General features: G+C 69.8%; 94 protein-coding genes and 5 pseudogenes. 54 read left to right on the top strand and 45 right to left on the bottom strand.

The features are described from left to right. Positions 1 to 231: 231 nt before the first annotated feature. The 4 genes from ABZV91_RS10010 (at position 232) to ABZV91_RS09995 (ending at position 2,692) form a co-directional block, all read left to right on the top strand. Positions 232 to 798, top strand: a complete 567-nt coding sequence (locus ABZV91_RS10010) for a dihydrofolate reductase family protein (protein ID WP_355238244.1) — start codon at positions 232 to 234, stop codon at positions 796 to 798. A gap of 168 nt (positions 799 to 966) precedes the next feature. Beyond that, positions 967 to 1,107 (top strand): hypothetical protein, encoded by a 141-nt coding sequence (locus tag ABZV91_RS10005; protein ID WP_355238241.1) that lies wholly within the window; start codon positions 967 to 969, stop codon positions 1,105 to 1,107. A 65-nt stretch (positions 1,108 to 1,172) separates the two neighbouring features. Further along, positions 1,173 to 1,559 (top strand): CPCC family cysteine-rich protein, encoded by a 387-nt coding sequence (locus ABZV91_RS10000; protein WP_355238238.1) that lies wholly within the window; start codon positions 1,173 to 1,175, stop codon positions 1,557 to 1,559. A 314-nt stretch (positions 1,560 to 1,873) separates the two neighbouring features. Further along, positions 1,874 to 2,692 (top strand): APH(3'') family aminoglycoside O-phosphotransferase, encoded by an 819-nt coding sequence (locus ABZV91_RS09995; protein ID WP_355238235.1) that lies wholly within the window; start codon positions 1,874 to 1,876, stop codon positions 2,690 to 2,692. A 58-nt stretch (positions 2,693 to 2,750) separates the two neighbouring features. Here ABZV91_RS09995 and ABZV91_RS09990 read toward each other — a convergent pair whose 3' ends face one another. Both ABZV91_RS09990 and ABZV91_RS09985 read right to left on the bottom strand, forming a co-directional pair. Further along, positions 2,751 to 3,557 carry an aminoglycoside 3'-phosphotransferase gene (locus ABZV91_RS09990; protein ID WP_355238232.1) on the bottom strand — a complete coding sequence of 269 codons (807 nt, stop codon included), beginning with the start codon at positions 3,555 to 3,557 and terminating at the stop codon, positions 2,751 to 2,753. A gap of 102 nt (positions 3,558 to 3,659) precedes the next feature. Next, complete coding sequence (locus tag ABZV91_RS09985; protein ID WP_355238229.1) at positions 3,660 to 4,940, bottom strand: FAD-dependent monooxygenase; 1,281 nt, start codon at positions 4,938 to 4,940, stop codon at positions 3,660 to 3,662. Positions 4,941 to 6,093: 1,153 nt separating this feature from the next. On the opposite strand from ABZV91_RS09985, the gene ABZV91_RS09980 reads away from it, so the two are divergent. The 6 genes from ABZV91_RS09980 (at position 6,094) to ABZV91_RS09955 (ending at position 13,952) form a co-directional block, all read left to right on the top strand. After that, positions 6,094 to 8,259, top strand: a complete 2,166-nt coding sequence (locus ABZV91_RS09980) for an acyltransferase family protein (protein ID WP_355238226.1) — start codon at positions 6,094 to 6,096, stop codon at positions 8,257 to 8,259. A gap of 172 nt (positions 8,260 to 8,431) precedes the next feature. Further along, a complete protein-coding gene (locus tag ABZV91_RS09975) occupies positions 8,432 to 9,082 on the top strand; it encodes an ABC transporter permease (protein ID WP_355238260.1) in 651 nt (216 codons plus the stop codon). After that, positions 9,075 to 10,265, top strand: a complete 1,191-nt coding sequence (locus ABZV91_RS09970; protein ID WP_355238223.1) for an ATP-binding cassette domain-containing protein — start codon at positions 9,075 to 9,077, stop codon at positions 10,263 to 10,265. Before ABZV91_RS09975 ends, ABZV91_RS09970 begins: the two co-directional genes overlap by 8 nt. After that, complete coding sequence (locus tag ABZV91_RS09965) at positions 10,262 to 11,041, top strand: ABC transporter permease (protein ID WP_355238220.1); 780 nt, start codon at positions 10,262 to 10,264, stop codon at positions 11,039 to 11,041. Before ABZV91_RS09970 ends, ABZV91_RS09965 begins: the two co-directional genes overlap by 4 nt. Next, positions 11,038 to 12,015 carry a glycine betaine ABC transporter substrate-binding protein gene (locus ABZV91_RS09960; RefSeq protein ID WP_355238217.1) on the top strand — a complete coding sequence of 326 codons (978 nt, stop codon included), beginning with the start codon at positions 11,038 to 11,040 and terminating at the stop codon, positions 12,013 to 12,015. The genes ABZV91_RS09965 and ABZV91_RS09960 overlap by 4 nt, the downstream gene beginning before the upstream one ends. Positions 12,016 to 12,038: 23 nt before the next feature. Next, positions 12,039 to 13,952: an FUSC family protein gene (locus ABZV91_RS09955; RefSeq protein ID WP_355238214.1), complete on the top strand. Its 1,914-nt coding sequence runs from the start codon at positions 12,039 to 12,041 to the stop codon at positions 13,950 to 13,952. A gap of 141 nt (positions 13,953 to 14,093) precedes the next feature. Here ABZV91_RS09955 and ABZV91_RS09950 read toward each other — a convergent pair whose 3' ends face one another. The 3 genes from ABZV91_RS09950 to ABZV91_RS09940 form a co-directional block, all read right to left on the bottom strand. Beyond that, a complete protein-coding gene (locus ABZV91_RS09950) occupies positions 14,094 to 14,828 on the bottom strand; it encodes a maleylpyruvate isomerase family mycothiol-dependent enzyme (RefSeq protein WP_355238211.1) in 735 nt (244 codons plus the stop codon). A gap of 61 nt (positions 14,829 to 14,889) precedes the next feature. Next, the gene (locus ABZV91_RS09945) at positions 14,890 to 15,492 is read right to left on the bottom strand and encodes a helix-turn-helix domain-containing protein (RefSeq protein WP_355238208.1); all 603 of its coding nucleotides are present in this window, start codon (positions 15,490 to 15,492) and stop codon (positions 14,890 to 14,892) included. 109 nt (positions 15,493 to 15,601) lie between these two features. Then, positions 15,602 to 16,825, bottom strand: coding sequence for a cytochrome P450 (locus ABZV91_RS09940; RefSeq protein ID WP_355238205.1), 1,224 nt, complete (start codon positions 16,823 to 16,825; stop codon positions 15,602 to 15,604). Positions 16,826 to 16,934: 109 nt separating this feature from the next. Between ABZV91_RS09940 and ABZV91_RS09935 the strand changes: the two genes are divergently transcribed. The 3 genes from ABZV91_RS09935 (at position 16,935) to ABZV91_RS09925 (ending at position 19,447) form a co-directional block, all read left to right on the top strand. Beyond that, positions 16,935 to 17,279, top strand: a complete 345-nt coding sequence (locus tag ABZV91_RS09935) for a YnfA family protein (protein WP_355238202.1) — start codon at positions 16,935 to 16,937, stop codon at positions 17,277 to 17,279. A gap of 226 nt (positions 17,280 to 17,505) precedes the next feature. Then, positions 17,506 to 18,831: a bifunctional o-acetylhomoserine/o-acetylserine sulfhydrylase gene (locus tag ABZV91_RS09930; RefSeq protein ID WP_355238200.1), complete on the top strand. Its 1,326-nt coding sequence runs from the start codon at positions 17,506 to 17,508 to the stop codon at positions 18,829 to 18,831. A gap of 172 nt (positions 18,832 to 19,003) precedes the next feature. Further along, positions 19,004 to 19,447, top strand: a complete 444-nt coding sequence (locus ABZV91_RS09925) for a hypothetical protein (protein WP_355238197.1) — start codon at positions 19,004 to 19,006, stop codon at positions 19,445 to 19,447. A gap of 67 nt (positions 19,448 to 19,514) precedes the next feature. On the opposite strand, the gene ABZV91_RS09920 is transcribed toward ABZV91_RS09925, so the two are convergent. Continuing rightward, complete coding sequence (locus tag ABZV91_RS09920) at positions 19,515 to 19,748, bottom strand: hypothetical protein (RefSeq protein ID WP_355238194.1); 234 nt, start codon at positions 19,746 to 19,748, stop codon at positions 19,515 to 19,517. Between the two features lie 381 nt (positions 19,749 to 20,129). Between ABZV91_RS09920 and ABZV91_RS09915 the strand changes: the two genes are divergently transcribed. The 6 genes from ABZV91_RS09915 to ABZV91_RS09890 are packed head-to-tail and all read left to right on the top strand — an operon-like array spanning position 20,130 to position 28,277. After that, complete coding sequence (locus ABZV91_RS09915) at positions 20,130 to 20,219, top strand: potassium-transporting ATPase subunit F (RefSeq protein ID WP_157181736.1); 90 nt, start codon at positions 20,130 to 20,132, stop codon at positions 20,217 to 20,219. Further along, positions 20,220 to 21,890: a potassium-transporting ATPase subunit KdpA gene (gene kdpA, locus ABZV91_RS09910; RefSeq protein WP_355238191.1), complete on the top strand. Its 1,671-nt coding sequence runs from the start codon at positions 20,220 to 20,222 to the stop codon at positions 21,888 to 21,890. It abuts the gene before it with no gap. After that, positions 21,890 to 24,037 carry a potassium-transporting ATPase subunit KdpB gene (kdpB, locus tag ABZV91_RS09905; RefSeq protein WP_355238188.1) on the top strand — a complete coding sequence of 716 codons (2,148 nt, stop codon included), beginning with the start codon at positions 21,890 to 21,892 and terminating at the stop codon, positions 24,035 to 24,037. Before kdpA ends, kdpB begins: the two co-directional genes overlap by 1 nt. Before the next feature lies 1 nt (position 24,038). After that, complete coding sequence (locus ABZV91_RS09900; RefSeq protein ID WP_355238185.1) at positions 24,039 to 24,986, top strand: potassium-transporting ATPase subunit C; 948 nt, start codon at positions 24,039 to 24,041, stop codon at positions 24,984 to 24,986. Between the two features lie 25 nt (positions 24,987 to 25,011). Continuing rightward, positions 25,012 to 27,558 (top strand): sensor histidine kinase KdpD, encoded by a 2,547-nt coding sequence (locus tag ABZV91_RS09895; protein WP_355238182.1) that lies wholly within the window; start codon positions 25,012 to 25,014, stop codon positions 27,556 to 27,558. Then, positions 27,558 to 28,277, top strand: coding sequence for a response regulator (locus ABZV91_RS09890; protein ID WP_355238179.1), 720 nt, complete (start codon positions 27,558 to 27,560; stop codon positions 28,275 to 28,277). Before ABZV91_RS09895 ends, ABZV91_RS09890 begins: the two co-directional genes overlap by 1 nt. A gap of 120 nt (positions 28,278 to 28,397) precedes the next feature. Here ABZV91_RS09890 and ABZV91_RS09885 read toward each other — a convergent pair whose 3' ends face one another. Continuing rightward, positions 28,398 to 30,221 (bottom strand): alkyl sulfatase dimerization domain-containing protein, encoded by a 1,824-nt coding sequence (locus ABZV91_RS09885; protein ID WP_355238176.1) that lies wholly within the window; start codon positions 30,219 to 30,221, stop codon positions 28,398 to 28,400. A 424-nt stretch (positions 30,222 to 30,645) separates the two neighbouring features. Here ABZV91_RS09885 and ABZV91_RS09880 point away from each other — a divergent pair, with 424 nt between their 5' ends. Further along, complete coding sequence (locus ABZV91_RS09880) at positions 30,646 to 30,882, top strand: LapA family protein (RefSeq protein ID WP_355238173.1); 237 nt, start codon at positions 30,646 to 30,648, stop codon at positions 30,880 to 30,882. Positions 30,883 to 30,897: 15 nt separating this feature from the next. On the opposite strand, the gene ABZV91_RS09875 is transcribed toward ABZV91_RS09880, so the two are convergent. From ABZV91_RS09875 to ABZV91_RS09855, 5 genes are all read right to left on the bottom strand, one after another. Beyond that, positions 30,898 to 32,589, bottom strand: coding sequence for a SulP family inorganic anion transporter (locus tag ABZV91_RS09875; RefSeq protein ID WP_355238257.1), 1,692 nt, complete (start codon positions 32,587 to 32,589; stop codon positions 30,898 to 30,900). Positions 32,590 to 32,636: 47 nt separating this feature from the next. Next, a complete protein-coding gene (locus tag ABZV91_RS09870) occupies positions 32,637 to 33,293 on the bottom strand; it encodes a GAP family protein (protein WP_355238170.1) in 657 nt (218 codons plus the stop codon). 9 nt (positions 33,294 to 33,302) lie between these two features. Beyond that, complete coding sequence (locus tag ABZV91_RS09865; RefSeq protein WP_355238167.1) at positions 33,303 to 33,731, bottom strand: hypothetical protein; 429 nt, start codon at positions 33,729 to 33,731, stop codon at positions 33,303 to 33,305. Positions 33,732 to 33,814: 83 nt separating this feature from the next. After that, complete coding sequence (locus ABZV91_RS09860) at positions 33,815 to 34,936, bottom strand: AI-2E family transporter (protein ID WP_355238254.1); 1,122 nt, start codon at positions 34,934 to 34,936, stop codon at positions 33,815 to 33,817. A 101-nt stretch (positions 34,937 to 35,037) separates the two neighbouring features. After that, positions 35,038 to 35,412: an SHOCT domain-containing protein gene (locus tag ABZV91_RS09855; RefSeq protein ID WP_355238164.1), complete on the bottom strand. Its 375-nt coding sequence runs from the start codon at positions 35,410 to 35,412 to the stop codon at positions 35,038 to 35,040. Positions 35,413 to 35,634: 222 nt separating this feature from the next. Here ABZV91_RS09855 and ABZV91_RS09850 point away from each other — a divergent pair, with 222 nt between their 5' ends. The 3 genes and pseudogenes from ABZV91_RS09850 to ABZV91_RS09840 all read left to right on the top strand — a co-directional run bounded on the left by ABZV91_RS09850 (position 35,635) and on the right by ABZV91_RS09840 (position 39,552). Continuing rightward, positions 35,635 to 38,268: a LuxR C-terminal-related transcriptional regulator gene (locus ABZV91_RS09850; protein ID WP_355238161.1), complete on the top strand. Its 2,634-nt coding sequence runs from the start codon at positions 35,635 to 35,637 to the stop codon at positions 38,266 to 38,268. A 112-nt stretch (positions 38,269 to 38,380) separates the two neighbouring features. Then, positions 38,381 to 38,578: a hypothetical protein gene (locus ABZV91_RS09845; protein WP_030519143.1), complete on the top strand. Its 198-nt coding sequence runs from the start codon at positions 38,381 to 38,383 to the stop codon at positions 38,576 to 38,578. A gap of 141 nt (positions 38,579 to 38,719) precedes the next feature. Beyond that, positions 38,720 to 39,552, top strand: a pseudogene (locus ABZV91_RS09840) (aldo/keto reductase). Between the two features lie 206 nt (positions 39,553 to 39,758). Here the strand turns inward: ABZV91_RS09840 and ABZV91_RS09835 are convergent. Then, entirely contained in the window at positions 39,759 to 40,778 is a 1,020-nt protein-coding gene (locus ABZV91_RS09835) for a polysaccharide deacetylase family protein (RefSeq protein ID WP_355238157.1), read from the bottom strand. A gap of 119 nt (positions 40,779 to 40,897) precedes the next feature. Here ABZV91_RS09835 and ABZV91_RS09830 point away from each other — a divergent pair, with 119 nt between their 5' ends. The 3 genes from ABZV91_RS09830 (at position 40,898) to ABZV91_RS09820 (ending at position 45,130) form a co-directional block, all read left to right on the top strand. After that, positions 40,898 to 42,490, top strand: a complete 1,593-nt coding sequence (locus ABZV91_RS09830) for a putative glycoside hydrolase (protein ID WP_355238154.1) — start codon at positions 40,898 to 40,900, stop codon at positions 42,488 to 42,490. Between the two features lie 102 nt (positions 42,491 to 42,592). After that, on the top strand, positions 42,593 to 44,410 hold the full coding sequence (locus ABZV91_RS09825) for a cutinase family protein (protein ID WP_355238151.1): 1,818 nt from the start codon (positions 42,593 to 42,595) through the stop codon (positions 44,408 to 44,410). Positions 44,411 to 44,632: 222 nt separating this feature from the next. Beyond that, complete coding sequence (locus ABZV91_RS09820; protein WP_355238148.1) at positions 44,633 to 45,130, top strand: nucleoside deaminase; 498 nt, start codon at positions 44,633 to 44,635, stop codon at positions 45,128 to 45,130. Positions 45,131 to 45,143: 13 nt separating this feature from the next. Here the strand turns inward: ABZV91_RS09820 and ABZV91_RS09815 are convergent, their stop codons facing one another. From ABZV91_RS09815 to ABZV91_RS09805, 3 genes are read right to left on the bottom strand one after another with little or no spacing between them, the layout of a single operon-like run. Beyond that, positions 45,144 to 45,788: a class I SAM-dependent methyltransferase gene (locus tag ABZV91_RS09815; protein WP_355238145.1), complete on the bottom strand. Its 645-nt coding sequence runs from the start codon at positions 45,786 to 45,788 to the stop codon at positions 45,144 to 45,146. Beyond that, positions 45,785 to 46,453, bottom strand: a complete 669-nt coding sequence (locus ABZV91_RS09810; protein ID WP_355238142.1) for a DUF2064 domain-containing protein — start codon at positions 46,451 to 46,453, stop codon at positions 45,785 to 45,787. Before ABZV91_RS09810 ends, ABZV91_RS09815 begins: the two co-directional genes overlap by 4 nt. Before the next feature lie 59 nt (positions 46,454 to 46,512). Further along, positions 46,513 to 47,184: a glycosyltransferase family 2 protein gene (locus tag ABZV91_RS09805; protein ID WP_355238139.1), complete on the bottom strand. Its 672-nt coding sequence runs from the start codon at positions 47,182 to 47,184 to the stop codon at positions 46,513 to 46,515. Positions 47,185 to 47,306: 122 nt separating this feature from the next. Here ABZV91_RS09805 and ABZV91_RS09800 point away from each other — a divergent pair, with 122 nt between their 5' ends. The 4 genes and pseudogenes from ABZV91_RS09800 (at position 47,307) to ABZV91_RS09785 (ending at position 52,377) form a co-directional block, all read left to right on the top strand. Next, the gene (locus ABZV91_RS09800) at positions 47,307 to 48,698 is read left to right on the top strand and encodes a hypothetical protein (RefSeq protein WP_355238251.1); all 1,392 of its coding nucleotides are present in this window, start codon (positions 47,307 to 47,309) and stop codon (positions 48,696 to 48,698) included. A gap of 206 nt (positions 48,699 to 48,904) precedes the next feature. Next, the gene (locus tag ABZV91_RS09795; protein WP_355238136.1) at positions 48,905 to 49,591 is read left to right on the top strand and encodes a histidine kinase dimerization/phospho-acceptor domain-containing protein; all 687 of its coding nucleotides are present in this window, start codon (positions 48,905 to 48,907) and stop codon (positions 49,589 to 49,591) included. A gap of 73 nt (positions 49,592 to 49,664) precedes the next feature. Beyond that, a pseudogene (locus ABZV91_RS09790) lies at positions 49,665 to 50,572 on the top strand (polysaccharide deacetylase). 371 nt (positions 50,573 to 50,943) lie between these two features. Next, complete coding sequence (locus ABZV91_RS09785; RefSeq protein ID WP_355238133.1) at positions 50,944 to 52,377, top strand: DUF1254 domain-containing protein; 1,434 nt, start codon at positions 50,944 to 50,946, stop codon at positions 52,375 to 52,377. A 119-nt stretch (positions 52,378 to 52,496) separates the two neighbouring features. Here ABZV91_RS09785 and ABZV91_RS09780 read toward each other — a convergent pair whose 3' ends face one another. Next, positions 52,497 to 53,543, bottom strand: a complete 1,047-nt coding sequence (locus ABZV91_RS09780) for an NAD-dependent epimerase/dehydratase family protein (protein WP_355238130.1) — start codon at positions 53,541 to 53,543, stop codon at positions 52,497 to 52,499. A gap of 178 nt (positions 53,544 to 53,721) precedes the next feature. Between ABZV91_RS09780 and ABZV91_RS09775 the strand changes: the two genes are divergently transcribed. Then, the gene (locus ABZV91_RS09775) at positions 53,722 to 54,717 is read left to right on the top strand and encodes a zinc-binding dehydrogenase (protein ID WP_355238127.1); all 996 of its coding nucleotides are present in this window, start codon (positions 53,722 to 53,724) and stop codon (positions 54,715 to 54,717) included. A 36-nt stretch (positions 54,718 to 54,753) separates the two neighbouring features. On the opposite strand, the gene ABZV91_RS09770 is transcribed toward ABZV91_RS09775, so the two are convergent. The 4 genes from ABZV91_RS09770 to ABZV91_RS09755 all read right to left on the bottom strand — a co-directional run bounded on the left by ABZV91_RS09770 (position 54,754) and on the right by ABZV91_RS09755 (position 57,355). Beyond that, the gene (locus tag ABZV91_RS09770) at positions 54,754 to 55,299 is read right to left on the bottom strand and encodes an SRPBCC domain-containing protein (protein ID WP_355238124.1); all 546 of its coding nucleotides are present in this window, start codon (positions 55,297 to 55,299) and stop codon (positions 54,754 to 54,756) included. Beyond that, positions 55,296 to 55,640, bottom strand: coding sequence for a metalloregulator ArsR/SmtB family transcription factor (locus tag ABZV91_RS09765; RefSeq protein WP_355238121.1), 345 nt, complete (start codon positions 55,638 to 55,640; stop codon positions 55,296 to 55,298). The genes ABZV91_RS09770 and ABZV91_RS09765 overlap by 4 nt, the downstream gene beginning before the upstream one ends. Positions 55,641 to 55,672: 32 nt before the next feature. After that, positions 55,673 to 56,512 (bottom strand): aminoglycoside adenylyltransferase domain-containing protein, encoded by an 840-nt coding sequence (locus ABZV91_RS09760; protein WP_355238118.1) that lies wholly within the window; start codon positions 56,510 to 56,512, stop codon positions 55,673 to 55,675. A gap of 354 nt (positions 56,513 to 56,866) precedes the next feature. Next, complete coding sequence (locus ABZV91_RS09755; RefSeq protein ID WP_355238115.1) at positions 56,867 to 57,355, bottom strand: FBP domain-containing protein; 489 nt, start codon at positions 57,353 to 57,355, stop codon at positions 56,867 to 56,869. A gap of 237 nt (positions 57,356 to 57,592) precedes the next feature. On the opposite strand from ABZV91_RS09755, the gene ABZV91_RS09750 reads away from it, so the two are divergent. Further along, complete coding sequence (locus tag ABZV91_RS09750; protein WP_355238112.1) at positions 57,593 to 59,059, top strand: NAD(P)/FAD-dependent oxidoreductase; 1,467 nt, start codon at positions 57,593 to 57,595, stop codon at positions 59,057 to 59,059. Positions 59,060 to 59,157: 98 nt separating this feature from the next. After that, positions 59,158 to 60,240, top strand: coding sequence for a cell division protein ZapE (gene zapE, locus ABZV91_RS09745; RefSeq protein ID WP_355238109.1), 1,083 nt, complete (start codon positions 59,158 to 59,160; stop codon positions 60,238 to 60,240). Here the strand turns inward: zapE and ABZV91_RS09740 are convergent. The 3 genes and pseudogenes from ABZV91_RS09740 to ABZV91_RS09730 all read right to left on the bottom strand — a co-directional run bounded on the left by ABZV91_RS09740 (position 60,234) and on the right by ABZV91_RS09730 (position 61,259). Beyond that, on the bottom strand, positions 60,234 to 60,590 hold the full coding sequence (locus ABZV91_RS09740; RefSeq protein WP_355238262.1) for a hypothetical protein: 357 nt from the start codon (positions 60,588 to 60,590) through the stop codon (positions 60,234 to 60,236). The two genes, zapE and ABZV91_RS09740, sit on opposite strands and share 7 nt — an antisense overlap. A gap of 61 nt (positions 60,591 to 60,651) precedes the next feature. Beyond that, positions 60,652 to 60,759: pseudogene (locus tag ABZV91_RS09735) on the bottom strand (hypothetical protein); the annotation flags it as partial. Beyond that, positions 60,756 to 61,259 (bottom strand): hypothetical protein, encoded by a 504-nt coding sequence (locus tag ABZV91_RS09730; RefSeq protein WP_355238106.1) that lies wholly within the window; start codon positions 61,257 to 61,259, stop codon positions 60,756 to 60,758. The pseudogene ABZV91_RS09735 and the gene ABZV91_RS09730, both read right to left, overlap by 4 nt. A gap of 89 nt (positions 61,260 to 61,348) precedes the next feature. Here ABZV91_RS09730 and ABZV91_RS09725 point away from each other — a divergent pair, with 89 nt between their 5' ends. Further along, positions 61,349 to 62,500, top strand: coding sequence for an NERD domain-containing protein (locus ABZV91_RS09725; protein WP_355238103.1), 1,152 nt, complete (start codon positions 61,349 to 61,351; stop codon positions 62,498 to 62,500). A 107-nt stretch (positions 62,501 to 62,607) separates the two neighbouring features. Here ABZV91_RS09725 and ABZV91_RS09720 read toward each other — a convergent pair whose 3' ends face one another. Beyond that, the gene (locus tag ABZV91_RS09720; RefSeq protein ID WP_355238100.1) at positions 62,608 to 63,123 is read right to left on the bottom strand and encodes an MmpS family transport accessory protein; all 516 of its coding nucleotides are present in this window, start codon (positions 63,121 to 63,123) and stop codon (positions 62,608 to 62,610) included. 264 nt (positions 63,124 to 63,387) lie between these two features. Between ABZV91_RS09720 and ABZV91_RS09715 the strand changes: the two genes are divergently transcribed. Continuing rightward, positions 63,388 to 65,556, top strand: a complete 2,169-nt coding sequence (locus tag ABZV91_RS09715) for an elongation factor G-like protein EF-G2 (RefSeq protein ID WP_355238097.1) — start codon at positions 63,388 to 63,390, stop codon at positions 65,554 to 65,556. Positions 65,557 to 65,854: 298 nt separating this feature from the next. On the opposite strand, the gene ABZV91_RS09710 is transcribed toward ABZV91_RS09715, so the two are convergent. Continuing rightward, on the bottom strand, positions 65,855 to 67,177 hold the full coding sequence (locus ABZV91_RS09710; protein ID WP_355238094.1) for an RNA polymerase sigma factor: 1,323 nt from the start codon (positions 67,175 to 67,177) through the stop codon (positions 65,855 to 65,857). A gap of 9 nt (positions 67,178 to 67,186) precedes the next feature. Beyond that, entirely contained in the window at positions 67,187 to 67,606 is a 420-nt protein-coding gene (locus tag ABZV91_RS09705) for a YciI family protein (protein ID WP_355238091.1), read from the bottom strand. 356 nt (positions 67,607 to 67,962) lie between these two features. Here ABZV91_RS09705 and ABZV91_RS09700 point away from each other — a divergent pair, with 356 nt between their 5' ends. Further along, the gene (locus ABZV91_RS09700; RefSeq protein WP_355238249.1) at positions 67,963 to 68,331 is read left to right on the top strand and encodes a hypothetical protein; all 369 of its coding nucleotides are present in this window, start codon (positions 67,963 to 67,965) and stop codon (positions 68,329 to 68,331) included. Positions 68,332 to 68,430: 99 nt separating this feature from the next. Further along, positions 68,431 to 69,675, top strand: coding sequence for a cation:proton antiporter (locus ABZV91_RS09695; RefSeq protein WP_355238088.1), 1,245 nt, complete (start codon positions 68,431 to 68,433; stop codon positions 69,673 to 69,675). Here the strand turns inward: ABZV91_RS09695 and ABZV91_RS09690 are convergent. Continuing rightward, on the bottom strand, positions 69,626 to 70,510 hold the full coding sequence (locus ABZV91_RS09690; protein WP_355238085.1) for an alpha/beta hydrolase: 885 nt from the start codon (positions 70,508 to 70,510) through the stop codon (positions 69,626 to 69,628). The genes ABZV91_RS09695 and ABZV91_RS09690 overlap by 50 nt on opposite strands. Positions 70,511 to 70,563: 53 nt before the next feature. On the opposite strand from ABZV91_RS09690, the gene ABZV91_RS09685 reads away from it, so the two are divergent. Then, positions 70,564 to 71,178 (top strand): TetR/AcrR family transcriptional regulator, encoded by a 615-nt coding sequence (locus tag ABZV91_RS09685; protein WP_355238082.1) that lies wholly within the window; start codon positions 70,564 to 70,566, stop codon positions 71,176 to 71,178. Between the two features lie 404 nt (positions 71,179 to 71,582). Here the strand turns inward: ABZV91_RS09685 and ABZV91_RS09680 are convergent, their stop codons facing one another. Next, the gene (locus ABZV91_RS09680; protein WP_355238079.1) at positions 71,583 to 72,086 is read right to left on the bottom strand and encodes an SPW repeat protein; all 504 of its coding nucleotides are present in this window, start codon (positions 72,084 to 72,086) and stop codon (positions 71,583 to 71,585) included. 126 nt (positions 72,087 to 72,212) lie between these two features. On the opposite strand from ABZV91_RS09680, the gene ABZV91_RS09675 reads away from it, so the two are divergent. Then, the gene (locus ABZV91_RS09675; RefSeq protein WP_355238076.1) at positions 72,213 to 72,659 is read left to right on the top strand and encodes a MarR family transcriptional regulator; all 447 of its coding nucleotides are present in this window, start codon (positions 72,213 to 72,215) and stop codon (positions 72,657 to 72,659) included. 274 nt (positions 72,660 to 72,933) lie between these two features. Here the strand turns inward: ABZV91_RS09675 and ABZV91_RS09670 are convergent, their stop codons facing one another. Both ABZV91_RS09670 and ABZV91_RS09665 read right to left on the bottom strand, forming a co-directional pair. Continuing rightward, a complete protein-coding gene (locus ABZV91_RS09670; RefSeq protein WP_355238073.1) occupies positions 72,934 to 73,269 on the bottom strand; it encodes a hypothetical protein in 336 nt (111 codons plus the stop codon). Positions 73,270 to 73,690: 421 nt separating this feature from the next. Then, on the bottom strand, positions 73,691 to 74,071 hold the full coding sequence (locus ABZV91_RS09665) for a hypothetical protein (protein ID WP_355238070.1): 381 nt from the start codon (positions 74,069 to 74,071) through the stop codon (positions 73,691 to 73,693). Positions 74,072 to 74,345: 274 nt separating this feature from the next. Between ABZV91_RS09665 and ABZV91_RS09660 the strand changes: the two are divergent. The 3 genes and pseudogenes from ABZV91_RS09660 to ABZV91_RS09650 all read left to right on the top strand — a co-directional run. After that, positions 74,346 to 74,573: pseudogene (locus ABZV91_RS09660) on the top strand (recombinase family protein); the annotation flags it as partial. A 156-nt stretch (positions 74,574 to 74,729) separates the two neighbouring features. Further along, positions 74,730 to 75,608 carry a hypothetical protein gene (locus ABZV91_RS09655; RefSeq protein WP_355238067.1) on the top strand — a complete coding sequence of 293 codons (879 nt, stop codon included), beginning with the start codon at positions 74,730 to 74,732 and terminating at the stop codon, positions 75,606 to 75,608. Next, positions 75,605 to 75,808 (top strand): hypothetical protein, encoded by a 204-nt coding sequence (locus ABZV91_RS09650; RefSeq protein WP_355238064.1) that lies wholly within the window; start codon positions 75,605 to 75,607, stop codon positions 75,806 to 75,808. Before ABZV91_RS09655 ends, ABZV91_RS09650 begins: the two co-directional genes overlap by 4 nt. 157 nt (positions 75,809 to 75,965) lie before the next feature. Here the strand turns inward: ABZV91_RS09650 and map are convergent, their stop codons facing one another. Then, positions 75,966 to 76,733: a type I methionyl aminopeptidase gene (map, locus tag ABZV91_RS09645; protein ID WP_355238246.1), complete on the bottom strand. Its 768-nt coding sequence runs from the start codon at positions 76,731 to 76,733 to the stop codon at positions 75,966 to 75,968. Positions 76,734 to 76,806: 73 nt separating this feature from the next. Here map and ABZV91_RS09640 point away from each other — a divergent pair, with 73 nt between their 5' ends. Next, positions 76,807 to 77,070, top strand: coding sequence for a helix-turn-helix transcriptional regulator (locus tag ABZV91_RS09640; RefSeq protein ID WP_030521271.1), 264 nt, complete (start codon positions 76,807 to 76,809; stop codon positions 77,068 to 77,070). A gap of 219 nt (positions 77,071 to 77,289) precedes the next feature. On the opposite strand, the gene ABZV91_RS09635 is transcribed toward ABZV91_RS09640, so the two are convergent. Both ABZV91_RS09635 and ABZV91_RS09630 read right to left on the bottom strand, forming a co-directional pair. Continuing rightward, positions 77,290 to 77,658, bottom strand: a complete 369-nt coding sequence (locus ABZV91_RS09635; protein WP_355238061.1) for an Imm8 family immunity protein — start codon at positions 77,656 to 77,658, stop codon at positions 77,290 to 77,292. Then, complete coding sequence (locus ABZV91_RS09630) at positions 77,655 to 78,227, bottom strand: hypothetical protein (protein ID WP_355238058.1); 573 nt, start codon at positions 78,225 to 78,227, stop codon at positions 77,655 to 77,657. The genes ABZV91_RS09635 and ABZV91_RS09630 overlap by 4 nt, the downstream gene beginning before the upstream one ends. Before the next feature lie 268 nt (positions 78,228 to 78,495). Between ABZV91_RS09630 and ABZV91_RS09625 the strand changes: the two genes are divergently transcribed. Continuing rightward, the gene (locus tag ABZV91_RS09625; protein ID WP_355238055.1) at positions 78,496 to 79,764 is read left to right on the top strand and encodes a serine hydrolase; all 1,269 of its coding nucleotides are present in this window, start codon (positions 78,496 to 78,498) and stop codon (positions 79,762 to 79,764) included. Between the two features lie 160 nt (positions 79,765 to 79,924). Here the strand turns inward: ABZV91_RS09625 and ABZV91_RS09620 are convergent, their stop codons facing one another. The 3 genes from ABZV91_RS09620 to ABZV91_RS09610 form a co-directional block, all read right to left on the bottom strand. Continuing rightward, positions 79,925 to 80,167 (bottom strand): hypothetical protein, encoded by a 243-nt coding sequence (locus ABZV91_RS09620; RefSeq protein ID WP_355238052.1) that lies wholly within the window; start codon positions 80,165 to 80,167, stop codon positions 79,925 to 79,927. Between the two features lie 46 nt (positions 80,168 to 80,213). Next, positions 80,214 to 81,161 (bottom strand): endonuclease/exonuclease/phosphatase family protein, encoded by a 948-nt coding sequence (locus ABZV91_RS09615; RefSeq protein ID WP_355238049.1) that lies wholly within the window; start codon positions 81,159 to 81,161, stop codon positions 80,214 to 80,216. Positions 81,162 to 81,384: 223 nt separating this feature from the next. Then, a complete protein-coding gene (locus tag ABZV91_RS09610) occupies positions 81,385 to 82,212 on the bottom strand; it encodes a mycofactocin-coupled SDR family oxidoreductase (protein ID WP_355238046.1) in 828 nt (275 codons plus the stop codon). A gap of 834 nt (positions 82,213 to 83,046) precedes the next feature. Here ABZV91_RS09610 and ABZV91_RS09605 point away from each other — a divergent pair. Beyond that, complete coding sequence (locus ABZV91_RS09605) at positions 83,047 to 83,691, top strand: hypothetical protein (RefSeq protein WP_355238043.1); 645 nt, start codon at positions 83,047 to 83,049, stop codon at positions 83,689 to 83,691. 31 nt (positions 83,692 to 83,722) lie between these two features. On the opposite strand, the gene ABZV91_RS09600 is transcribed toward ABZV91_RS09605, so the two are convergent. Further along, positions 83,723 to 84,928 (bottom strand): MFS transporter, encoded by a 1,206-nt coding sequence (locus ABZV91_RS09600; protein ID WP_355238040.1) that lies wholly within the window; start codon positions 84,926 to 84,928, stop codon positions 83,723 to 83,725. 20 nt (positions 84,929 to 84,948) lie between these two features. Beyond that, positions 84,949 to 86,007: an ABC transporter substrate-binding protein gene (locus ABZV91_RS09595; RefSeq protein ID WP_355238038.1), complete on the bottom strand. Its 1,059-nt coding sequence runs from the start codon at positions 86,005 to 86,007 to the stop codon at positions 84,949 to 84,951. Between the two features lie 155 nt (positions 86,008 to 86,162). Between ABZV91_RS09595 and ABZV91_RS09590 the strand changes: the two genes are divergently transcribed. Together ABZV91_RS09590 and ABZV91_RS09585 are read left to right on the top strand one after the other, a co-directional pair. Further along, positions 86,163 to 87,752: an FAD-binding protein gene (locus ABZV91_RS09590; protein ID WP_355238036.1), complete on the top strand. Its 1,590-nt coding sequence runs from the start codon at positions 86,163 to 86,165 to the stop codon at positions 87,750 to 87,752. Further along, a complete protein-coding gene (locus tag ABZV91_RS09585; protein ID WP_355238033.1) occupies positions 87,749 to 88,102 on the top strand; it encodes a ferredoxin family protein in 354 nt (117 codons plus the stop codon). The genes ABZV91_RS09590 and ABZV91_RS09585 overlap by 4 nt, the downstream gene beginning before the upstream one ends. 217 nt (positions 88,103 to 88,319) lie before the next feature. Here ABZV91_RS09585 and ABZV91_RS09580 read toward each other — a convergent pair whose 3' ends face one another. Continuing rightward, positions 88,320 to 88,727 (bottom strand): nuclear transport factor 2 family protein, encoded by a 408-nt coding sequence (locus tag ABZV91_RS09580; RefSeq protein WP_355238030.1) that lies wholly within the window; start codon positions 88,725 to 88,727, stop codon positions 88,320 to 88,322. Positions 88,728 to 89,065: 338 nt separating this feature from the next. On the opposite strand from ABZV91_RS09580, the gene ABZV91_RS09575 reads away from it, so the two are divergent. Next, complete coding sequence (locus ABZV91_RS09575; protein WP_355238028.1) at positions 89,066 to 89,983, top strand: hypothetical protein; 918 nt, start codon at positions 89,066 to 89,068, stop codon at positions 89,981 to 89,983. Between the two features lie 64 nt (positions 89,984 to 90,047). Here ABZV91_RS09575 and ABZV91_RS09570 read toward each other — a convergent pair whose 3' ends face one another. Beyond that, on the bottom strand, positions 90,048 to 90,440 hold the full coding sequence (locus ABZV91_RS09570) for a PPOX class F420-dependent oxidoreductase (protein ID WP_355238025.1): 393 nt from the start codon (positions 90,438 to 90,440) through the stop codon (positions 90,048 to 90,050). Between the two features lie 31 nt (positions 90,441 to 90,471). After that, positions 90,472 to 90,708, bottom strand: coding sequence for a hypothetical protein (locus ABZV91_RS09565; RefSeq protein ID WP_355238022.1), 237 nt, complete (start codon positions 90,706 to 90,708; stop codon positions 90,472 to 90,474). A 158-nt stretch (positions 90,709 to 90,866) separates the two neighbouring features. Here ABZV91_RS09565 and ABZV91_RS09560 point away from each other — a divergent pair, with 158 nt between their 5' ends. Further along, positions 90,867 to 91,634: an SDR family oxidoreductase gene (locus ABZV91_RS09560; protein ID WP_355238019.1), complete on the top strand. Its 768-nt coding sequence runs from the start codon at positions 90,867 to 90,869 to the stop codon at positions 91,632 to 91,634. A 406-nt stretch (positions 91,635 to 92,040) separates the two neighbouring features. Continuing rightward, positions 92,041 to 92,532 carry a hypothetical protein gene (locus tag ABZV91_RS09555; protein WP_355238016.1) on the top strand — a complete coding sequence of 164 codons (492 nt, stop codon included), beginning with the start codon at positions 92,041 to 92,043 and terminating at the stop codon, positions 92,530 to 92,532. 6 nt (positions 92,533 to 92,538) lie between these two features. On the opposite strand, the gene cobN is transcribed toward ABZV91_RS09555, so the two are convergent. Continuing rightward, on the bottom strand, positions 92,539 to 96,171 hold the full coding sequence (cobN, locus tag ABZV91_RS09550) for a cobaltochelatase subunit CobN (protein ID WP_355238013.1): 3,633 nt from the start codon (positions 96,169 to 96,171) through the stop codon (positions 92,539 to 92,541). A 348-nt stretch (positions 96,172 to 96,519) separates the two neighbouring features. Between cobN and ABZV91_RS09545 the strand changes: the two genes are divergently transcribed. Next, positions 96,520 to 96,921, top strand: a complete 402-nt coding sequence (locus tag ABZV91_RS09545) for a PaaI family thioesterase (protein WP_355238010.1) — start codon at positions 96,520 to 96,522, stop codon at positions 96,919 to 96,921. Between the two features lie 37 nt (positions 96,922 to 96,958). Beyond that, a complete protein-coding gene (cobG, locus tag ABZV91_RS09540) occupies positions 96,959 to 98,143 on the top strand; it encodes a precorrin-3B synthase (RefSeq protein ID WP_355238007.1) in 1,185 nt (394 codons plus the stop codon). Between the two features lie 37 nt (positions 98,144 to 98,180). On the opposite strand, the gene ABZV91_RS09535 is transcribed toward cobG, so the two are convergent. Then, the gene (locus tag ABZV91_RS09535; RefSeq protein WP_355238004.1) at positions 98,181 to 98,489 is read right to left on the bottom strand and encodes a hypothetical protein; all 309 of its coding nucleotides are present in this window, start codon (positions 98,487 to 98,489) and stop codon (positions 98,181 to 98,183) included. A gap of 212 nt (positions 98,490 to 98,701) precedes the next feature. Then, entirely contained in the window at positions 98,702 to 99,553 is an 852-nt protein-coding gene (locus ABZV91_RS09530; protein ID WP_355238001.1) for an oxygenase MpaB family protein, read from the bottom strand. A 222-nt stretch (positions 99,554 to 99,775) separates the two neighbouring features. On the opposite strand from ABZV91_RS09530, the gene ABZV91_RS09525 reads away from it, so the two are divergent. Then, positions 99,776 to 100,903 carry an NDMA-dependent alcohol dehydrogenase gene (locus tag ABZV91_RS09525; RefSeq protein WP_355237998.1) on the top strand — a complete coding sequence of 376 codons (1,128 nt, stop codon included), beginning with the start codon at positions 99,776 to 99,778 and terminating at the stop codon, positions 100,901 to 100,903. Between the two features lie 58 nt (positions 100,904 to 100,961). Continuing rightward, positions 100,962 to 102,030 (top strand): annotated as a pseudogene (locus ABZV91_RS09520) (dihydrodipicolinate reductase). The last annotated feature ends 88 nt before the right edge of the window (positions 102,031 to 102,118 follow it).

Raw genomic sequence — 102,118 nt, 5'->3', positions numbered from 1 at the left:
CCGACCACCACGAGGCCATGGTCTATATCGCCACCATCATGACCATGTCACGCCGACTCGCCCGAGCATGACCGAGTTCCCGGACGCCCACTTAGAGAAGCAAACTCATAGAACAACCGGTCGACGCGTCACTATTGAGGAGGCCCCCGGCGCTCGACCCCTCCACAAGGAACCGACAAAATCTCGTGTGGCGTCGCGATTAGTTTTGCCCTCCGTTGCAGTCTGATCTCCATGGGCAAACTCATCTATGGCTTCACAGTCTCGGTGGACGGCTACATCGCCGACGCGCAAGGCAATCTCGACTGGTCCGACCCGAGCGAAGAGCTCCTCTGGTACTGGAACGACTTCGAGCGGGAGACCGCCCTGTCGTTCTACGGTCGGCGGCTCTACGAACTGATGTCGGCGTACTGGCCGACCGCAGACCAGGATCCGGACGCCACTCCCCGGAACGTGGACTTCGCCCACATCTGGCGTGATATGCCCAAGGTCGTATTCTCACGCACCCTGGAGTCGGTCGACTGGAACTCCCGGCTGGAGCGCGGCGACCCGGTCGAGGTGGTGACGAAACTGAAAGCCGAAACCGACGGCAGGCTGGAGGTGGCCGGCGCGACGCTGGCCGCACCGATCGTGCGGGCCGGACTGGTGGACGAGTACCGGATCGTGGTCGCGCCCACCGCAGTGGGCGGCGGTACACCGTTCTTCCCGCCACTGCCGTCATGGATATCGCTGCGACTGTTGGAGAACCGCACCTTCCCGTGCGGCACGGTCCTGCTGCGCTACGAGGCGAAGCACGACTGACACCGCCGGGCACGCCCTGCGGACGCACTACGAGGTACACGACTCGAGCGGCACCCCGCGGCGCGACGGCCCGTTCGCCATCGCCGGCCGGCAGTTCGGCGGACTGCCGCCGGCGAAACCGTCTACCTCGACCACGCCGTCACAAGCCTGCGCGAGCAGGGCTGTCCAGTGCTCCACGACGACGTGGCACGGCTGCCGGCATTCATCCGCGCCAACCTCGGTCTCGAAGGGCACTACGGCTTCGTGCTGCCCGGCCTGGGCCGGCGGCACCGGCCGCCGCTCGAACCCGACGGGTCCGCCGATGGGTAACTCTCCGTCGAATGAGGGCCTATGCCGGAAATGGCGCTTTCCCCTACGGCGCGGAGACCGATCGTGTGAGTTCCGACTATCCCTGTCCCTGCTGTGGTCACCGAGTCTTCGACGAGGCGCCCGGCTCCTACGAGATATGCCCCATCTGTTTCTGGGAGGACGATCTCATCCAGCTTCGATGGCCGACTTTCGCCGGCGGAGCCAACTCGGTCTCGTTGGTCGACGCTCAACGCAACTACGAAGACATCGGTGCCTGCGAGGAACGCCTCCGCTCCTTCATCCGGCTCCCCGCAACCGACGAACCACTCGATGATGCCTGGCGCCGCATCGACCTCACCCGTGACAACTTCGAGAACTGGGACAACAAACGACGCGCCCCCTGGCCTGCCGACCCCACCGTGCTGTACTGGTGGCTTCCCACCTTCTGGCGGCACAGCGACCGAGCAGAGTGACATCCGGGATTTTCCGCGCGCCAGTATGAAAGCGCGTTCGGTGGACACACCCACTCGGTGAGAAACGCCGACTTGTCGCTTTCGCCGATATGAACCGTTCTCTCGGCCGAGATCGTCGCGCGGCCAGGCGGCCGTTCGAGAGCAATCCGGCGATCTCCTCGGCGAATTGGGTGGAATGCCGGTGATCGATACCCGGGAACACCAGGGTCGGTACAGTCAGAGCGGTGAGGTCGGCCGGTGCGCGGAACGCGTGGTCGCGGCCGATGGCGGCTGCGGCGGCGATACGTGGATGCGGGCTGGTTAAAGTGGCCGGAATGAGTGAGGGCCACGATGTGCGGACAACACTGGCGAGTGCGGGCTACCGCAGCGAAGACTGGTCCCCCGTCACCACCGGCGAGTCGGGCGCCACCGTCTTTCGCGACGCGGACGCCACCCGATACGCCAAATGCGTTCCGGCGGCAGGGGCCGCCGCACTGAAGGCAGAGCACGACCGGGTGGCGTGGCTGGCCGACCAGGGCGTGCCGGGCCCACGGCTGCTCGACTGGCACTCCGGCGAGACCGGAGCACTGCTGGTGACCAGTGCCGTCCCCGGCGTTTCGGCGGATCGGCTATCGGCTGCGGAGCTCCGCGCGGCCTGGGAACACATCGCCGGCGCGGTGCGCGGGCTGCACGGACTACCGGCACAACGGTGCCCGTTCGATCGCGGCCTGGACACGATGGTCGCCGTGGCGCGTGATGTGGTCGGCCGGAATGCCGTGAACCCGGAGTTCCTGCCCGTCGAGCAGCAGCACACGTCGCCCGAGGAGCTACTGGCCCGCCTCGAACCCGAGATCGCGCGGATGCGGTCACGGGAGTCCGTGGACACGGTTGTCTGTCACGGAGACCTGTGCCTGCCGAACATCGTCGTGGACCCGGAAACGCTCGAGGTGTCCGGCTTCATCGACCTGGGCCGTCTCGGGTCGGCCGATCGGTATGCCGATCTGGCGCTCCTGCTCGCCAATGCGCGGGAGACCTGGGAGGACGAGGAGCGGGCGTTGGCCGCGGACACACTGTTCGCGGCCGGGTACGGCCTCGTCCTGGACCGTGACCGCTTGGACTTCTACCTGCACCTCGACCCCCTCACCTGGGGATGAGGAAGAGCCGGGAGCGGACCGCGCGAGTAGCGATTCACGGGCCTCGACGCACGGATGTTCAGGCCATATCCCACAGCAGGCGGTAGTAATCGATACGCTCGGGGTCCGGCGCGACCCCGTACGCCGCATAGAGGATCCCGTCGTATCCCGGACCGTAGTTCCACTCCGTGCTCCATGCCGCGACCGCGAGGTCGGCCCACCGGTCGCCCACCCCCAGCGAGCCGAGATCCACATGCGCGGCGAACCCGCCGTCGTCGTGCAGCAACGTGTTCGGAACGCACGCGTCACCGTGACAGACGACCAGCCGGTCGATCCCGGGCGGATCGCCGATTCGTGCCCGGGCTTCCACTACGTTCAGATGCCGATACTCGGGCGACCATTCCGCGGGCCCCTGACCTTCGGCGATACGCTCATCGGCGCGCACGAGCCGTGATCCGATGCTCCACTCGAACGGGCATCGGTCGACGGGTAGGCGGTCGTGCAGCCGACGCAACCCCGCCCCGATCGCGGCCGCCGCCGTCGCCGGTTCCGCGACCCACCGAGGCTCCACCGCGGAACGTCCGGCGACTTCCGCCGTGACCAGCCACGCGCCCTCGTCGTCGGCGCCGAGCTCGAGGACCCGGGGAACGGTCACCCACCGCTGCGCCCAGCCCAGCCGCTCCGCCTCGCCGCGCAGATCGATCTCCGGTGTGCCCGCGGCAACCCACTTGGCATACCTGACCACCTCACCCTCGAGACGGAACGTCAGACCTCCGAGCTCATTACGCCACACGGGGGTTATCGTGTCGGCGCCGGCCAGCGACTCGACCACCTCGGGCACATCCACTGGACCGATCGGAATCTCGGCGGTGACAGGACGGCTCATCGGGTGATCGTCCCTTCCGATCCGCACAGGTGGCAAATGAGCCGAAGCGCATCGGTCCACCGGTGGTGAATTCGTCTCGGCCCGGTGTAGTGGCTCCGGTGCTCAGGAAGGTGGTGAGTTGCCGCGCCGGGGATCGGAACACGATTGATCGGTCGGGACCGGCTCGGGTGGGGGTCGCGGCGCGGGTGGTGCCACGGCGAGTTCCCCCCGCCGGGCGGCCCGCCACCACCGGTGCCCGGAGTCCATGACACGCCGGACCTTGCGCACGGCGGGTACCTGTGTGAGCAGGTGCGCCTGATATCGCCACGGCACCTGCGGCCCGTGCCGAGCCGCCATCGCATAGGCGAACTGTACGGCGCTCCGGTCGAGATACCGGTCGGCGTGTTCGAACCAGACCATGCTGGCACGGGCGGCGGCCTGGATCGGGCGCAGCGCGGCGCGGCGCTGGGCGTCGTAGTTCTCCAGCGCGTCGGCGACCTCGGCATGCTCGTACAGATTCTGTGCGAGCGCGACGGCGTCGACGATCGCCAACCGGGTACCGGAACCGATGGTGAAGTGGGTCGTGTGCGCCGCGTCGCCGAGCAACACGACGTTGTCGTGATACCAGGTCTTATTGGTGATCTCGGGAAAGCGGCCCCACTTCGCGAACTCGCCGCGTGCCTTGCTGATCAACGAGTGACCGCCGAGAACGCGCGTGAAGATGTTCTCCAGCACACGCAGATTCTCCGGATCCCCCAGGGAATCGAATCCCAGTTCATGCCAGGTGTGCGGTTGGCACTCGACGATGCAGGTGCTGATCTTCCCGGCCACCGACGGGTAGGCGTGGAACCAGATCCAACCGGCCGCGGTGTGTTCGAAGGCGAAGGTGAATCGGGTGAAGACCTGGTCGGTACCGAGCCAGATATATCGATTCTCGCCGAGTGCGACGGACGTGCCGAAACCATGATCGCCCAGCTGCCGTACCCGGCTGTTCGCGCCGTCGGCGGCGACGATGAGATCGGTGTCGCCGAATCCGGACAGATCGTGGACCTCTCGCCCGTGCCGGACATCGACGCCCAGATCGGTCGCCCGCCGGGAAAGTACGTCGAGCAGTGCCGCGCGCCCCATGCTGAACCCGTAACCCCCGAAATGCGCGGTCCGGTCGCCCACATGGATCGCCTGTCCACGCCACAGCACCGACCCGGCGCGCACCGCCCGGGCGCTCTCGGGGTCGTTTCCGTACAGGATGTCGAGCAGGTCGTCCCAGTACACGACGCCCCAGCCGTAGGTGGCCCCGGGGGGATCGCGGTCGATCACCGTGATGTCGTGGGCCGGGTCGCGCCGCTTCAGCGAAATGGCAAAGTACAACCCGGCCGGCCCGCCACCGACGCATACGATCTTCATCTCGTCACCAGCTCCGGTCCGGCTGGTCGCACCTCACTTCACCTGATCGGTATCGGATGCCACCGTGCCCGGCACGATGCGCGTCGCCGGGCACGGTCACCGGCGTCAGAAACTGCCCCAGCCACCCCCGCCGGGCCACCAATTGCCCCAGCCGGGACTCCATCCCCAGCCATTTCCCCAACCCCAACCATTACCCCAACCCCAACCGCCGCGACCCCAGCCGCCATTACCCCAGCCCCAACCATCGCCGCGACCCCAACCATCGCCGCGATCCCAAACGCCACCTTTACCCCAACCGCCGCCACCACCCCAACCGCCACCACCCCAGCCAGGGCTGTCGACGGTTTGGGTTGCAGACGTGGGCGTGGATGCCTGCGCGGTAGGCGCTTGCTGTGTGGCCGCGACGACCGGAATCGCGGCAACTGCGGCTATACCGGCGGCGGCCGCCAACCGGGCGAACTTCGTGTGTGAATTCTTTCTAGTCATGATGGGCTCCAGATAGTGTCCCGACCCGCTTGAATTCTACGCGCCGGACTCCGGAATTTTGCCGCGTTCACTCGACTACAATTCTCCGATTTTCGCACGGTTTTTCGGCCCGACAATGCCCGTCTACTCCCGGAATTCCCGGCGATCGGCCGCGGCGGCCTGTCCAGGTGGCCGGGCCGGTAGCGGAGACCGAGCCCGCTCGAGAACCGGTCCGGCATCCGGTGATCAGCGTGCGCGGCAGGTCGTCGGTCCCGACGGGCGGCTGCCACCCCTCTCGCGGCGGTAGGCGAGAGCGGGTCGGGCCGGTCCTGGACCAGTCCGTTCCTCGGGCATCCGGACCCGCTCCGCCGCCGAGGCCTCGGCTTTCTTCCTCGCCACCGCATAGGGTGTCATGCGGCAGGCACCTTTCCCACCGACGATCCGGTCAGCGATCCGGGGCGGGAACACTCGCGATCCGCAGCCCTCTGTGCGGTGCCGAGCGAAGGCCGGATCACCCCGACCGGTAGCCGAGCGACACCCGAATCGGATAAACCGTTGGTCGGGCACTCCCCCGATCGTCTATTTGTTCGTGAATGGCGTCGAGCGTTGCGGGGAGAATCCGGACAGGAATATCCGCACGCGGTGCGTTGTCGTGACAACATCGCCGAGACCGATAACAATGCTGCCCATGACCGTGGCGGTCGGCAGCGAATTGGATGATCGGCGTGCGGACCGGGGCAATAATTCGGTGCCGCGGAGTTACTTCCGGCCCGATATCGAAGGACTGAGAGCAGTAGCCGTGGTGGCCGTTGTGCTTTTTCACGCGGGCATGCCCGGCCTCGACGGTGGATTCGTCGGTGTGGATGTCTTTTTCGTGATTTCCGGTTTTCTCGTCACCGGGATCCTTTATCGAGAAACGGCGACCACCGGCACTCTCGGGCTGGCGCGGTTCTACGGCGCGCGGGCCCGGCGACTGCTACCGGCGGCGGGTATCGTCCTCGTCGCCACCGCGGTTGCGACCGCCGTGCTACTGCCGCCCCTACAGGCCCGCCAGGTGCTCGGCGACGGGATCGCCGGCGCGCTGTACGCCGGGAACTATCGGTTTGCGCTGCGCGGCACCGACTATCTCGCCGGCGATATGCTTCCGTCGCCGTTCCAACACTTCTGGTCGCTCGGTGTGGAAGAGCAGTTCTATCTGCTCTGGCCTGTGCTGATCGCCGCGACGGCGTGGTGCGCGCGTCGGCACCGAACCGGGGCGGCGGCACCGCTGCCGTATCTGATCGCTGTCCTGATCGTCGCCGCGTTCTCCTTCGCGACCGCACTGAGGTGGACCGGCACGCTCCCCTCGTGGGCGTTCTTCTCGCTGCCCACCCGGGCCTGGGAGTTGGCCGCCGGGGGCGTGATCGCGCTGTCGGCGGCGATGTGGTCCCGGCTGCCGAGAATTCCGGCCGCTGTCGCCGGCTGGGCCGGGTTGCTGCTGATCACCGTCGCCTGCACCTGGTTCGACGAGCACACCCGATATCCCGGAACCGCCGCACTGCTGCCCGTCGCGGGAACCGTGCTGGTGATCGTTTCCGGCTGTGCCGGTCCACGGTTCGGTGTCGGACGCGGGCTGGCACTCGGCCCGATACGGGCGATCGGCCGCGGATCCTACTCGTGGTACCTGTGGCACTGGCCGGTGTTATTGCTCGCGCCCTGGGTGGTCGGCCATCCGCTCGGACTCGGTGGTTCGCTGGGCGCGGTCATGCTGGCGGGTGGACTCGCCATGCTCACGCTGTGGCTGGTCGAGAATCCGGCTCGTTTCGCCGTTCCCCTCCGCGGTTCGGCGGCGCGCAGCCTCGCCTGTGGCGGTGCGATCACCGCGATCGCCGGCGGCGTGGCGCTCGCACTGCTCGTATTCGTGCCGGTCCCGGCCGGCCGCGGTACGGCGGCCCCGTCCCTTGCCCTCACCGCACCCGCCGCACCGGTCACACCGACTGCGGACCCCGGCGAGACAGCGGTCCGGGCGCAGGTCGCCCAGGCGCAGGCCGCTATTGCCGCGTCTGCCGCGACCGGTCCTGTCCCTTCGAATCTCACCCCCTCGCTCGCCGACGCGGCCGGGAGCAAGGCGGACGTGTTCGTGAACGGCTGTGTCCGGTCCTGGCGAGAGGTGGGTCAGGCCGAGTGCGCCTCCGGCGATCCGGGCTCGGCCACCACAGTGGCCCTGGTCGGCGATTCCCATGCCGCGATGTGGCAGCCGGCGTTCGAGCAGATCACCGCGGCGCGACACTGGCGGCTGGAGACCATGGCCAAGGTCACCTGCCCGCTGATGGACCTGCCCATCACCAGTCCTTACCTGGGCCGGGAGTACACCGAATGCGCGCAGTGGCGCGACGAGATCGTGGCCCGGCTGCAGGCCGAGCGACCGCGGTTGATCGTGGTGAGCATGTCCCGGCGATATGGTGCCGACTTCGGCTTCGTCTCCTACGACCCGGCCTGGATCGACAGCCTGCACCGCCTGGTCGCCCGGCTGCGCGCAACCGGCGCGGCCGTGCTCGTGCTCGGGTCGATACCGGACCCGCATACCGATGTCCCGATATGTCTGTCCGCACATCTCGACGATTCCGCGGCCTGCGCCCCGGCACGACCGGAGGCGATCGATGATGCCGGTATCGCGGCCGAGCGGGCGGCGACCATCGGCGGTGGCGGACAGTACACCGATCTGACCTCGCTGTTCTGCACCCCCTCCGACTGTCCCCTTGTCATCGGGGACAACCTGGTCTTCCGCGACGACAATCACCTCACCGTCGAGTACGCCGAAACACTCGCACCGATCATCGGCGCGCTCACCGACCGCGCGCTCGCCCGCAACTGATCCGGGCGTGGCAGCGTTCCGGTCGTTCGTCGTGTGTCGTCGTACGAACCGTCGCCCGCGGTAGTCGCGCGCCGCATCGCCGGCTCGACGGTCGCACGTCCTCCGGGAAAACCCGTTCGGGCGCGGCGAGGTCGCGATAGCCTCGCTGGAGGCCGGAACGGGAGGTCGGATCCTGGATACGTGGTGGAGCTTCGTCGTGGAACGACGGCACCAACTCTTCGTCGACTCCTGTCTGCACGTCTCGGCGGTGGTGCAGTCCCTGCTCATCGCGACGGTGGTGGCGGTGGCCGTGGGTATCGCGGTGTACCGCAGCCCGCTCGGCTCGGCAGCCGCGACCGCCGCAGCCGGCACGATTCTGACGGTGCCGTCCTTCGCCTTGCTCGGGCTGCTCATTCCCCTGATGGGCCTGGGTGTAGCACCGACGGTGACCGCGCTGGTGCTCTACGCGCTGCTGCCGATCCTGCGCAACACTCTCGTCGGTCTCTCCGCGGTGGATACCGCGGTGGTGGATGCCGCGCGCGGGGTGGGGATGAACCGGTTGCGGGTGCTCGCCGCGATCGAATTGCCGCTGGCCTGGCCGTCGATCCTGACCGGGATGCGGGTGAGTACTCAGTTGATCATGGGCATTCTGGCGCTGGCCGCCTACGCGAAGGGTCCGGGGCTGGGGAATCTGATCTTCTCCGGGCTGGCCCGGCTCGGCAGCCCCAACGCGGTGCCGCAGGCACTGACGGGCACCGTGCTGATCGTGGCACTCGCCCTGGTTCTCGACGGGATCTTCGTACTCGTCGGACGTTTCACCATTTCGAGGGGAATCCGTGACTGATTCGACGGCCCGCACCGCCGCCGCGGCGGCGGTGTCCGGGGTCGAGATCGTGCTCGACTCCGTCACCAAACACTATCCGGGACAACAGGTGCCGGCCGTGGACGCGGTCTCGATGACCATCCCGGCCGGTGAGATCGTGGTCCTGGTCGGACCGTCGGGCTGCGGTAAGACCACCACCATGCGGATGATCAACCGGCTGATCGAGCCCACCTCCGGCACGGTGACCATCGACGGCCGCGACGCCGCCGGGATCGACCCCGACCGGTTGCGCCGCGGTATCGGATACTCCATCCAGCAGGCGGGGCTGTTCCCGCATATGACCGTCGCGCGGAACATCGCCACCGTCCCGGGGCTCATCGGCTGGGATCGTCAGCGGATCGCCGCCCGCACCGACGAGATGCTGGAACTGGTCGGGCTGGATCCCGGGACCTACCGGCGCCGGTATCCGCGCCAGCTGTCCGGGGGGCAGCAGCAGCGGGTGGGGGTGGCGCGAGCGCTGGCCGCCGACCCGCCGATCCTGCTGATGGACGAGCCCTTCGGCGCCGTGGACCCGATCACCCGCGGCCTGCTCCAGGACGAACTACTCCGATTACAGGCCGAACTGGGCAAGACGATCGTCTTCGTCACCCATGATTTCAACGAGGCGGTGAAAATCGGTGACCGGATCGCGGTCCTGGGTGACCGCTCCCGGATCCTGCAGTACGACCGGCCGGCCGCGATCCTGGCCGACCCGGCCGACGAGACGGTCGCCGGATTCGCCGGCTCCGATGCCGCGCTCAAACAACTGACTCTCACCCGCATCCGGGAGGTTCCGCTCGGGGAATGCGCCACGGTCACCGAGGACGCTCCGGTGGCGGTGGCGCGGGCGGCGATCGGGGCCGGGGCCCGCGCCCTGGTGCTCGACACCGTGGGGCGGCCGCTGCGCTGGGTCACCGCCGCCGACCTCGCGCACGCCGACTCGGTCGGCAAGGTCGGTACCGCGGCCGAGACCCTGCCCGCCGAATCGACTCTCCAGGAGGGTCTGGCGGCGCTCCTCGGTGACCGGAACGCGACCGCGGTGGTCACCGGGCCGGACGGAAAGTACGCGGGACTGGTCACGATCGACACGCTGGTCGGCCACCTGGCCGGCCTGCGGACCGGACCCGGCACCGGCACCGGCACAGCGACGGATGTGCCGGCATGACCACCCCGGTGGCGCCCGCGGCACCGGGGCGGCGTTCGGCTCGCGGGCGCGCCGAGCGGCTCCGGTTGCTGGTCCAGCCGGTGCTCGTCCTGTCGCTCGCCGCGGGGGTTCTGGTGTGGGCGTTCCGGCGCGACCTGACCGTCACCCAGCAGGCGAGCCTCGACGCCGGCAATATCGCCACCGTCACCTGGCAGCACATCCTGATCACCGCCACGGTGGTGCTGCTGGTGGTCGCGGTCGCGGTCCCACTGGGCACCCTGCTCACCAGACCCGGGTACCGCCGGTTGGCCCCGGTCGTCGTTGGTATCGCCAATATCGGCGCCTCGGCGCCAGCGATCGGGCTGATCGTGCTGTTCTACCTCCTCACCCGGACCACCGGATTCTGGATCGGAGTGGCGCCGATCGCGTTCTATTCGCTGCTGCCGGTCCTGCGCAACACGATCCTGGGCTATCAGGAAGTCGATCCATTGCTGGTGGACGCCGGACGCGGACAGGGCATGTCGGCGGCGACAGTGCTGCGCCGGATCGAGTTCCCGCTCGCCGTCCCCTACATCCTGGCCGGGCTGCGCACCTCACTGGTGCTGGCGGTGGGCACCGCCACGCTGTCGTTCCTGGTCAGCGCGGGCGGGTTGGGGGTTCTGATCGATACCGGCTACAAACTGCGCGATAACGTCACGCTGGTGGTCGGCGCGGTCCTGGCGGTGGCGCTGGCCCTGCTGGTGGACTGGCTGGGCGCGGTGGCGGAACGGTTCCTCGGGCCCCGGGGGTTGCGATGAGAGCCGTCCGATCGTCACGGCTGCTGCTCCTGGCGGCGGTGCTGCTGCTGGCCGGATGCGGCCTGCAGGCCGGGAGCGCGGTGCCGTTACCGGTCGGGCCCGGCAGTATCCGCCCGGTGCCGGAACTGGCCGGGGTCACCGTCACGGTGGGCTCCAAGGATTTCACCGAACAGAACATCCTCGGCTACATCATCGAATACGCGCTGGTCGCGGCCGGGGCCGAAGTCCGGGATCTCACCGATATCCAGGGCTCCAACAGTCTGCGGGACGCTCAGGTCAACGGCCAGATCGATATCGCCTACGACTACACCGGTACCGGCTGGGTCAACTATCTCGGCAACGAGAAACCGATTCCGGACGAACAGGGCCAGTTCGCGGCGGTACGCGACGCGGATCTGGCCGCGCACGACATGGTGTGGACGGCGATGGCACCCATGAACAACACCTACGCGCTGGCGACCGCGCGGCGCACCGCCGAACGTACCGGCACCTGGACGCTGTCGGACTACGCCCGCCTGGCCGCCACCGACTCCGCCGCGGCGAGTATCTGCGTGGGGACCGAATTCAATGTGCGCCAGGACGGCTTCCCCGGCCTGAACCGCGCCTACGGCATCGACGGCGGACAGGTGCCCAAGCGGATCGTCCAGGACGCCGTGGTCTATCAGGCGACGGCCGACGCGAGGCAGTGCGGCTTCGGGTCCGTCGCGGCCACCGACGGTCGGATCCCCGGACTCGACCTGGTCCTGCTGCGCGACGACCGCTCCTTCTTCCCCAAGTACAATGCCGCTCTGGTGATGCGTGCGGATTTCGCCCGGGCGCATCCGCGGATCGCCGAGGTCATGGCACCCATCTCCGGGCTGCTGACCAACGAGTCGATCACGGAACTGAACCGGCAAGTCGATGTCGAGGGCCGTGAGCCCGCGGAAGTGGCGCGCGACTGGATGGTCGGCCAGGGCTTCGTCAGCGAGGAGTGAACGGCCGGACGAGGAGAGGGTGCATGGTAGCCCCGGACGGTCCGACGCTTCCCTCACCGGCTCCGGCCCGCTCGGTGCTGTTCGGTCTGCCGCCCGCCGGCCGGCGACTTCCCGGGGCGGCGCGCGCGGCACTGGCGTTCGGTGCGCCGGCGTTGGTCGCGGTGGCATTGGGACACGAACAGCAGGGCCTGATGGCCGCGACCGGCGCGCTCGCGGTGATCTTCGGGGAAGGCCAGGTCTACCGGCGTCGCCGGCGGGTCATCGGGGCGGCCGCACTCTCGCTCACGATCTCGGCGTTCGCCGGCGGACTGACCGGGGAGCTGATCCACCAGCGGCTCGACGCGGGTGGCACCCACTGGTGGCAGTTCGTGCTGGTCCTGCTGATGTCGGCGGTGGCGGTGGCAAGCACCTTCGTCAATTCGGCGCTGCGGCTGGGGCCGCCCGGTGGATTCTTCTTCGTCCTGGCCGCCGGGGTCGGGGCGCTGATCACCGGGCACGGCGTCCCACCCGGCGAGGTGGCACTGTGGACGGCCATCGGCGGGGTCAGTGCCCTGCTGGTCGGTATGTCGGCGGCGCTGACGCGGGCCCACCCGCCGGAGGAACGGGCGGTGGGCGCCGCGATCGCCGCGGTGGACGACTACGCCGCCCTGCCCCCGGGGGACCCGGACCTGGTGGACGCGCGCTACGCGACCGTGATGAAGGTGCAGACGGCGTGGGCACTGCTCGACGACGCCCGCCGCGCCGACGGTCTCGCCGCCACGCTGACCGGCGCGCAGCGCACCTTCGCCCGCGCCCTGCGCCGCAACAGTGGCACCGACGACGAATCGGCTCTGCTCTTCGACACCGGACGTCCCGCGCCCACGCCGCGACCGTCGCTGCGCTACCGGCTGCTGCGATCCCTCTCGCCGGACAGCCACGCGATGGTCTCGGCGAACCGGATCGGGGTCGCCGCGCTACTGGCCGGCTGTTCGACTGTCGCGCTGGATCTCGGACGGCCGGACTGGGCGGTCCTCACCGTCACGGTACTTCTGCACCAGGGCCCGGACCGGGTGCGCGGCACCTACCGCGGGATGCATCGGATCGGCGGTACCGCGCTGGGGCTGGTGCTGTTCGCCGCGCTCTACGCACTGGAGCCCAGGAACTGGGCGCTGGTGCTGATCCTGATGGCCCTGCAGTTCGCGATCGAGATGTTCGTCGCCCGGAACTACGGGCTCGCGGTCGTCTTCATCACGCCGCTGGCATTGCTGATGGGCGGGGGCGGACAGTACGGCGATATCTTGCCGGTACTGCGTGACCGCTTGCTCGAGAGCGTGATCGGCGTGGTGATCGGGCTGGCCGCGCTGTGGGCCGTCGACCGGCGGGCCCACCGGCGAGTCCTGCTGCGCAACGATCAGCGGGTGCTCGAGGTCATCGGTCACCTCCTGCATCGCCTGTCCCCGGGCCGGGCCCGGCGCGAGGGTCGAGCGCACTCCGCACCTCCGGCACCACCGCACCGGGCAGGCACCCCGCCGGACCCGCACGATGTCGCCGGACCGGATCAGGAGCGCCCGGCCCGGCCGGACCCGCAGCTCCCACCCCCGGCTCCGCGGGCCAGCACACCGCCGGAGGCGGAACTCGGCGCAACAGCTCCGCAGCACACCGCGCCGACGCCGACCGGTCCACCGCACGGCACACGTCCGTCTTCGCCGCGCGAAACGGTACCGGGGGTTTCCGCGCTGCGGCGGGAGCTGGAATTCGAACTGATGGGTTCCACCCTGGGCGCGATCGACGCCGCCCACAACGAGCCGGAATGGGCGCGGGCGCACTGGACCCGGCATCAGCGCATCCGGCGGCTCGGCCACGAGGTGCTCGCGGCGACCCGGCAGGATACGGAAATCGAGCCGGTCGATTCCGCGCAGCTGGGCCGCTGGTCCCGCAGTCTCGCCGAGCTGGCATAGCCCCGTGCGGAGAGACCGCACGCACCGGCGCCCGGTTCGTCACCTGCCATACCGCGGGCCGGGCGGCCGAGGTACCCGAGATCAGCACCGGCCGATCGCCCACACCCCGGCGCGACCCACCGCGGCGGCACGGCCCGGCTGTCAGGGCACGATCGGCCGGCTCAGGATCTCCTCGACGCGCTCGGTGTCGCCCGAGATGCCGACGCCCGCTTCGTCCGTGCTCGCCCGGCCCCACAGCAGCAGCGCCAGACCTTCGGCCGGCCCCGAGACGGTGCCGGCCGTGGACTCCGATCCGCCGAGCACCCACTCGGCCGGCTCACCGAGGTCGGTGGCCACCAACCGCAGTGACGCCTCGAGCGGTTCCAGCCTGCCCATCCCCACCTGTCGCGGATAGAACAACCCCACCACCTCGTCGACCGTATCCGCCCACACCGCGGGTACGGCCCGGATCAGGCCGCGGGCCGCCTTCCCCGCGATGGCCGCCCGCAGATCGTGCCCGTGGATCAGCGTTTCGTGCACCTGCCGGCGACGCCAGAACGACGCGGGTCCCGGTGCGGTGGGCCCGGGGTGCGCCAGGATCCGGCCCTGGGCCCGCGGGGCCAGGGCCGCCAGGGTCTCACGGAGTTCGGTCGCGCAGGCGGCGTAATGGGCGGCGAGGTCGAAGGGGCCCTCCCCGAGCGGCCCGGCCTTCTCCGCGCGGGCGTTGGCGGCGGCCCAGTGATGGACGAAAGCCAGATGCTCCACGAGTTCGCGCACCGTCCAGTCACCGCAGTGCGGGATCCGCGCCGCCGGATCGGCGTCCGGTATCGACGCCAGGAACTCGCCCTGGAAATCGGCCAGCAGCAGCGGATAGTCCAGACCGGGGAGCGCGTCCATGGCGCAAAGCTACCGCGCCGTGCCGGGGTCGGCGCGGTGGAACGGCACAGGGTGGCGCAGGTCATCCGCGCGCTGCCGGACCTCCGGCCGCCGGCGTGCGCAGCAGGAACGGGAGTAGGAAATCGCGCAGCAGGGCGCGCTCCTCGTCGGCGGTCGGGGGCGGCAGGGTCAGCAGTGAGATCATCACCCGCACCGCCCATCGGCCCAGCCGGTCCGCCGCCGCCGCGGACAGATCCGGACGCAGGCGCGCGACGAACACCGCGACCAGTTCGTCGATCACCTCCGACGAATCCGACAGTCGCGCCACTATTCCCGCGTTCGCGGGTTCGAACCAGACGGCCAGGTGCGGGGTTTCACGTGCCTCGGTCAGGGTCGCGGTCATCCCGTCGAGCAGGAGTTCGGCCAGGTCCGGGCCGTCCAGCCGCCGGTCACGCCAGACCCGCGCGAGGAGCTGTGTGGCCTCCCGGCCGGCGAAGGCCACGTACAACGCCTGCCGGTTGGCGAAGTAGCGGTAGAGGGTCGCCCGGGAGCAGCCCGCCGCCTCGGCCACCTCGGCCATCCCGACGGTGCCGGCGCCCCGGTCGATGACCAGGGCACGCACCGCGTCGAGGATCCGTTCCGCGGCCAGTTCGGTCCGCCCACCGGCCAGCCAGTCCCCGGTCACCGCGCGGCTCCGGCGAACCCGCCGCCGGTCCCGAGCGTCCGGTGGACGTTCAGTTCGAGGAGGCCGTCCACGGCACCGATCCGGAGCGACCGGTCGGCACATCGATCGGTCACGCCGCGCACCGGAAGGGCACACTGGTCGGCCGCCGGACGTACGGCCCGGGCGCGTAGGTGACCGCGTCGATATCGACGTGGTAGTCCGGGAAACGCGCCAGCAGTTCCTCCAGCGCCACCCGCGCCTGCATCCGGGCCGCGGCCGCGCCCAGACAGTGATGCGGGCCGTGCCCGAAGGTCATGATGCGCTGTGGGTTCCGCTCGATATCGAGTTCGGCGGCATCGGCGCCGAAGACCCGTTCGTCGCGATTCGCCGAGCCGTACACGAGCAGCACCTTACGGCCCGCGGGGATGGTCACACCGTCCAGCTCCACCGGTCGCGTACTGGTCCGGGCCAAGCCCTGCACGGGAGAGGTGAGACGGGCGAGCTCCTCGACCGCGACCCGGATGCTCTTCGGATCGGCGGCCAGCGCCGCGCGCTGCTCCGGATAGCGCTGGAGCAGCTGCACCGCCCCGCCGAGCAGGCCGGTGGTGGTGTCGTTACCGCCGGCGACCATGGTCCAGGTGTAGGCCAGGATCTGCACCAGGCCGTCCACATCGGCGTCGTCGGCGCCGATACCGGCTCGGACGAGCAGTGACACGGTGTCGTCGCCCGGATCGGTACGCCGGCGCTTGATGAGCTCGGCGAAATATCCCAGCATCTCCATCGACGCGGCCTGCGCGTCCGCCGTGCGCTGGGTACTGGCCGCGACCACCGCGTCGGTCCAGCCGTCGAATCGGGAACGATCCTCCTCCGGCACCCCGAGATAGTGGGCGACCACCATGGTCGGCAGCGGTTTGAACACCTCGGCCACGATATCGCCGCCGCCGCGGGCGGCCAGCCGGTCCAGTCGCTCCCGGACGAACCGCCGCACCACCGGCTCCACCTCGGTGACCTGGCGCGGAGTGAAGCCGCGGGCGACCAGTTTGCGGAACTCGGTGTGCTCGGGCGGATCCTGCATCACCATCGGCGGGTTCCCGGTGAGCCCGATCTGTTCGAGTTCACCGTATTCCACCGTCAGCCCCGCCCTCGAGGAGAAGACGCCGGTATCCCGGGCGGCGGCGTAGACGTGTTCGTGGCGGGTGAGCACCCAGTAGTCGTTGTCCGGGTGGTCGGCGGGCACGACGCGGTGCACCGGGTCGTGGTCGCGCAGTGCGGCGTACATGGACCACGGCTCTCGCCAGGACTCGCCGGAGCGCAATTCGAACCGGGCTCGATCTTGATACGTATCTGCCACCATGTATCGACAGTAAGACATATTCTCATTTTTGTCTTGCATCAACCGGAACCGGTTTCCGGCGCACCCGACCCGCCCCGCGGCCCCCGGGGGTCTCGTAGGCTCGGCCCTCATGAGCGTTATCCGGTCGATCCTGCTGTTCGCCGTCGCCGCCCTCGCCGAGATCGGCGGCGCCTGGCTGGTGTGGCAGGGCGTGCGCGAACATCGCGGCCTGGCCTGGATCGGCGCGGGCGTGATCGCCCTGGGCCTGTACGGATTCGTGGCCACTCGGCAACCCGACGCGAACTTCGGCCGGATCCTCGCCGCGTACGGCGGGGTGTTCGTCGCCGGCTCGCTGCTGTGGGCCATGGCGCTCGACGGGTTCCGGCCGGACCGCTGGGATATCACCGGGGCACTGTTCTGCCTGGCCGGGGTCGCGATCATCATGTACGCACCGCGCGGCGCGGCGACCGGGTGAGCGCACCGGGCCGAACGGCCGAAAGCGTCGCGCGGGGCCCACCACCACGGCATGATTGGAATCTGCGCGAACAAAACTGTGGCCATTTCCCGAGGGCCGCCCCTAGCGTGAACGGGCCGCAGCGGCGCATCCGGCCGCGGCAGGCCGGAAACGCGTGCTGCCCGAGGCAAATTCGCTGTGTCCGGCGCGCTCGTCCCGTTCCTCTCACCTACAGGAGAACTCCGCGATGACCGAAACCACCCCGCCGGCCGATCCGTCCGCCGGTTGGAGCTTCGAGACCAAGCAGATCCACGTCGGCCAGGACCCCGACGCGAGCACCAACGCCCGGGCCCTTCCGATCTACCAGACCACCTCCTACACCTTCCGCGACACGGCACACGCCGCGGCGCTTTTCGGGCTGGCGGAGCCGGGCAATATCTACACCCGGATCATGAACCCGACCCAGGACGCGGTCGAACAGCGGATCGCGGCGCTCGAGGGCGGGGTGGCCGCGCTGCTGCTGTCCTCGGGGCAGGCGGCGGAAACCCTGGCGATCCTGAACATCGCCGGCGCCGGTGACCATATCGTCTCCAGCCCGCGGCTCTACGGCGGCACCTACAACCTGTTCCACTACACACTGCCCAAGCTGGGCATCGAGGTCTCCTTCGTCGAGGACCCCGACGATCTCGACCAGTGGCGCGCCGCGGTCCGGCCGAACACCAAGGCCTTCTACGGCGAGACGGTGTCCAACCCGCAGAACCACATCTTCGATATCCCCGGTATCGCCGAGGTCGCGCACGACGCGGGCGTGCCCCTGATCGTCGACAACACCGTCGCGACCCCGTATCTCATCCAGCCCTTGGCGCACGGCGCCGATATCGTCGTCCACTCGGCGACCAAGTACCTCGGCGGCCACGGTGCCGCGATCGCGGGCGTGATCGTCGACGGCGGCACCTTCGACTGGACGGTCCGCGGCGCCGACGGCCCCCGCTTCCCGGGCTTCACCGAGCCGGACCCGAGCTACCACGGCGCCGTGTTCGCCGACCTCGGCGCCCCGGCCTACGCGCTCAAGGCGCGGGTCCAGCTGCTGCGCGACCTCGGTACCGCGATCGCGCCGTTCAACGCGTTCCTGATCAGCCAGGGGCTGGAGACGTTGAGCCTGCGGGTGGAGCGGCACGTCCAGAACGCGCAGGCGGTCGCCGAATTCCTCACCGAGCGACCGGAAGTCACTTCGGTCTCCTACGCGGGACTGCCCTCCTCCCCGTGGTACGAGCGGGGTAAGCAGCTGGCGCCCAAGGGCACCGGCGCGGTCGTCGGCTTCGAACTGGCCGGCGGCGTCGACGCGGGTAAGAAGTTCGTGGACGCGCTGACGCTGCACAGCCATGTCGCCAATATCGGCGATGTCCGTTCGCTGGTCATCCATCCCGCCTCGACCACTCACTCCCAGCTGACCCCGGACGAGCAGCTCAGCTCGGGCGTCACCCCGGGGCTGGTGCGCCTGGCCGTGGGCATCGAGGGGATCGAGGACATCCTCGATGATCTGCGGTCCGGGTTCGCCGCCGCCGCAGAGTAATTCGCGAGACTCGGGTGCCCGGGGCCGGATCCGCCACCTGGCGGGTCCGGCCCTTCTGCTTCCCCCGGCCGCACGAACGCACCACCGATTTCCGTGCGCGCGTAACAAGTAGCGATAGCCGATCGATCTGCGAGTGATCCACACCACTTCATCGAAGGTCGAGAGGATGCTCATGAAGACACTCAGCGTGTGCGTGATCGCGGCGGTCGCGGCGGTACTGGCTGCCTGTGGTTCCTCCCAATCGGATACGGAGCCGTACACGGCTGTCGCGTCGGCGGTCCCGGTCCGGATCACCACCGTCACACTCACCGCGCCCGCACCCGCACCCGCACCACAATCGGCCGGCACCGAGACGGCGCCCTCGGTCGCGGATACCGCGACCGGCGCGACGATGCCCGCGGTCGTCTGTATGAACCTGCAGGCGGCACAGGATCTCATCCAGACGACCGGGGTCTTCTACTCCCGCAGCGAGGACGCCACCGGCCGGGGCCGGTCGCAGGTGGTGGACCGCAACTGGGTCGTGGTCGCGCAGAGACCCGAGCCCGGCACGCCGATCGGGGAAGGCGACGCGGTGCTGTCGGTGGTCAAGGTGGGCGAGCCGACCGACTGCTACTGACCGAGGCGCGCCGCGGGCCTGCCGCCTCCCGGCCGGAGGCGGCAGGCCCGCGGCGCTCCCGGCGCCGTCAGGTGGGTACGCACGGGGTGCCCGACGAATACACGTGCAGCACACACCGCACGGCCAGGATGACGGCCTGGACCAGTTCGAGTGGTTGATAGGCGAACGGGTGCATGAGCGATCCTCCGTGGTGCGTGCCGGACAGAACCGGTCGGACGGCCGTGGCGAACACATGCGCTTCCCCTACAGCCTGCGCCTTCGGCGCCGTGTCGCGGGCGGATTCGCGGATACCTGCGCTCATAGACTGCACCTACCGCCCACCTTCCCGGGTAGCGGGGATCGATCGTCCGGCGACCGGCTCGGCCACGGCAGTGCACGGCGCGGAAGACACCGGTTCTCCCGGTGGACACAACGGTGGCGACGCACCTCACAACGGGCGGGCGGCACGCGCAAGGAAGACGTCAAGGCGGGGACGCGGCCCGTAAAGGACCCGTCAACGGGCGCGGGTCCCCTACCGCGCGGCTCGTAATTTCGATCCGGTTCGGCAGCAGCGGCCGATCGGCCGCGTCACGCTGCCCAGGGTTCTCGGAACGGAGGCGTAAGTGTCGATCCTGGCCTTTCTCGTGGTCACGGTCGCGGTGTTCGGTGTGCTCGGATTCGTGCAGCGAATGGTGGAGCGCCTGTGAACATCGTCAATGCCGTCGGACTCGTCCTGGCTGTTCTGGTGACCGCGTTCCTGGTGGCCGCCCTGTTGTTTCCCGAGAGGTTCTGAGTGAGTACCACCACCGCGGGGATCCTGTTCCTCGCCGCTCTGGTGATCGCCCTGGCCGTGGTGCATGTTCCGCTCGGGGACTACATGTACCGCGTCTACACCCGAACCGGGCATTCCCGTATCGAGCGCGGTATCTACCGGATCATCGGCGCCGACCCCGACCGTGAGCAGACGTGGGGCGGCTATGCCCGCAGCGTCCTGGCCTTCTCCGCGATCAGCGTGCTCTTCCTGTTCGTCCTGCTGCTGATCCAGGACAAGCTGCCGCTGGTCCCCGCCGACCCCGGCACCCCCATGACCGCGGCACTGGCGTGGAACACCGCCGTCAGTTTCGTGACCAACACCAACTGGCAGAACTACGCGGGCGAATCCACTCTCGGCCATCTGGCCCAGGCCGGCGGCCTGTCGGTGCAGAACTTCGTCTCGGCCGCGGTCGGGATGGCCGTCGCCATGGCGTTCGTACGGGGTTTCGCGCGCTCGCGGGCCGGTGAACTGGGCAATTTCTGGGTCGATCTGGTGCGCGGCACGCTGCGTATCCTGCTCCCGATCGCGAGTGTGGCGGCCGTCGTGCTCATCGCCGGTGGTGTCATCCAGAATTTCCACCTGCACGATCAGGTCGCGACCACCCTCGGCGGCGCCGGGCAGACCCTGCCCGGCGGCCCCGTCGCCGGACAGGAGGCGATCAAGAACCTCGGCACCAACGGCGGCGGGTTCTTCAACGCCAACGCCGCGCATCCCTTCGAGAATCCGGTCGCGTGGACGAATTGGCTGGAGATCTTCCTGCTGATGGTCATCGCCTTCTCGCTGCCGCGCACCTTCGGCCGCATGGTGAACAGCCCGAAGCAAGGATTCGCCATCACCGCGGTCATGACCGTGCTGGCCCTGCTGAGCATCGGTCTGGTCAACCTCTTCCAGCTCCAGCACCACGGCACCGTGCCGGCCGCGGTCGGGGCGGCCACCGAGGGTGTCGAACAGCGCTTCGGAGTGGCGGATTCGGCGACCTTCGCCGCGGCCACCACACTGACCTCCACCGGCGCCGTCGATTCGGCGCACGATTCCTACACCGGCCTCGGCGGCATCATGCTGATGTTCGATATGCAGCTGGGCGAGGTCGCGCCCGGTGGTGTGGGGTCGGGACTGTACGGAATGCTGATCCTGGCGGTGATCACGGTGTTCGTCGCCGGATTGATGGTCGGGCGCACCCCGGAATACCTCGGTAAGAAGATCACACCCCGCGAGATCAAGCTCGCCGCCGGATATTTCCTCGTCACCCCGGTGATCGTGCTGACCGGTACCGCGACCGCCATGGCCATGCCCGGTCAGCGCGCGTCCATGCTCAATTCCGGCCCGCACGGACTGTCCGAAGTGCTCTACGCCTTCACCTCGGCCGGAAACAACAACGGCTCCGCGTTCGGCGGCCTGACCGGTAACACCGAATGGTTCAACACCGCGCTCGGCCTGGCCATGCTCTTCGGTCGCTTCCTGCCGATGATCCTGGCCCTGGCCCTGGCCGGCTCGCTCGCCCGGCAGGGCACCACCCCCGTCTCGGAGGGCACCCTGCCGACCCATCGGCCGCAGTTCGTCGGCCTCGTCGTCGGCGTGACCGTGATCCTGGTCGCCCTCACCTTCCTGCCCGCGCTGGCGCTCGGGCCACTCGCCGAAGGGCTGCACTGATGTCCACTCCCACTCTCGAACACCCCGGTGTCCCGGCCGGGCCGCGATCCGGGAAGAAACCGGTCCGCGGCGGGCTGCTGGATCCACAGATGCTGCTGGCCTCGCTACCGCAGGCGGTGCGCAAACTGGACCCGCGAACGCTGTGGCGCAATCCGGTGATGTTCATCGTGGAGATCGGCGCGGTCTGGGCGACCGTGCTGGCGATCGCCGAGCCCAGCTTCTTCGCCTGGGCGATCGTGGCCTGGCTGTGGCTGACCGTGGTGTTCGCCAATCTGGCCGAGGCCGTCGCCGAGGGCCGCGGGAAGGCGCAGGCCGACACCTTGCGCAAGGCCAAAGCCGATACCGTCGCCCGGCGGCTGCCCGACTGGTCGCCCGGCGCGGCCGGGACCGAGGAGCCGGTCCCGGCGCCGGAGCTGCGGCGCGGCGACCACGTGGTGGTGGAGGCCGGGCAGGTGATCCCGGGCGACGGGGATGTGGTCGAGGGGATCGCCTCGGTGGACGAATCGGCCATCACCGGTGAATCCGCGCCCGTGATCCGGGAATCCGGCGGTGACCGTTCGGCCGTGACCGGGGGTACCACGGTGCTGTCGGATCGCATCGTCGTCCGGATCACCCAGGAGCCCGGGCAGAGCTTCATCGACAAGATGATCGCCCTCGTGGAGGGCGCGGCCCGGCAGAAGACGCCGAACGAGATCGCGCTCAACATCCTGCTGGCGGCCCTGACCATCATCTTCGTGGTCGCGGTGGTGACCCTGCAGCCGCTGGCGATCTACTCGAGGGACAACAACCCGGGTGTGCCGGACGGCCTGGCGCTGGGCAGCTACGGGATCACCGGGATCGTGCTCGTCTCGCTGCTGGTGTGCCTGATCCCGACCACCATCGGCGCACTGCTGTCGGCGATCGGCATCGCGGGCATGGACCGGCTGGTACAGCGCAATGTGCTGGCTATGTCGGGGCGCGCGGTCGAGGCCTCCGGTGATGTGAACACGCTGCTGCTGGACAAGACCGGGACCATCACCCTCGGCAATCGGCAGGCCGCGGATTTCGTCCCGCTCACCGACGTCGCGGCCGACCGGCTGGCCGATGCCGCACAGCTGTCCAGCCTCGCCGACGAGACACCGGAGGGCCGGTCGATCGTGGTGTTCGCCAAACAGGCGTACGGACTGCGGGAACGCACCGCCGGCGAACTCACCCACGCGCACTGGGTCGCATTCAGCGCCGCGACCCGGATGTCCGGGGTGGATGTGGACGGACACCAGTTGCGCAAGGGCGCGGCCAATTCGGTCGCCGACTGGATCCGCGGCCACGGCGGCACGGTACCCACCGAACTCGGCACCATCGTGGACGGGATCTCCGCCGCGGGCGGCACTCCCCTGGTGGTCGGCGAGATCCTCGACGGCGATGCCCGGGTGCTGGGCGTCATCCACCTCAAGGACGTGGTGAAACAGGGCATGCGGGAGCGCTTCGCCGAGATGCGCCGGATGGGTATCCGCACCGTCATGATCACCGGCGACAATCCGCGCACCGCCAAGGCGATCGCGGACGAGGCCGGGGTGGACGATTTCCTGGCCGAGGCCACCCCGGAAGACAAACTCGAGCTGATCAAACGGGAGCAGGCGGGCGGCCGGCTGGTCGCCATGACCGGCGACGGGACCAACGACGCGCCCGCGCTGGCGCAGGCCGATGTCGGGGTCGCCATGAACACCGGCACCTCGGCGGCCAAAGAGGCCGGGAACATGGTGGACCTGGATTCCGATCCGACGAAACTGATCGAGATCGTGGAGATCGGCAAACAGCTGCTCATCACCCGCGGGGCCCTGACCACCTTCTCGATCGCCAACGATATCGCCAAGTATTTCGCGATCATCCCGGCGCTGTTCGTCGGCCTGTTCCCCGGACTCGACCTGCTGAACATCATGCGGCTGACCAGCCCGCAGTCGGCGATCCTGTCGGCGGTGATCTTCAACGCCCTGGTCATCGTGGCACTCATCCCGCTGGCGCTGCGCGGTGTCGGGTACACACCCGGCAGTGCGTCGAGCCTGCTGAGCCGCAACCTGTCGATCTACGGGCTCGGCGGGATCATCGCGCCGTTCCTCGGGATCAAAATCATCGACCTCTTCGTCCGATACCTCCCCGGGATGTCCTGATATGTCTCTCTCCGATCTGATCCGGCAGCATCTGGCGGCGCTGCGCGCGCTGCTGGTACTGACCCTGGTGACCGGTCTGCTCTATCCGGCCGGTGTCTGGGCGGTGGGCCAGCTTCCCGGACTGCGCGACAAGGCGAACGGTTCGATCATCGAAACCGACGGCCGTATCACCGGCAGTTCGCTGATCGGCCAGTCCTTCACCGATGCGGACGGAAAGCCGATCACCTGGTATTTCCAGAGCCGGCCCTCCGCCGCCGGCGACGGCTACGACGGGCTGGCCTCCGGCCCTGGCAATCTCGGCCCGGAGGACGTCGTCGACACCCCCGCCGATCCGGCCCTGCTCGCCTCCGGGGCCGACCCGGAAGCGGCCGGATTCGAACCCGGCCTGCTCACCCAGGTCTGCACCCGCAGTCGCGAGATCGGCGAGCGAGAGGGGGTGGACGGCGCCCGGCCGTTCTGCACTCCCGGCGGCGTGGGAGCGGTGCTCGCGGTGCTCGGGACCTTCGCCCACGACGGGACGGTCACCCCCACCCGGGTGGTCAGCGTGAACGAGCCCTGCCCGGCCGGGCGTGCCGGCTCCGGACCGGTTTTCCTGGCCGAATACCAGGGTGTGCGAGTCGAGTGCGCCCGGTACGGGGAGGACTATTCCACCGGACGGATCGTCCCCGTGGCCGGGCCCGCGCCCGCCGATCCGGCCGTCCCGGCCGACGCCGTGACCGGCAGCGGCAGTGGCCTGGACCCGCACATCTCCCCCGCCTACGCCGAGATCCAGGTGAACCGGGTCGCCGCGGCCCGCGGTGTCGACCCGGCCGCGGTCCGGGACACGGTGGCCGCGCACACCGCCGGCCGGGAACTCGGTTTCCTCGGCGAACCGCGGGTGAATGTGCTGGAACTCAATCTCGACCTCGATCGCCGTTATCCGGTTTCCGGCACCTCGGGCGGTGCCTGACCGTGCGCGGTGACATGATGCCGAAGTGAGCACCGCACACGACCGCACCCCGGGTGAGCTGCGCATCTATCTGGGCGCGGCTCCCGGGGTCGGCAAAACGTACGCGATGCTGGGCGAAGCGCACCGCCGGTTGGGGCGCGGCCAGGATGTGGTGGCCGCCATCGTCGAGACACACGGCCGTTCCCAGACCGCCGAACTGCTGGAGGGGATAGAGCAGCTGCCCCGCATCGCGATTCCCTATCGCGGGACGGTGCAGTACGAACTGGACGTGGACGCCGTGCTGGCACGCCGGCCCGAACTCGTGCTCGTCGACGAACTCGCCCACACCAACACCCCGGGCAGCCGCAACCGCAAGCGCTACGAGGACGTCCAGGAGTTGCTGGCCGCCGGGATCGATGTCGTCTCCACGGTGAACATCCAGCATCTCGAGGGCCTCAACGATGTGGTCGAGCAGATCACCGGCGTGGTCCAGCGCGAGACCGTACCGGACTCGGTGGTCCGCGCCGCCGACCAGATCGAGCTGGTGGACATCACCCCCGAGGCACTACAGCGGCGGATCAGCCGCGGCAGTGTCTACGCACCCGACAAAGCCGATGCCGCGCTCGCCCATTACTTCCGGCGCGGCAATCTCACCGCGCTGCGCGAACTGGCGCTGCTCTGGCTGGCCGACCAGGTGGACGCGGCCCTCGCGAAGTACCGCGCCGACCACCGGATCACCGACACCTGGGAGGCCCGGGAGCGGGTGGTCGTGGCGGTCACCGGCGGCCGGGAATCGGAGACGCTGGTCCGGCGGGCCGGACGGATCGCGGCCAAGTCCAGTGCCGAACTCCTCGTACTCCATGTGATCCGCGGTGACGGTCTGACCGGGGTGGCCGCGCCGCAGATGGCGGCGGTCCGGAAACTGGCCGCTCATCTGGGAGCCGAACTGCACACGGTGGTCGGCGACGAGGTACCCACGGCCCTGCTCGATTTCGCGCGCACGGTCAACGCCACCCAGCTGGTACTGGGGACCTCCCGGCGCTCCCGCTGGGCGCGGATGGTGGACGAGGGCATCGGCGCGGAGGTGGTGCAGCGCTCCGGCAAGATCGATGTGCACATGGTGACCCACGAGGCGGCGGGACGACGGCGGCGCCGGCGACGGCCCCGGCCCCGAATGCGGCGCACGGCGGCCTGGGTCGCGGCGTTCGCGGTCCCCTCGGCGATCTCGGCGCTGCTGGCGTCCTGGCTCGACCGCTATCTCGATCTGGTGAGCGAGAGCGCGCTGTACTTCGTCGCGGTACTGGCGGTCGCCCTGTTCGGCGGCGTCCTGCCGGCGATCGCCGCCGCACTGCTCGCCGGGCTGCTGCTCAATATCCTGTTCACCGATCCGCGATACAGCATCACCATTCAGGAACCGAACAATTTCCTGCCCGCGGTCCTGCTACTGGTCGTCGCGGTCGCCGTGGCGGTCCTTGTCGACACCGCGGCCCGGCGGGCCGAACAGGCCGGTCAAGCGTCCCGGGAGGCCGAACTGCTGACGCTGTTCGCCGGTTCGGTACTGCGCGGCGCCGACCTGACCGCACTGCTGGACCGGCTGCGCGGAACCTATGCGCAGCGGGCGGTGAGCCTGCGGCATCACACCGACGGGGTGATCGCCGCGGTCGGCACCGACCCACCCGAACGCGCCGACACCGCCGACACCGCGGTAGAGGTCAGCGACGGCGACTACTGGTTGCTGCTGGCCGGGCCGACCTTGCGCGCCCGGGACCGGCGCGTGCTGGAGGCGGTCGCCAACCAGGCCGTCGGGCTGGTGCAGCGGCAGCAGCTCGCCGAAGAAGCCAATCAGGCGGCCGCGCTGGCGGAGGCCGACCGCTTGCGGCGGGATCTGCTCTCGGCGGTGAGCCACGATCTGCGCACGCCGCTGTCCGCGGTCAAGGCCGCCGTGTCGAGCCTGCGCTCCGACGATGTCGAATTCTCCCCCGAGGACCGCGCGGAACTCCTGGCCACGGTGGAGGAATCGGCGGATCAGCTCACCTCACTGGTCGGCAACCTGCTCGATTCGTCCCGCCTGGCCGCCGGGGTGGTGCGGCCGCGGATGCGCCCGGTCTACCTGGACGAGGTCGTGCACCGGGCGCTGGTCAGTGTGGGGGTCAGTCCGCGCGGTGCCCGGCGCAGTTCGCTCGACAGAGTGACGGTCCGGGTGGGCGCGGTGGCCGTACACGCCGACGCCGACCTGCTGGAGCGCATCCTGGCCAATCTCATCGACAACGCGCTGCGCTACGGCGCGGAGTCCTCGGTGAAGGTGGACGCCGCCACGGCCGACGGGCGGGTGATCGTGCGGGTCGTCGACCACGGACCCGGTCTGCCGGGCGCCGATACCGAGCGGGTGTTCGATCAGTTCCAGCAGCTGGGCGACCGGGACAACACCAGCGGTCTGGGACTCGGGCTCTCGGTGGTCCGGGGATTCGCGGTCGCCATGGGCGGTGTCGTCACCGCCACCGACACCCCGGGGGGCGGACTGACGGTGACCGTCGATCTGGCGGTCGCACCCGGTAACGTCGACGAGAACTCGCCGGCGACGGAGGTGCGGTGATGAAGACTGCCCCGGAACAGGACGCCGGACCGGCGGCGGAGGCGACCGTCCTCGTGGTGGACGACGAACCGCAGATCCTGCGCGCCATGCGGATCAACCTGTCGGTGCGCGGATACGAGGTGGTCACCGCGTCCACCGGCGCGGGGGCGCTGCGCGCGGCCACCGAACGCCGGCCCGACGCGGTGGTCCTGGATCTGGGGTTGCCCGATATCGACGGGATCGAGGTGCTGGCCGGACTGCGCGGCTGGACCCGGGTGCCGGTGATCGTGCTCTCCGCCCGCACCGATTCGGCCGACAAGGTGGACGCGCTCGACGCGGGCGCCGACGACTACATCACCAAACCCTTCGGCATGGACGAGTTCCTGGCCCGATTGCGCGCTGCCCTGCGGCGCGCGGCGGCCTCGGCCGACACCGACGAACCGGTGGTGGAGACCGATTCGTTCACCGTCGACCTGTCGGCGAAGAAGGTCATCAAGGGCGGCACCGAGGTACATCTGACCCCCACCGAGTGGGGCGTGCTGGAGATGCTGGTGCGCAACCGCGGCAAATTGGTCGGCCGCACCGAACTGCTGCGCGAGGTGTGGGGGCCGGCCTATCAGACCGAAACCCACTATCTCCGCGTCTACATGGCGCAGTTGCGGCGCAAACTCGAGGACGACCCGTCCCATCCGCGGCATCTGCTGACCGAACCGGGTATGGGCCACCGGTTCCGGCAGTAGCGCCTGCTCACCGCTCAGCGGGTCGCCGCGTCGCCACGGCCGGATCTCGACCGCGCCAGGAGATCACCCGGGTGTGGGATGCCCGGGCCGGCGCGTCCGGTGCCCGGGCACACCGCGCGGTCAGGGCGTGACGATCGGGAACTGCGGATCCGGAGCGTCCAGCAACCCGATGAACGTATCGAGCAGGCTCCGGTCACCGGTGATCGTCACGCCGTCGAAACCTCGACCGCTCACCGCTTTCAACAGCTGTTCCTTGGTGAGCGTCAGCGTGAGGTCCGCGGGCCCGACGGCCGGCGCATCGGGTGTCGGGGCACGATGGGTGAGCGCGCCGTGGGACAGAGTGATGCGGTGGACGGCGTCCTCGTCGGTCAGTTCCCAGTCCATGGTGAAGGCGGTCGCGGCGGCACGCGGGCCGTCGACCCGGACCGCGAGGGAGTCGATGATCATCTCCAGCGTCAGCGCCGTCATCATCTCCGGACTCGCCGATTGGATCGGGGTCGGCGTCGGGCCCTTTCGCAGTTCCTGGGCACCGGTCAGATAGAAGTTGCGCCAGGTGCCGTTCTCGGCGCCGTGCCCGAGCCGGTCGTAGACCTGGGCCAGGGCCTCCTTGGCTCCCTCGTGGCCGGGTTCGGCGAACACCGCGTGGTTGAGCAGGGTCGCCGCGAATCGGAGGTCTCCGGCCTCGGCGTATTCGCGTCCCTTGGCGACGGTCGCCTCGATGCCGCCGTAGTCGGCCACATACCGCTGCGCCATCGCGACGGGCGGATGCTCCCACAGATGCGCCGGATTGCCGTCGTACCAGCCCATGTACCTCTGGTAGATCGCTTTGACGTTGTGGCTGGTGGAGCCGTAGTACCCGCGGTTGGCCCACACCTTCTCGAGGGCGGGCGGGAATTCGAACCGTTCAGCGATCTCCGGCCCGGTGTAGCCCGCGTTGGTCAGGCGCAGCGTCTGATCGTGGAGGTAGGCGTACATATCGCGCTGGTTCGCCAGCCACGCGGTCCAGTGCTCCCGGCCCCAGGTGGGCCAGTGGTGCGAGGCGAACGCCACATCGGCCCGGTCGCCGAACCGGGCGATGGCCTCGTCGAGATACTGTGCCCAGACCCGGGAGTCGCGGACCACCGCGCCGCGCAGGGTCAGCACATTGTGCATATTGTGGGTCGCGTTCTCCGCCATACAGAGTGCGCGCCGATCGGGGAACAGGAAGTTCATCTCGGCCGGGGCCTCGGTGCCCGGAGTCAGCTGGAACACCATCCGGACACCGTCGATCTCCTCTTCCTGCCCGGTGTGCGTGATGTCGACGGTGGGCGGGATCAGGGTGATGGTCCCGGTGGAGGTCGTCATCCCCAGGCCGGCCCCGATCTGACCGTCGGGCGCCTTCGGGAGCACCGCCCCGTACATGAAGACGGCCCGGCGGTTCATGGCGTTACCGGCGTAGACGTTCTCGCTCACCGCGTGTTCCAGGAATCCGGCGGGCGCCAGGATCGGCACCGGCGGATGACCGGCCGGCACCGCTGCCCGCGCCCCCGCGAAATGGTCCGCGTGCGAATGGGTGTAGATCATGCCGGTGACCGGCCGGTCGCCGCGTTGCGCGCGATACAGGGCCAGGCCCGCGGCCGCGGTCTCCTCCGACAGCAAGGGATCGATCACGATGACGCCCTCGCGCCCTTCGACCAGCGTCATATTCGACAGGTCCAGATTGCGGACCTGGTAGATACCCTCGGTCACCTCGAACAGCCCCTGTTTGCTGCACAGCTGCCCCTGCCGCCACAGGCTGGGATGCGCGGTGTCCGGGCAATCGCCGTCGAGGAATTCGTAGGCGCCGATATCGTAGACCACCGAGCCGTCAGCGGCCGTCACCACCGGCGGATCGAGTTCGGCCATGAACCCGCGCGTCGCGTTGCCGAAGTCGGCGGTGTCGTCGAAGTCCAGTTCCGTGGTCATCGTTACCTCGCGATCTGTCGGCTGGCTCTCGGGTAGCGACGCGGCCGCGTTCCGCCGGGCCGCCGCGCGGCCGGGTCCGCGCTCGAACAGCGATGTCGGCGCACCGGGATACCCACGCTAGGACCCGCGCCCACCCGCCGGATCACCTACCACGGGTGAACTGCCCGCTCGGCTCGTATGCCGGGCCGCGCGACCGGGGCGGGAGTGGGCGAGCGGGCCCGGCGGTCGCACTCGATGCGACAGGCCGGATACCGACGGGCGTATCCGGCCGCACGACGACACGTGGCGAACCCGCGGGCCGCGCCACCGCGTGCGGCGAACGTCGACCGGCGGCGGTCCCGGGTCATCCTCGGCGGGTGATGCCCGCGGGCCGGCCGCGACGCAGACTGCACAGTGTCGCGACCGACTTCCCACGGAGGATGTGATGACCGACCGAGCACGTGAACCGAAGCCGTCACTGCTGTCCCGGATCACCGTGAACCAGTGGCTGGCCCTGGTGCTGACCGTCGTCGCCGTGATCTTCGTCGTCGAGAACCGCGACCATGTGGAGATACATTTCCTGCCGATCACCGTCACCTCGCCGATGTGGCTGATCCTGCTGGTCATGTTCCTGATCGGGCTGGTGGCCGGACTGCTGATCCGTCGGCGCGGCGGGCGCTGACACCCCGACGCGGCCTCACCGCTCCTTGTCCGGGGGCTCATGGCGGGGTCGTGGCTCCGCCGCCACGGCCGCCGCGACGGTGGGGTACACGGGGATCCGCTGGGTGCCCGGTTCCGCGGCCTCGAGTTCGTCGCCGAACTGGCCGATGGAGTGCGCGATCCGGAAGTCCACGCCGCGCCGGGCGAGCGTATCGCGCAGGTCGACCAGCATGGCCGCGGCGGTCACATCGATCACGGGTGAGGTTTCGGCATCCAGGACCACCAGGCGAGTCCGCTTGTCGCACAGCTGTCGCACGCGTCGGCGGACGAAGTCGGCGTTGACGAAGTACAGCCCCGATTCCACGCGGATCACCAGCAGCTCCGGGCGCGGAGTGAGATCGGGGTGGCGGGCCACGTCCAGCCACAGTGGGCCGCGCGGGGCCAGCGCCGCGATATGGGGCTGGGAGGTGCGGTAGACCAGCAGCACCATGGCGAGGCCGATACCGATGAGCAGCCCGGGCAGCGTGCCGAAGAGCAGAACGCCCAGTAGCGCGCCCACCGCCGCGAGGAAATCGGCGCGGGCGGCGGCCCCGTAGATCCCGCCCAGCCATTCGGTCCACACCCGGTACAGGCGGCGCAGCGCCGCGATATCGACCAGTTCGACCACCGCCGCGATCACCACGGCGGCCAGGGTCGCTTCGGGCAACTGTTCGAACAGTCCGGTGAGGAAGAGCAGGGTGAGCACGGTCAGCGCCGCCACCACCAGGCCGCTCAGCTGTGTTTTCGCCCCGGCCGAACCGTTGACCGCGGTTTTGGAGAGACTGCCGTTCACCACCATCCCGGAGCAGAATCCGGCCCCCAGGTTGGCCGCGCCCAGCCCGAGAAGTTCCCGGTTCGGCTCCACCTCGTATCCGGCCTTCGCCGCATAGGTCTTGGCCGCGCCCAAACCTTCGGCGAACCCGATGAGCAGCACTCCGACGGCGGGGCCGAGCAGGTCGACATAGTCCCGCAGCGCCGGACCGGCGGGCAGACCGGGTGTCGGCATACCGGATTCGATGGGCCCCACGATCTCCACGCCCTTGTCCTCCAGGTCCAGCAGGGCCACCAGCAGGATCCCGCCGAGCACGGCGAGCAGCGACCCGGGAACCAGTGGCAACCAGCGCCGCACCCCGAGCACGAGCGCCAGGCTCGAGACGCCGATCAGCAGTGTGCGCCATTCGGTGTCGCCGAGATGGGTCAGCACGCCCCAGGCCTGGTCGAAGAAATCGCCGTCGTGCTTGCCGATACCGAGCAGCTTCGGCACCTGGCCGACAATGATGACCAGCGCCAGTCCGATGATGAACCCTTTGAGGACCGGTTCGGAGATGAACGACGCGACGAACCCGAGCCGCAGGAGCCCGGCCAGCAATCCGGCCACCCCGGTAGCGATCGCCAGCGCTGCCGTGAGCGCCAGGTAGCGGCCGCCGTCGGCACCGGCGAGCGGAGTGACGAGCGCGGCCGAGAGAGCCGCCGTGGCCGACATGGGTCCGACGACGAGGTGGCGCGAGCTGCCGGCCGATGCGTAGAGGACCAGTGACGGGACCGCGGCGTAGAGCCCGACCACGGGCGGCACTCCGGCGATGGTGGCGTAGGCCAGCGCCTCGGGCACCAGCACCGCCCAGACGGTGAGACCCGCGATCAGATCCGGCCGCAGCCACACCCGCCGATACCCGTGCAGCGAGGAGAACAGCGCGCCGGCCACTCCGGCGCGTCCGGATTCCGAAGCCGCCGAATCCGTCACAGGCCACCGATCCCCTTGCCCAGGACGACGGCGCCCATCACCAGCAGCATCATCGCCATGACCACATGGTTGTTGGCCTCCAGCCAGGCCCGGCTGCGGTCCAGCACACCGCGCAGCCGATCCGCCGCGACGGCGTACCCGGCCACGACGCCGAGGACACTGGCCGCGGCGAGCACCGTGAACACGACCACGGCCACGATCTGGACGCCCATCGCCGACCCGCTCGCCCCCACCGCCACCCCGGCCGACACACACAGCAGCAGATTCTTCGGATTGACCGCCGCGAGAGCGGCGCCGAGCAGAACGGCTTTCCCGGCGGTCAGGGAATCGACACTCCGCATCCACCCGGGTGGGGCGGTATCCGCGCGGCGTCGCCACTGTACGAGCGCCACCGCCAGCAACAGCAGTCCCAGCACGATCCGCGCCCACGCCGCCCCCGCACCGGGCGCGGCGTCGGCGGACAGCCCGATCGCGGCGGCGAGCACGGCGAAGACGACGGTGGCGAGCAGGATGCCGCCGGTCCAGCCGGTGGCGAAACCGGCCGTCGCGGCGGACGCGTTCTTCGACAGGATCATCAAGATGGCGACCACGATCGGAATCGGTGAGATCGCCACCCCCACCGCCAACGGAAGCAGATCACCCAGGACCACCACGCGCGGGTCTCAGGTCTGCTGCGGCCGCCAGGTCGCGATCGCCCAGATCACGACGATATTGAGAGCGATGATCAGGACCGACCACCACGGGTAGTAGGGCAACCACAGGAAATTCGCCAGAATCGACAACGCGGCGATACCTATCGCCAGGCCGCGACCCCACGCCGTCCCGGTGAGCAGGCCGAGCGCGCTGATGATCAGCACGATGCCGAGGACGAGATGAATCCAGCCCCAGGTCGTGACGTCGAATTCGTAGGCGTAGTTCACGCCGACGACGAACAGTTCATCCTCGGCGACGGCGGCGATTCCTTCCAGTACCGACAGCGCGCCGACGGTCAGCAGCAGAATCGCCGCGGCGATCGAGGTACCGGCCGCGACGCCCTGCCGTACCGGGGACCGGCCCGAGGTGCTCGCCATCGGCTCCTGTGCAGTAGTCATCTCCACTCCTTCCGAGCGCAGGTGTGCGTCGACTCTCGCGTGGGCGCGAAAGGTTCACCTCACCCGTCGCGGGTGAAACCGGTTCACGCCGCCGGGCCGGCGGCCGGCGCCTCGTCGTCGGGTTCGGTGCCGGGGGGCGCCCGGTCACTGATGAGTACGTCCATCCACCGGGTCGACGGATCGATATCGAACAGCAGCGCCTTGGCCAGCAGCGTGAGCGGAATGGCCAGCAGTGCCCCCAGCGCGCCCAGCACCCAGGACCAGAACACCAGGGAGAGGAAGGTGACCGTGACACTCAGGCCGACCGCGTCACCCACGAACTTCGGCTGGATCACCGACTGCACCACCACGTTGAACACGCAGTAGAGCACGATCACCCACACCATCCGTGTGAAACCACCGTCGAGCAGGGCCAGCAGCGCGGGTGGGATGAGCCCGATCACGAAACCGATGTTGGGGATGTAGTTGGTGATGAACGACAGCAGTCCCCACAGCACCGGGAACGGGACCGCGAGCAACCACAGCGCCACACCGTCGAGCACTGCCACGATGAGCCCGAATACCGTCGAGACGATCAGGTATTTGCGGGTACCGGCGGCGAAGGTGCTCAGCACGTGCGAGATATCCGGCCGCATCCCGGCCACCACGGTCATCCGGCGCCCGATGGTCATCCCGTCGAATGCCATGAACAGCAAGAGGGCCAGCACGAACAGCAGATTGGAGAAGACGCCGGCGAGTTCGCGCAGCGCGCCCTCGAGCACCTCGACCAGTTTGCCGAAATCGAAACCGCTCAACGCCTGCTGGATCCGGTCCTGGTCCACATCGAACCGTTCCAGCAGTGCGCGGACCTGGTCGAACAACGCGGAGAACTGATCGGAATAGTCCGGGAGCGCGGTCGCGAGCTGGGCGGCCGACAACGCCATCGCGGCGACCAGCCCCAGGAGCACCAGATACACGACCGCCAGGGCCGCGAGCATTCCCACCCAGGCCGGAGCGCCGCGGCGTTGGAGCCGGGTCTGGATGGGCTGCGCCGCGATGGCGAACATCAACGCCAGGAACACGGGGCCGAGCACACCGGAGAACGCCTTCGCACCGGTGACTGCCACCACCGTGGCCGCCGCGACGAGCAGCACGATCAGGCCGCGGGGTATCGCCCACTGCCCCGCCGCGCCCGCCGGCGTCCGCCCGGCGTCTTCCCGCGCCACCGCGCCCTCCGGGGCCGGCCCCGGCCCCTCCGGTTCCGCGGCCTCCCGGCCCGGCCGGGTGTCCTTCGATACGGGATCGCCGGAGCCCGGGACCGGTCCGGTCACGACATGGCCTTGGCCTTGAGCCGTTCGAATTCGCTCTCGGTGATCGTGCCCTCGGCCAGCAGCCGCTTCGCCTCGGCGATCTGGGCGGCCGGACTGGTCCCGGCGGTCTGCTGGATGTACTTCTTCTGCGCCGCCTCGACCTGTTCGGCTTCCACAGCCGCGCGTTCGGTCATGCCCCGGCCGCGCACGATCAGGTAGACCAGCGAGGCCAGCAGCGGCAGCACGATCAGCAGCACCACCCAGATGGCCTTGAGCCAGCCCGGGGTCTGCTTGTCCCGGAACAGGTCACCGATGATGTAGAAGAGCAGCAGCAGATAGGCGACGAACGCGAAACTCACCACGATCAACCAGAGCACTTCCCAGAAGGACATGGCCCACCTCGTTCGCTTGCGGATACAGGAGTCCCCGGTGCCGGCGACCCGTCCACGCTAGGGCTGCCGCCGGGCCACCCGGCTCACCCGATGCGGATGATTTCACCCGGATACGCCCTGGTAACAGGTTGGTTCACGACCCGCTGGAAGCCCTCGCGGCTCCGGTAGGCTGCGGCCGAGTGCGTGCTAGTGCTGTTTCGGACGACGTCTTCGGGAGGCACCGTGACCACTTCGCCAACACTGGATCTGACGGGCCGCTCGGTATCGCGGGCCCGGGCCCGGTCACCCATCCCGGTGTTCCCCTTCACTCCCGTGTCCCGGCCACGATTGCACGCGGCGCTGGACACGGTGGCCGATGGCGGCAACGGCGGGATCCTGCTGGTGTGCGGCGCGGTGGGGATCGGCAAAACCGTGGCCGTCGCCGACTGGTCCGCCCGACGACTGTCGCGCACCCATCACGACACGCGGGTCGCTTGGGTCACGGTCGGCGAGCAGACCGGGCTGTGGGCGGAGCTGCGGTCCCGCCTGGGCAGTTCCGGGCCGGGCGCCGGACAGCCCGCGGCGGGGGTCGGTGAGGCCGAGGCGGTGATCGCCGCGCTCGCCGACGATTCCACGCCCACCGTCCTGGTGATCGACGACGCCCACCTGATCACCGACCCGCTCGCACTGGCCGGGCTCGAATACTTCCTGCAGTACGCGCCACCGACGGTGACGACCGTGGTGTGCGCCCGCTTCGAGCCACCGATCCGGTGGCACCTGCTGGAACTGCACTCCCGGCTGACCCGGTGGAGCGGACCGGACCTGGCATTGTCGCCGGAGGAGGCCGCCGGTCTGTGTGCCGAACACGGTTGCGCACTGGACCCGGAGTCATTGGGCATGCTGATGTCGCTCACCCAGGGCTGGGCCGCACTGGTCCGGATCGCGGCGATCTATCTGGCCGCCCACGACGGCGCGCACCGCGACGCCCTGACCGCGCTCGCCCGGCCGCCGCACGCGTTCGCCGACCTGCTGGTGGGCGAGCTCATCGACACCCTCTCTCCCGCGCTGCGCCAGTTCCTGACCTGCACCAGCATCGTAGAGGAGTTCACCGAGGAACTCGCCGACGCCATGGTCGGTGGCGGTGCCGCCCATCTGCTCTACGAACTGAACCGGATCAACTTCCCGATGACCTCGCTGACCCGGGGCGGCAAGGTCTGGCACACCTACCATCCGATGTTGCGCGCGTACTTCCGCGCCGAGGCGAACCGGCTCGGCACCGACCTGTGCTCGGATCTGCGGCTGCGCGCCGCGCGTCAGCTGATGTCGGCCGGGGAACTGCGCGCCGCGCTGCCCCATCTGCTCACGGTGGCCGATCACCGGCCGCTGGCCGGCTTCCTCGCCGAGCACGCGCTGGCGCTGGTGTTCGCCGGCGACGGTGCGGCACTGTTCGATTCGCTGGCCGATACCGCCCCCGATGTCCTGGCCGACCCGTATCTGCGGTTGTTGCAGGTCACCGATGCGCTGTTGCACGGGGACAGCGGTTCGGCGCAGGCCTACCGCGACAGCGCCCGGCTGCTCGCCGACGACGATCCGCTCTCGCTGGCGGGACCGTACCGACTCGAGGCGCTGACCACCGCGGTGGACGCGGAACTGGCGGTGGCCACGGGCAGCGCCACCGAAACCGGTGTGTTCCCCGACCGGATGCCGCCCGCCGACCGGCCCGATCTCGACGGCTACCTCGCGGTGACCACGGGGACGGCGCTGGCGTTACGCGGCGAACTGGCTCGCGGCGAGGAACGGTTACGGATCGCGCTGAGCCGCACCCGGTCCCGCTGCCATCCCCGGCTCCGGCTCATCGCGGTGACCCGGCTCGCGGTCACCGCGGGCCTGGCCGGATCGATCACGACCATGCGCCAGCGCGCCGAACGGGCCTGCGCCATCGCCCGCGATCACGATCTGCTGGACCTGCCGGAAACCGTGCACGCCACCGCTCTGGAGGCATACGGCGCCTACCTGCAGGGCCTCGAGCCGCAGCCCGGGCACATCCGGATCCTGTGCGCCGAGCACATCCGGCGCGACGGTACGCCGGGGCCGGTGGCCGGCTGGCTCCCGCATGTGGTGGGCAGTCTGCTGGACTGCCGGCATTCGGCCGACCGCGGCGCCGCGGCGGAACGGCTGCGCCGCAGTATCGGCCGGTTGCTCGACGCCGATCCGCCGCCCGCGCTGAGCGGGGGCCTGGTCGCGGCCGCTGTGTGGGCACTGCTGGAGGCAGGGGAAATCGCCACCGCGCAACATCTCACCGAGCGTGCGCGCACGGTGCTGGGCCGCACCCCCGATACCGTGCTGTCCGGCGCCGCCCTCACCGCGGCCTCCGGTAACCATCACGGTGTCGTGCTGCAGGTCGAGCCGCTGCTGACGGCCACCCCGAACCTGCATCCGGTCACCCAGCTGACCGGCTGGCTGCTCTACGCCCGCGCCCACCACCAGCTGGGCAATGATTCCAAGACCCGCGAAGCCGTGGACAACGGCCTGTGCATCGCCGCCACCCACCGGATCACCCGGCCGTTCTTCGATGTGCCGGGCACCATCGAACTCCTCGACTACTACGCGGGCTGCTTCGGACATCGCAGCGCGTTCGCCGATTCGGTACGCGCCGGCCATCAGGCCCGCCGGCGAGCCGATCACCCCGCGCTCACCGCGACGGAGCTGACGATCCTGCGCCAGCTGCCCTCCGGCCGGACCACCCAGCACATCGCCGACGATCTCGGCGTTTCCATCAACACCGTGAAAACCCATATGCGCGGGATCTACGCCAAACTCGGCACCAACTCCCGGATGGAAACCCTGCAGGAGGCGCGCCGCACCGGCCTGCTCTGACCCGGGCCGGGTTCACCCGGTGCGGACGATGCGCCGCGCACGCGGCCGGCGCACACTCGAATGCGCTGCGACGGCACCGCCGTCGAACCGGTCCGGAAGTCAGGAGACGGCGATGCGATACCAGTTCACCATCGACGGCGAACTCTCCGAACGCGCGCTGGCCGCCTTCCCGGAACTCGACGGCGACCGGGACCACGGCACCACGGTGCTGTCGGGGGCGGTCACCGATCCGACCGGGGTGCGCGCCGTCCTGGCCCGGATCGACAATCTCGGGCTCACCGTGCTCGAGATGCGCCGGCTCCCGGACTGAGGGCCGGTCGACCGGCGTCCGGGCGACTGCCGACCGACCCCGGTCGGCCGGCGAGACAGCGCGGAGTAACGCAGTGCTCGCGCACTATCCGATGCCCGGGGCCGACCGGAACTGCCGCCATCCGGCGCGCACAGGACCGATATGACCCACTGGCCCGAGATCCGGTCGCACGGCCCGGCTCGGATTTGCCGCCCGCCAGGGATGCTCGGCACCGTGAACACACCCACCACCTCGCTCCCCGGCGGTACCCGGGCTCTGGGCGACTCCACCGTCACCCGGTTCGGTTACGGCGCGATGCAACTCGCGGGACCCGGGGTGATGGGACCGCCCGCCGACCGCGACCAAGCCCTGGCCGTCCTGCGGGAGGCCGTCGACCTCGGCATCACCCATATCGACACCAGCGACGCCTACGGGCCCTACCTCACCAACGAGCTGATCCGCGAAGCACTGCACCCCTACCCGGAGTCGCTGTTCCTCGCGACCGAGGTCGGCGCCGACCGTGACGCCCGAGGCGGCTGGCCCCGGCCCGGGTCGCTCGCCGAGGCATTCGGCACCCTCACCGAGCTCCAGCGGGAGGGCCTGATCCGTCACCTCGGGGTCAGCAATGCCACCGCGGAACAGATCGCCGAAGCGCGAACCATCGCTCCGATCGTCTGCGTACAGAACATGTACAACCTCGCCCACCGCCACGACGACGACCTCATCGACCGCCTCGCCGCCGACGATATCGCCTATGTGCCGTTCTTCCCGCTCGGCGGCTTCACACCACTGCAATCCGGAACGCTGTCGAGGGTCGCCGCCGGCTGGGAGCCACACCGATGTCCGTCGCGCTGGCCTGGTTGCTGCAACGCTCACCGAATATCCTGCTCATACCCGGTACCTCGTCGACCAGGCATCTGCGCGAGAACATCACCGGCGCGGGCCTCGTCCTCTCCGCCGAAGACGTGGCCGAACTGGACAGCATCGGCCGCTGAACGACGCGCCCGCGCTCCCGGAACAACGACCCGCCGGATTACGGCCACCGGCCGCCACCACCGACACCGACACGGTGGGGCGAATCGGCATCACGCGGCACGGGACGACCGGACGACCACCACCACGGCGGACCCGGACGCCGATCACGGCCGCAGGACACCGCACCCGGGGGTGGCCCGGTCGGGGCGCGGGCACTCACCACACGTCAGTACGGGGCGGCCCGCCCGGCCCAGCGTGGGGCGAGGTCACCGCCCGAACCGCGTGGGAACGAGATCCGCTGCGGGTCGCCATCGGAGGTGAAGCGGGATCCGGGGTTCGCGGCGAGTTCGTCGAGCCAGTAGGCGGAGTCGAACGGCACCCGCCCGAGACCGGACCGGATCCGCGGCACGGCGGCGGGGTCCACCGCACCGAACGGCGAAGGCGCGGGGTTCGCACCGACCAACATCACGGCCTCGAACCGGTAACCGAAACCGCCCCAGCTCCCCGTGAGAGCGAGAGCGGGGTCGGCCGGGGACGAGCCCAGCGGCAGGGCCATGGTGCGCACCGCGGTGCCCGGGGCGGCGGCGCCGATCGTCCGCACGTTCTGCGCCAGTTCCCGCTGCACACCCGCGGCGTCCAGCGAGCCCAGGTCCTGGTGGGTCGCGGTGTGCGCACCGATCTCGTAGCCGTGCGCGGCCAGCCAGGGCAGGGCGCGTGGATCGCCGCCGAAGGGGTCGTCGGTGACGTAGAAGGTGGCGCGGGCGGGGAAGTCCGGATGCCGGGCCGCGAATTCCTCCAGGACGGCCACCGCGCAGTCGGGAGCGGGCACGCCGTCGGCGGTGAACCGCAACTGGCTGGTGGTGGAGTCGTCGAAGGTGAGCACCACGGGATGGGTTCCCGCCGGGATGTCCACGGTTCCCGCGGCGTACTGCGCGGCGGTGATCGGCCGGTAGCCTTCCCGGTACAGCCGGTCGAGTTCGGCGCGGAACTCGGCCGGCGTCTGGTCGTATTCGCCGCCCGGCCGGGGCGAGAGCTGGTGATACATCAGGATCGGCACCATCCCGAGTTCGTCGGCCCCGACGGCGGCCGGGTCCGGCGGGGGCGGGGTGGTGACCGCCGGCGGCGGAGGAGTCGCCGGTGTGGTCTGCGGCGGCCGGGCAGCGGGTGTTCCCCCGCAGGCCGCGGCCGCCGCGCACACCACCGCCGTCACGACCGCCCGCACAACTGCTCCCGGGAACCGCACCATCGCCCGAATGTTACGTGCCGACAACGATTTACGTTCCGTCTCCGGGAAAGAGATTGAGCGGGGCGCGATCTGTCCATATTGACGGGACAGGTGTTCGTGGGAGTTGATGCGTTGTGCTCATGCGGTTCCGGACCGCCGATCGTCGGCGATTGGTGGTCTCGGCCTTCGGTATTGTCCTTGCGGTCGTGCTGGTCGTGGTCGGCGTCGGAGCCGGCCGCTCACCGGCACCCGCACTACCGCTGAGCGGCCTACCGCCGGGTCCGGTCGGTGCCGCCGCCCTGGCAGATCTGGTACTGCGGGTGGACGCCACCGGGTACGACCCGCGGGCGGTGGAACTCGCCGTGGACGGCGGGACGGTCACCGGCCGGGTGGAGGGCGAGACGGTGCTCTACCACCCGGAGGGCCTGTCCGACGGCGCGCACACCTTCACCGCACGGATCCCGGCCGGTGGTCCACTCGGATGGCTACGCGCCGAACCCGCCGCGTCGGCGACGTTCACCGTCGACACCACCGCCCCGGCACTGGAGGTGGTACCGCCACCGGCCGTGGGTTCCTACCGCGATCCCGTCACGGTGCGCGGGCGGGCGCCCGACGCCGTGCGCGTCTCGATCGGCACGCAGCAGGTCACCCCCGGGCCCGACGGCAGCTTCGAGACCGAGCTGCCGCATCATCCCTCCGGTGCCGCGGTGGTCGCCGTGGACGCGGCGGGTAACGAGACGAGCCGGCCGCTGGCCGCGGGTATCGATCTGCCGCGGATGCGCGCGGTGCACGTCACCGCCCACGCCTGGTCGCACGACGGGATGCGCGAATCGGTGCTGGACCTGGCCCGGCAGGGCCGGATCGACACCGTTCAGCTCGATATCAAGGACGAGGACGGTGTCGTCGGCTACGACTCACAGGTCCCGCTGGCCCGCAGTACCGGAGCGGCCACCCCGATCTACCGGGCCCGCGACGCGCTGCGGCAGCTGCACGGGATGGGAGTGCAGGTGGTCGGGCGGATCGTGGCCTTCCGCGATCCCGCCCTGGCCGGCTGGGCCTGGCACAATCAGCGGCCCGACTGGGTCGTCCAGAACCCGGCGGGTCAGCCCTATTCCAGCCATTACGGCGCCATCGCGTTCACCAATTTCGCCCACCCCGAGGTGCGGGCCTACAATATCGCGCTCGCCGTCGAGGCCGCCGAGCTGGGCTTCGACGGGGTCATGTACGACTACGTCCGCCGGCCCGACGGCAGCCTCTCGAGTATGAAGTTCCCCGGGCTCACCGGGCCGGCGACCCACGCCGTCGCCGGATTCCTGGGGCAGGCCCGGGAACCGGTACACACCGCCGGTGCCCATCTCAGCGCGGCGGTCTACGGTATCGCCGCCTCCCGGCCCGATCAGATCGCCCAGGACATCCCGCTCATCGCGGAGCAGGTGGACTTCGTGGCGCCGATGATCTACCCCTCGCACTGGAACACCGGGGAGTACGGAGTCGCCGATCCGAACAACCAGCCCTACGACATCGTGGCGGCCGCGCTCCGGGACTTCCAAGCCGTGACAAAGGGCACGAACGCGACGGTGATTCCGTGGCTGCAGGACTTCAGCCTCGGGGCCGACTACGGAGATGCCCAGGTCAGAGCACAGATCGATGCGACCTACCGGACCGGTATCGACAGTTTCTTCCTGTGGAGTCCGTCGGTGTCCTATCACCAGGGGGCACTGGACCCGAAGTGAGACCGTAACGCCGCGCACCCGGGCCGCGACTTCTCCGGTGACGCAATGGCCCGTCGGGGGGCCTGTCCGTCCATTTACCAGCAGTCGAATGGAGCTCGGGACATGGCTTTCCGAAGTGATCACCTGGTGCGCGCTCGCACCTACCTGACGCAGCACCGGCTCGCCGCGGCGATCGCGGCCCCCGCCGGTCTCGGCGTGGCGGCGGCGGTGGCGGCGGCCTACTCGGTGACCGCACCGGCCCAGCACGCCGATACCCAGCTGAAGGCGTCGGTCACCGAATGCCACGACATGGTCACCATCTCGGTCGCCGGACGCGGCGACACACCGGCCGCGGGCACCACGAAACTGCTGGTGGACGCCAATGGCAACCCGCTGCCCGCCGCGCTGTCCGGCGACCACAGCAGCGAATGGGTCGACCCGGTGGTCAACGCGCCCGCCGATGATGTGGACCCCGGTTCGTATGCCGCCGTCTACATCGCCTACCCCGCGAACATGGCCACCTACGAGGACGCCGTCACCACCGGCGTCGCCAACACTCAGCAGGTGATGCGGGAGATCGCCCAGGCCTGCCCGGATACCCGGTTCGCGATCGTCGGGTACAGCGAGGGCGCCGACGTGGTCCGGCGGGTGGCGATGGAGGTCGGGCACCAGGAGCAGCAGGACGGCGGCTATGCCATCGTCGACCCCGCCAAGGTCACCGGTGTGGTCATCCTCGCCGACTCCGGCCGCTCGGCGGGCGACGGCCCGTTCCCCGGCGCCCAGAACCCGCATGGCAACCCGGACAACTTCGATCAGCTCTACCAGAACGGCGGCAAACCGGTCCCCGGTCAGGGCGCGGTGGCCGGGACCAGCGGCGATTTCGGCGCGCTGAACGGCAAGATCGCCTCCTTCTGCTCCGACGGCGACCTCACCTGCGCGGCGCCGGACAATATCGCGCTGCTGCAACTGGTGGTCAATGTGGCCCGGCAGATGAACGTCGACGCCCTCGAACGTGAGGGCCTCACACCCGCCACCGGGCAGGATGTCGCGGTCGTCCTCAGCCGGGTCGCGCTGCTGGCACTGGCCGATATCCAGTCGCAGCCCAACTGGATGGCCGGCGACGAGACGTTCCTCGAAGTGTTGCTGCGCGTGTCGGACCCGGCCTACGAACCCGGGAAGACCACCACGCCGACGCCGGCGGACTCCATCTCGACCGACCAGCTGTCCCCGCTGGCCTACCTGCCGCAAAAGGTTCTCAACGAGATCGTCGGCCTGATCGTCACCAACCAGAACACCCTCCCGGTGATCCTGTCCGACCCCTATGCCCTCACCCTCGGACCCAACGCCAGCGGTCACCACTTCGACTACTGGCGCGACGCCGACCCGGGGAACGGCAAAACGCTCACCTCCGCCGAATACGCGGCGGCCTGGCTCACCCATCTGGCGAAGCAGGCGCAGGCCGGCGAACCGCTGGACACGAAGTCGGCCCCGACTGCCGAGGACCTCGACGACGCCTACCGGGCGGCGGCGGAGACCACGACCGAGCCCACGACCAGCGCGGCGGCCACCAGCACCACGGCCGCGCCGACGACGACCGGCACCGCCCCGACGACGACCGGCACCACTCCGGCGGCCACCGGCACCACCTCGGTGACCACACAGCCGGGGACCGGCACCCCGACCACGACCGGCCCGACGACCACGACCGATCCCACGACCGCGGCGCCGTCGACCACCGAAACCACCACGGAGCAGCCGACCACCACGACGGAGGCGCCGGAGACCGGCACCGTCGTGGCCACTCCCGAAGCGACGACTCCGCCGGTGGCCACGACCCGTCCCGCTCCCCCGCAGGTCGCGGTGAACAGCAGCTCGGAGACGCCCCAGCCGGGCACGACCCCGCAGCAGACCACCACCACGGCGGTCGCGCCGACGCCCTGACCCGCCGGCGCACGAGTGCCGACACCCGTGCGCTCGCCGGTCGGTGGACGGACGGGCGGTGCCGACGAACACGGTGCGCGGCCCGCGGCCGGAGCCGCCGGCGCCCCGGTGACGACAGGTCCCACCGATCGGGGCCGCGTGGGACAGGTAGCGGTGGACCGGCCACCATGGTCCGGCCCACCGCTACCACCGGGCCGGGTCGCCGTCGGCGAGGATGGGACCATGACGATTTCCGCGCACGATATGGAGTACCTGCGCCGCTGTGTCGAACTCGCCCGCGCGGCGCTGGCCGCCGGGGACGAACCGTTCGGGTCACTCCTGGTCGCCGCCACCGGCGAAGTCCTGTTCGAGGACCGCAACCGCGTGGCCGGTGGTGACCACACCCGGCACCCGGAATTCGAGATCTGCCGCTGGGCCGCCACCCACCTCGATCCGGCCGACCGCGCGGCGGCCACTGTGTACACCTCGGGCGAACACTGTCCGATGTGTTCGGCGGCGCACGGCTGGGTCGGACTCGGCCGGATCGTGTTCGCCACCTCGAGCGGCCGGCTCGCCGGATGGTTGCGCGAGTGGGGCGCTCCGGCGGCACCGGTGGCCGCGCTGCCGATCGCGCAGGTGGCCCCCGGTGTGGTCGCCGAGGGGCCGGCACCCGAGTTGGAGCAGGAGATGCGTGCTCTCTATCGGCAGTGTTTCGCCCCGGACGAGCCCGCCGCACCGTGATCCACCGCCCGGCTCAGCCACGCGCGCCGCTGCGCAACCAGGCGATATGGCGTCCCGAGATATCGGCCGTGGTGAGCAGGTGGAACCCGGTCTCCCCCGCGAGCCCGGCGGCGTGATCGATCCCCGCCTCCGCCCAGGGGAACCAGTCCCCGGCCTCGGTACGAGTTTCCAGCCGGATCTGCCGGACATCGATACCTGTTCCGGGACAGGAGAATTCGACAACAGCCAAACCACCCGGCCGGAGCAGGCCCGCGATACGCCGCAGAACCCGGCGCGGGTCGCCGCCGATCCCGATGTTCCCGTCGGCCAGTAGCGCGTAGTGCCATCGGCCGTCCCCGGGCAGCGGCCCGAAGATATCGCGGGCCACGGCCGGCGCGCCCCGGTGGCGGGTGACCGCGACCGCGGTGGGCGAGATGTCGACACCGAGGGCGATGACACCGCGGCGGCACAGCGCCGCCACCAATCGCCCCGGCCCGCATCCCAGATCGACCGTCGGTCCGTCGCAACAGCCGACCAGAGCCGAATCCACCTGCCGGTCGGCGGCGGTGATCCGGGCACCACCGAGCCAGCGGCGGGTCGGCAGCCGGGTGCGATCGCCGTCGGCGGAGCGGATCCAGCAGTCGCGGCCGGTCAGCGCCGGATCGAACCGGCCGATCATCGGGCGGCCCGGAACGCGCCGAGCGCCGCCACCTCCGCGGCGAACCGCCCGGAACAGCCGGCCGCGACCCGCAGGGCGTCCGCGTAGTGGTCGACATCGGTGAGCGCCGGCAGCATCCCGACGCGGTATCCGTGCGCGCGCAACACGCTCCGGGTGCGGTCGCCGGTGGCCGCGGTGGACACGGGTACCTCCGCGAGGAGGCGAGCCGCCCGCGGATCGGACAGTCCCAGCCCCCACCAGCCGCCGTCGGTGGCAGGGCCGAGTAACGCGTCGGTCCCGGATACCAGGGTGCGGGCCGCGTCGGCGAGTATCCGCGCGCCGAGCTGCGGCGTGTCCATTCCGATCTGCAATACCGGCAGCCCGGCCCGCGCGGTCTCGGCGTGAGCATTGGCCAGCCGCACCGCGAAACCCGCTCCGCGCTGCGGGACCACCTCGAAATCGGCCAGGCGCCGGGCGATCTCGCCGCCGGACTCCGCGGCGGCCAGGTCGCCGGTGAAGGCGACCACCCGGTGAGCGACCGGACAGGCGCTCACGGTATCGAGTGTGTCCAGCAGCGCGGCGGCCGCCAGCCGGGCGGCCTGCACCGGCGTCAGCGGCGGAGTGAGCCTGGTCTTGGCGTATCCGGCCACCGGCGCCTTGGCCACCACCAGCAAGGTCACCGGCACCGCGGCACCGGGGCGAGCACCGGCGTCCGGCCCCGGCGCGGGTGACCGCGCGGCCCGGCTCACCGCAGGACCGCCAGGAAATCGCGGGTGGCGCGCAGCGATCCCCGCGCTGTCCCGGAGATCTTCGACCGCCCACCGGCTCGCGCCCGGTAGCTGATATCGACCTCGCGTACATCCCACTGCGCCGCGGCGGCCCGGACCAGCAGCTCCAACGGATATCCGAAGCGGTCGTGCAGGCGGCCCAGCGATGCCAAGCGTTCCCGGCCCGCGACCCGCATGGCCCCGATATCGTGCACCGGCAGGCCGTAGCGCCGGCGCAACCGGCGGGCGACGACCCGATTGCCGAGCCGGGTGTGCCACGGCCAGACCCCACCGCGCACCGGGCGGCGGCGGCCCACCGCGAGATCGGCGCCGGCCCGGATCGCGGCCACCAGCCGGGGCAACTCCCCGGGGTCCATCGATCCGTCCCCATCGAGGACCGCGACCAGTTCGGTGCGGGCCGCGGCGATACCGGCCTGCACGGCGGCCCCGTATCCGGGACGCGGTTCACTGATCACGCGGGCGCCGCATCCGGCCGCGACGGCGGCGGTGCCGTCGGTCGACCCGTTGTCGACCACAATCGACCGATATCCGTCCGGTAGCGCGGCCAGGACCCCCGGCAACGCCTCGGCTTCGTTGCGGCACGGGATCACCACGGTGATATCGGCCGGTTCGCGGTGCTCTGTCGGCATGGGTGCAACGCTAAGCCCGGCGCGGCGGAAATCCTGTGACAAACCATGACGTCGTGTCCGAATGTCCTGGTGAATGCGCGGCCACGGCGCCGTATCGGCCTAGGGTGGCCTCTGTGCCGGAGCTGATCGAGATCACCGACCCCCGCACCCGGTTCCGGGGTGAGTTGCTCGGCGCCGTGGGCGCGGCGCTGCTGGTGGCGGTCGCGTTCACGGTTCCGCAACTGGCCGGCGAATCCTGGCGGCGCAGTCTGTTCGCCGCCGCCGCGCCCATTTTCGGCCACTGGTCGCCGCATATCGGCTGGGGCACTCTTCCGGCACTGGTTCTGGCGGCGGCCGTTGTCGTCCAGGGCCCGGCACTGGCCGACCGGCTCCCCTGGCGCCGGCTGCTCATCGCCGGATATCTCACGGCGGTGGTGTGGGCGTTCGCCCTCGCTCTGGTGGACGGGTGGCGGCGTGGTGTCACGGCACGGCTCGCCGACGGCCACGAATACCTCGCCGAGGTGCCCGGAGTCACCGATATCCCGGCAATGCTGGACTCGTTCGCCGGCCGGATCGTCGACGGGCAACCGGATTCCTGGACCACGCACGTCTCGGGCCATCCGCCCGGCGCGCTGCTGTTCTTCGTCGTACTCGACCGGATGGGCCTGGGCGGATCCACCTGGGCGGGAATCGTCTGCGTCCTGGCGGGATCCAGCGCGCCGATCGCGGTGGCGGTCGCATTGCGCGCCCTCGGTGCCGAGGACCGCGCGCGGCGGGCCCTGCCCTTCCTGGTGCTCGCGCCGGCCGCCGTCTGGACAGCGGTCTCGGCCGACGCTCTCTTCGCCGGGGTCAGTGCGTGGGCGGTGGCGCTGCTGGCCGTCGCCACCGGCGCGCGCTCCGCGCGCGCGGCGGGGCGCACGACCGACCGGCCGCCCGATTATCGCGTGAGCCGCCGGACCGCGATACCGCTCGCGTGTGCGGCCGGGGTGCTTTTCGGCTTCGGGATCTACCTGAACTACGGCCTGATCCTGATGGGGCTGTTCGCTGTCGCGGTGTTGCTCGCTGGACGCACCGTCGGGCCGCTGCTGCCCGCCGGGCTGGGGGCGCTGGTCGTGGTGGCCGGCTTCGCGGCCGCCGGGTTCTGGTGGCTCGACGGCTACCACCTGGTGGTCGAACGCTACTACCAGGGGATCGCCGCCACCCGCCCGTACGGGTACTGGTGGTGGGGCAATCTCGCCGCCACGGTCTGCGCGGTCGGTCTCGCGACGGCGGCAGCCCTGACGCGGGCGCTGGCACCGTCCCGGCTGCGTACGCTCGATCCGGCCGCGCTGCTGGTCGCCGCCGCCGTCTGCGCTGTCGCCGCCGCCGACCTCAGCGGGTTGAGCAAGGCAGAGACCGAACGGATCTGGTTGCCGTTCGATATGTGGCTGCTCGCGGCGACGGCGTTCCTGCCGCGCGGACATGTCCGGCCCTGGCTCGCCGTCCAGGCGACCGGGGCCCTGCTGCTGGTCCATCTGCTGCTGACGAATTGGTGAGGCATCCATGCGCATACTCGTGGCCGACAGCTACCTCCCGGTATCGGGCGTGGCACGCCGCGCCCCGGCCCGCGACGACCGCCCTCCGGGGGTAGCCGGAGTCCACCGGCGCGACCACGCCGAGCCGAGCGTCCGCCACTGCCTCGGGACCGTTCGGTTCCACCGCCGCACCGGGCGCCGGGCCGGTATCGCCGGGGAGCACAGCAGTGCCCGATGACCTGCCGGAGACCATCGTCTACACGGTGGCCGCCGCGCTGCCGGCGGTGGCGGCGGGCGCCCTGGCCCTGCGCGCGCTCCGCGAGCGTTCGCTCACCGCGTGGACCACGGCCCCGGTGCTCTTCCCGATCCTGGCCGCGCCGGCCGCTGTCGCCGGGGCCGGCGGGCTCCTGGGCACCGCCGGGTTCCGGGCCACCGCGGTCGTGCTGCTGCTGGTCGCCGCGGTCACCGTACCGGCCGCCGTGCTGCTGACCCGGGAGCAGGCCCGGAAAAGGGCGCAGGGGAAGCGGTTTCGCGAACAGGAGCACGCCGCCGAGCAGTCGCGGCGCGAACTGGTGGCCTGGGTGAGCCACGATCTGCGGACCCCGCTCGCCGGAATCCGGGCGATGACCGACGCACTCGGCAACGGAGCGGTGACCGACCCGGCCGATATCGTCCGGTACGCCGAGTGGATCGGCCGGGAGACCCGGCGGCTGTCCCGGATGGTGGACGATCTGTGCGAGATGTCGAAGATCTCGGCGGGCGCCCTTCGGCTCGATCTCGATCCGCTCGACCTGCAGGGACTCGTCGACGAGATCTACGCCGCCCATCGCGCCACCGTCGAGCACGCCGGAATGGATTCGCCCGCGAGCCCGCCCGCCGCGTCACTGCCCGTTGTCGCCGACGACGGGCAGTGACCGGGACGCGGCCGGCGTGTCCGGCCGCAACCGGACGACAGTGTTGCACCGACTACCGGAAGGAGTTGCGCGGATGGAGAGGAAGATTCAGGTGGCACTCGGCGTCGATGTCGATTCCTGCGCCGGCTGGCTCGGTTCCTACGGCGGCCAGGATTCACCCAACGATATGCAACGGGGAGTGTTCGCCGGCGAGGTCGGGGTGCCGCGCCTGCTGCGGCTGTTCCAGCGCCGCGGCATCCCGACCACCTGGTTCTGGCCCGGGCATTCCATCGAAACCTTCCCCGCGCAGGCGCGTCTCTGTGTCGAGGCGGGACACGAGATCGGTGCCCACGGGTACAGCCACGAGAATCCGCGGGCACTCACGCCGCAGCAGGAACGCGATGTCATGGCCAAATGTGTCGAACTGATCGAACAACTCAGCGGCAGCCGGCCCTGGGCTATGTCGCGCCGTGGTGGGAGATGAGCGAGCACACCGCGTCGATCCTCGCCGACTACGGGTTCTCCTACGACCATTCGCAGAATTACAACGATTTTGTGCCCTTCTACGCCCGCGTCGGTGACAGCTGGACGCCGGTCGACACCTCCGGTCCCGCCGCCCACTGGATGACACCGCTCGAACACGGGCACGAGATCGACCTGGTCGAATTCTGTGGCAACTGGTACGTCGACGACCTGCCGCCGATGATGTTCATCAAGGCGCACCCCAACTCACACGGCTTCGTCACGCCGCGCGCGATCGAGCAGATGTGGAACGACCAGTTCGACTGGGTGTACCGGGAATTGGACTACGCCGTCATCCCGGTCACCCTGCACCCCGACGTCTCCGGACGGCCGCAGGTGCTGCTGATGCTCGAACGGCTGCTGGACCGCTGGGCGGGCTTCGCCGGGGTCGAGTTCGTGACGATGGCGGAGGCGGCCGGGGAATTCCGTGCGCGCTATCCGTTCGAGCGCCCGGACCGGCCCGAATGCGTCGGCCGGTGAGCCCGCCGGCCCTGGGTCCGGGTATCGCCCACGGGACCTGATCCTGTCGTGTCCACCGCGACCCCGTACCGGCCCGCCGACACTTCCTGCGCGGACCGGGACGCGGATCACTATCCGATCGCCACTCGGGACCCGAACCTGGTTCTGACCGGTGATGGCGGTCGCCTGAGAATTCCGGGTTCGCGCAGCGCGGACCGGCGCTCGTCGAGGTCATGGCCGCCCGCGCCGTGCCGGTGCTTGCCGACCGGCGAGTACCGCATTCTTCCTGTCGCGCCTCTCGGCGGTGCGTCGTGGTCCGGCGTGCCGATCGTGCGATGGTGTTGGCCGGTGGGCTGTGCACAGTGCTTTGTCGGCGATCGATGGAGGCGGGCATGAGCGAGAGCGAAACCAGCGGCGACGAGACCACGGCGTCACCGCTGCTGCGGCAGATCAACAACGGACGCTGGTTCACCCGCGACGAAGCCGAGGCATTACGGGCGGAGTTGTACTACCAGCGTGCCGTGCACGCCTATATGACGATGCTCCCGGCGCTGAACGTGATCGGGATGCGGGACGGTTCGGAGGCGGCGTTCGGCGCGGGCTATCACGTTCTTCCGATCTGGAAGGACCGAATGGACAGCCGCACCTGGGTACCGACCCCGAACGCGGACGTCATCTACGCCATGAGCTACCTCGACCTGAAACGAACCGGACCGCTGGTGGTCAACGCACCCGCCGACGTGATCGGCATGTTCACCGACTTCTTCCAACGCACCCTCACCGACGTGGGTGCGGTCGGCCCCGACCGCGGCCGAGGTGGGTTGTTCCTGCTGCTCCCGCCGAACTACGACGGCCACGTTCCGGCCGGCTACTACACATTCGAATCCGCGACCTACAACGTATTCCTGTTCTTCCGCACCATCATGGGCCACGGCGGCAACGGCCCGGACCCGGCTGCCGGGGTCGCGGTGGCCGAACGGACCCGGGTCTATCCGCTGTGGGCGGAGGAGAAGAACATCCCGGCGATGGAGTTTCCCAACGCCAGCGGTGTGCGGGTGAACATGATGTACCCCACCGACTTCACCTACTGGACCAAGCTGAAGGACTTCGTCGATTACGAGCCGGTCGCCGCGATCACCGCGGAGCTGCGCGGTGTGCTGGCCTCGATCGGCATCGTCAAGGGCGAGCCGTTCGCACCCACCGACCGGCAGCGCGCTCAACTCGACCGGGCGGTCACCGACGCGCCGAGGATGATCCTGGCCGGCGCCCAGCTGGGCCGAGACGACGAACGCAACCTCTACTACGACGACCGCCGCTGGGAGCAGGCCTGGGCCGGTGGCACCGCCGAGTGGATGCAACAGTCCTACCTCGACATCGACGCGCGTTCCCGGTTCTTCCAGTACGCCTACTCCTCGGCGCCCGGAATGAACATCCACACCACCGGCGCCGGCGCCAAATATCCTTTCGCCATCCGGGACGCGGACGGGGAATTCCTGGACGGTACCCACACCTACGCACTCCACCTGCCGGCGAATCCGCCCGCGGATCTGTTCTGGGCCGCGACCGCCTACAACATCACCGACGGCACCATGCCCGAAACCGAGCAACTGCTGCCCTCGACCAACAGTTACTACGACATCCCGCACAACCCCGACGGCTCCATCGATCTGTGGTTCGGCCCCGAAAAACCCGACGGTGTCGCCGACGCCGCGTTCGTCCAGGTGATCCCGGGACGGCACTTCGTGGGCGTCCTCCGGCTCTACGGCACCGGCGCCGAGTTCTACGACCAGAGCTGGAAACCCGGCGACTTCGTCAAGATCCGCTGATCACCCACCGCCCGTCGGCGTGCCACCTCGGGATCGGTGCAGCCCGCGGTTCAGCGGCCGCAACGGCCGCCTCCGACCCTCGGTGCTGATCCGGCCGCGGCCGGTCGCGGGCCGCGTCGTCAGCCGATCACGGCGCCCGCCGCGGCCCGGCGGAGTGGGGCGGAGGCGAACTCCGCCAGCCCGGCGGCCGGGTCGACCCGTGCGGTGAACCCGAGCATCCGGCGGGCGCGCGCCGGATCGGCGACGATATGGCGCACATCTCCCGACCGCACCGCCCCGGTGATCACGGGCTCCGGCCCACCCTGGGCGGCGGCCAGGGTGCGCGCGACGTCGCCGATGGTGATCGGATGCCCCGAACAGACGTTCAACGGTTCGACACCGGGCAGTGCCGCCTCGACGGCGGCCACGTTCGCCGCGGCGATATCGGTGACGTGCACGAAATCCCGGGTCTGCCGTCCATCCTCGTACACCTGTGGCGCCCGCCCGGCCGCCAGGGCCGACCGGAAAATCGCCGCGACACCGGAATAGGGTGTATCCCTGGGCATTCCGGGGCCGTACGCATTGTGATAGCGCAGTGCGGTGACGGCGCCGCCGGTGGCCGCGGCCCACGCGGTCGCGTAGTGCTCTTGCGCCACCTTGCTCGCCGCGTACAGACTCCGGGGCCGCGCCGGCGTGTCCTCCGGTACCGGAGCCCAGCCGAGTTGTACGCCGTGGCTCCGGTATTCGAACCGGCCGGCCGCGAGGTCTTCCGACCGGCGTCCCGCCACTTCCACGATCCCGTCCGGCCCCCGGTAGAGCCCCTCGCCGTACACCACCATCGAGGAAGCCAGGACGAGCCGGCCGCACCCGGCACGGGCCATCGCGGCCAGTAGTACCGCGGTGCCGTAATCGTTGTGCCCGGCATAGGCGGGGGCGTCCTGGACGTCGACACCGGCGCCCACCACGGCGGCCTGATGGCACACCACGTCGACACCCGGTAGCAGCGGGTCGAGCCCGGCGGCGTCGCGGACATCCACCTGCCGCACGCCGGCCGGCGGCCGCGCTCCGGGGCCGTGCGCGGCGGGCAGCATCAGGTCGACCGCCACGACATCGTGACAGCTCGCCCGCAGCGCGGCGTGGACATGGGAACCGATGAATCCGGCGGCGCCGGTCAGCAGTACTCGCATGCCCCGATCCTGCCCGGTCACGGGCGCGGGGCCGGGCAACCGGACGCGAATGTCACGGTTTTGCCGTTCCGGCGGTGCGCACCCGGCTCCGCGGGCGGCGACGTCGGCTTGACCTAAACCTATGTAAAGGTTTCAGACTGGTCGAGTTCACCGGTTGTCGAACTCGAGGAGTGACATCGTGCAGGCAGTACAGGTAAAGGAATTCGGCGGACCCGATGTCCTCGAGCTGCGGGAGGTCCCGGTCCCGGAACCCGAAGCCGGCCAGGTCCTGGTCCGCGTCGCGGCGGCGGATGTGATGTTCCTCGATACCCGGCTGCGGTCGGGGTGGGGCACCGATTTCTTCCCCGTACAGCCGCCCTATGTACCCGGCGGCGCGATCGGCGGGATCGTCGCGGCCGTCGGATCGGGGGTCGACCCGGCGCTGCTCGGCACCCGGGTGATCGCACGGACGCTGGCCAGCGGCGTCGGCGGCGGGCTGCCCCTCGGCGGCTACGCCGAACACGCGCTCGCCGGTGCCGAGCACCTGAACCGGATACCGGACGGCGTGCGTGTCGACCAGGCGACGGCGGTGGTCCACGACGGCCATACCGCGCTCGCGGCCTTCGAGCGCGCCGGGATCCGGCCCGGGCAGCAGGTGCTGATCACGGCCGCGGGTGGCGGTCTGGGCACCCTGCTCACCCAACTGGCCCACCGGGCGGGAGCGCATGTGATCGCCGCCGCCCGCGGGGAAGCGAAACTCGCCCTCGCCCGGCGGCTGGGCGCGGAGACCGCGATCGACTACTCCGAGACCGGCTGGACGGACCGGGTCCTGGCCGCGACCGGCGGCCGCGGACCCGATGTGGTGTTCGACGGCGCGGGCGGCGCCGCGGGCGACGCCGCGGTGGGGATCGTGCCCGGCGGCGGACTCTTCATCGGATACGGGGCGGCGGCGGGTGAATTCGCCGCCGCGGGCGCCGAGAGCGCCCGCGAGCGAGGCGTAGAGGTGCTGAGCCTGTACGACCTGGACATCGGCAACGACAGCCGGGCCCGCTACGCCACCCGGATACTGGAACTGCTGGCCACCGGGCAACTCGAGGTGATCATCGGACAGACGTTCCCGCTCGCCGACGCCGTCGCGGCCCATGCCGCCATCGAGGACCGGTCCGCGCTCGGCCGCACCCTGCTGCGCGTCTGACCGCCCACCGCCGAATACTGTGCGGCGGTCGCCGGTTCAGCCGATGACCTCGGCGTACCGGCGCCCGAGCGCGAGGATCAGCGCACGGTCCGGATCGGCACCCGGGCCGGTGTCGAGCAGATCCGCCAGCGCGTCCAGGCAGATGTGGTATCCCGCGGCGGTTCCCGAGATCCCGTGTGGCCCCGGGGTACCGAACCAGACCGTGCACAGCAGCCGGGATCCGGCACCGTCGGGCACGATCTCGAACAGCAGATGCTCGTCTTCCCAGAGGAATTCGAACAGACGCGGCGGTTCCCAGGTCAGGATGCGCCCCGGCAGGACCGAGTCCTCCGGGGCGCTCCCCGCTTCGGCCGGTTCCTCGCTCGCCGGGTCGACCGACTCGGGCCAGAAGCGGAACCGCACCTCGGCGCCCGCGCGGCGCTCACCGATGATGTCCGCGGGGAACCAGTGCCGCAGATGCTCGGATTCGGTGAGCGCCCGCCAGACCTTCTCCGGGGGATGCGCGAGGTCGCGTTCGTAGCGGGTGCCCACGCGATCGCCGTCGCGCAGGATCTCACCGAGACGCCGGGTCGCGTCGGTCATGTCACTCCTCGGGTTTCGTCGGATTCTTCGTCGTCGGGCACGGTGTCCAGATACCGCTCGAACTCGTCGAGGCGGTCGGCCCAGATCTCGCGGAACGGGGCCAGCCACCTATCGATCTCCCGCAGCCGGGCGGGCGCGAGACCGTAGTGCCGGCGCGGACCGTCCACCCGGACCCGCACCAGCGCCGCCGCGTCGAGCATGCGCAGATGTTTCGACACATTGGGCTGGGCCGCGCCGAGCGCACCCACCAATTCACCGACGGTGCGCTCACCGTCGCGCAGCAGGTCGAGAATCCGCCGCCGGGTGGGATCGGCCAGTATCTCGAAGACATCGCGTACCACTCAGACAATATTGCCGTAGAGGAATATGCCTGTCAAGGCATATTGGTTCGGCCCCGACCCGGCCCGCCGGCGGCTTCGTTCCGCGCGGTCGCGGCCACGGTCCGGCTCACCCAGGCCGAGAATGCGGCGACCTGCTCCGCGGGCAGCTCCCCGGCCTGCCGTCGCGGTCGCTCGAAACTGCGCAGCGCCGCGCGCACGAGCCCGCCGAACCCGTCACCGGCCGTCGCGATCGCCCGGCCGGCCTCCCGCTTGGCCACCCAGCGACCGGTGCGGCAGAAGTGCACGGCCCGGCAGCCGTTGAGCACCCGGTTGTCCGCGAGGTGCCCGGCGCCGGACGCGTGCTCGTCGACCGACGCCGTCAGCGCGGCGAGCAGATCCTGCCGTCGCGGCGCCGCGAGAACCTCGCGCACCGGCCGCCCGAACAGCGGCAGCCCGCTCTGGTGAGCGACCGCGCGATCGATCACGTACCAGAAGGCCGGGGCCCCGGCGGAATCGAAATCCGCGACCGGGGGCAGCAGCGGGCCGGTGTTCAGGTTCAGCAGATATCCGGGTCCCGACGCTCCCGACGCGGCGAACTCCGAGTCGTAGACCACCAGCTCGAGTCCAGCGGCGGGGCAATCGAACCCGGGATGGACCAGTTCGTCGGCGAGGTCGTGGAGCAGCCGCTCGGGTCCGCCGGGCGCCACGATCACCGTGATATCGATATCGCTGCGACCGTGCCGGTAGTCGCCGAGCGCCAGCGACCCCACCGCGAAAACACCGACGAGCCGATCGCCGTGCACAGCACGCGTCCGCCGGACCAGTTCGGTCAGATACGGCCCGACCTCGACCGGTATCGGCCGGGCGGGCGCCGCCACCTCGGGGCCGATCACAGGTCGCGGGGGAAACGTCCGGTGGCGCGGAACGCTGCTCGGCGTCGCTCGGTCATACCGCCCAGGCTAAACGGCACCGTCCCGGGGCGCTGTCCATCGATACAGGACGGGTATGCGGCGATCATCGACCTGCTCGGTATCCGGCCCGGATCCATCGAGCCGGCGTGATCTCCCCGGACGTATCCTCCCCGGCCGGCGCGGTCCGGCACGGCCGGGCCGCCTCGGCCGGGGAGGATACGGGAGGCTCCGGATGCCGCTGTCGTGGCGCGGGATCCGGAACCCTTCCCGGGCCGGGTCTCGAGTATCGGCGCACGGCCACTACCCCTTTCTTTCGAGCGGTATCCACCGCGATGGTCAGCCGCGGACCCGGGTCAGGAACGCGGTGATGTTCTCCCGGATCTGTTCGATCCGGTACTCGGTATCGAAATCGTCGCGATAGGCGCGGCCCATCGCGGGCGTCTTCTTGCGGCGGGCGTACAGCGAGCACGCAAGATCGTCACACATATAGGTCCCGGTCGAGTTGCCGCGGCGACCGGCCTCGCCCGCCTTGCGTGCCGTCATCAGCACCACGCCGCCGTTGGTGTGCGTGGTGGAGCAGATCGTGCACATCTGCGAACGCCGTGGTCCACCGGTTTCGTAGCGCAGCGCGATCCCGGCCGGGCCGTGCTCCTCGGGTACCACGAGATAGGCGCGGCCGGAAGCTCCGGGATCGGACCAGCCCAGGAAGTCGAGATCGTCCCACGGGCGGTCGGCCAGGTCGGCGGGTACCGACAGACGTTTGGCGTCACCTTTCGAGCAATTGACGAACGACGCTCTGATCTCGCGTTCGGTCAGAGGTTCCATGACACTGTGTCTCCTTCGACAGTCGGGATGGACAAACCGCGACAATCTATCGGCCGGGCCACCGGCGGGCAATCGGTTTTCCGCCGGTGACCGATGCGGCCCACCCGGGGACGGTACGGCCTCCCACAGCCGCGGACGGCGCGGTGCCGACGGGGAAACGTTTGACCGGAAGTGCCGATCCGGAGCACCGGGACCGTCCTAGAGTGAGGAAGACCACAGCGGCGACAGGAGTGGGGTATGAGTGCGCGACGCCCGGTTTCGATAGTGATCATCGGTGCCGGATTCGGTGGTATCGGCGTGGCGATCGAGTTGTACCGGCACGGGTTCGACGACATCACCATCCTCGAGAAAGCCGAGGATCTCGGCGGCGTGTGGCGGGAGAACACCTATCCCGGCGCGGCCTGTGATGTGCCGTCCCCGCTGTACTCGTACTCCTTCGAGCAGAAGCCCGATTGGCCGCAGCGCTACTCCGGCCAGGCCGCCATCCACGACTATCTGCGCGATGTGACCCGCCGGCACGGCCTGCTCGACCGGATCGAGTTCGGCGTCGAGGTCACCGACGCGGTATTCGACGAACAGGCCGGCAGTTGGACAGTGCACACCGCCGACGGCGGCCGGCGGACCGCGCAGGTGCTGATCCCCGCGGTCGGGCAGCTGTCGCGCCCCCGGCTACCCGCCATCCCGGGCGTCGAGAGTTTCGCCGGTCCCGCCTTCCATTCGGCTCTGTGGGATCACGAGGTCGACCTCACCGGGAAACGGGTGGCCTGTATCGGCACCGGGGCCAGTGCCATCCAGTACGTTCCGCGGATCCAGCCGGTGGTCGAGCAGCTGACCCTGTTCCAGCGCACCGCGGCCTGGGTGCTGCCCAAGTTCGATACCGACTACTCCCCGATCCAGCACAAACTCTTCGCCAAGATCCCGGGCATGCTGCTGGTGGAGCGGCTCGGCTGGTGGCTGGCCGCCGAGATCTCCTCGCTGGGGCTGGTGGAACTGCCGATCATCGGCCGGCTCGTCTCGCGGGTGGCCATCCGGAACCTGACGAGGAATGTGGACGATCCCGGCCTGCGGGCCGCCCTCACCCCCGACTATCCGATCGCCTGTAAACGCGTCCTGTTCTCCAGCGACTACTATCCGGCGCTCACCCGGCCCAATGTGGACGTGACGACCTCGGATATCACCGAGATCACCCCGCAGGGGGTGCGGACCGCCGACGGCATCCTGCACGAAGCCGATGTGATCATCTACGGCACCGGGTTCAAGGGCACCGAGTTCCTGTGGCCGATGCGTATCACCGGACGCCACGGACGCGAGCTGGCCGAGGTCTGGTCCGCGGGGGCACACGCCTACTACGGGATCACGGTGCCCGAATTTCCCAATCTGTTCATGGTTTACGGACCCAATACGAATCTGGGCGTCGGGTCGATCATCTACATGATCGAATCGCAGTCCCGCTACATCCGGCAGGCGGTCGAACTGCTCGCCGGCACACCCGGACATGTCCTCGAGGTGCGCGCCGACACCGAACGGGCGTTCAACGACGCGCTGCAGAAACGCCTCGAACGCACCCCGTGGAACTTCTGTTCCAGCTGGTACCGCAACGCCGCGGGCAAGATCACCAACAATTGGCCGGGCACGGTCACCCGATACCGCCGCCGTGTCCGCAGACTCGACCCACGGGATTTCACGCTGACACCCGCCGCCTGACATCCCACCGCGCGATCATCCTCACATGTGCTCCTGATCTCTGGGCTCACCGGCGTCGTCCTGCCAGGCTGGCCTCCGGAGTCGAGGAGGTGGCGAGGGTGGCCGGAACACCACACGGTTGGACACCGGAGGTTTTCCGGGTGGCCGCCCGGACCGCGGGTTTCGATATGGACGCGTCCCAGGACGCGGCCGCCGCCCGGCTGGTGCGGCTCGGCGACGAGATATCGCGCCGCCGTCCGCTCTTCGGCCGCTCGGCACCGCGCGGCGTGTACATCTGGGGACCGGTGGGGCGCGGTAAGAGCTGGCTGGCCGATACCTTCTACGCGGCGGTACCCGTCGCCGGGAAACGGCGGACGCACTTCCACGAGTTCTTCCGCGAATTCCACCGCCGCTACGCCGCCCACCGCCACGAGAAACACGCCGGTGACCGTGCTGTCCGCGAACTCCTCGGCGACTGCCGGCTGGTGTGTTTCGACGAATTCCATGTGCACGACCCCGGTGATGCCACGATCATGGCCAGAGTCGTGCACTCGCTGCTCGGCCAGCGGATCACCCTGGTCGCCACCTCGAACTATCCCCCGACGGGTCTGCTGCCGAACCCGCTGTTCCACCATCTGGTCGAACCACTGGCCGCGACCCTGCACCGCTCGCTGGACATCGTCGAGGTCGCCGGTCCGCGCGACTACCGGCGGGCCCGCCGGCCGGGCACACCCGCCGCGGAGTTCGAGCGCGGCGGCTACCTCTGGCCGGGCACCGGGGACCAGCTGGCGCGCGCCGGTCTGGTGTCGCCGGCGCCTGCCGAACAGCAGCGCGTCCGGCTGGGTGCCCGCGCGGTGACCGCCCGGGCGGTACGCGGCGACGCGGTCTGGTTCGACTTCGCCGATCTCTGCGACGGGCCGTACTCGACCATCGACTACCTGAGTCTGGCCGACCGATTCCGGGACTGGACACTGTCCGGGCTGCCCCCGCTGTCCACCACCGGTCGCGACGCCGCGCAACGTTTCGCCAACCTGGTGGACGTACTGTGCGACCGGGACCGCCGCCTGCACCTCGTCGCCGCCGTGCCGCGCACCGTATGCCTGACCGGAGATCGGCTACCGCCCGATATCCAGCGCACGGCCAGCCGCCTGGCGCTGCTACCCGAGATCGGCACCGCGCCGGCCGCCGTGGCCGATCAGTAGTCCGGAACCAGCCAGAGCTCCTGGGCCGCGGTCGCGCGCAGGAACGCCGCCGGGTGAGCGCGTACCCGTCGTCGCTGTCGGCCCGGCCGAGCCATTCGTCGACCCGCTTCAGCGGTCCCCGCACATCCGGCGGTCCAGATCGCACCGCCCGCGGTGGCGATCTCGTATTCACTGGTGGCGCGAGGGGATTCGGCGAGACCGCGGAACAACCGGCCGATCGCGGCGGAGTGGTCGGAGATACGGCCGGACGCCGTCCCCGCGCCGATCCGGTCGGTACCGGGCACCCGGACGTCGGTGCGGAACTCCTGGCCGAAATCGCGGTCGCCGTCGAGCAACTCGATCTGGCGCACCTCGACACCGGTGGATCGGCAGTATGAAAACTGTCAGGCCCCGGTGTTCGGGCACATCCCAGTCGGTCCGGGTCGGGCACAGCGCCCGGTCGGAGTACCACGCGCCGGTGGTCCAGATCGTGGCGCCGTTGAGAATCCGGTCGTCGCCGTCGCGGACGGCGGTGGTCACCGCGCCCGCGGCATCGGAACCGCCGCCGGGTTCGGAGCGGAACTGCGTCCAGATCTCCTCGCCCGCGGCATGGCCGGGATATGGCGGCGCTTCTGCTCCCCGGTGCCGAAATCCAGCAGCACCGCCGCACACGGCGACAGGTCGGCGCCTGGCACCGGGAGGGATTCGTAGCCGGCCGGTGAACGCCCACTGGTGTGCGGCGGTGGGACCCCGGCCGCCGTATCGGACCGGGATCGCGATACCGGCGAATCCGGCCTCGTGGAATGCCCGCTGGAGCCGCCGGTCGTAGGCGACGCGAGTTCCGCCCGCGCGACCCCGCGCAACCCGGCGGTGGCGTCGGCGCGGTAGGGCCCGAGTACGGGCCGGATCCAGGCCCGCGCCCGCAGGCGGAAATTCTCGACGTCCTCGATCGATTCGAGTACGGCACGAAATGCCGCTCCCGCAATGGCCGGCGCTGTCGACGCAGGTAGGAGGCCCGGCCGTCCGAACGCGCCGGACATGAAGAGTCTCTGTGGCAAAGGGTTTCGTGTCCCGCTGCGCGACTACCGATATCGTGTCCACATCACCGGCGACAGGGAGGGGTATCGGGATGCTCGTCATCGCCGACAAGCTCAGATCGGGCGCGGAGAAACGGGTTGTCGGCTGGCTCCGGAAGTGGGAGGGGGATTATCGGGTTCCCGGAGTCGCCATCACGAACTGCTTCATCTCCGGGCAGGAGGTGGACCTGGTCATCATCACCCCGTACACGACCGTGGTCGGTGAGATCAAAGGTATCGACCCCGAGGTCACCGGTAGCGTCCTGCAGTGCACCACCAACAGCCGCTGGCGGGTTCCGGGTTCCGCGGGCGACCCGGTCAGTGTGCGCGACAACGACACCACCCCCTACGACCAGGTTCGCGACGGGGTGTTCAAATTGAAGGCCGCCGCCGGGCAGGTGGGCGGCAGCGCCTTCATCACCGGTCTCGTGGTCGTGCTCCCACCGCGCGGTTCGACCATGCGGCTCGAGAAGAAGTCGGCACCGCCGCCCGGTTGCGATGTGCTGCTGTGCAATACCCAGAATCCGCTGCGCGCCTGGTTCCACCGCGCCCATCACCGCAGCGCTGTCGTCTGGACCGCGGAGCAGGCCTACGCGGTGATCGAAGCGCTCGAATACGGCGATCGCACCACCATCGCCGAACTGGCCGAGGAGGGGTTCCCGCTCGACTCGAGCCTTCCCGCGATCGAACCGATCCCGCTTCCGCCGTCCGTGCCGGACCCGGCGCCGACCCGCGAATCGGACGGCACGCCGCCGCGGCCCGAGCCGGTCCGGGAATCGGTCCCCGTGCCGCCCGCGGGCAAGCAGGACTGCCCGGCCGAGGCTCCGGCCGATCCCGCTCCGCCGGCGGAGCGACCGACCGCCACACCACCGCCACCGCCACCCGCACCGGAACCACATCCGGTGCCACGGCCGGCCACCGAGCCGCTGCCGGACGCGGACTTCGCCGATCGACGCCGGGGTCACTGGCAGACGGCGGCGGCCTTCGCGGCCATCGCCCTTCTCGGCGGCGGTTTGTGGCTGGTGGCCCGCGGGGGCGAGGCCGACGCCCCCGAGCCCCGGGAAATCGGCGATCAGCGACAGATCAGTTCGGTCGCGGAGGTACCCGCTGCCCCGCCGCGGCCCGCCGCGGGGGTTGCGCCGGTGCCGCCGCGTCCCGCACCGCCGCCGACTCCGGTCTGCTACCCGTTCCAGCCGCGCTGCTGACCCGGCGCCCGAGCCGGGGCCCCGGTCGACTCTCGTTCGCCCGGGTACCGAGCGTTTCGATGCGCCGGACGAGCGAGCCGGTGAGTGACGGCAGCGCCGCTCGCTCGCTAAGTCCCCCCGGCGTTCCCCGAACACCCGGCGGACGCGTACGAACCGGTGGAGGTCTGTTCGGAGACCAGCCGGCCACCGATCAGTATCCGGCAGGTCACCGCACCGCCGCCGGCGTCCTTGACCGCGATCAGCGAGACCATCGTGCCGAAACTCTCGATGAGCACATCCCGCCGCCACGGCAGCGCGGCCGCCGTCTCCCGGGTCATGCCGAGGTCGTGGCCGAGGTAGGTGATCGAGACGTCACCGGCGGTGCCCTCGACCTCGTAGCTCACCGCGACCTCGCGGTCGGAGTTCCCGTCGCCCTGGTCGGCGATGCCCGCCACCATCGCGAGACAGCCCCCGGTCAGACAGAGGACCACCAGCACGATCGCCGCGCCGACCCACGGCCGGCCGGTCCACCTGCGTGCGGACCGAGTGCCGGCGAGCCAGGTCCCGGCGTACAGGTCCTGCCGGTCCGCGGGGGCCGGGGACATCCCGGAGCGGTGCCGGTGCTCGCCGGGCGGATCGATCAATGTGAACTCCTCTGGTCGGGGGGCGCGGCCGGCGCACCACTAGCAGTGGATCACATTCGGACAAATTGATGTTACATAGCTATTTATCCTGTTCAAAGCCCGCTTACCCGGCCACCATGGGCATGTTCTCCCCGCCGCTGGCGAGCGGCCCGGCCGCCCGCGCGGGGTGCCCGAGAAGACCGGCGGGAAGAGACCGTGGACCACGGGCAGCACCGGTGGGAAGCTCGTAGATGACCGCATGCCGAGTGCCGAGGACGGTGAGTCATGGGTGTCAGAGCGAACGGGGTGACGAGGCCGGAGAACATCCGGAACGTGGTGCTCGTCGGAAGTAGCGGATCGGGTAAGACCACCCTGGTGGAGGCGCTGGCGCTGGCCGCCGGCGCGGTGAACCGGGCGGGCCGGGTCGAGGACGGGACCTCGCTCTCGGACTACGACGAGATCGAACAGCGAAAACACCGGTCGGTGCAGTTGTCCGTGGTGCCGGTCCCGTGGCACGGGGTGAAGGTCAATCTCCTCGATACGCCGGGTTACGCGGATTTCGTCGGCGAACTACGCGCCGGGCTGCGGGCGGCCGACGCCGCACTGTTCGTGGTATCGGCGGCCGACGGCGTGGAAGGCGTCAGCGGGGCGACCCGGGCACTGTGGGAGGAATGCGCGAGCGTCGGAATGCCGCGGGCGATCGTGCTGACCCATCTGGACACCGCACGCGCGGATTTCGAGGAGCTGCGCCGCACCTGCCAGGCGCTGCTCGGCGGCGGATCGACGGAGAACGTACTGGCACTGCATCTGCCTGTGTACGGTCCGGCGGGCGCGGACGGGCACCGACCGGCCACCGGCCTGATGGAACTTCTCGAACAGCGCGTGGCCGACTACTCGGGCGCCGAGCGGACCTGGACCGATCCGGCACCCGGTGACCGGGCCCGCGCCGAACAGGCCCGGGAACGGCTCATCGAGGGCATCATCGCCGAAAGCGAGGACGAGACCCTCATGGACCGCTATCTCGGCGGTGAGCCGATCGAGCTCGCCACCCTGGTCACGGACCTGGAGCGCGCGGTGGCCCGGGGTAGCTTCCATCCGGTTCTGTTCGCGGCGCCCCCCGCCGCCAACGGGCGGCAGGGCCTGGGCACGCTCGAGCTGCTCGACCTGATCACCACGGGATTTCCCGGCCCGGCCGAGCATACGGTGCCGGCCCGGCGGCTCGCCGGCGGTTCCACCCCGATCACTCTGCGCTGCGATCCGGCGGCCGATCTGGCCGCCGAGGTGGTCCGGACCTCGTCGGACCCCTATGTCGGAAGGGTCTCCCTGGTCCGCGTCTTCTCCGGCACGCTGCACGCCGACGACACCGTCCACATCTGCGGGCACGGGTCGGGCGCCGAGCACGACGACGACGAACGGATCGGCGGGATCACCGCCCCGTTCGGCCGGGAACAGCGGCCGATGAGCGAGGCGGTGGCCGGTGATATCGCCTATGTGACCAAACTCGGTCACGCCCGCACCGGCGACACTCTCTCCGATACCGGCGATCCCCTGCTCATCGACCCCTGGCCGATGCCGGAACCGCTGCTGCCCACGGCCATCCGCGCGCACGGCAAAACCGACGAGGACAAGCTCCCGCAGGGGCTGGCGCGGCTGGTCGCCGAGGACCCCGCCCTGCGCGTGGAGAACAACGACCGCACCCATCAGCTGGTGCTGTGGTCACTGGGGGAAGCGCAACGCGATGTGGCACTGGAACGGTTGCGCACCCGATTCGGCGTCGAGGTCGATGTGGAGGAGACCCGTGTCCCCCTGCGGGAGACGTTCGCGGAGACAGCCGGCGGGCGCGGACGGCATGTGAAACAGTCCGGCGGACACGGCCAGTACGCGGTGTGTGAGATCCGGGTGGAACCGCTCACCGAAGGGTCGGGCATCGAGTTCGTGGACAAGGTCATCGGCGGCGCGGTGCCGCGGCAGTTCATCACCTCGGTCGAGAAGGGTGTGCGCGCCCAGGCCGAACGGGGGGTGAGCACCGACAATCCGCTGGTCGATGTCCGCGTCACCCTGCTCGACGGCAAAGCGCATTCGGTCGATTCCTCCGACGCCGCCTTCCAGACCGCCGGAGCCCTGGCCCTACGCGACGCGGCGGCGGGGAGCCGGATGGCACTGCTCGAACCCATCGCGCTGGTGGAGGCCCGGGTACCCGACGACGCGCTGGGCGCGGCCCTGACCGACCTGTCGGTGCGCCGCGCCCGGATACTGGGGACCGAACCGGCCGATCCGGGGCGCACGCTGATCCGCGCCCAGGTGCCGGAGTCCGAACTCGTCCGCTACGCCACCGAACTGCGCTCGCTCACCCACGGTGTCGCCCAGTTCACCCGGGAATATCTGCGGCACGACCCGATGCCCGCCCAGCTGGCGGACAAGGTCCGGGAACGGTCGCCCGCGCCCCGGGCCTGAGCGGGGCACGGGCCGGGCCTTGTCGCGTGCGCCGACCGGGCGCCGTCACTGTTCGAGCCTCTCCCGGTCCGCCGCACACGACCGGCCGGCCCTACTCCGGTGCGGCCCGCAGTTCCTCGATCCGCTGCCGCAGCTGTTCGAGGAATTGCTGCGGGCTCGTGCACCCCGCGGGATCGATCGGGGTGCCGGGCGCCACCGGTCCATCACCGCCGTGGAACGTGGGTCGCTGAACCGCGAAAATACTCGGCCCCGGGTGTGGAGAGCCATTCCGGGTTCGGCGTCCACAGCGGCCGATCCGCTACCGGCCACCGGACACCGTCCCCGGCTGCGGGCTACCGGGGTCGAGCGACTCGATCTTGCGTTCGAGCACGGTACGTTCACCCGCGTTGGCGCACCGCGCGACCGCCCGCTCCAGTTCGGCGCGCGCCTCGACGGTCCGGCCCAGCCGGATGAGCAGCTCACCGCGCACCCCGGGCAGCAGATGGGTGGTGGCGAGTTCGCCCGCCGCCTCCAGTTCGTCCACGATCTCGAGGGCTGCCGCCGGTCCCCGCGCCATGGCGACCGCCACCGCGCGGTTCACCTCGACGACCGGCGAAGGTGCCAGGCGGCCCAGCGCTTCATAGAGCAGGACGATCCGATCCCAATCGGTGTCCTCGACCGACGGCGCGACCGCGTGGCACTCGGCGATCGCGGCCTGCAACCCGTAGAAACCCAGTCCGCGCCGGGCCCGTTCGGCGCGGGTCAGCGCGGCCCGCCCGCGGCGGATCGCCGAACGATCCCAGCGCCGGCGATCCTGGTCCTCCAGCAGGACCGGCTCCCCGCCGGGGCCGGTGCGGGCCGGGAAACGGGCCGCGGTCAGCTCCAGCAGCGCCAGCAGGCTGTGCGCCTCGGGCTCCTCCGGAACCAACCGGCTCAGCACACGGGCCAGCCGTTGGGCCTCGGCGGCCAGATCGAACCGGATGAGATCGGTACCGGAGCTGGCCGACGACCCTTCGGTGAAGATCACGTAGATCACCCGCAACACCGAGGCCAGCCGGCCGGAGCGGTCCGCGGCCGGTGGGATCTCGAACGGCACCCGCGCCGCCGCCAGGGTCTTCTTGGCCCGGGTGATCCGCGCCTGGACCGTGGCCGTGGGCACCAGGAAAGCCCGGGCGATCTCGTCGCTGGTGAGGCCGCCGATCACCCGGAGGGTGAGCGCCACCCGCGCCTCCGGGGAGAGCACCGGATGGCAGGAGATGAACATCAGGGCGAGCACATCGTCGTCGATGCGATCCGGATCCCACAGCATCTGCCCGGCTGCTGCCGGGTTCGCCGGGTCGCTGCCCGCGGCGACGCCGCTCTCGCCCAGTTCCCGGGCGAGAGCGGCGTACCGATCGTCGAGGGTGGCGCGCCGGCGGAACCCGTCGACCGCGCGGCGACGGCCGACGGTGAGCAGCCAGCCCGCGGGATTGCGGGGCACGCCGTCACGCGGCCAGGTCACCAGGGCCTCGGCCAGGGCTTCCTGGGCGAGATCCTCGGCCAGGGCGAAATCACCGGTGTAGCGGGCGAGCGCCCCGACGATCCGCGCCGATTCGATCCGCCACACCGCGGCCACCGCCGCCCGGCCCTCGCGCACTGTCATGGCCGCCGGTCAGAGCTGGCCGGTGGCTTCACGCCAGGCGCGTTCCTTCTGGATCCAGACATTGTCCTGGGGAAATTCGTCGATGCTCGGGACCCGGCGGATCTCGGTTTTGAACCCGGCACCCGACATCGGCATCCGTTTGGCCCATTCCACGGCCTCTTCCTTGGACGCGACGTTCAAGATGTAGTAGCCGTTGAACAGTTCCTTGGTCTCGCCGTACGGTCCGTCGGTCACCACCGGATCCGCCGACGAGTAATCCACGACCACTCCTTCGGCGGCGTCCTCGAGACCTTCCGCGGCGAGCAACACCCCCGCCCGGATCAGTTCGTCGTTGAACTTGCCGACCGTCTCGAGCATCTCGGTGAAGTCGATATCGCCCATCGCGGCGAAGGCTTCGTCGGTGGCGCGCATGATCAGCATGTATTTCACGGTCCGGTCTCCTTGTCTCGGGGTCCCTCCTGGACCCTTTCACCCATAGGTCGAACGGGGTACCGCCGGATCGACAAACCGCCGGATATTTCTCGGCGAAAGTCGCGACTCGGTTCCGTTTCATCGTCGAACAGGGTCGAACACGCTGGCCGGTGGCATACTTCTCGAACAGGACAAAGGAATCGAAGTGTGGCGTATGAGGGCGTCACCGGCGATCAGTTCTCGAGGTCCGGTGTGGCCCCTCCCATCCGAAGGGAGTTGTTGTGACCACCGATCCCGCAGCACCGACGTCCGGAAGACCCACGACCACCGGGGCCCATGCGGCATCGACCGCGGACGGTTCCACCAAACAGGCCGTGGCGACCGGCACCTCCATCGCGGCGGCGGCACTGCTGCTCGTCGCCGGCTTCATCACCCTGTTCCAGGGCATTTCCGCGGCCGCCAACGACGATGTATTCGTCGCCGGGCCCAACTATGTCTACGAGCTGGACCTGACCAGCTGGGGCTGGATCCACATCGTGTTCGGCATCCTGCTGATCCTGGCCGGCCTGGCCCTGATGACCGGGGCGCTGTGGGCGCGGATCGTCGGGATCGGCCTGGCCGCCCTGTCCATCATCGCGAACTTCCTGTGGATTCCCTGGTATCCGCTGTGGTCGATCCTGATCATCGCCCTCGATATCGTGATCATCTGGGCCATCGCCACCTGGCGGCCCGAGCGGGTCTGAGCCGCTACCGCCGGCCCGGCGCCACGGCGCGCCGGGCCGGCGGACGCCACAGCCGTGTCGTCGGTGGGCGCTCGGGCCGACCGGTGCGACCATGAACGGATGACGATCTCGGCGGCGCCCGTGGACCCGGAGCCGTCGGCCATCGTCTCGCTGTTCTGGATCGCGTGCGCCGCGGTGACGGCGCCACTGGTGTCCCGGTTGGTACGCGGTCTGATTCCCGATGTGGTCGTGCTGCTGGCGCTGGGCATCGTGCTGGGTCCCTTCGCCGCCGGGCCGGCCGGCACCGCCGGCGGGGTGCAGCTGCTGAGCGAACTCGGGCTCGGCATGCTCTTCCTGCTCGCGGGCTACGAACTGGACACAGGGCTGCTGCGCGGCAGAGCGGGCCGTACCGCGTGGCTGACCTGGCTCGCGGGGCTGGTGCTCGCCCTGCTCATGGTGTGGCTCGCCGCTCCCGCCGCGGGTTTCACCACAGCCGTCGCGGTCGCCATCGCGCTCTCTTCGACCGCCCTGGGCACCCTCCTGCCGATCGTGAAACAGGACGGTGTACTCGACCGTCCGCTGGGCCGCGCGATCCTGGCACACGGCGCGGTGGGCGAGATCGGCCCGGTGCTGGCGATGTCGCTACTGCTGACCGGACACGATGTCCTCGCCTCACTGGCGGTACTGCTGCTGTTCGCCGCCGCCGCGGGCGTGGTGTCGTGGGTGCCGCAACGGATACTGGAACGCCACCCCGGTACCGAACGCGTCGTGGCCGCCCTGACCACCGGCACCAATCAGCTCCCGGTCCGGCTGGTGTTCCTCCTGCTGCTCGTCCTCATGACGGTGGCCGAGGTCTTCGATCTCGACGTCGTGCTGGGGGCCTTCGCCGCGGGCATGATATTGCGCCGCCTGATCGCCGAAACCCATCCGGAGGTACAGCACTCGCTGGAAACCATCGGGTACGGGGTGTTGATACCGATATTCTTCGTCGTCTCCGGTATGGGTATCGACCCGGCGGCCGTGGTGGACGAGCCGGTGCGGTGGATCGTTTTCGTCCTGGCGATCGCCGTCGCCCGAGGCGCCACGGTGTGGCTGAGCGAGCGGTTCGTCCCGCACGGGACGAATCTGGCGTACCCACGCGAGCGGGTGCAGCTCGCCCTCTACGCGGCCACCGGGCTGCCCATCATCGTCGCGGTCACCCAGGTCGCGGCCGGGTCCGGGCTCATCACCGCCGACCTGGCCTCGACCTTGGTCGCGGCGGGTGCCACCACGGTCCTGCTGTTCCCGTTGCTCGCGAAATGGGTACGCGGCCCGGTCACCGCGGTGACGGAGCCGGACAGCGCGGCATCTCCGCGCCGGCCGTGAGCGGGCCGCCGGCCAGGAATTCGGCCATCGCCGCCGCGACGGCCTCGGGCCGGTCCAGCATGGACAGCACATAGGCGTCGGATATCTCGACCAGCCGGGCGCGGGGGATCAGCTCCGCCAGGCGGCGGCCGTGCGCCCGGGGCATGACCTTGCCGGCCGACGACCAGAGGATCAGGGCCTCGCCGGTGAACCGGCACAGCGCCTCGGTGTGCGCGACCAGTTCGCGGGCACGGAACCCGGACCGGGTGTAGGCGAGCAGGTCCCGGCGGATGCGCCGGTCCCGCAGCCCCGGTTCGGTCCAGCCGTGGACGAGTTCGTCCGGCAGCGGCCGGCGTGCCATCCAGCCGAAGAGCGGCGGCAGGCTGCGCAGCCAGGGGATCCGCAGCTGCCGCAGAGCGAGCACGACACCACCGGGCAGTCGGGTCGCGATCATCGACGTCTTGCCCGGCAGGCCCGGCGGGAAGTTGTCGAACGCTTCACACGGCAGCACGATCAGCCGGCCGACCCGGTCGTCCAGGCCGTAGGTGGTGAGGAACAGGGCCCCACCCCAGTCGCTGTGCACCAGGACCACATCGTCGAGGTCCAGGGCGGCGAGGAAATCGGCGACGAGCCGGTTCAGACCGTGCAGGCTCAGATCGGTCCCGGGTTCGAGCGGGATCGGATGCGCGCCCAGCGGTAGGTCGGGCCGGATGTACCGGAATCCGGACGGCAGCAGGTCGAGCACCGCGTCCCACACGGTGTGGTTCATCAGCAGGCCGTGCAGGAGCACCACCGGCGGCCCCTCCCCCTGCTCGACATAGTGAACCCGACCTGCGGAAATCTGTACCGTCGGCATCTGTTCGCCCCTTTCGAGCGATCGCTCTAGAGTGATTGCTCTAGTCTGGAACGGTGACCGAGAAGATGTCAACCAGCACCCGCGAGCGGTTGATCACCGCGACCGTCGAACTGCTGCGCACCCGCGGCTACAGCGGGACCGGCGTCAAACAGATCACGGTCTCGGCGGGTGTGCCGATGGGATCGCTCTACCATCACTTCCCCGGCGGAAAGCCGGAACTCGCCGCCGCCGCACTGAGAGCGGCCGGCGCCGCCTACGGTGAACTGATCCCACTGCTGCTCACGCCCTACCCGGATCTGCGCGACGCCCTCCCGGCGGCCTTCGCCGCGGCGGCCGAGCAGATCGAGCAGACAGGGTGGATCAATATGTGCCCGGTGGGGACGGTCGCCGGGGAGATCGCCGATGCCGAACCCGCGCTCCGGGAGGTTCTCGCGGAGATCATCGACGAGTGGATCACCGGCGGTGCGGCGTATTTCGCCGGACGCGGATTGTCGCCCGATACCGCGCGCGAGCTCGTCCTGGGTATCGTCACCGCACTCGAAGGAGCTTTCGTGCTGAGCCGCACCCTGCGCTCCACCGAACCGCTACTGGCCGCCGGGCGCGCCATGAGCGCGCGGCTCACCGAGCTGCTGACAGCCCCCGGATACATCGGATCGGCGGAACCCTAGCTCCGGTCGCCGGAGGGAACTCGCGTCGTCGCGTCCGACCGCCCGCGCGTCCTCGAAATCGGGCGACCGTCGGGACCCGCCGGGGCCACATCGCACGCGATCGGGGCGATGTACCGAGGAGTCGGTGTGGATGCCGGCGCCGCGCGGCACCTCGGGCCGACCGACCGTGCGCAATGCCGAGCCCGGCCACGGCCCGTGGGCCGAACGCGCCGCGACGCGCGAGCCGGTGCGCCGGGCGCCGATCCGGGCGCACCGTCACCAGGTGTCGATACCCGTACCGCGCCCGCTGTTGCGCCGGCCGTCGCGAGGTGGACCGGGCTGCGCGAGCAACGCCGCGGCCACTCCCGCATGCGGCGGCCGCCCCCGCCCGTCATCGCACCGGGCGTGGGGCGGACACCAGCGCGTCACTGGCGGGGTGTTTCCGGTGCGACCGCGGAGGACCGGTGGGTCCGAGTCGCGCCGGCGGGAGGCGTCTCGCCGGTGAGCCGTCCGGTCCGGCTCATCCCGAGGAACATCGACCCCAGCCCGAGCAGCAGCGCGAGTGCGCCTGTGACGACGTTGTTCCAGATCGTCGAAGTGGTATCGACATTCCCGCTGACGATCCACGGGGCGAGGATCGTCCACAGGCCGATCAGCGGAGCGGCCCAGACGATGCCGTGAGTGCGGCCGTACACCGAGGCGAACCCGAGGGCCAGCATCGCCAGGGCGATACCGCAGATGAGGTTGTTGACCGTCAAGGTCGTCAAGCCGTTGAACCCGACGACCCACGGGGAGATCGCGAGGTACAGCCCGGTCAGAAACAGCAGGCCGGTGACCGCCTGGGCATCGGGCGCCTCTGAGGCGCGTTCGTACTTTTCCCGCAATTCCACGATGTCGGGGTGCCGACTCATCATGGTTTCACTACTCATGTTCTCCACCACCTTCCGACGTAGTGGCGAATCGCGATCTCGAGCCGGACGGCCTGCGCTCGGTCGGGAAACGCGGCCCGGGAGCTCGCCACTCACTTATATATCATGTCGTGATACTATCACTCCATGATGGAACGGTCGATACCCTCGTCCACCTCGCTCACCGACCAGGACTACGCAGAGCTGCTGGCGTTGCGGAGCGGGCTGCGCCAGCTGCTGCGCTGGAGCGAGCGGCGGGCGGCCGAAGCCGGGCTCACCGACACCCAACATCAGTTGCTGCTGGCGATCCGTGGACATTCCGCCCCGGAAGGGCCCAGCATCGGCGAGATCGCCCGCTACCTGTCCACCCGCCACCACAGCGTGGTGCAGCTGATCGATCGCACCGAGCAACTCGGCCTCGTCGCCCGCAAGCGCGGGCAGGGCACCGACCGCAGAGTCGTACACCTCACGCTGACCGACGCGGGCAGGGAGGCCCTCGCTTCGCTCGGCGCCACACACCTGGAAGAACTTCAGCGACTGACATCCTTGGGCGGCGCCCTCAAAGACGACACCACCATGCCGCAAGCGGGATGAAGTCGAAGTCACCCGCCCAGGCGACAAGCCAGACCAGACGGACACCGGCCCCGCCCCACCAAGGGCGTGGGGTGGGGCCGGAGACACCGTCAAGCGCGGTATCAACCGGCTCGAACGGGATCGGGCGGTGGCGACCCGATTCGACGAACTCGCCGTCCGCCACCTCGCCACGCTCCACCTCGCCGCCATCAATCCATGGCTCGGTAACAGTTGAGGGCGGGCACGCGCCCGCCCTCGCCTGCTACTCGACTTCGAGACACTGCCCAGTCTCGGTTCAGGGAAGAACCTGCGGGACCACGTCGGGGTTCACCGCACCGACCAAGGCGCCGATCAGCCCACCGAGGATCGGCCCACCGGAACCCGTGGCCGAACCGACCGCCGAGCCGATACCGGCACCCAGAGCAGCGCCGTTCAACACGGGATCGGGGTACTGGGCGCCCGGGTTGGTCTTGACGTCCTGAGGCTCCTCCAGCGGAATACCGGCGATCGGCGCGGCCTGCGCATCGGCCATCGGCCCGGCGTCGGCGGAAGCGCCTCCGGCGACGACCGTGGCGGCGATCAGCGGCAGCGTCGAGGCGACGACGGTTTTGACGACATTGTTCGAGATCATTGCTCGCCTTTCGAACGAGTTGTGAAGTTGCCGAAGGGTATCCATCAACACAGCAGCTCCCCACCGATGGAAAGGCTCTGACAGCATCCCGCCGCGGCCACAGTCCTCAGGTCTATCGGCACGCCTGCCGAGGAGCGATCGACCTGAGCCCTCTGGTTCGGCGCACACCTTCGATGGTTGCTCGACCGCCTTCCTCGCCGGGCTCCCTGATGCGGTGTTCATTTCCTTTGACGCCGCCATAGTTTCTCGAACACTCGGGCCGAAATCGCCTCAGGTACGGGAAGGCTTGGCTCGACCGTAATCGGCGGCTGCTCGAAAAATGTGTCGGGAAGTCGAAGTGTTCACAATCTCCAGGGGGTCCTTTTCCGGCCGTTCGGTCGTCGGGTCGCTCTCCGACGAGCTACGCGGTTCGCGGGGTTCGTCACCTGGTGTCGGCGCCGGCCTCGTAGGTGTCCCAGGCCCACTTGTACAAGGGATCGATTTCCTCTTCGCCGATGCCGTGCTCTTCCGCCTGGTGTAGCAACTCCATCGCCAGTTCCGAGCGTTTCACCAGTTCCGAGAATCGGTATTCGCAGGTCTCGATGACGGCAAAGGCGCCCAGCAGCGCCAGGGGACCGCGCACCTCGGGATCGAGCGCCGGATTGCCGAGGTGGAGGTCGATCCGCGCGGCAATTTCATCCCACCGGCCCGGCTCGCTCGATGACCGATAGGCAGGATCGAAGTATTCGGCCAACGGCTCGGGCAGTCTTCCCGACTCGACGAGAGCGAGAGCGCTCGGTGGTATCGACGGTGCGGCGAACATCTTTCCTCCTGCGTGGTCGACCGGGCTCGGCGGAATCGGGCAGTTCGCCGATCGGTACGGAACGGCGGGACGCTATCAGCGGACCAGGACAATGTTCAGAGAACTCATACGCCCTTTTCTGTACGATCGCCCAATGACGGATACCGCTGCGCTCGAGCCGTTTCCCCTTCACGGCGACGCCGCGGACCCCGATAGGCGAGGCGGGGCACTGATCGGGTACGCCCCCGTCTCGGCTCGGCGGACCCGCGCGTTGAAGGCGCCCTGGTGCGAGTAGATGTTGTCCGCCGATAAGTCCGGCAAGGATGCCGAGCGCGAACAGTTGCCGGCGTGCCTGGACCACAGGCGCGCCGACGCCTCCCTCGACCGGCTGGGCGGCTCGTCGCAGGCTCCGATCCCGATCGCGGCCGGTTTGCGGCGCCGCGGTATCGGGTTCCGGTCGCTGCACGAATCTCTCGACACCACCACCCCCGGTGGCCGTCTGGTGTTCCATGTCTTCGCCGCGCCGGCCGCATTCCTCGAGTATGTGCTGCCCGAACCGGGGCGCGCTTCACCGATCCGGTGAAGGGCGCAGGCGACGGTGCCCGGGATCTGGTCGCGCGCCTGCGTGATGATCTGAGGGGGCTGCTTCGCCTTCGGTCCGAAAGGCCACAGCGACTGGATGCACCGTCGAGCCGATGGCGTCCGAGAAGCCGACCGTGTCACCGAGCGCGCCGCCGCGGAGGGAAGCGCTGGAGTCGCGGCTACCCGGGATGCGGAGGAACACACCGCCGGCCCGGCTCTCACCGCCTCACGGGCGGCGCGGACACCGCTCACCGACCTGTCGCATATGCCGCCGCTGGGAGATCTCTACGACGGCGCCCACCGCGGTGATCTCGACGACTACGACCTGACCGATATGCTGCGAGGGCTCCAGCGCCGATACGGCCCCTACCAGGTCGAGGACCTCAATGCCTGGTACGAACGCCCGTGGGTCCGGGAAGACGGAAGCATCCACCCCGCGAACGTGGGCTTCACCGCGGAGATCCGAACTCCCGGCGGAGAAGACGCCGGATCGATCATCTACAGCTTCACCCGCGACAGCCGGGGAAACCTGGTCGTCACCCACGACCTCACCGAACTCGAGGAAGGCTTCACCGGCAAAGGTTTCTCCACCGCATTCGCCGCGTCCACCGAGGACTACTTCCGCCGATCGGGCGTCGACAGAATCGAGTTGACAGCGACCCGACTGCGGGAAGACGACTCGCTCGACGGCGCGGTCGCCTGGGCGAAAGGCGGCTATGACTGGAACACCGACCCCGAGAAGCTGGCGAAGTCGGTCGACAACATGAAATCGCGCATCGACCTCCTGCTCGAGGGGGAGATCGGCGCCTTGAGCGACCGCGACATAGCCCTACTCGAAGATATGCGCACACGATTCGGCCGTTCACCAGTGGAATTCCCTTCACCTCAGGAACTGGTCATGCTCTCGGGCGACAACACGAAACTCGGCGAAGCACTGATGAAAGGATCATTGTGGTACGGGATGAAGAAACTGTGACCCCCACCCCGGAAGAGCGCGAATTCATCCGGGCCCGCAGCAAGGCCACCTCCGACCACTTCATGCGGTTCGTCACCGAACGCGCCCTCGATACCGATCCCGACACCTGGCCTGAAGCCGACCGAAAAGAGTTCGACCGGCAAGCACGCCTGCTCACCGAGGAGTGGAAAACCCGCGCCCGCGAAACCTTCGGGCTGTGAAACCGTGCGCATAGCGCCGGGCCACTCAGCTCTGCCGTTCGCGGAGTTGCGGCGGAGCGTCATCGCGGCCCTCGCTGCGGAGGTATGGCCCGTCGCCGCAGGGGACTCGGCGCCGAGCCGGCCGTCGGCGACGACCTGCGGCCCGGGGTCCGGACGGTCACGCCACCGTGGTCAGCACCCGTGGGCCGCCGGCGGTGATCGCGACAGTGTGCTCGGCATGGGCGGTGCGGGAGCCGTCGGCCGAGCGGATGGTCCAGCCGTCGGGATCGGTGACGATCCGGTCGGTGGTCGCGGCGAACCAGGGTTCCAGGGCGAGAGTGAGGCCCGGTCGCAGCCGGAAACCGCGGCCCGCGCGTCCGGCGTTGGAGACGTGCGGGTCCTCGTGCATGGTCCGCCCGAGCCCGTGACCGCCGAACTCGGTATTGACCGGATAGCCGTACACGCCGGCGACGGCGGAGATGGCCGCGGAGATATCGCCGATCCGGTTACCCGGCTGCGCGGCCTCGATGGCCGCGGCCAGCGCTTCCTCGGTGGCACGGACCAGCCGCAGGTCCTCGGCGGCGGGGGTTCCGACGATCACGGTGGTGGCGGCGTCGGCGACCCAGCCGTCGATGCTCAGCGCCAGATCAGCGGTCAGCACATCGCCGTCGCGCAGCGTGTAGTCGAAGGGTAGACCGTGCAGGACGGCGTCGTTGACCGACAGGCACACCGTATTGCGGAACGGACCGCGCCCGAACGAGGGCGCGTAATCCCAGTAGCACGACACCGCGCCCCGCTGCCGGATCCGTTCACGCACGATCATCTCCAGGTCGAGCAGGTTCACGCCCACTGCCGCGACCGCCCGCAGTTCCGCCAGGATCTCGGCCACGAACGCACCCGCGACCCGCATCCGCTCGATCTCCTCGGGCGATTTCAACTCCACCATCAGTACCTCCACAGCTATCGGCATTTCTATACCATCCTTGCGGTACATTAATACCACTCTTTAGAGTGGAGGTATGGTCCGCCTGCCTCTCACCGCCTCCCAGATCGACGCCGGCCGCCGCCTCGGAGTCCGGTTGCGTACCGCCCGTGACGGGCGCGACCTCGCCGAGGTCGCCCGCGCGGCCGGTATCTCCCCGGAGACCCTGCGCAAGATCGAAACCGGGCGCCTCCCCTCCCCGGGCTTCGGCACGGTCGTCTCCCTGAGCCGCGTCCTCGAGCTCCCCCTCGAGGAGCTGGCCGAGATCTGGACCGCGGACAACCTCGCCGAATCCGCGTGACCTCGCCGGCCATCGCGTCTCGCAAGAACCCGGCGGAACAGTCAGGCCGCCCCGTCGTCGCGCCGAGTCGGCACGCGCGCCAGCGGAAGATCCACTACATCGCCCACCCCTCCAGCGCGGCCCGCGCGCGACACCGGGCCATGCCGGACAGCCGCCGATCCCGGTCGACCGGCGCGCGGAGCAGGCCGGCATCAGCCCGGGGAGCGCATCCGCCGTGACCTACGCGCCGGCCTCGCCGGCCGGCCGGTACCCCACGAACTCCCAGCGTGCGATGCGGCCGATCGCCTCGGCCAGCGCAGCCCAGGTGGGGCGGTCCAGATCGCGCAGGAAGCTTTCGACCCGGCGACGGACCTCCGCCGCATCGATACGGTCGAGCACCAGTGCGTGGTCGACCGGACGGAAACCGTCTCCGTCCGCCGCCGCCGCGTCACCGCCCGAAGCGTGGACGACGAGATCGAACGATTCTTCCCCCACTGCGCCCGCCGGGCCGATCATCAACTGCACCAGCGCCGCGTCCACCACGCGCACGGCTTCCGGGTCCGCGAGATCGACATCCGGACTGTGCATACCCTTCAGTTCCGCTCTCATCGCGGCTCCTCGATTTCGAGATGCGCGTTGCTCTCCCAGTGCCGGCCGGTATCCGACCGTGACTCGTAATTGGCCTCCACGCCCCGCCCGGACGGTTTCTGCTGCGGCGGGCGGTACTGCCGCAACCCGTCTTCGCTGACCCAGCGATGAGTGCCGCCGTAGGGCAAACGCTTGGCCCCGGTCCCGACCCAGGCCAGCCCGGCGGCATCCGCCTCGGCCCGGGCGGCCCGGCCGATGCCGAAATTGCCGGTTCCCGCGCCCGCGCTGTGCAGGATCCGGACCACGCGCGGGCGGTTCGGCCGAGCGGGTGTCGCCTTCTCCCCGTCCACCCGCGGCATCGCGGCACCGGACCCGCTCTCCGCACCCACCTTCCCCTCGACGCCGGCCGGACCGACCCCGGGAATCCGCTCCGCCCCCGCGGCATCCCCGGCCACCAGCTTCCCCGGCCCGAACCCGGTGCCGATACCGATCAGACCGTCGACCTCGGCCCGGACCTTCTGGACATAGGTCTGGACATAGCCGGACAGACGGTTCGCGAATGCGACGTACTCGTGCGGGACCCGCGACACCGGCAGCCTCTCAGAAATCCGAAACGCCGGTCAGTCTATTTTACGGTGTCGAATCGATGCACAGCGGCTATCGATACCGGAGGAAGCCGCCGGTACACAGGGCGAGCGAACCGATCGAGGGTCGAGGCGATCGAGGACGGCCAGGCGCCGGGCCGGACGGCCGTCGACCGCGACGCGGGCCGAACGGTCCGCACAGCGGGCGCCGGCCGATGTCGGAACCCACCGAGAAGTTTTCGGCACGGTGCGCGCAGCGCCTACCGTGCCACCTATGGGATTTCGAGATACCGATACGGCTCGGGTACCAGGCGCGGGCCGGCCGGATGGCCGGTCCGTGCCGGCGGGCCGCGGTCGGGCGGCCGAGTCCCGGACGCACGGCGGTGGGAGAGGGATACGGGCGGCGGTCGTCCTGCTCACGGGCCTGCTGGTCGCGGCATGCACCGGGGAATCGCCCGCACCGGCGGCAACCGACGATCCGCTGGGCACCGTGGTGCACGAGACGTTCACGGCCTTGCGCGAGGCCCACGACATTCCCGGCCTCGCCGTGGGGGTGGTCCACGGGGATCGGACCCGGCTCTTCGAGTTCGGTACCACCGCCCCCGGCGGCGACCGCCCGGTCACCGAGCACACCCTCTTCGAGATCGGTTCGGTCAGTAAATTGTTTACCACATTGCTGGCTGGTTCCGCCGCCTCCCGCCAGCGTCTCGACCTCGACGACACCCCGGGCCGGTATCTGCCGCAACTCCGCGATCACCCGATCGACGGCGCGCGGATCAGGGATATCGCGACCTATACCGCCGGTGGTCTGCCGCAGCAGTTCCCCGCCGAGGTGACCACGGAGGCCGAGATGTGGCGCTGGTTCCAGCAGTGGCGCCCGGTGTACCCACCGGCGACCACTCGCCTCTACGGCAACCCTGGCATGGCCCTGCTGGGACAGGTGACCGCCGCGGCGCTCGGCCGGCCGTTCGAGGACGCGATGCGGGCCGAGATACTCGGGCCGCTGGGCCTGCGGAACACCTACTTCGAGGTGCCGGCAGCGCAGCAGGAAGACTACGCCTGGGGGACAGCGCCATCGGGGGCTCCGGTGCGGGTTTCACCCGGCCCCGGAGATACCGAGGCCTACGGGTTGAAGACGACCGCTGCCGATCTGCTGTCCTTCGTCGCGGCGAATATGGACGGTGGGCGAGCTCCGCTCGATATGCGCGGACCGCTGGACGCGACCCGGCACGGCTACTACCGAGTCGGCCCGATGACCCAGGCACTGGGCTGGGAACGCTTCGACTACCCCACCGCACTCGAGACGCTGCAGGCCGGTAACTCGGCCGAGATCATCAACGGTCCCCGGCCGGTCGAACCGACCGGGGACCCGTCCGGTCCGGTGCTGTTCGACAAGACCGGCTCCACCGGCGGATTCGGCACCTACGTCGCGTTCGTACCCGGACGATCCATTGCCGTCGTCGTGCTGATGAACCGGAACATCCCGATACCCGCCCGCGTCGCCGCCACCCACCGGGTGATCGAAGCTCTCGACTCGAAGTAGCGACCACCTGCGCCGGTACGCGCCGTGCGGATTCGGGCAAGGCCGCGCGCAGCATCGGCTTCGAGGGCGTCGCCCAGCCACCGACGGGCGACGATCGGGAGCACGGTTATGGCGCCCGGCCGGAAACCACCGACGACGTCAGCAGCCGTCGCCGCGCCGCTCAGCTCTTACGTTTGGAGGTAGTGGGTTTGCTGGGCTTCTTCTTGCTGTTGTTCTTCCCGTCGCTGTCGGGCTCCCATTCGTAGCCGGGAGTCCCGTTCTCGCAGTAGGAATTCGCGACTTTGGTATCGGTGGCGTCGAATTCGCACCACCGGTCGCTTCCGCAGGCGACCGAACCGAGGCCGGCGGCGAGGGCGATCACCACGGTGCCGGTGACAGTGCGCAGACGGGTGCCGGAATACATATTCTCTCCTGGTCTTACGAGGGAAGGGCGCCCGCGCGGTGGCGGGTCAGGGGGTGAGCCGGAGGCGGGCGACGACGGCGCGGTGGTCCGTACCCGCGAGGGTGAATGTACTGATGTTCTCGGTGGTGCCGCCGGAAACCAGAATATGATCGATTCCGATCAGCGGCCCCCAGGTTCGGTCGGCCGGATAGGTGAGCAGCCGTCCCGCGCCGGCCTGTTCCGCGGCAGCGGCGAAATCGCCGCCCACCAGGCGGCGGAAGGCGGCGTGGTCGCTGGTCGCGTTGAAATCGGCGCCGACCACCGCCGGGCCCGGCGATTCGCGCAGGATGGTGTCGACGGCACCCATCTCCTTCGCCCAGACGGCGGCGTCGGCGGTCGGCGGAAGCGGGTGGAAGGCGTGGACCGCGACGGATCCGAGGGCGGGATGGACGAGTGTCGCGGACAGGTTACCGAGCACGAACTCCTGGTGCCGCACCGGATCCGACAGCGGGAACCGGCTGTAGATACCGGTACCCCCGCCCCCGGGACCCGGATCCAGATAACTGTGTGGAAGCAGCGTGCCCAGACCGGCCGCGGCGAGCGCGTCGACCGCCTCGGGCGTGAGTTCGTCCACGGTGAGCACATCGGCTCCGCGTTCTCGCACCGCGGCCACCAGCGCGGTGGTATCCGCCCCACCGAACAGCAGATTCGATTGCAACACGGTCAGTTCGGCGCCGGCGGCGGCGCGACTGTCCGGGACGAACAGCGGCAGTTGGGTCCACAGCACCCCGGCGAGCACGATCATCGCCGCCGCGGCGCTGCGCCATCCGCGCGCGACCAGGAACAGCAGCAGGGCGGCCACGGCGCCCAGCATCAGATATGTCGCTCCCGCGGCCAGCAGGATCAGTTCCCGCCGCTGCCAGCCCCCGACATAGAGGGCCAGACCGAAGGCCCCGGCCAGCAGCGCACACCACCCCGCGCCGAGTAGTACCCGGCGGACAACTCCGTGCGTCATACCCGCAAACCTATCGGGCGCGCTCGAGAAAACCTTGCGAAGTCCTTGCGGCGAAGCCCGCCCGGCCCGTGCTACAGAAGTTCAGTGCCCGCGAGCCGGATCGCACCCGTGCGGTTCCGCGCCCGTCCGGGCACGAGGACTCTCACCGGCGCCTACCGTGGGCCGCGGCCGTAAGCGCAACGCGGACACCGGAACGACCACGTCGGCCACTCGTGGCCGACGTTCAGAGGGCCCCGCCGGCATCGATCTGCTGAGTGGTCCCGGTGATGTAGCGTCCGTCGTCGGAGACCAGATGCAGAACCGTGGCGGTGATGTCCTCCGGCTCCAGGGCGACCACCGGGAGCCGGTTGAGGGCGCGGGCCGCCTCTTCGAAATCGGCGCGGTCCGGGTTCGGCAGATCCGGGCGGAACAGGCGATAGGTGGCGTCGTTCAGGATCATGGGGGTGGCGACGGTTGTCGGATGCACGGTGTTGACCCGGATATCGTGCGGGGCCAATTCTTTGGCGAGCACCTTCATCAGCATCACCAGGCCGGACTTGGACGCCGAATAGTGCGCGGTGTTCTCGTTGGCGTGGAACGCGGCCAGCGAACTGGTGACCACCACAGAGCCGCCACGGCCGCCCTCGATGATGTGCGGAACGGCGGCCTTGAGCGATTTCCACACTCCGGTGAGGTTGATGTCGATCATGTCCTGCCAGACGTCTTCGTCCATCTCCAGCGTGGGCGCCGGACTGGAGATCCCGGCATTGGCGACGACGATATCGAGCCGCCCGAATTCCGCCACTCCCGCGGAGACCGCCGCGGTCAGCGCGGCGAGATCGCGGACATCGGCGTCCCGGGCGACAATGCGGCGACCGGTGGCCTGCACCAGACGGACCGTCTCCGCGAGGTCGGCGGCATCGGCGAGCGGGTACGGGACACTGGCGACCCGGGCCGTGGTGTCGACGGCGATGATATCGGCGCCCTCCTGCGCAAAACGTACCGCGTGCGAACGCCCCTGGCCGCGCCCGGCACCGGTGACGAATGCGGTCCTGCCGTCCAATTTGCCCATGAGTCACTCCGTATCGCGCACCGTATCCGCACTTTTGCCGTAGCTCGACAATATGGCACCGACTGTCGGAAGTCGATGGCGTGTGCGCCCACCCACGGCAACCCTGGCGCAACCTTCCGCGCGGAGGGTGACCTATGATCTTGATGCCCGCAGCGCAGCGGACCGGCCGAAACAGTTCCCGGGCCAACGTCTCTTCCTTGTTCTGCCGTTGGCTGCCGATATGCTTGGAGCACGCCATGATCACGCCGCCCGACCCCGTGCCATCACCCCTGGGCCCCGGTCGAGGCGATGAAGAGCGATACCCGCTCTACTCCGCCGAATTCACCGCCGATCCGCACCGCGCCTACCGGGAGATGCGGGAACGACACGGCGCCCTGGTACCGGTGGAGCTGGCGCCCGGCGTTCCCGCCACTTTGGTGATCGGCTACCGCGCCGCGCTACGAATCCTGAACGATCCGGCCCGGTTTCCCGCCGACCCTCGCTACTGGGAAAAGACCGTCCCCGCCGACTGCCCGGTGCTGCCGGTCCTGCAGTACCGGCCGAACGCACCGCGCAGCGCCGGCGCCGAGCACACGCGCTACCGGAGCGCCGTCACCGCGGCACTGGCCGGGGTGGATCTGCACCGGCTGCGGGACACCGTCGAACGCTTCGCGGCGCCCCTGATCAACCGGTTCTGCGAGACCGGTTCGGCCGATCTGGTGGCCCAGTACGCGTTCCCGCTGACCTTCGAGATCATCAACGCGATGCTCGGCTGCCCACCCCGACATCAGCGATCGCGCCGCGGCCGCGACCGCCGCCATCTTCGACGGCATCGACTCGGAGAAGGGCAATCTGATGTTCGGCGAGGCGGTGCAGGAACTGGTGGACGCCAAACGCGCCGCGCCGGGCGAGGATGTCACCACCCGGCTGTTGCACCACGCCGCGGCCCTCGACGAAACCGAGATGATTCATCAGGTCGTCGCCCTCTACGGCGTCGGTATGGGGCCGATGCAGAGTCTGATCATCAATACCCTGTGCCTGATCCTCACCGATGACCGATTCGCCGACGAAATGCTCGGCGGCGCGCTGGCCACCCGCGACGCACTCGACGATGTACTGTTCGACGATCCGCCGCTGCCCAATGCCAGTGTCACCTATCCGCGCCAGCCCACCCTGGTCGACGGTGTCTGGCTGCCCGCCCACGAGCCGGTGGTGATCAGTCTCGCCGGATGCAACAAGGATCCGGAGATCGGGACCGGTCACCACACCGGCAACCGGTCACATCTGGCCTGGGGTGCCGGACCGCACGCCTGCCCTGCCCAGCCCACCGCGTACCTGATCGCGCAGGAGGCCATCGACCAACTGCTCGACGCGCTGCCCGAGCTGCGGCTCGCGGTCCCGGCGGCGGAACTGGTCTGGCGGCCGGGTGTACTGCACCGCGCCCTCGCCGCGCTCCCGGTCACCTTCCCGCCCACACCGCCACTGCCGGTGGTTGGCTGAGGCGCGGGCCCGCGCCCAGGCCGGGAACCGGCTACCGTGCCACCAGGTCGGGTGCGGAACGACCGGGGACCGGAACGAATCGCGGGATGTACCGGAACATCACCGCGGCACCGGTCACCGAGACCACGCCCAGGCCCGCCACCGCCGGACCCAGTGCGACCACGGTGGCCGCGGCCCCGGCGGCCAGCGGGCCGAGGAACATCCCGAAATCGTGGGTCAGCCGCCAGGCCGCCAGGAATTCCGCGCGAGTGGCGGCCGGGGCCACATCGGCGCCCAGGGTCATGATCACGCCGTTACCGAAACCGTTGCCGATTCCCATGATCACGGCCACCGCGCCGATGGTCCACACATCCTGGGCCAGGGGCAGCAGGAAATAGGACAGCGCGATGATCAGCAGCGACGGCACCGCGATGAACCGGCGGCCGTAGCGATCCATCAGCTGCCCGGCCGGATATGAGCACAGCAGGTCGAAGGCGGCGCCGATACCGAACACCAGCGACGCCGACGCGGCGGGCAGGCCGATATGGTCGGCCCACAGGGGAAGCGCCGCCTCCCGGGAGGCGCGGGCCGCACCCATGAGCAGTGAGCCGGCGCCCAGCGTGGCCAGCAGTCGCCGGTGCCGGCGCAGGATCGTCACCAGCGAGGCCCCGCCGGCCGGGGCGTCGTGGGCACGCGGCGGGTCGGGCACCCGCGACATCAGATAGCCGGAGACGATCACCCCGGCCAGCTGTACCGCGAATCCGCCGCGGGTCCCCACCCCGAGGATCACCAGTGCGCCCGCGAAGGGGCCGATGAGAAAGCCCAGCCGCCACATCAGCGCGAAAGTCGCCATGGCCCGGGCCCGCATCTCGACCGGCACCACCTCGGCGAGATAGCTCTGCCGGGCCAGCCCCCACACCGCGTTGGAGACCCCGGTGAGCAGTGCGCCGACCGCCAGCACAGCGGGCGTCCAGGCCAGCAGCGACAGCAGTACCCCGGTGGTGCCGATCAGCGATCCGGCGATGATCGACCGCCGCTCACCGAAGCGGGCCACGACCCGCCCGGCCGGGAGATCACCCAGTACCGCGCCGAGCCCGACGAGTGCCACGATCACCCCGGCCACGCCCACCGGGGCGCCGAGGTCCCGGGCGGTCAGCGCGATCACGGGAGAGCCGGCGCCCTGACCGATCCCGAACACCGCGGACGGGACGAAGACGGTGGGCAGGAGGGGACGCAGCGTTGTCCAGGTGGATGTCATCCGTTCGGCTCGGCCGCGCGCTACCCGACCACCTTGCCGTCCGGTCCGGCGTTCTCCGGATAGGTGCCATTGGCGTAGGGGTTGAACTCGTTGGTGTAGAGGTCCTTCGCGGCCAGCTTCCCGCTCTCCACCTCACCGTTACGGACCAGCCAGTCGATCCACAGCTGGATCTCCTGCTCGCGCGTGACGCCGCCGGGTCCGGCGACACCGGTGCTCTTCCAGTAGTCCGCCTTGTCGGGGCTCTCGCCCTCCCGTCCGCGGCGGGTGATGATGTCCTTGAACTTCGCGATCACCTGGTCGCGCGGTGTGGTCTGCGCCCAGCGGATCGCGCGGGCGGTGCCCTGGGTCAGATCCGCGACGGCGTCGCGGTGACGGGCCAGGAAGTCGTCGCGAACGATATAGGTGCCGTAACTGAACGCACCGAACAGATCGCCGTCGGTGAACAGCGGCCGGACCCCACCCCGGGCCACGGCCTGGTCCCGCCAGATATCGAACAGTGCGACCGCATCGATCTGGCCCTGCCGCAGTGCTTGTTCCGCGTTCACCGGCGGTACCACGGTCAACTCCACCTGGGCGATCTCGTCGTTGGACAGACCCTGCTGGGCCAACCACTCCCGGGCCACGAACTCGTGGTGCGCGCCGAGGGTGTTCACCCCGAACTTCTTGCCGATCAGATCGCGGGCACTGCGGATCGGGCTGTTGTCCAGCACGTAGTACCCGGTGAAATTCTCCTTGTCCGAACCGTAGTAGCTGATCACCGAGGTGACCGGGGAACCGGCGGCGGCGAGTTTCACGACGGCGCCATTGAACGCTCCGCCGATATCGGTGGCGCCGGTGGCCGCGGACTGGATATCCTGCGGCCCGCTGGTCGTATTGCCGACCCAGTCGAGCGCGACCTTGTCGAAATATCCGAGATCGGCGGCGAGTTCGGGATAGGTGACCTGGCTGGCCCAGCCCTGGTAGCGGATGAGCGTCCTACCGTCCTCGGTCGTCCGGGCTTCCGACGAAGTGCCGCACGCCGACACCAGGGAGACGGCCGCGAGCAGCGCGAAGAGCAAGGCCGGCACACGTTTACGCATGGCGTGATCATGACGACGCGGGCCGCCGGCGACGAGATTTGCACTACCCGCGATTCCAATCGTTGTCCGCCGGGTGGCCCGGGGGCAGCCTGGCATTCGTCACTGTGACCCGCGCTGCGCCGAGGTGGACGCGGTCGTCGGAACAAGGGGTTCGAATGACGGATGTGCACGAACTGAGCACCGATGTACTCGTGATCGGTGGCGGCCCCGCCGCCACCTGGGCGGCCCTGCGTGCGGCACGCGCCGGCGCCGACGTGGTGCTCGCCGACAAGGGCTACTGCGGGACCAGCGGCGCCACCGCCTCGGCCGGCACCGGAGTGTGGTACGTCCCGCCGGATCCGGTCGAACGCGAGGCCGCGATCGCGAGCCGCGCCGGCCTGGGCGGCTACCTGGCCGATCAGCGCTGGTCGGAGCGGGTACTCGACGAAACCTACGAGCGGCTGAACGAACTCGCCGAACAGGCACGGTTCCCCTTCCCGGTAGGACCGGACGGCAGGCAATTGCGCAATGGACTGCAGGGCCCGGAGTACATGCGGCGGATGCGGATCCGGGTACGCCGGGCCGGTGTGCGGATCCTCGACCACAGCCCGGTCACCGAACTGCTGGTCGACGCGGCGGGTGCGGTCGCGGGGGCCGCGGGCTACCGGCGCCAGGCCGGGGAGAGCTACCGGGTCCGGGCCGGCGCGGTGGTGCTGGCGACCGGCGGATGCGCCTTCCAGTCCAAGGCACTGGGCTGCGATGTGAACACCGGTGACGGTGCGCTGTTCGCGGTCGAGGCCGGGGCCGAGCTGTCCGGGATGGAGTTCTCGAACGCCTACGGCATCGCGCCCGAGGGCACCTCGGTGACCAAGACGGCGTTCTATCATTTCGCCACCTTCTACCGCGCCGACGGCAGCGTGCTGGAAGGAGCCGGCGGCCGTAACCGCTCTCCTATCGCGGCGGAACTGCTGCGCGACAGAGTTTTCTGCCGAATTGATCAGGCCGACGAGCCGGCCCGGGCCGCCATGCGCCGGGCCCAGCCGAATTTCTTCCTGACCTTCGACCGGCTCGGCATCGATCCGTTCACCGAGAAGTTCCCGATCACGTTGATCGCCGAGGGCACCGTCCGCGGTACCGGCGGTATCCGCCTCGTCACCGACGAATGCGGTACCAGCGTGCCGGGTCTCTACGCGGCCGGTGACGCCGCGACCCGTGAACTGATCTGCGGCGGTTTCACCGGCGGCGGCAGCCACAATGCCGCCTGGGCGATCTCCTCGGGCACCTGGTCGGGTGCCGGTGCCGCCCGGTACGCCCTGTCGCTCGGGGCCGGGGCGGCAGGCCGCCGGGTGACCGGGATCGGCGCGGTGGGCGCCCGGCCGGAGGGCCGCCGCCGCGATCACGATCCACGACAGGTGGTGGCCGCCGTGCAGGGCGAGGTCCTGCCCTACGACAAGAACTATCTGCGGCGCGGCAGTGTGCTCACCGAGTCGCTGACCACCCTGGACGCCCTCTGGTCGGAGATCCGCGAATCACTCGGCGGCGACGGCGCAGACCGGGTGCGCACCCGGCAGGCCGCGGCGATGGCCGCGCACGCGCGCTGGATGTACCGGGCGGCGCTGGCCCGCACCGAGACCCGGGGCATGGCGAAACGGCTGGATTTTCCGGACCAGGACCCCGATCAGCACTATCGGCTGATCACCGGCGGACTGGACCGGATCTGGGTGCGGCCGGAGCAGGCGGCGATGCCCGCGGCGGTGGCGTCGTGATCGAACTCGTCTCCGCGCAGCGCTGCATCGCCTGCGATAAATGCATCGCGGTATGCCCCACCGATGTTTTCGACCGCGGCGCCGACGGTATCCCCGTGATCAGCCGGCACAGCGACTGCCAGACCTGCTTCCAGTGCGAGGCGAACTGCCCGGCCGACGCGCTGTTCGTCTCCCCGCGCACCACCCCAGAACCGGACTCCTCGCCGGCCGGTGATCAGGAGGAACTCGCCCGCAGCGGGCTCCTGGGCAGCTACCGTGCGCAACTCGGCTGGGGCAAGGGCCGCAAACCCGGCACGCTGCGGGCGGTCGGGCCCGCCCTGCAACCCGGCGGGTCGCCGCTCACCAGCTGATCGACCGGGCGGACGGGCAGATTCCCGGTGGCCTCGACGAGCAGCTGCCCCGCGACTCGGCCGATGGCACCTCCTGCGCTCCCCGCATGGTGCCACAGACACCGGCGCGCCGACCGCGGCGCGCGTCCGGACGCTCCCGCACGATCCGCGCCCCGGGGGGGTCTTTCGCGGCGGTCCCTCGGCCACCGGCGCCGAGCCGAGTACGTGGGGCGGGCGGCTACCGCGTGTCCGTACCCGCGGCGACGGCCTCGCTCTGGATCCGGTCGAACTGCGCGCCCATGGCCTCGGCCAACGCGGTCGCCGCCGAGAGCGGACGCACCATCACCATGAAATCGTCGATTTTGCCGTCCTCGTCGAAGTGCAGGAAATCGCAGCCGGTGAGCCGCTTACCCGCGACCGTCGCCTCGAAGACGAGCGCGTGGTCGCGGCCGCCGGGGTCGGCGATCTCCCGGATGTAGCGGAAATCCTCGAAAACGCGCAGCACACCGCGCAGGATGGCCGCGGTGAGGGGTTTACCCGGGTACGGCTTGAACGCCACCGGGCTGGTGAACACCACGTTGTCGGCCAGCAATGCCTCGATGGCGGCGGAATCGCGCTCCTCCACCGCCTTGCGGAACGGATGCATGCGGAACCTCGCTACTCGATGTGCCGACCGGATCTGCCCCGGCCGGTCCCTCCCGCACGCTAACCAGGTCGCCCGCCGATGTCCACGTCCGCTTGCCACCGACCCCGAGGCGGCAGAGCGAAGAGCACCGGCATCCACTCGTGGGCGCCCCAGCGGACCCACCGCGCATGCGTCGCTCCCACCCACAGACCCCCAGGAACTACCCCTGGGCCCCGAGGCAGGAATCGAGTCCGCCCGTTTCCCGGCGTTCGGTGAGCCCTGCCGCTGAAGAATCGATGGCCGTTATCACAGTGTCCGCGTTACCGATTCGAGTCGTCAGCTGCGTATTCTTCTGGTCTGTGGCCCGTAGCGACCTGGACGCCGCCGTGGCGCAGGCCTTGCAGCGCATCAGCGGATCCGTCGACGATGTGGCGGGGCTTCTCCGTCGCGATACCAGCTCGTTCGCGCTCCAACTGAACCGCGGAACGGACACGCTGGTGGACTCGAACAAGCTGAATATCGGCGGTCCGTCCACCGACCTGATCGAATCCCGCACCTACATCGAGAGGTTTCTTCCGCGGTGGGTCCAGCCGCCGGTGTCCCGGATCGACAACGCGCCCGAGTTGATCGCGGACGAACTGGAGCGTATCTACCGCTCGGGAGCCAAGGCCCGGTGGGCGAACTACGATCCCGAACTGTTCCGTCAGGGCCACCGCGGATACGAAAGCTGGTTGAAGTCCGACGAGCCGCTCGGACCGCTCAACGACCGCTACGGACTCAACTGCTGGGAGATGATCTGCTACGCGGCGGCCCGGACCGGCGTAGTGGACAAGTCCTACCTGCGCGAACTGACCGAGTTACCGCGTGATCCCGACGGTGGCTGGAGCATGCCTTTTCTCCTGAAGGCCTGGCTCCCTCGCATGGGCAGCTGGTTGATCCCGGAAGGACGCCGCGTCTACTCCGGCGCACCCGACGGCCCGAAGCCACAGCGCGGCGATATCGTGATGTGGAACCGCGACGCCGAGCACGTGGCGATGGCTACCGGGCGCACCGGGAAGGACGGTTCACCCGAACTGTATTCCTTCTGGTATCTCCCGAAGTACGACCTGCGCTACGACGAGGTAACCGATTCGTACTCGCAGGTCGTGGATGCCGTTCAGGTATCCACGATCAAGGAGCTGACCGATTCGATGCTCGGCATGCGCAATCCCGACGGCTCGCTTTACCACAAGGCGGGTACGACATACGAGGTCACCTTCGGCCGCGGGCCGTGGTGAGCGTTCATGCGGCGGAGCCGGACAGGCCGCGGGTCCATGGCGCGGCAGCCGACACGGCACCAACTCAGCCCGCGGCACCCGGCCGCGGCGTGATCGCGATCCCGACCGATCCATCCGCTCCGCGCAGCAGCTTGTGACCGCGGATCATGAGCTTGCCGATCAGACCGTACTTCCGGCCCACGACTTCCCGGGTGCGCTCGGTGCCCGCGGCGTCCAGGATCTCGGCGGCACCGGGCAGCACCTCTCCGTCCGTCGTACGACCTCGGTTGTCCGAGATCTGCAGGGTCACCTCGGGGTTGCGGCGGATCCGCTTGACCTTCCAGGAGGTCGGGTTCGTCCATACCAGGAGACGGTCGCCGTCGGGCGCCACCCAGACCGGGGTCCCGACGGGCGAGCCGTCCTTCTTGTAGGTGGTCAGCGAAACATATTTGGCCTGCGCCAGCTGGTCCCAGCTCATTGCTACACGGTAGGCCGACACGCGTCGCGCGTCACGGATTGCGCGCCGGGATTTCCACGGCCACCGGTTCTTCGCTCGCGGCCGGTCGCGGGCGGGCCCGCAGCACGAGCGCGCCGAGAAGGGCGGCCGCCGCCACACCCTCATGCCGGAGGACTCCGCGGTCGGCAATGCGCTCGGCTTCGATTTCGGGTTGCTGTGCCTGCTGGACGGACTGGAGGCCCGGCTCCGCGCCCAGCAGTCCGCGCCCCCACGGACGTGGACGAGTCACACCACCGCCGCTGACGGCCGAGGAGCCCGCGACCGGCAGGCGGGCGCGAAGGCACCGATCCACGATCGGTGACCTACAACACAGTGCCGCGCTGTTACGGAGTCCGGTTCGCCGGCGTCTTGTGTGCGTTCGAGACACGACGAGGCAAGGAGCCGACCATGAGCGAGCAGATCACCGGCAGGAAAGTCGCGCTAGTCACCGGGGCGAACAAGGGGATCGGACGCGGGGCGGCCGAACAACTCGCCGGGCTGGGTAGCACTGTCGTGCTGGGTGCCAGAGATCCGCAGCGGGGTGCGGAGGCCGCGGCGGCGCTGCGCGCGGCGGGTGGCGATGTCCATGCTGTTGTCCTGGATGTCACAGATCCGGCGGGAGTCGCGGCGGCGGCGGAACACATCGAGGAGCGTTTCGGCCGTCTCGACGTGTTGATCAACAATGCCGGGATCACCGGCTCCGGGCAGATCTCGCCGCAGGACGCCTACGATCAAGTGCCCAGCACTGTCGATCTGCAGAGGGTCCGGAGGGTGTTCGAGATCAATGTATTCGGCGTGATCACGGTGACCAACGCGATGTTGCCGCTGTTACGGCGATCGCCGGCGCCCCGCATTGTGAATGTGAGCAGTCACGCCGCCTCGCTGACTCTGCTCAGCGACCCGGACGGGCCGTTCGCGGGACTGCTGCCCTCGGCCGCCTACAACCCCTCCAAGTCCGCGCTGGCGGCGCTGACCGTGAACTACGCCAACGAACTGCGCAAGGACGGCTTCCTCGTCAATGCCGCCTGCCCGGGCTACGTCGACACGGACAGCAACAATCACACCGGTTTTCTCACGGTCGCGCAGGGCGCCGCGGTGCTGGTGCGCCTGGCCACCCTCGACGCCGACGGGCCGACGGCCGGCATGTTCGCCGAGGACGGACCCGTGCCCTGGTGACGAGGGGCCGGCCGAGAGGCGGCTGCTGAACCGGGCCGGCCTGCGGGCCGTCGACGAGATCGTGAGCGGGCCGGCGACCGACCCGGCGGTGCTCGCCCGAGCCGTGGACGCGGCCCGGGCGCTGTTCGCCGCTACGGATCCGGGCGGTGAGCCCATCGGGTCAGGGCCGCGGATCACGACATGGTCTCGGCAAGATCGAACATCACATGTTCGGCAAGATCGGTTTCCCCGGGTGTGTCGGCGGCCGCGGGGCTTCTAGGCTCGCGGAGGGCCGCTGCCGCTCCCCCGTGACCGCGGCCGCGGCCCACCCGGACACGGCGTCCAGCGACGCCCACCGCCCGACCGGCCAACGGCGTGCCGGCACCGATACCGCGCCCCGAGCGCCGACGACCCCGAAGGACCCACCGTGAAAAAGACCGTGCTTGCCGCCGCCGCTGTCGTTCTCCCGCTGGTCACCGCCACCGCGGCCGGCGCCGAACCGATACCGGTGATCCCCGAACCGCCGGTGGCGGCCGAGCAGGACGCGGTGCCCTCCGGACCGCTCGGCACCACCTTCCCGGTCCGCACCGGAGGGGATATGGCCGTGACGATCGACCCCGCCGACGAGGTGGTCGAACCGCGCGCCGACGACCAGCGAGTGCTGGTGTACCACGTGACCGCCGAACAGACCGCGGGCAACCCCTACTTCCTGCCGACACTCGACCTGCGCATGGTGACCGCCGACGGGACGACAGTGTACCCGCTCACCGATGTTCCCGGCGAATACCCGGCCGGATTCCTCGAGCCCGGGCAGCCCCGCCACGGGCTGGTGGCCTTCGGGATCGACCGGCAGCAGACGCCGGCGCAGATCATCTTCGCCACCAGCGACTATTTCGTGCAGAGCAGCTGGACCCTCTGAGCCTGCCTATTCCAGCTCACCCTCGGTTTCCAGATACACCTGGCGCAGCCGGTCCAGCGTGTCCCGCTCCGGGCTCGACCACATCCCGCGTTCGGCCGCCTCGAGCAGCCGTTCGGCGATACCGTGCAGCGCCCACGGGTTGGACTGCTCCATGAACTTGCGGTTCGTCTCGTCGAACACATAGCTCTCGGAGAGTTTCTCGTACATCCAGTCGGCGATCACATCGGTGGTCGCGTCGTAGCCGAACAGGTAGTCCACGGTGGCCGCCATCTCGAATGCGCCCTTGTAGCCGTGCCGGCGCATGGCCTCCAGCCAGCGCGGATTGACCACCCGGGCCCGGAAGACGCGCGTGGTCTCCTCCGACAGGGTGCGGGTGCGGACCGCGTCCGGGCGGGTGCTGTCGCCGATATAGGCCTCGGGGTTCTTCCCCGTCAGGGCGCGCACCGTGGCGACCATCCCGCCGTGGTACTGGAAGTAGTCGTCGGAGTCGGCGATATCGTGCTCTCGGGTATCGGTATTCTTCGCGGCCACCGCGATCCGCCGGTACGCGGTACGCATGTCGTCGGCCGCCGGGGCGCCGTCCAGATCGCGGCCGTAGGCGTAACCACCCCAGGTCGTATAGACCTGCGCGAGGTCGTCGTCGGTGCGCCAGCTCTTGGAATCGATGAGCTGGAGCAGGCCCGCGCCGTAGGTGCCCGGTTTCGACCCGAAGATGCGGGTGGTCGCCCGCCGCCGATCACCGTGTTCGGCGAGATCGGCGCGGGCGTGGGCACGGACGTAGTTGATCTGCTCGGGTTCGTCGAGTTCGGCCACGAGACGGACCGCGTCGTCGAGCAACGCCAGGACGTGCGGGAAGGCGTCCCGGAAGAACCCGCTGATACGTACGGTCACATCGATACGCGGCCGGCCCAGTTCCGCGGCGTCGATCACCTCGAGGGTGGTGACCCGGCGGCTGGCCTCGTCCCAGACCGGGCGCACGCCGAGCAGGGCGAGCACCTCGGCGATATCGTCACCGGAAGTGCGCATGGCCGAGGTACCCCACACCGACAGCCCCACCGAACGCGGATATTCGCCGTGATCGGCCCGGTAGCGGTCGAGCAGCGATTCGGCCATCGCCTGACCGGTTTCCCAGGCCAGCCGCGACGGTACCGCCTTCGGGTCCACGGAGTAGAAGTTGCGGCCGGTCGGCAGCACATTGATCAGGCCCCGCAGTGGCGAACCGCTCGGGCCGGCGGGGATGAAACCGCCGTTCAGCGCATGCAGTACCCGGTCGATCTCGACCCCGGTCCCGCGCAGCCGCGGCACCACCTCGGTCGCGGCGAATCGCAGCACCGCCGCGACCGCCGCGCGGTCGCCGCCGGCCGCCTCGAACAGGTCGTCCGCGTGCGCGTCGACGAGCCGGTCCACGGCCGCGGGGGCCCACCCGGCGGCCTGCAGCGCGACGACGAGCTCGCGCGCGCGGGCCTCCACCGTATCGACCCGCTCCCGCGCCTCCCCACCGGATTCGCTGAGCCCCAGCGCTTCCCGCAATCCCGGCACCGACAGCTCCCCGCCCCACAACTGCCGGGCCCGCAGCATGGCCAGGACCAGGTCGACCTCACCGTCACCGGCCGGAGCGCGGCCGAGGATGTGCAGGCCGTCGCGGATCTGCACATCCTTGATCTCGCACAGCCAGCCGTCGACGTGCAGCAGCATATCGTCGAAGGATTCCTCGTCCGGGCGCTCGGCCAGCCCCAGATCGTGGTCCATCTTCGCGGCGCGCATGAGCGTCCAGATCTGCTGCCGGATGGCGGGCAGTTTGGCCGGGTCCAGGGCGGAGATGTTCGCGTGCTCGTCGAGCAGCTGTTCGAGGCGGGAGATATCGCCGTAGCTCTCGGCGCGGGCCATCGGCGGGATCAGATGATCCACCAGGGTGGCGTGGGCCCGGCGTTTGGCCTGGGTGCCCTCCCCCGGGTCGTTCACCAGGAACGGGTAGATCAGCGGCAGATCGCCCAGCGCGGCATCGGTACCGCAGGCCGCGGACATACCCAGGGTCTTACCGGGCAGCCATTCCAGATTGCCGTGCTTACCCAGATGCACCATCGCGTTCGCGCCGAAACCGCCGGCCTCGGCATCGGTGGAAAGCCAGCGATAGGCGGCGAGGTAGTGGTGGCTGGGCGGTAGATCGGGATCGTGGTAGATGGCGACCGGGTTCTCCCCGAAGCCGCGCGGCGGCTGCACCATGAGCACCACATTGCCGAATCGCAGGGCGGCGATGACGATCTCGCCGCGCGGGTCGGCGGAGCGGTCCACGTAGAGCTCACCCGGCGGTGGCCCCCACGCCTCGACGACCGCGGTCCGCAGTTCGTCCGGCAAGGTCTCGAACCAGGCGGTGTAGACATCCGCGCCGATCCGCACCGGGTTGCCCTCGAGCTGGTCGGCGGTGAGCCAGTCGGGATCCTGCCCACCGGCCGCGATCAACGCGTGCATCAGCGCGTCGCCGTCGCGTTCTTCCAGGCCCGGCACCTCACCCACGGCACCGAGATCGTATCCGGCGGCACGTAATTCGGTGAGCAGCGCGATAGCGCTGGCGGGCGTGTCCAGTCCGACGGCATTACCGATGCGGGCGTGTTTGGTCGGGTAGGCCGACAGCATGAGCGCCAGACGTTTGCGATCGGCGGGGATATACCGCAGCCGCGCGTGCCGGACCGCGATCCCGGCCACCCGGGCGGCGCGTTCGGCGTCGGGCACGTAGGTGGACAGCCCGTCCTCGTCGAACTCCTTGAAGGAGAACGGCACCGTGACGATCCGGCCGTCGAACTCCGGAACCGCGACCTGGGTCGCCACGTCCAGCGGGGACAGCCCGTCGTCGTTGGCCTCCCACTGCGCGCGGCCACTGGTCAGGCACAGACCCTGCAGGATGGGCACGTCCAGCTCGGCCAGCGCGCCGATATCCCATGCCTCGTCGTCGCCGCCCGCCGCGGCCAGCGCCGGTTTGCTGCCGCCGGCGGCCAGCACGGTGACCACCAGCGCGTCGGCCTGCCGGAGGGTCGCGAGCAGATCGGGTTCGGCGGTACGCAGGGAAGCGCAGTAGACGGGCAGCGGTACCGCGCCCGCGTCCTCGATCGCACCGCACAGCGCGTCGATATAGCCGGTGTTCCCGGCCAGATGCTGGGCCCGGTAGTAGACGACGCCGACCGTCGGTGTGCCGGCCACCGGCTCGGGATACCGCGCCGCCCGGTCCAGCCGGCCCCAGGCCGGCAGCTGCACCGGCGGTTCAAACCCGTGACCGGTGAGCAGGACCGTATCGGAGAGGAAGTTGTGCAGCTGCCGCAGATTCCGCGGTCCGCCGGCCGCCAGGTAGTTGTGCGCGTCGGAGGCCACGCCGACCGGCACGGTCGAACACTCCATCAGTTCGGCATCGGGGGCCATCTCGCCGCCGACCGCCACCACCGGCGCCCCGCTCGCCCGCACCGCGGCCAGACCGTCCTCCCAAGCCCGTTTGCCGCCGAGAATCCGCACGATCACCAGGTCGGCGCCCGCGAGCAGGCCGGGCAGATCCTCCACCAGCAATCGGGCCGGATTGGCCCACCGGTACTCGGCGCCGCTGGCGCGCGCGCTCAGCAGATCGGTATCGGAGGTGGACAGCAGCAGAATCACAGCGATGACCTTCCTGGGGTGACGCGCCCGTGGGGGGTTGTGTGCTCGCCGGAGAGGGTCTGGCTGTGTCAGTGGCGCGACCGCACCGGAGTTCCACCGGTTTCCTCGTCACCCGTCGAGCCCCCGGATGCTACCGCGACCGCCGGCGGCGTCCGTCACCACACCGGCTCGCGGAACCGCCGCCGGACCCCGGGACCCGACCGCCCGGCCACGTGGAGAGCCCCTCCACGATCCGGGCCTGCGCGTGATCTTCCGGCCACCTCCGTGCGCGGCTGTTCCGGGCCGTCGGCGGGCACCCGCGCGCGCCCGTGCTTGCCGAGGCCTCCCATTCCGGTTTGCTCTTCTGTCATGGCCGATGACGCGGGTACCCAGCTGTTCCACCGATCCATGCCCTTCACCGAACGCCTCGGCGTAGAGGTGCTCGAACACGGCCCCGAGCTGGTCCGCAGCCGTCTCGCCTGGGACGAGACACTGTGCACACTGGGTGGCGCGCTGCACGGCGGAGTGCTGATGGCGCTGGCGGATTCGACGGCGGCGGTCTGCGCGTTCCTGAATCTGCCGGAGGGCGCCCAGGCGACCACCACCGTCGAATCGAAGACGAACTTCCTGCGCGCCGTGCGGTCGGGGCATGCGGAGGCGTCGTCGCGTCCGCTGCACTCGGGGCGGTCGTTCATCGTGGTCGAGACCGAGGTCCGCGACGAGGCGGGAAAGCTGGTCGCGAAGGTGACCCAGACCCAGGCGGTGCGCTGAGGCCGGTCCGGTCCGACGCCCGTAAGCTGGTCGGATCATGGCTCGTACCGATCCCGATTCCTGTCCCGGTGTCCTGCGCCTGCACGAGGCTGCCGACGGCCCGCTGGCCCGGATCCGGGTGCCGGGGGGAACGCTCGCGCCGGAGCAGTTGCAGACGCTGGCGGCGGCCGCCGCGGAGCTCGGCGACGGGAATATCGAACTGACCTCGCGCGGCAATGTGCAGTTGCGTCGGGTCCGGGACGCGGACGCGCTCGCCGAGCGGCTGGCCGGCGCCGGCCTGCTGCCCAGCCGGACCCATGAGCGGGTCCGGAATATCATCGCCTCGCCGCTGTCCGGACGGGTCGGTGACCGTCCCGACATCCGGCCGTTGACCGCCGCCTTCGACGCCGGGCTGGTCGGCTCGCCCCGGCTGGCCGAACTTCCGGGCCGGGTGTTGTTCACCCTCGACGACGGCCGGGGTGATGTGAGCCCGCTGCGCGCGGATATCGGTGTGCAGATCACGACCGGGGACCGCAGCGCACTGTTGCTGGCCGGTGCGGACAGCGGGATCCGGATACCCACCGCCGACGCGACCGAGGTGCTGTTGGCGGCTGCGCGTGGTTTCCTCGAACTGGCCGACGGCCAGTGGCGGCTGCACGAGATCGAGAACGGCGCCGCACGGCTGGCGGCGTTGCTGGGCCTCACCCCCGGCCCGGATCGGCTGGAACTCACGGACGCGATCGACCTGCCGATCGGCTGGCTGCCTCAGCACGACGGGCTCGTCGCGCTCGGCGCCGGAGTCCGGCTGGGCTCGCTGCCCGCCCGCACCGCCGAATTCCTCGCCGCCGTCGAGCGCCCCGTGCTTCTCACCCCGTGGCGCGGCCTGATCCTCACCGACCTCGAGGAGGGGCCGGCCGAGCAGGTCGTGCGGGTGCTGGCGCCGATGGGCCTGATCTTCGACGCCGCGTCGCCGTGGCTGCGGATCACCGCCTGCGCGGGGCAGCCGGGCTGCGCCAGATCACATACCGACGTGCGAGCCGACGCGGCGGCCGCGGTCGAATCGGGCCGCACGGATCTCCCCGATGCCGCCACTCCGGAAGCGCCGATCGCGGCCGACGCGATCACCACGGCGGGCCGGCAGCACTGGTCGGGTTGCGAACGCCGTTGTGGCCGCCCCGCATCGGCGGTCACCGAGGTCACCGCCGGACCCGAGGGTTACCGGGTGCGACCGCCGCGCCTCTGAGCGGTGCGCCGGCCCGCGGCCGCCCCGGCGGACTCCCTTACCCCTGCTGCGACGTCGAGGACTTCTCGATCGGCCGCGAGCGACGGTCCCCGTCGTCCTGCTTGCCGTGGCTGGCCACCAGCAGCACGACGATCAAGAGCCCCATCACCGCCGCGACGGCCAGCGCGGCCGACGGCTTGCGCAGTTGCTCGGTCTCCTCGCGCACCGACATCTCCTCCGGCAACAGCGGTACGGATCCGGCGGTGTGGCGTTCGGGTCGCGCCCCGGCCGCCGGGCATCCGTTCGACCGATTCGAATTCCCGGTGACGAACGACGAACTGCCCTGGGGGGCCTGAACTGTGAGCATGCAGAAATCGTATCGACGTCCGTCCGGCGGTCAGCCGGAAATTTCCCGCTAATGGGAAATTAACCTCGGATTAACACTAGGGTGGTCCAGGACACATAGCCGCCGGTCAGCGGCCCGGAGACGGGATCAGCAGGCCCACAAGGCAAATCGGGGCGGCTGTGACGTACGGTACGCTGCTTGCCCCCACCCCGCTCTGTGTCGTAAACCATAGATCAATCGGCCCGGACGCGGCGGACTCCCGCGTAGGCGCGCGGGGCATACCGCAGACGATCCGGCAGCAGCGGCCACACCGTACGAACGGCCGCCGCGAACACCCCGAACAGCTTCTGGTCCACCGGCGTCCAGCGCAGGTCGAGGATTTCGCGGGCACGTTCGGGCATGAGCGCGTTCGCCAGCCAGACATTGAACGCCATCACCGGCCGCCAGATCACCGACCACACCGGTTCCGGAATGCCCGGCAGCGCCGGGATCCGGGTACTGGCGAGCCGCAGCGCGAAATCGGTGGTGGCGTTGGCCTCGAGCACCTCGTCGATGGTGCGATGCCAGTACTCCTCGAACTCCGCGTAGTTCGCCACCAGCACCCGGTCGGACAGCCCGTACATCCGCCACCAGGTGATGCCCTCGGCGATCAACTGGTCCTTTTCCGCGGCGGTGAGCGGCGTCCCGAAATGCTCGTTGAGGGCGATGGTGAGTTCGACGAAGGTCGCGTGGGTCCACCAGTACACACCGGGATCGAGCGCGTGGTAGCGCTTCCCACGGGAATCGGTGCCCTCGAGCGGACGGTGATAGTCCCGCACCCGGGCCGCCTGCGCCTCGTTGTCGGCGTCGTAGATCATGCCCTGGATCTGCGGCAGGGAGCGGATGAGGCGGTCCCACGGATCGTGGAAGAAGTTCGAATGGTCCTGCAGGGCGGCAGCCACCGCGGGATGCATGTTCTGCAGGATGCCGGTGCGGCCGAGGAACAGCATATTCCGCAGATCCCCGGCGTACTCCCAGGTCAGCGACCCGGGCCCGATCGGCGCCCCCGCGAGACGGGATGTGGCGGCGGTGTCCGGAGCACCCACGTTGCGACCTCCTTGTCGACGAGCAAAACCCTGAGACGAATAGTAATTCATCGTCTCAGTTTCTCGCACACCGAGGGGACGTGACTATCTCACCCAAGGATTCCGCGACGCTCGCCGCACTCGTGTCGTATGGTCGGCTGGACTGATGTCCATACACTTGTGCATAAAGCCGGGTCCGGCCACGCCGGGAGCCCGGAGCGGTAGGAGAAAGCAGGTTCACCGATGAAGACCAAGGGCGCTCTCATCTGGGAATTCGACCAACCGTGGCAGATCGAGGAGATCGAGATCGGCGATCCCCGCAAACACGAGGTCAAAGTCCAGCTGGAAGCCGCCGGAATGTGCCACTCCGACCACCACCTGGTCACCGGCGGCATCCCGATGATGGGATTCCCGGTACTCGGCGGGCACGAGGGCGCCGGCATCGTGACCGAGGTCGGCGAGGGCGTGGAGAATCTCGCGGTCGGCGACCACGTCGTCCTGTCGTTCATCCCGTCGTGCGGCACATGCAAATCCTGCCAGGCGGGTCTGCGCAACCTGTGCGATCTCGGCGCGCTCCTGCTCGCGGGCACCTCGGTGACCGACGGATCGTTCCGGATCCAGGCCCGCGGCCACGACGTCTACCCGATGGCCCTGCTGGGCACCTTCTCCCCGTACATGGTGGTGCACCAGAGCTCGGTGGTGAAGATCGACCCGTCCATCCCGTTCGAGGTCGCCTGCCTGGTCGGCTGCGGTGTCACCACCGGGTACGGGTCGGCCGTCCGGACCGCCGATATCCGGCCCGGCGAGGACGTCGCGATCATCGGCCTCGGCGGTGTGGGGATCTCCGCGCTCCAGGGCGCGGTGCACGCGGGCGCCCGCTACGTCTTCGCGGTCGACCCGGTGCCGTGGAAGCGCGAACAGGCCCTGAAGTTCGGGGCCACCCACACCTACGCCACCATCGAGGAGGCGACCGCCGGCTGCGCGGAGGTCACCTGGGGCGGTATGGCCAAGAAGGTGATCGTGACCGTCGGCGAGGTGCACGGCGAGGACGTGGACAGCTGGATGGGCATCACCGCCAAGGCCGGAACGTGCGTCCTCACCGCCATGGGCAGCCTCACCGAGAACAAGACGACCCTGAACCTGGCCATGCTCTCGCTGCTGCAGAAGAATCTGCAGGGCACCATCTTCGGGGGCGGCAATCCGCACTACGACATCCCGCACCTGCTGTCCATGTACCAGGTCGGCAAATTGAACCTCGACGATATGGTCACCCGGCAGTACCGGCTCGAGGACATCAACGACGGCTATCAGGACATGCTCGCCGGTCGCAATATCCGCGGCATCATCCGCTACACCGACGCGGACCGCTGAGCCGTCCGGATCACCGGCGCCGACCCACCGCGCGCCCGGACGGGGACGAGGAGGACATATGAGTTACCGGGTCGTGCAATGGGCCACCGGATCGGTCGGGCGGGCCGCGCTGCGAGGCATCATCGATCACCCCGAACTGGAACTGGTGGGGTGCTGGGTCCACTCGCCGGACAAGCGCGGTCGCGATGTGGGCGAGATCCTCGGCCGGCCACCCCTCGGGGTGACCACGACCGACAGCCTCGACGAGATCCTCGCGCTGCCCGCCGACGCCGTGGTCTACGCGCCGCTGCTGCCGCGCGCGCACGAGGTGGCCGCACTGCTGCGGTCGGGGAAGAACGTGGTGACGCCGGTCGGCTGGTTCTATCCCACCGACGAGCAGGACGAACAGGTACAGCAGGCCTGTCTGGCGGGCGGGACCACGCTGCACGGCACCGGAATCGACCCCGGCGGCGTCACCGAGGTGTTCCCGCTGATGCTGTCGGCCATGTCCACGGCGGTCACCTTCGTGCGCGGCGAGGAGTTCTCCGATATCCGCGGCTACGGCGCGCCCGATGTGGTGCGCCACATCATGCGGTTCGGCGCCTCCCCCGCCGAAGCCGCCGCGGGCCCGATGGCCCGCCTGCTGGACGGCGGCTTCCGCCAATCGGTCCGGATGATCCTGGACACCCTGGGTTTCGCCGGGACCCCGGAGATCCGTACGGTGCACGAGACGGCGGTCGCGACCGCACCGATCGAATCGCCCATCGGCACCATCGAAACCCGGGCAGGTGGCCGGCCAGCGCTTCCACTGGGAGGCGGTGAGCGGCGGTGACACCGTGGTACGCATCGGGGTCAACTGGCTGATGGGCCAGCAGCACCTCGATCCGCCCTGGACACTCGGCGCCGACGGCGAACGGTTCGAGATCGAGATCGACGGCGACCCGGGCACATTCGTCACCATCCGCGGGTGGCAATCCGAACCCGGCGACCCGCCGGGGGCCGAGAATCCGGGGATCGCCGCGACGGCCGCGCACTGCGTCAACTCCATCCCGTACGTCTGCGCCGCGGAACCCGGTATCCGCACCTCGGTGGACCTACCGATGGTGGCGGGACGGGCCCATCCCCGGTTCTCGGCCGGGTCGCACTAGACGAGTAAGTCCGAAGTCCCGTCGATGCCCGGACATGGGCGGAGGGCGTCTATGACCAGTGTGTGACCAATGATCTCGACGCCCTCCT

Origin of the sequence: Nocardia sp. NPDC004568, from assembly GCF_040609955.1 — a bacterium.
Classification (GTDB): Bacteria; Actinomycetota; Actinomycetes; order Mycobacteriales; family Mycobacteriaceae; genus Nocardia.
This window is presented reverse-complemented; position numbering and strand designations above follow the sequence as displayed.

Coding starts and splice junctions, on each gene's coding strand:
- ABZV91_RS09525 (WP_355237998.1), top strand. CDS start 99,776: ATGAAGACCAAGGGCGCTCTCATCTGGGAATTCGACCAACCGTGGCAG.
- ABZV91_RS09605 (WP_355238043.1), top strand. CDS start 83,047: ATGTTCGGCGAGGCGGTGCAGGAACTGGTGGACGCCAAACGCGCCGCG.
- ABZV91_RS09625 (WP_355238055.1), top strand. CDS start 78,496: ATGGGATTTCGAGATACCGATACGGCTCGGGTACCAGGCGCGGGCCGG.
- ABZV91_RS09635 (WP_355238061.1), bottom strand. CDS start 77,658: ATGAGAGCGGAACTGAAGGGTATGCACAGTCCGGATGTCGATCTCGCG.
- ABZV91_RS09750 (WP_355238112.1), top strand. CDS start 57,593: ATGAGTGCGCGACGCCCGGTTTCGATAGTGATCATCGGTGCCGGATTC.
- ABZV91_RS09755 (WP_355238115.1), bottom strand. CDS start 57,355: ATGGAACCTCTGACCGAACGCGAGATCAGAGCGTCGTTCGTCAATTGC.
- ABZV91_RS09950 (WP_355238211.1), bottom strand. CDS start 14,828: ATGGACGCGCTCCCCGGTCTGGACTATCCGCTGCTGCTGGCCGATTTC.
- ABZV91_RS09805 (WP_355238139.1), bottom strand. CDS start 47,184: ATGCCGACAGAGCACCGCGAACCGGCCGATATCACCGTGGTGATCCCG.
- ABZV91_RS09620 (WP_355238052.1), bottom strand. CDS start 80,167: ATGTATTCCGGCACCCGTCTGCGCACTGTCACCGGCACCGTGGTGATC.
- ABZV91_RS09680 (WP_355238079.1), bottom strand. CDS start 72,086: ATGAGTAGTGAAACCATGATGAGTCGGCACCCCGACATCGTGGAATTG.
- ABZV91_RS09825 (WP_355238151.1), top strand. CDS start 42,593: ATGGCTTTCCGAAGTGATCACCTGGTGCGCGCTCGCACCTACCTGACG.
- ABZV91_RS09845 (WP_030519143.1), top strand. CDS start 38,381: ATGCGATACCAGTTCACCATCGACGGCGAACTCTCCGAACGCGCGCTG.
- ABZV91_RS09890 (WP_355238179.1), top strand. CDS start 27,558: ATGAAGACTGCCCCGGAACAGGACGCCGGACCGGCGGCGGAGGCGACC.
- ABZV91_RS09995 (WP_355238235.1), top strand. CDS start 1,874: ATGAGTGAGGGCCACGATGTGCGGACAACACTGGCGAGTGCGGGCTAC.
- ABZV91_RS09855 (WP_355238164.1), bottom strand. CDS start 35,412: ATGTCCTTCTGGGAAGTGCTCTGGTTGATCGTGGTGAGTTTCGCGTTC.
- ABZV91_RS09835 (WP_355238157.1), bottom strand. CDS start 40,778: ATGGTGCGGTTCCCGGGAGCAGTTGTGCGGGCGGTCGTGACGGCGGTG.
- ABZV91_RS09675 (WP_355238076.1), top strand. CDS start 72,213: ATGATGGAACGGTCGATACCCTCGTCCACCTCGCTCACCGACCAGGAC.
- ABZV91_RS09920 (WP_355238194.1), bottom strand. CDS start 19,748: ATGAGCGCAGGTATCCGCGAATCCGCCCGCGACACGGCGCCGAAGGCG.
- ABZV91_RS09980 (WP_355238226.1), top strand. CDS start 6,094: ATGACCGTGGCGGTCGGCAGCGAATTGGATGATCGGCGTGCGGACCGG.
- ABZV91_RS09710 (WP_355238094.1), bottom strand. CDS start 67,177: ATGACAGTGCGCGAGGGCCGGGCGGCGGTGGCCGCGGTGTGGCGGATC.
- ABZV91_RS09730 (WP_355238106.1), bottom strand. CDS start 61,259: ATGTCCGGCGCGTTCGGACGGCCGGGCCTCCTACCTGCGTCGACAGCG.
- ABZV91_RS09580 (WP_355238030.1), bottom strand. CDS start 88,727: ATGCATCCGTTCCGCAAGGCGGTGGAGGAGCGCGATTCCGCCGCCATC.
- ABZV91_RS09940 (WP_355238205.1), bottom strand. CDS start 16,825: ATGGTGGCAGATACGTATCAAGATCGAGCCCGGTTCGAATTGCGCTCC.
- ABZV91_RS09590 (WP_355238036.1), top strand. CDS start 86,163: ATGACGGATGTGCACGAACTGAGCACCGATGTACTCGTGATCGGTGGC.
- map (WP_355238246.1), bottom strand. CDS start 76,733: ATGGTGGAGTTGAAATCGCCCGAGGAGATCGAGCGGATGCGGGTCGCG.
- ABZV91_RS09815 (WP_355238145.1), bottom strand. CDS start 45,788: ATGATCGGCCGGTTCGATCCGGCGCTGACCGGCCGCGACTGCTGGATC.
- cobG (WP_355238007.1), top strand. CDS start 96,959: ATGGCTCGTACCGATCCCGATTCCTGTCCCGGTGTCCTGCGCCTGCAC.
- ABZV91_RS09570 (WP_355238025.1), bottom strand. CDS start 90,440: ATGAGCTGGGACCAGCTGGCGCAGGCCAAATATGTTTCGCTGACCACC.
- ABZV91_RS09535 (WP_355238004.1), bottom strand. CDS start 98,489: ATGCTCACAGTTCAGGCCCCCCAGGGCAGTTCGTCGTTCGTCACCGGG.
- ABZV91_RS09925 (WP_355238197.1), top strand. CDS start 19,004: ATGAAGACACTCAGCGTGTGCGTGATCGCGGCGGTCGCGGCGGTACTG.
- ABZV91_RS09880 (WP_355238173.1), top strand. CDS start 30,646: ATGACCGACCGAGCACGTGAACCGAAGCCGTCACTGCTGTCCCGGATC.
- ABZV91_RS10010 (WP_355238244.1), top strand. CDS start 232: ATGGGCAAACTCATCTATGGCTTCACAGTCTCGGTGGACGGCTACATC.
- ABZV91_RS09545 (WP_355238010.1), top strand. CDS start 96,520: ATGGCCGATGACGCGGGTACCCAGCTGTTCCACCGATCCATGCCCTTC.
- ABZV91_RS09830 (WP_355238154.1), top strand. CDS start 40,898: ATGCGGTTCCGGACCGCCGATCGTCGGCGATTGGTGGTCTCGGCCTTC.
- ABZV91_RS09665 (WP_355238070.1), bottom strand. CDS start 74,071: ATGTTCGCCGCACCGTCGATACCACCGAGCGCTCTCGCTCTCGTCGAG.
- ABZV91_RS09960 (WP_355238217.1), top strand. CDS start 11,038: ATGAGAGCCGTCCGATCGTCACGGCTGCTGCTCCTGGCGGCGGTGCTG.
- ABZV91_RS09865 (WP_355238167.1), bottom strand. CDS start 33,731: ATGACTACTGCACAGGAGCCGATGGCGAGCACCTCGGGCCGGTCCCCG.
- ABZV91_RS09820 (WP_355238148.1), top strand. CDS start 44,633: ATGACGATTTCCGCGCACGATATGGAGTACCTGCGCCGCTGTGTCGAA.
- ABZV91_RS09640 (WP_030521271.1), top strand. CDS start 76,807: ATGGTCCGCCTGCCTCTCACCGCCTCCCAGATCGACGCCGGCCGCCGC.
- ABZV91_RS09930 (WP_355238200.1), top strand. CDS start 17,506: ATGACCGAAACCACCCCGCCGGCCGATCCGTCCGCCGGTTGGAGCTTC.
- ABZV91_RS09955 (WP_355238214.1), top strand. CDS start 12,039: ATGGTAGCCCCGGACGGTCCGACGCTTCCCTCACCGGCTCCGGCCCGC.
- ABZV91_RS09885 (WP_355238176.1), bottom strand. CDS start 30,221: ATGACCACGGAACTGGACTTCGACGACACCGCCGACTTCGGCAACGCG.
- ABZV91_RS09695 (WP_355238088.1), top strand. CDS start 68,431: ATGACGATCTCGGCGGCGCCCGTGGACCCGGAGCCGTCGGCCATCGTC.
- kdpB (WP_355238188.1), top strand. CDS start 21,890: ATGTCCACTCCCACTCTCGAACACCCCGGTGTCCCGGCCGGGCCGCGA.
- ABZV91_RS09615 (WP_355238049.1), bottom strand. CDS start 81,161: ATGACGCACGGAGTTGTCCGCCGGGTACTACTCGGCGCGGGGTGGTGT.
- ABZV91_RS09985 (WP_355238229.1), bottom strand. CDS start 4,940: ATGAAGATCGTATGCGTCGGTGGCGGGCCGGCCGGGTTGTACTTTGCC.
- ABZV91_RS09780 (WP_355238130.1), bottom strand. CDS start 53,543: ATGCGAGTACTGCTGACCGGCGCCGCCGGATTCATCGGTTCCCATGTC.
- ABZV91_RS09990 (WP_355238232.1), bottom strand. CDS start 3,557: ATGAGCCGTCCTGTCACCGCCGAGATTCCGATCGGTCCAGTGGATGTG.
- ABZV91_RS09935 (WP_355238202.1), top strand. CDS start 16,935: ATGAGCGTTATCCGGTCGATCCTGCTGTTCGCCGTCGCCGCCCTCGCC.
- ABZV91_RS09560 (WP_355238019.1), top strand. CDS start 90,867: ATGAGCGAGCAGATCACCGGCAGGAAAGTCGCGCTAGTCACCGGGGCG.
- ABZV91_RS09900 (WP_355238185.1), top strand. CDS start 24,039: ATGTCTCTCTCCGATCTGATCCGGCAGCATCTGGCGGCGCTGCGCGCG.
- ABZV91_RS09965 (WP_355238220.1), top strand. CDS start 10,262: ATGACCACCCCGGTGGCGCCCGCGGCACCGGGGCGGCGTTCGGCTCGC.
- ABZV91_RS09770 (WP_355238124.1), bottom strand. CDS start 55,299: ATGACCGACGCGACCCGGCGTCTCGGTGAGATCCTGCGCGACGGCGAT.
- ABZV91_RS09715 (WP_355238097.1), top strand. CDS start 63,388: ATGGGTGTCAGAGCGAACGGGGTGACGAGGCCGGAGAACATCCGGAAC.
- ABZV91_RS09655 (WP_355238067.1), top strand. CDS start 74,730: ATGCACCGTCGAGCCGATGGCGTCCGAGAAGCCGACCGTGTCACCGAG.
- ABZV91_RS09690 (WP_355238085.1), bottom strand. CDS start 70,510: ATGCCGACGGTACAGATTTCCGCAGGTCGGGTTCACTATGTCGAGCAG.
- ABZV91_RS09600 (WP_355238040.1), bottom strand. CDS start 84,928: ATGACATCCACCTGGACAACGCTGCGTCCCCTCCTGCCCACCGTCTTC.
- ABZV91_RS09610 (WP_355238046.1), bottom strand. CDS start 82,212: ATGGGCAAATTGGACGGCAGGACCGCATTCGTCACCGGTGCCGGGCGC.
- ABZV91_RS09670 (WP_355238073.1), bottom strand. CDS start 73,269: ATGATCTCGAACAATGTCGTCAAAACCGTCGTCGCCTCGACGCTGCCG.
- ABZV91_RS09785 (WP_355238133.1), top strand. CDS start 50,944: ATGAGCGAGAGCGAAACCAGCGGCGACGAGACCACGGCGTCACCGCTG.
- ABZV91_RS09725 (WP_355238103.1), top strand. CDS start 61,349: ATGCTCGTCATCGCCGACAAGCTCAGATCGGGCGCGGAGAAACGGGTT.
- ABZV91_RS09595 (WP_355238038.1), bottom strand. CDS start 86,007: ATGCGTAAACGTGTGCCGGCCTTGCTCTTCGCGCTGCTCGCGGCCGTC.